The sequence below is a fragment of the Micromonospora sp. NPDC050980 genome, assembly GCF_040653835.1.
In the GTDB taxonomy this organism is placed as follows: domain Bacteria; phylum Actinomycetota; class Actinomycetes; order Mycobacteriales; family Micromonosporaceae; genus Micromonospora.
Genome location: NZ_JBFAGS010000005.1, coordinates 168444 through 283148 on the forward strand (window position 1 = coordinate 168444; position 114705 = coordinate 283148).

At 74.9% G+C, this 114705-nt stretch carries 95 protein-coding genes and 3 pseudogenes (2 of these 98 running past the window's edge); 30 read left to right on the top strand and 68 right to left on the bottom strand.

What is annotated here, in order from left to right:
• Window positions 1–84, bottom strand: partial view of a winged helix-turn-helix domain-containing protein gene (locus AB0H28_RS10955; RefSeq protein ID WP_358036999.1) — the beginning only. Its footprint begins 522 nt before the window's first position; the window shows 84 of its 606 coding nt (coding positions 1–84); the start codon lies at window positions 82–84; its stop codon lies beyond the left edge, outside the window.
• A gap of 368 nt (window positions 85–452) precedes the next feature.
• On the opposite strand from AB0H28_RS10955, the gene AB0H28_RS10960 reads away from it, so the two are divergent.
• Complete coding sequence (locus AB0H28_RS10960; RefSeq protein WP_358037002.1) at window positions 453–845, top strand: ankyrin repeat domain-containing protein; 393 nt, start codon at window positions 453–455, stop codon at window positions 843–845.
• 37 nt (window positions 846–882) lie between these two features.
• A complete protein-coding gene (locus AB0H28_RS10965; RefSeq protein WP_358037006.1) occupies window positions 883–1857 on the top strand; it encodes a DUF3500 domain-containing protein in 975 nt (324 codons plus the stop codon).
• On the opposite strand, the gene AB0H28_RS10970 is transcribed toward AB0H28_RS10965, so the two are convergent.
• The 7 genes from AB0H28_RS10970 to AB0H28_RS11000 form a co-directional block, all read right to left on the bottom strand.
• Entirely contained in the window at window positions 1835–2593 is a 759-nt protein-coding gene (locus tag AB0H28_RS10970; RefSeq protein WP_358037009.1) for a methyltransferase domain-containing protein, read from the bottom strand. The two genes, AB0H28_RS10965 and AB0H28_RS10970, sit on opposite strands and share 23 nt — an antisense overlap.
• Window positions 2594–2884: 291 nt before the next feature.
• Window positions 2885–3391: a DUF2231 domain-containing protein gene (locus AB0H28_RS10975; protein WP_358037012.1), complete on the bottom strand. Its 507-nt coding sequence runs from the start codon at window positions 3389–3391 to the stop codon at window positions 2885–2887.
• Between the two features lie 76 nt (window positions 3392–3467).
• Entirely contained in the window at window positions 3468–4208 is a 741-nt protein-coding gene (locus tag AB0H28_RS10980) for a GAF and ANTAR domain-containing protein (protein WP_358037408.1), read from the bottom strand.
• A gap of 183 nt (window positions 4209–4391) precedes the next feature.
• On the bottom strand, window positions 4392–6686 hold the full coding sequence (gene secA2 / locus AB0H28_RS10985) for an accessory Sec system translocase SecA2 (protein WP_358037015.1): 2295 nt from the start codon (window positions 6684–6686) through the stop codon (window positions 4392–4394).
• Between the two features lie 53 nt (window positions 6687–6739).
• Window positions 6740–8485, bottom strand: coding sequence for an ABC transporter ATP-binding protein (locus AB0H28_RS10990; RefSeq protein ID WP_358037017.1), 1746 nt, complete (start codon window positions 8483–8485; stop codon window positions 6740–6742).
• A gap of 52 nt (window positions 8486–8537) precedes the next feature.
• Window positions 8538–9626: a zinc-binding dehydrogenase gene (locus tag AB0H28_RS10995; protein ID WP_358037020.1), complete on the bottom strand. Its 1089-nt coding sequence runs from the start codon at window positions 9624–9626 to the stop codon at window positions 8538–8540.
• Window positions 9619–10632, bottom strand: a complete 1014-nt coding sequence (locus AB0H28_RS11000) for a Gfo/Idh/MocA family oxidoreductase (RefSeq protein ID WP_358037022.1) — start codon at window positions 10630–10632, stop codon at window positions 9619–9621. Before AB0H28_RS11000 ends, AB0H28_RS10995 begins: the two co-directional genes overlap by 8 nt.
• A 188-nt stretch (window positions 10633–10820) precedes the next feature.
• Here AB0H28_RS11000 and AB0H28_RS11005 point away from each other — a divergent pair, with 188 nt between their 5' ends.
• From AB0H28_RS11005 to ctaD, 5 genes are all read left to right on the top strand, one after another.
• Window positions 10821–11834 (top strand): glucosyl-3-phosphoglycerate synthase, encoded by a 1014-nt coding sequence (locus AB0H28_RS11005; RefSeq protein ID WP_358037025.1) that lies wholly within the window; start codon window positions 10821–10823, stop codon window positions 11832–11834.
• A gap of 28 nt (window positions 11835–11862) precedes the next feature.
• Window positions 11863–13017 (top strand): glycosyltransferase, encoded by a 1155-nt coding sequence (locus AB0H28_RS11010; protein WP_358037028.1) that lies wholly within the window; start codon window positions 11863–11865, stop codon window positions 13015–13017.
• A 160-nt stretch (window positions 13018–13177) separates the two neighbouring features.
• Window positions 13178–13630: a DUF4383 domain-containing protein gene (locus AB0H28_RS11015; protein WP_358037411.1), complete on the top strand. Its 453-nt coding sequence runs from the start codon at window positions 13178–13180 to the stop codon at window positions 13628–13630.
• Window positions 13631–13747: 117 nt separating this feature from the next.
• Window positions 13748–14479 carry an ATP-binding protein gene (locus AB0H28_RS11020; protein ID WP_358037031.1) on the top strand — a complete coding sequence of 244 codons (732 nt, stop codon included), beginning with the start codon at window positions 13748–13750 and terminating at the stop codon, window positions 14477–14479.
• Window positions 14480–14566: 87 nt separating this feature from the next.
• Entirely contained in the window at window positions 14567–16564 is a 1998-nt protein-coding gene (gene ctaD, locus AB0H28_RS11025) for a cytochrome c oxidase subunit I (RefSeq protein WP_358037034.1), read from the top strand.
• A gap of 156 nt (window positions 16565–16720) precedes the next feature.
• Here ctaD and AB0H28_RS11030 read toward each other — a convergent pair whose 3' ends face one another.
• Both AB0H28_RS11030 and AB0H28_RS11035 read right to left on the bottom strand, forming a co-directional pair.
• On the bottom strand, window positions 16721–17854 hold the full coding sequence (locus tag AB0H28_RS11030; protein ID WP_358037037.1) for a SigB/SigF/SigG family RNA polymerase sigma factor: 1134 nt from the start codon (window positions 17852–17854) through the stop codon (window positions 16721–16723).
• A 260-nt stretch (window positions 17855–18114) separates the two neighbouring features.
• On the bottom strand, window positions 18115–19533 hold the full coding sequence (locus AB0H28_RS11035) for a hypothetical protein (protein WP_358037040.1): 1419 nt from the start codon (window positions 19531–19533) through the stop codon (window positions 18115–18117).
• A 160-nt stretch (window positions 19534–19693) separates the two neighbouring features.
• Between AB0H28_RS11035 and AB0H28_RS11040 the strand changes: the two genes are divergently transcribed.
• Window positions 19694–19900 (top strand): CDGSH iron-sulfur domain-containing protein, encoded by a 207-nt coding sequence (locus AB0H28_RS11040; RefSeq protein ID WP_358037043.1) that lies wholly within the window; start codon window positions 19694–19696, stop codon window positions 19898–19900.
• A gap of 88 nt (window positions 19901–19988) precedes the next feature.
• Here the strand turns inward: AB0H28_RS11040 and AB0H28_RS11045 are convergent, their stop codons facing one another.
• Genes AB0H28_RS11045 through AB0H28_RS11055 form a run of 3 tightly spaced genes read right to left on the bottom strand, consistent with a single transcriptional unit; the run spans window position 19989 to window position 23961 of the window.
• On the bottom strand, window positions 19989–21032 hold the full coding sequence (locus AB0H28_RS11045; protein WP_358037047.1) for an iron-containing redox enzyme family protein: 1044 nt from the start codon (window positions 21030–21032) through the stop codon (window positions 19989–19991).
• A gap of 54 nt (window positions 21033–21086) precedes the next feature.
• The gene (locus tag AB0H28_RS11050) at window positions 21087–22844 is read right to left on the bottom strand and encodes a thiamine pyrophosphate-binding protein (protein ID WP_358037050.1); all 1758 of its coding nucleotides are present in this window, start codon (window positions 22842–22844) and stop codon (window positions 21087–21089) included.
• Window positions 22837–23961 carry a Vms1/Ankzf1 family peptidyl-tRNA hydrolase gene (locus tag AB0H28_RS11055; RefSeq protein WP_358037052.1) on the bottom strand — a complete coding sequence of 375 codons (1125 nt, stop codon included), beginning with the start codon at window positions 23959–23961 and terminating at the stop codon, window positions 22837–22839. The genes AB0H28_RS11050 and AB0H28_RS11055 overlap by 8 nt, the downstream gene beginning before the upstream one ends.
• Before the next feature lie 144 nt (window positions 23962–24105).
• Here AB0H28_RS11055 and AB0H28_RS11060 point away from each other — a divergent pair, with 144 nt between their 5' ends.
• On the top strand, window positions 24106–24654 hold the full coding sequence (locus tag AB0H28_RS11060) for a hypothetical protein (protein WP_358037055.1): 549 nt from the start codon (window positions 24106–24108) through the stop codon (window positions 24652–24654).
• A gap of 47 nt (window positions 24655–24701) precedes the next feature.
• Here AB0H28_RS11060 and AB0H28_RS11065 read toward each other — a convergent pair whose 3' ends face one another.
• Window positions 24702–25049, bottom strand: coding sequence for a DUF3817 domain-containing protein (locus tag AB0H28_RS11065; protein WP_358037058.1), 348 nt, complete (start codon window positions 25047–25049; stop codon window positions 24702–24704).
• Window positions 25050–25269: 220 nt separating this feature from the next.
• Between AB0H28_RS11065 and AB0H28_RS11070 the strand changes: the two genes are divergently transcribed.
• Window positions 25270–26748: a glutamate--cysteine ligase gene (locus AB0H28_RS11070; RefSeq protein ID WP_358037061.1), complete on the top strand. Its 1479-nt coding sequence runs from the start codon at window positions 25270–25272 to the stop codon at window positions 26746–26748.
• 28 nt (window positions 26749–26776) lie between these two features.
• On the opposite strand, the gene AB0H28_RS11075 is transcribed toward AB0H28_RS11070, so the two are convergent.
• The 4 genes from AB0H28_RS11075 to glgX form a co-directional block, all read right to left on the bottom strand.
• Window positions 26777–27385 (bottom strand): DUF6518 family protein, encoded by a 609-nt coding sequence (locus AB0H28_RS11075; protein WP_358037064.1) that lies wholly within the window; start codon window positions 27383–27385, stop codon window positions 26777–26779.
• Window positions 27386–27505: 120 nt separating this feature from the next.
• Entirely contained in the window at window positions 27506–29239 is a 1734-nt protein-coding gene (gene treZ / locus AB0H28_RS11080) for a malto-oligosyltrehalose trehalohydrolase (RefSeq protein WP_358037067.1), read from the bottom strand.
• On the bottom strand, window positions 29236–31536 hold the full coding sequence (treY, locus tag AB0H28_RS11085) for a malto-oligosyltrehalose synthase (RefSeq protein ID WP_358037070.1): 2301 nt from the start codon (window positions 31534–31536) through the stop codon (window positions 29236–29238). The genes treZ and treY overlap by 4 nt, the downstream gene beginning before the upstream one ends.
• A 3-nt stretch (window positions 31537–31539) precedes the next feature.
• A complete protein-coding gene (gene glgX, locus AB0H28_RS11090; RefSeq protein WP_358037073.1) occupies window positions 31540–33660 on the bottom strand; it encodes a glycogen debranching protein GlgX in 2121 nt (706 codons plus the stop codon).
• 290 nt (window positions 33661–33950) lie between these two features.
• Here glgX and AB0H28_RS11095 point away from each other — a divergent pair, with 290 nt between their 5' ends.
• Window positions 33951–35348 carry a glycosyltransferase family 4 protein gene (locus AB0H28_RS11095; RefSeq protein WP_358037076.1) on the top strand — a complete coding sequence of 466 codons (1398 nt, stop codon included), beginning with the start codon at window positions 33951–33953 and terminating at the stop codon, window positions 35346–35348.
• A 177-nt stretch (window positions 35349–35525) separates the two neighbouring features.
• On the opposite strand, the gene AB0H28_RS11100 is transcribed toward AB0H28_RS11095, so the two are convergent.
• From AB0H28_RS11100 to AB0H28_RS11115, 4 genes are all read right to left on the bottom strand, one after another.
• Complete coding sequence (locus AB0H28_RS11100; RefSeq protein WP_358037079.1) at window positions 35526–36809, bottom strand: citrate synthase; 1284 nt, start codon at window positions 36807–36809, stop codon at window positions 35526–35528.
• A 153-nt stretch (window positions 36810–36962) separates the two neighbouring features.
• Complete coding sequence (locus AB0H28_RS11105; RefSeq protein ID WP_358037414.1) at window positions 36963–38981, bottom strand: sulfatase-like hydrolase/transferase; 2019 nt, start codon at window positions 38979–38981, stop codon at window positions 36963–36965.
• 16 nt (window positions 38982–38997) lie between these two features.
• Window positions 38998–40413, bottom strand: coding sequence for a methyltransferase domain-containing protein (locus AB0H28_RS11110; protein WP_358037082.1), 1416 nt, complete (start codon window positions 40411–40413; stop codon window positions 38998–39000).
• A 4-nt stretch (window positions 40414–40417) separates the two neighbouring features.
• On the bottom strand, window positions 40418–40567 hold the full coding sequence (locus AB0H28_RS11115) for a hypothetical protein (protein ID WP_172967795.1): 150 nt from the start codon (window positions 40565–40567) through the stop codon (window positions 40418–40420).
• Window positions 40568–40748: 181 nt separating this feature from the next.
• Between AB0H28_RS11115 and AB0H28_RS11120 the strand changes: the two genes are divergently transcribed.
• Window positions 40749–41147: a VOC family protein gene (locus AB0H28_RS11120; RefSeq protein ID WP_358037085.1), complete on the top strand. Its 399-nt coding sequence runs from the start codon at window positions 40749–40751 to the stop codon at window positions 41145–41147.
• 26 nt (window positions 41148–41173) lie between these two features.
• On the opposite strand, the gene AB0H28_RS11125 is transcribed toward AB0H28_RS11120, so the two are convergent.
• From AB0H28_RS11125 to AB0H28_RS11150, 6 genes and pseudogenes are all read right to left on the bottom strand, one after another.
• Window positions 41174–41884, bottom strand: a complete 711-nt coding sequence (locus tag AB0H28_RS11125; RefSeq protein ID WP_358037417.1) for a helix-turn-helix transcriptional regulator — start codon at window positions 41882–41884, stop codon at window positions 41174–41176.
• Window positions 41885–41976: 92 nt separating this feature from the next.
• The gene (locus AB0H28_RS11130) at window positions 41977–43191 is read right to left on the bottom strand and encodes a dolichyl-phosphate beta-glucosyltransferase (protein ID WP_358037420.1); all 1215 of its coding nucleotides are present in this window, start codon (window positions 43189–43191) and stop codon (window positions 41977–41979) included.
• Window positions 43192–43203: 12 nt separating this feature from the next.
• A pseudogene (locus AB0H28_RS11135) lies at window positions 43204–45487 on the bottom strand (glycosyltransferase family 39 protein).
• A 45-nt stretch (window positions 45488–45532) separates the two neighbouring features.
• Window positions 45533–47062 carry an ATP-binding protein gene (locus AB0H28_RS11140; RefSeq protein WP_358037088.1) on the bottom strand — a complete coding sequence of 510 codons (1530 nt, stop codon included), beginning with the start codon at window positions 47060–47062 and terminating at the stop codon, window positions 45533–45535.
• On the bottom strand, window positions 47040–47795 hold the full coding sequence (locus AB0H28_RS11145) for a response regulator transcription factor (RefSeq protein ID WP_358037091.1): 756 nt from the start codon (window positions 47793–47795) through the stop codon (window positions 47040–47042). Before AB0H28_RS11145 ends, AB0H28_RS11140 begins: the two co-directional genes overlap by 23 nt.
• A 94-nt stretch (window positions 47796–47889) precedes the next feature.
• On the bottom strand, window positions 47890–48114 hold the full coding sequence (locus AB0H28_RS11150; RefSeq protein WP_358037094.1) for a hypothetical protein: 225 nt from the start codon (window positions 48112–48114) through the stop codon (window positions 47890–47892).
• A 134-nt stretch (window positions 48115–48248) separates the two neighbouring features.
• On the opposite strand from AB0H28_RS11150, the gene AB0H28_RS11155 reads away from it, so the two are divergent.
• Together AB0H28_RS11155 and AB0H28_RS11160 are read left to right on the top strand one after the other, a co-directional pair.
• Window positions 48249–49196 (top strand): serine/threonine-protein kinase, encoded by a 948-nt coding sequence (locus tag AB0H28_RS11155; protein ID WP_358037097.1) that lies wholly within the window; start codon window positions 48249–48251, stop codon window positions 49194–49196.
• 76 nt (window positions 49197–49272) lie between these two features.
• Window positions 49273–49701 carry an OsmC family protein gene (locus AB0H28_RS11160; RefSeq protein WP_358037100.1) on the top strand — a complete coding sequence of 143 codons (429 nt, stop codon included), beginning with the start codon at window positions 49273–49275 and terminating at the stop codon, window positions 49699–49701.
• 9 nt (window positions 49702–49710) lie between these two features.
• On the opposite strand, the gene AB0H28_RS11165 is transcribed toward AB0H28_RS11160, so the two are convergent.
• Entirely contained in the window at window positions 49711–49842 is a 132-nt protein-coding gene (locus tag AB0H28_RS11165; RefSeq protein ID WP_358037103.1) for a hypothetical protein, read from the bottom strand.
• A gap of 467 nt (window positions 49843–50309) precedes the next feature.
• On the opposite strand from AB0H28_RS11165, the gene AB0H28_RS11170 reads away from it, so the two are divergent.
• Complete coding sequence (locus tag AB0H28_RS11170; RefSeq protein WP_358037105.1) at window positions 50310–50999, top strand: hypothetical protein; 690 nt, start codon at window positions 50310–50312, stop codon at window positions 50997–50999.
• An 18-nt stretch (window positions 51000–51017) separates the two neighbouring features.
• Here the strand turns inward: AB0H28_RS11170 and AB0H28_RS11175 are convergent, their stop codons facing one another.
• From AB0H28_RS11175 to AB0H28_RS11195, 5 genes are all read right to left on the bottom strand, one after another.
• Window positions 51018–51428 (bottom strand): ATPase, encoded by a 411-nt coding sequence (locus tag AB0H28_RS11175; RefSeq protein WP_358037106.1) that lies wholly within the window; start codon window positions 51426–51428, stop codon window positions 51018–51020.
• Between the two features lie 131 nt (window positions 51429–51559).
• Window positions 51560–52006 carry a response regulator gene (locus tag AB0H28_RS11180; RefSeq protein ID WP_358037109.1) on the bottom strand — a complete coding sequence of 149 codons (447 nt, stop codon included), beginning with the start codon at window positions 52004–52006 and terminating at the stop codon, window positions 51560–51562.
• A gap of 71 nt (window positions 52007–52077) precedes the next feature.
• Window positions 52078–52425, bottom strand: a complete 348-nt coding sequence (locus AB0H28_RS11185) for an STAS domain-containing protein (protein WP_358037111.1) — start codon at window positions 52423–52425, stop codon at window positions 52078–52080.
• A 76-nt stretch (window positions 52426–52501) separates the two neighbouring features.
• Window positions 52502–53554: a cobalamin-dependent protein gene (locus AB0H28_RS11190; RefSeq protein ID WP_358037114.1), complete on the bottom strand. Its 1053-nt coding sequence runs from the start codon at window positions 53552–53554 to the stop codon at window positions 52502–52504.
• Entirely contained in the window at window positions 53551–55311 is a 1761-nt protein-coding gene (locus AB0H28_RS11195) for a PP2C family protein-serine/threonine phosphatase (protein WP_358037117.1), read from the bottom strand. The genes AB0H28_RS11190 and AB0H28_RS11195 overlap by 4 nt, the downstream gene beginning before the upstream one ends.
• A gap of 250 nt (window positions 55312–55561) precedes the next feature.
• Here AB0H28_RS11195 and AB0H28_RS11200 point away from each other — a divergent pair, with 250 nt between their 5' ends.
• Together AB0H28_RS11200 and AB0H28_RS11205 are read left to right on the top strand one after the other, a co-directional pair.
• On the top strand, window positions 55562–55897 hold the full coding sequence (locus AB0H28_RS11200; protein ID WP_358037119.1) for an STAS domain-containing protein: 336 nt from the start codon (window positions 55562–55564) through the stop codon (window positions 55895–55897).
• 44 nt (window positions 55898–55941) lie between these two features.
• Window positions 55942–56289, top strand: a complete 348-nt coding sequence (locus AB0H28_RS11205) for an STAS domain-containing protein (RefSeq protein ID WP_358037122.1) — start codon at window positions 55942–55944, stop codon at window positions 56287–56289.
• Window positions 56290–56363: 74 nt separating this feature from the next.
• On the opposite strand, the gene AB0H28_RS11210 is transcribed toward AB0H28_RS11205, so the two are convergent.
• A complete protein-coding gene (locus tag AB0H28_RS11210; protein WP_358037125.1) occupies window positions 56364–56675 on the bottom strand; it encodes a hypothetical protein in 312 nt (103 codons plus the stop codon).
• A 183-nt stretch (window positions 56676–56858) separates the two neighbouring features.
• Here AB0H28_RS11210 and AB0H28_RS11215 point away from each other — a divergent pair, with 183 nt between their 5' ends.
• Together AB0H28_RS11215 and AB0H28_RS11220 are read left to right on the top strand one after the other, a co-directional pair.
• Entirely contained in the window at window positions 56859–57830 is a 972-nt protein-coding gene (locus AB0H28_RS11215) for a DUF2267 domain-containing protein (protein ID WP_358037128.1), read from the top strand.
• Between the two features lie 86 nt (window positions 57831–57916).
• The gene (locus AB0H28_RS11220; RefSeq protein WP_358037131.1) at window positions 57917–58702 is read left to right on the top strand and encodes a fused MFS/spermidine synthase; all 786 of its coding nucleotides are present in this window, start codon (window positions 57917–57919) and stop codon (window positions 58700–58702) included.
• Window positions 58703–58862: 160 nt separating this feature from the next.
• Here AB0H28_RS11220 and AB0H28_RS11225 read toward each other — a convergent pair whose 3' ends face one another.
• Both AB0H28_RS11225 and AB0H28_RS11230 read right to left on the bottom strand, forming a co-directional pair.
• Window positions 58863–60161, bottom strand: coding sequence for an NAD(P)/FAD-dependent oxidoreductase (locus AB0H28_RS11225; RefSeq protein ID WP_358037134.1), 1299 nt, complete (start codon window positions 60159–60161; stop codon window positions 58863–58865).
• Between the two features lie 105 nt (window positions 60162–60266).
• Window positions 60267–60794: a GNAT family protein gene (locus tag AB0H28_RS11230; protein WP_358037137.1), complete on the bottom strand. Its 528-nt coding sequence runs from the start codon at window positions 60792–60794 to the stop codon at window positions 60267–60269.
• 279 nt (window positions 60795–61073) lie between these two features.
• On the opposite strand from AB0H28_RS11230, the gene AB0H28_RS11235 reads away from it, so the two are divergent.
• Window positions 61074–62735, top strand: a complete 1662-nt coding sequence (locus tag AB0H28_RS11235; protein WP_358037423.1) for a glycosyltransferase family 2 protein — start codon at window positions 61074–61076, stop codon at window positions 62733–62735.
• Window positions 62736–62752: 17 nt separating this feature from the next.
• On the opposite strand, the gene AB0H28_RS11240 is transcribed toward AB0H28_RS11235, so the two are convergent.
• From AB0H28_RS11240 to AB0H28_RS11255, 4 genes and pseudogenes are all read right to left on the bottom strand, one after another.
• On the bottom strand, window positions 62753–63046 hold the full coding sequence (locus tag AB0H28_RS11240) for a DUF6510 family protein (protein WP_358037140.1): 294 nt from the start codon (window positions 63044–63046) through the stop codon (window positions 62753–62755).
• A 17-nt stretch (window positions 63047–63063) separates the two neighbouring features.
• A pseudogene (locus tag AB0H28_RS11245) lies at window positions 63064–63821 on the bottom strand (ferredoxin reductase).
• A gap of 1 nt (window position 63822) precedes the next feature.
• Window positions 63823–64422, bottom strand: a complete 600-nt coding sequence (locus AB0H28_RS11250; RefSeq protein WP_358037142.1) for a sulfite oxidase-like oxidoreductase — start codon at window positions 64420–64422, stop codon at window positions 63823–63825.
• A gap of 96 nt (window positions 64423–64518) precedes the next feature.
• On the bottom strand, window positions 64519–65565 hold the full coding sequence (locus AB0H28_RS11255; protein ID WP_358037145.1) for a TerC/Alx family metal homeostasis membrane protein: 1047 nt from the start codon (window positions 65563–65565) through the stop codon (window positions 64519–64521).
• 244 nt (window positions 65566–65809) lie between these two features.
• Between AB0H28_RS11255 and AB0H28_RS11260 the strand changes: the two genes are divergently transcribed.
• On the top strand, window positions 65810–66967 hold the full coding sequence (locus tag AB0H28_RS11260; protein ID WP_358037148.1) for a CaiB/BaiF CoA-transferase family protein: 1158 nt from the start codon (window positions 65810–65812) through the stop codon (window positions 66965–66967).
• Window positions 66968–67003: 36 nt separating this feature from the next.
• Here AB0H28_RS11260 and AB0H28_RS11265 read toward each other — a convergent pair whose 3' ends face one another.
• The gene (locus AB0H28_RS11265) at window positions 67004–67411 is read right to left on the bottom strand and encodes a DUF2267 domain-containing protein (protein WP_358037151.1); all 408 of its coding nucleotides are present in this window, start codon (window positions 67409–67411) and stop codon (window positions 67004–67006) included.
• A gap of 143 nt (window positions 67412–67554) precedes the next feature.
• Here AB0H28_RS11265 and AB0H28_RS11270 point away from each other — a divergent pair, with 143 nt between their 5' ends.
• Window positions 67555–67824, top strand: coding sequence for a DUF2795 domain-containing protein (locus AB0H28_RS11270; protein ID WP_358037154.1), 270 nt, complete (start codon window positions 67555–67557; stop codon window positions 67822–67824).
• Between the two features lie 288 nt (window positions 67825–68112).
• Here AB0H28_RS11270 and AB0H28_RS11275 read toward each other — a convergent pair whose 3' ends face one another.
• From AB0H28_RS11275 to AB0H28_RS11285, 3 genes are read right to left on the bottom strand one after another with little or no spacing between them, the layout of a single operon-like run.
• The gene (locus tag AB0H28_RS11275; protein ID WP_358037157.1) at window positions 68113–69084 is read right to left on the bottom strand and encodes a pirin family protein; all 972 of its coding nucleotides are present in this window, start codon (window positions 69082–69084) and stop codon (window positions 68113–68115) included.
• Window positions 69085–69100: 16 nt separating this feature from the next.
• Complete coding sequence (locus AB0H28_RS11280) at window positions 69101–69937, bottom strand: hypothetical protein (protein ID WP_358037160.1); 837 nt, start codon at window positions 69935–69937, stop codon at window positions 69101–69103.
• 56 nt (window positions 69938–69993) lie between these two features.
• The gene (locus tag AB0H28_RS11285; RefSeq protein WP_358037426.1) at window positions 69994–70314 is read right to left on the bottom strand and encodes a MazG-like family protein; all 321 of its coding nucleotides are present in this window, start codon (window positions 70312–70314) and stop codon (window positions 69994–69996) included.
• A 171-nt stretch (window positions 70315–70485) separates the two neighbouring features.
• Between AB0H28_RS11285 and AB0H28_RS11290 the strand changes: the two genes are divergently transcribed.
• The gene (locus tag AB0H28_RS11290) at window positions 70486–71874 is read left to right on the top strand and encodes a hypothetical protein (protein ID WP_358037163.1); all 1389 of its coding nucleotides are present in this window, start codon (window positions 70486–70488) and stop codon (window positions 71872–71874) included.
• Here AB0H28_RS11290 and AB0H28_RS11295 read toward each other — a convergent pair.
• From AB0H28_RS11295 to AB0H28_RS11320, 6 genes and pseudogenes are all read right to left on the bottom strand, one after another.
• A complete protein-coding gene (locus AB0H28_RS11295) occupies window positions 71871–72011 on the bottom strand; it encodes a hypothetical protein (protein ID WP_358037166.1) in 141 nt (46 codons plus the stop codon). The two genes, AB0H28_RS11290 and AB0H28_RS11295, sit on opposite strands and share 4 nt — an antisense overlap.
• A pseudogene (locus AB0H28_RS11300) lies at window positions 71998–72078 on the bottom strand (DedA family protein); the annotation flags it as partial. The pseudogene AB0H28_RS11300 and the gene AB0H28_RS11295, both read right to left, overlap by 14 nt.
• A gap of 47 nt (window positions 72079–72125) precedes the next feature.
• Window positions 72126–73598, bottom strand: a complete 1473-nt coding sequence (locus tag AB0H28_RS11305; protein WP_358037168.1) for a protein kinase — start codon at window positions 73596–73598, stop codon at window positions 72126–72128.
• Window positions 73599–73672: 74 nt separating this feature from the next.
• Complete coding sequence (locus tag AB0H28_RS11310; protein WP_358037171.1) at window positions 73673–74521, bottom strand: SAM-dependent methyltransferase; 849 nt, start codon at window positions 74519–74521, stop codon at window positions 73673–73675.
• Window positions 74522–74615: 94 nt separating this feature from the next.
• Window positions 74616–75503, bottom strand: a complete 888-nt coding sequence (locus AB0H28_RS11315; RefSeq protein ID WP_358037175.1) for a helix-turn-helix transcriptional regulator — start codon at window positions 75501–75503, stop codon at window positions 74616–74618.
• 104 nt (window positions 75504–75607) lie between these two features.
• Window positions 75608–75865 (bottom strand): DUF397 domain-containing protein, encoded by a 258-nt coding sequence (locus tag AB0H28_RS11320; protein ID WP_358037178.1) that lies wholly within the window; start codon window positions 75863–75865, stop codon window positions 75608–75610.
• A gap of 218 nt (window positions 75866–76083) precedes the next feature.
• On the opposite strand from AB0H28_RS11320, the gene AB0H28_RS11325 reads away from it, so the two are divergent.
• Entirely contained in the window at window positions 76084–76719 is a 636-nt protein-coding gene (locus tag AB0H28_RS11325; protein ID WP_358037181.1) for a GGDEF domain-containing protein, read from the top strand.
• 48 nt (window positions 76720–76767) lie between these two features.
• Here AB0H28_RS11325 and AB0H28_RS11330 read toward each other — a convergent pair whose 3' ends face one another.
• Window positions 76768–77262 (bottom strand): type II toxin-antitoxin system PemK/MazF family toxin, encoded by a 495-nt coding sequence (locus AB0H28_RS11330; RefSeq protein ID WP_358037183.1) that lies wholly within the window; start codon window positions 77260–77262, stop codon window positions 76768–76770.
• A gap of 72 nt (window positions 77263–77334) precedes the next feature.
• Between AB0H28_RS11330 and AB0H28_RS11335 the strand changes: the two genes are divergently transcribed.
• A complete protein-coding gene (locus AB0H28_RS11335) occupies window positions 77335–77931 on the top strand; it encodes a DUF4291 domain-containing protein (protein ID WP_358037186.1) in 597 nt (198 codons plus the stop codon).
• A gap of 79 nt (window positions 77932–78010) precedes the next feature.
• Here the strand turns inward: AB0H28_RS11335 and AB0H28_RS11340 are convergent, their stop codons facing one another.
• Window positions 78011–78748 carry a methyltransferase domain-containing protein gene (locus tag AB0H28_RS11340; protein WP_358037189.1) on the bottom strand — a complete coding sequence of 246 codons (738 nt, stop codon included), beginning with the start codon at window positions 78746–78748 and terminating at the stop codon, window positions 78011–78013.
• A gap of 112 nt (window positions 78749–78860) precedes the next feature.
• On the opposite strand from AB0H28_RS11340, the gene AB0H28_RS11345 reads away from it, so the two are divergent.
• Window positions 78861–79481, top strand: a complete 621-nt coding sequence (locus AB0H28_RS11345) for a hypothetical protein (protein WP_358037192.1) — start codon at window positions 78861–78863, stop codon at window positions 79479–79481.
• 224 nt (window positions 79482–79705) lie between these two features.
• Entirely contained in the window at window positions 79706–80917 is a 1212-nt protein-coding gene (locus AB0H28_RS11350; protein WP_358037195.1) for a hypothetical protein, read from the top strand.
• Here AB0H28_RS11350 and AB0H28_RS11355 read toward each other — a convergent pair.
• From AB0H28_RS11355 to AB0H28_RS11365, 3 genes are all read right to left on the bottom strand, one after another.
• Window positions 80863–81420 (bottom strand): DinB family protein, encoded by a 558-nt coding sequence (locus AB0H28_RS11355; protein WP_358037197.1) that lies wholly within the window; start codon window positions 81418–81420, stop codon window positions 80863–80865. The genes AB0H28_RS11350 and AB0H28_RS11355 overlap by 55 nt on opposite strands.
• Window positions 81421–81473: 53 nt before the next feature.
• The gene (locus tag AB0H28_RS11360; RefSeq protein WP_358037429.1) at window positions 81474–81530 is read right to left on the bottom strand and encodes a hypothetical protein; all 57 of its coding nucleotides are present in this window, start codon (window positions 81528–81530) and stop codon (window positions 81474–81476) included.
• 186 nt (window positions 81531–81716) lie between these two features.
• Window positions 81717–82484 (bottom strand): SDR family oxidoreductase, encoded by a 768-nt coding sequence (locus AB0H28_RS11365; RefSeq protein WP_358037200.1) that lies wholly within the window; start codon window positions 82482–82484, stop codon window positions 81717–81719.
• Between the two features lie 53 nt (window positions 82485–82537).
• Here AB0H28_RS11365 and AB0H28_RS11370 point away from each other — a divergent pair, with 53 nt between their 5' ends.
• Window positions 82538–83140, top strand: coding sequence for a helix-turn-helix domain-containing protein (locus AB0H28_RS11370; protein WP_358037203.1), 603 nt, complete (start codon window positions 82538–82540; stop codon window positions 83138–83140).
• Window position 83141: 1 nt separating this feature from the next.
• On the opposite strand, the gene AB0H28_RS11375 is transcribed toward AB0H28_RS11370, so the two are convergent.
• Window positions 83142–83867, bottom strand: a complete 726-nt coding sequence (locus AB0H28_RS11375; protein ID WP_358037206.1) for a TetR/AcrR family transcriptional regulator C-terminal domain-containing protein — start codon at window positions 83865–83867, stop codon at window positions 83142–83144.
• A 29-nt stretch (window positions 83868–83896) separates the two neighbouring features.
• Here AB0H28_RS11375 and AB0H28_RS11380 point away from each other — a divergent pair, with 29 nt between their 5' ends.
• Complete coding sequence (locus AB0H28_RS11380; protein ID WP_358037209.1) at window positions 83897–85012, top strand: FAD-dependent monooxygenase; 1116 nt, start codon at window positions 83897–83899, stop codon at window positions 85010–85012.
• A gap of 29 nt (window positions 85013–85041) precedes the next feature.
• On the opposite strand, the gene AB0H28_RS11385 is transcribed toward AB0H28_RS11380, so the two are convergent.
• Window positions 85042–85326 carry a DUF2277 domain-containing protein gene (locus AB0H28_RS11385; protein ID WP_358037212.1) on the bottom strand — a complete coding sequence of 95 codons (285 nt, stop codon included), beginning with the start codon at window positions 85324–85326 and terminating at the stop codon, window positions 85042–85044.
• 255 nt (window positions 85327–85581) lie between these two features.
• Between AB0H28_RS11385 and AB0H28_RS11390 the strand changes: the two genes are divergently transcribed.
• Complete coding sequence (locus tag AB0H28_RS11390) at window positions 85582–86334, top strand: GNAT family N-acetyltransferase (RefSeq protein ID WP_358037215.1); 753 nt, start codon at window positions 85582–85584, stop codon at window positions 86332–86334.
• Between the two features lie 114 nt (window positions 86335–86448).
• Here AB0H28_RS11390 and AB0H28_RS11395 read toward each other — a convergent pair whose 3' ends face one another.
• The 10 genes from AB0H28_RS11395 to AB0H28_RS11440 form a co-directional block, all read right to left on the bottom strand.
• Window positions 86449–91935, bottom strand: a complete 5487-nt coding sequence (locus AB0H28_RS11395; protein WP_358037218.1) for an amino acid adenylation domain-containing protein — start codon at window positions 91933–91935, stop codon at window positions 86449–86451.
• A complete protein-coding gene (locus tag AB0H28_RS11400) occupies window positions 91935–95054 on the bottom strand; it encodes an amino acid adenylation domain-containing protein (RefSeq protein ID WP_358037221.1) in 3120 nt (1039 codons plus the stop codon). Before AB0H28_RS11400 ends, AB0H28_RS11395 begins: the two co-directional genes overlap by 1 nt.
• Complete coding sequence (locus AB0H28_RS11405) at window positions 95051–95239, bottom strand: MbtH family protein (protein WP_358037224.1); 189 nt, start codon at window positions 95237–95239, stop codon at window positions 95051–95053. The genes AB0H28_RS11400 and AB0H28_RS11405 overlap by 4 nt, the downstream gene beginning before the upstream one ends.
• Before the next feature lies 1 nt (window position 95240).
• The gene (locus AB0H28_RS11410) at window positions 95241–96194 is read right to left on the bottom strand and encodes a TauD/TfdA family dioxygenase (RefSeq protein WP_358037226.1); all 954 of its coding nucleotides are present in this window, start codon (window positions 96192–96194) and stop codon (window positions 95241–95243) included.
• Window positions 96195–96227: 33 nt separating this feature from the next.
• Complete coding sequence (locus AB0H28_RS11415; protein ID WP_358037229.1) at window positions 96228–101684, bottom strand: SDR family NAD(P)-dependent oxidoreductase; 5457 nt, start codon at window positions 101682–101684, stop codon at window positions 96228–96230.
• 35 nt (window positions 101685–101719) lie between these two features.
• On the bottom strand, window positions 101720–105220 hold the full coding sequence (locus tag AB0H28_RS11420) for an amino acid adenylation domain-containing protein (RefSeq protein WP_358037232.1): 3501 nt from the start codon (window positions 105218–105220) through the stop codon (window positions 101720–101722).
• The gene (locus AB0H28_RS11425) at window positions 105217–107523 is read right to left on the bottom strand and encodes a lantibiotic dehydratase (RefSeq protein WP_358037234.1); all 2307 of its coding nucleotides are present in this window, start codon (window positions 107521–107523) and stop codon (window positions 105217–105219) included. Before AB0H28_RS11425 ends, AB0H28_RS11420 begins: the two co-directional genes overlap by 4 nt.
• On the bottom strand, window positions 107520–110645 hold the full coding sequence (locus AB0H28_RS11430) for a thioesterase domain-containing protein (RefSeq protein ID WP_358037237.1): 3126 nt from the start codon (window positions 110643–110645) through the stop codon (window positions 107520–107522). The genes AB0H28_RS11425 and AB0H28_RS11430 overlap by 4 nt, the downstream gene beginning before the upstream one ends.
• The gene (locus tag AB0H28_RS11435) at window positions 110642–114106 is read right to left on the bottom strand and encodes an AMP-binding protein (protein WP_358037240.1); all 3465 of its coding nucleotides are present in this window, start codon (window positions 114104–114106) and stop codon (window positions 110642–110644) included. The genes AB0H28_RS11430 and AB0H28_RS11435 overlap by 4 nt, the downstream gene beginning before the upstream one ends.
• 327 nt (window positions 114107–114433) lie before the next feature.
• Window positions 114434–114705, bottom strand: the 3' portion of a protein-coding gene (locus AB0H28_RS11440; RefSeq protein ID WP_358037242.1) for a DUF2267 domain-containing protein. The gene runs 124 nt beyond the window's last position; only the last 272 of its 396 coding nucleotides appear in the window; the start codon falls outside the window, past its right edge — the gene reads right to left on this strand; the stop codon is at window positions 114434–114436.

Consider the following 114705-nt stretch of genomic DNA (forward strand, 5'->3'; position numbering starts at 1 on the left):
ACGCTGGCCGCCGGGCGGACGGCCGGGGACCGTGGGTTGGGACGTATGCCATCCGGCGCGCGACGAGGCGGGGCTGACCGACATGGTCCTCCTTGGCTGGTCCGGGTATCTCCCCACGGCCCGGGACGCCGCTTCATCGATGCTTCCCGGCGCTCGCGTGAGGGTCAAGGGGCCGCTGCGTTGCATGAATGTGACAATTGACGAACGCATCGGAGCCGGCTGCTCGCTCTGCGTACGAGGCTCGTTGATTACAGCAGAGCGGCCGGACGAGGCGTTACGGGGGGGTCCCCGGCCGGTTCACAATCGCGGGCGCCGCGCAGCACCGGCGGGTCCACCCGGTAACCCGGCACCGACGGCCAGCGGACCGTGAGCACGATTCGTCCATACCCGCCTCCCGTGCCGGCTGGGCCAGCTACCAGGCGCGGCGCGCCGGGACGCCATAACCTGGGCGGGTGCCCGACGAACTCGACGCCGCGACCATCGACTTCGCCCACCGGATGTTCGACCTGGCCCGGGCCGGCGCCACGGCGGAACTGGCGGCCAACGTGGACGCCGGACTGCCGGTCAACCTCACCAACGCCAAGGGCGACACGCTGCTGATCCTGGCCGCCTACCACGCCCACCCGGAGACCGTGTCCGCGTTGCTCGCCCGCGGCGCCGACCCGGCCCGGGTCAACGACCGCGGGCAGACCGCGCTGGCGGCGGCCGTGTTCCGGCAGAACGCGGCGGCGGTCCGGGCGCTGCTCGACGCCGGCGCCGACCCGGACCACGGCGGCCCCTCGGCGGTCGAGACCGCCCGCTTCTTCACGCTGCCCGAAATGTTGGCGCTGCTCGGTCGCGAGTGAGGGCCACCGGCCGGCGCGCATGGCGTATACAAGGTCGGTGGAGGATCCCGTACCCGAACGGATGCGCGCCGCGGCCACGGCGCTGCTGGCGGCGCTCGACGACCCGGCCCGCCGGCACGCGCGGCACGACTTCGACGACGAGCCGGCCCGCCGGTGGCTGGAGTACCGGCCCCGGCCCCGGCCGGGTGTCGCGCTCGCCGACCTCGACGTCACCGCCCGCAAGGCCGCCCACCGGCTGCTCGCCACCGCGCTGAGCCCGGCCGCGTACGCGCAGGCGATGGCCGTGGTGGCGCTGGAGGAGGTGCTGGACCGGGCGGAGGGCTGGCGGCGCGGCCGGCACAGCGGCGACTACTGGGTGGCGGTCTTCGGCGACCCGGCCCGCGACGACCGCTGGGCGTGGCGGTTCGAGGGGCACCACCTGTCGGTCAGCATGACCGTCGTCGACGACCGGGTCTCCCCCGCCCCGATCTTCCTCGGCGCGAATCCGGCCACGGTCCGGCACGCCGGCCGGCCGGTATCCCGGCCGTTGGGCCCCGAGGAGGACCTCGCCCGCGAACTGCTGGACGCGCTCGGCCCAGTCGGGCGCGCCGCCGCGATCATCGCCGGGGAGGCACCGGCCGACATCATCAGCGCCACCCGCGGCACCGCGCCCGGCCGGCTCGACCCGCCCGGCGTACCGCGAGGTCGGCTCGGGCCGAGCGGTCGCGCGCTGCTCGACCGGCTGGTCGGGCTCTATCTCGATCGGCTCCCGGCCGAGCTGGCCGCCCGGGAGGCCGACCGGCTGCACGGCGGCGAGCTGCACTTCGCCTGGGCCGGCCCGGTCGAGCCGGGCCGGCGGCACTACTACCGGGTGCAGGGCGACGACCTGCTGATCGAGTACGACAACACCACCGACGACGGCAACCACGCGCACACCGTGCTGCGTCGCCCGGCCGGTGACTTCGGCGCCGACGTGCTGGCCGCGCACCACGCCGCCGCGCACCGGCCGGTCACCGGCGACGCGCCTCGATGAGGAACCGCCGGGCGTGGGCCACGAACCGGCCGTCGGCCCGGATCCGCGCGTCCAGCCGGCGCAGCTCCGTGCGGTAGCGGTCGACGGTGAAATCGGGCACGGTCCAGACCACCTTGCGCAGGAACCAGACCACCGCGCCGATGTCGTGGAAGACGGTACGCAGGGTGGCGGTCCGCAGGTCCACCACGGTCAGGCCGGCGGCCTCGGCGGCGGCGACCGCGTGCTCCGGGTGGCGGTGCTGCGGCGGCGGCAGCGGCCCGAGGATCGCCTCGCTGAGTTCGCGCACCGTGCCCGGGCCGATCTGCTGGGAGAGATAGCTGCCGCCGGGCCGCAGCACCCGGGCCACCTCGCCCCACCAGGTGTCCACCGGGTGCCGGCTCACCACCAGGTCGAACGCGGCGGCGCGGAACGGCAGCGGCGGGCGTTCACCGACCCGGACGACGTGACCACCGACCCGGCGCAGGTTGCGCCGGGCCAGCGGCACGTTCGGCGGCCAGGCCTCGGTGGCGACCAGCAGCGGTGGCGGCGCCGGCGCCTCGGCCAGCACCTCGCCGCCGCCGGTGTCGATGTCCAGGGCGGCGGCGACGGCCGCCAGCCGGGCCCCGACCAGGCGCGCGTAGCCCCACGGCGGGCGCTCCTCCGTGGCCCGCCCGGCCAGCCAGGAGAAACCCCACCCCTCGACCGGCGCGGCCTCGGCCTCGGCGACCAGCTCGTCGAACCCGCGATCGGTGCCCATGGGCCGAGCCTGCCGCCGGACCGCGCCGTCCGGCAACGCGATTTCCGCGCACGTGCCGGCGCGGCCGGCCATGCCTGCCGGCGCAGCGGGATCGACGCCGACCAACGAGGAGGTGTTCGCCTTGGCGGTCACGCAGCGTGTCCGCGTCAGGAAGCACATGACTCCACAGTGGTATACCTCCTGGTCATGAATATGACCAGGAGGTATACCGGTTGCGCCTCACCTGCCCGCCCCGCCGCGACACGCCCGGCGTCCGCCGGCACACGGTGATCAGCGCGTGCTCGACGGTGGTCAGAACGGCCGGGGACGGGCGATCTCGACGGTCGCGCCGGGAATCCCGTCGGAGGTGTCCAGCCCGGTCGGCTCCGCGGCGCGGCCGCGGTCGTCCTGCTGGATCAGCCGCGCGCCCAGGGCCACGCCTACCGCGCCCACCGCCAGCGCGACCAGTTCGGTGGCGAGCTGGCCGCCCGTCGCGCCGCGCTGCGGCGCGTGCGCCCGGATCAGGCAGGTGAGCAGGAACATCGCCGCCATCACGGCGTTGACCAGGTGAAACGTGATGGCGGTCCGGTTGGCGTGACCGATCCGCACGTCCCACAGGTCGACCAGCCCGGCGACGGTGGCCAGCCCGGCCGCGACCAACGCGGCGATCGCCGTCCAGTAGCCCACCTCGCCGAGGAAGGCCGGGCCGCCGAGGACGTCGGCCAGGTCGAACACGGCGGCGCTGACGAAGAGCCCGAACGGAAACGTCACCAGCATCGGTTGGATCGGGTGCCCCTGCACCCGAAGTCGGCTCTCCATCGCGTTCTCCCCACGTCGGCGCAGCTCACCAGTCCAGGGTGCTACCCGACGCCCCGCGACGCGAAACGACTGTCGGTCAGTTGTCCCGGGGCCGGGAGACGGTGAGCACGAGCCGCTCGGCCACCTCGCGCAGCGGTATGTCCAACGAGGAGGCGGCGGTGCGGAGCACGTCGAGGGCCTCCGGGGCGGCGCAGCCGCGCTGCGCCATGATCACCCCGACCGCCTGGCCGACCACCCCCTCGGCGAGCAGCGCGCCGTCGAGTCGGTCGGCGCGGGCGCTCGCGCGCTCCCGGTCGCGGACCGCGGCGAGCAGCAGCCCGGCGTGCTCGGCCAGCAACATCGCGGTGAGCTGGTGGCTCGGCGTGAGCGCCTCCGGCACCTGCGTGTACAGGTTGATCGCACCGATCACCTGCTCGTCCACGTCGACCGGCGCGGAGATCACGCCGTGCACGCCCAGCGCGCGGGCCCGGGCACGCCAGGCCGGCCAGCGCATCTCGTCCGCCAACCCGCCCGCGATGACCATCTCGCGGCGGCGGATGGCGCTCAGGGCCGGCGTGTCCGGGCCGTGCCGCAGGTCGTCGAGCTCGGCCCGGTGCGGGTCGGACGCCGCCACGCCGGCCGGCTCGCCGGCCCGCAGTGCGGTGAAGCCACAGCAGCCCACGCCGGGCACCGCGTCACGGGCGATCCGGACCAGCCGGTCCAGCGCCTCGTCGAAGTCGGCGACGGCGATCAGGCCGGCGGTCAGCTCGCGCAGCAGGGCGGCGGTCTCCAGCACGCCCAGCTCGTCGGCCCTGGGCCGGCAGGCGTCCAGGTTCACCGCGGCGGAGCCCCCGCCGCACCCGGGCCCGTCCATCCGGTGTCCCCGTCCGGCGCCGTTGCCTGTCCCATGTCCGTCCTCTCTCTGGCCGGGCCTGCGCCTACTACCCTGCCGGACGGGCGTCGAAACCGCGCAAAAGGGCCCCTTCCGGCCGGTCGACCGGAAGGGGCCCCGCGTTCCGGGTCAGCGGGAACCGGAGATCAGCCGCCGGCCCACCGACGCGATCAACCGGTCCAGCTCGGAGCCGAACGGGTTGTCGTGCACCAGATAGGTCCAGGTGGCGCTCGGCCGCACCAGCTTCGACGCGTCCGGCTGCCAACCCTCGTCGAACTCGGTCTCCTCGAACGTGGCGATGGTCCGCGTCTCGATCTCGGGCATCAACGCGTTGAACGCCGGCACCGCGCTGCGGTGGAACTCGTCCAGCGGGTCGAGGCGGCCCAGCGCCCGCAGGTGCACCCCCTCGCGCACCTCGGACAGCTCGGCCAGGTGCTCGGCCCAGAGCCGGTCCAGGTGGTAGAGCGCGATCTTGCGGGCCACGTCGGCGAGCAGATCCTCGTCCATCTCGTTGGCCTTCTCCGGCACCCGCTCCAGCAGCATCAGCGCCGCGATGTCGGTGGTCAGCAGCCGCTCCCGCCGCTCCGCCAGGGCCTTGCGCTGCTGCTCGATCACGTGGCTGTAGCGCCAGGTGTTGCGGTGGATCTCGTGGTTGACACCCTCGGCGACCCGCTGGGCGTGCTCCACCGCGTAGTCGACCTGCGCGTCGGTGACCAGGCCGTCGGCGTTCATCCGGGGCGAGGCCGGCACCGTGTCGCCGGCGTGCCGGACGACCAGGTCGTCCTCCAGGCTGACGAAGAAGACCGACCCGCCCGGGTCGCCCTGCCGGCCGGCCCGCCCCCGCAACTGGTCGTCGACCCGGCGGCTGTCGTGCCGGCCGCTGCCGATCACGTAGAGGCCACCCAGCTCGGCCACCCGCTCCCGGTCGGCCTGGTCGCTGCCGCCGAGACGGATGTCCACGCCCCGGCCGGCCATCTGGGTGGAGACCGTCACCGCGCCGTACGCGCCGGCCTCGGCGATGATCCCCGCCTCCTCGTCGTCGTTCTTGGCGTTGAGCACCACGCACGACACGCCGGCGGCCTGCAACGCGGTGGCCAGCCCCTCGGACTCCTTCACGTCGAGCGTGCCCACCAGCACCGGGCGCCCCGCCTCGTGGCAGCGGGTGATCTCGTCGACCAGCGCCTCCTCCTTCTCGGCGCGGGTGGCGTAGATCCGGTCCGGCTCGTCCTCCCGCACGCACGGGGTGTTCGGCGGGATCACCGCCACCTCCAGGCCGAAGAACTCGCGGAGCTGGTCGCCGACGAGCACCGCGGTCGCGGTCATCCCGCACACCGTCGGGTAGAGCGCGATGAAGGCCTGGACGGTGACGGTGCCCAGCACCTCGCCCTCGGCGGTGGCGTCCAGCCCCTCCTTCGCCTCGACCGCGGCCTGCAGCCCGTCCGGCCAGCGCCGGCGCTGGGCCACCCGGCCGCGCATCTCGTCGATCAGCTCGACCGAGTCGTCCCGGACGATGTAGTCGACGTCGCGGTGCAGCAGCGCGTGCGCGTGCAGCGCCACGTTCACCGCGGAGAGCTGCCCGACGTGCTCGGCGTCGTAGAGGTCGATGCCGCCCAGCTTGGCCTCCACCGTGGCCAGGCCGAGAGAGGTGAAGGCGACGCTGCGCCCGTCCTCGGCGACGGTGTAGTGCTTGCCCTTGCGCAGCCCGCGCACCAACGCGGCGGCGGCGTGCACCGGGTCCTGCTCGCCCGGCACCGCGCCGGCGAGCACCATCGGCACCCGCGCCTCGTCGATGAGGATGGAATCGGCCTCGTCCACGATCGCGGTCTTCAGCGGCGGCTGCACCCGGTCGGCGAGGTCGGTGGCGAGCTGGTCGCGCAGGTAGTCGAAGCCGGCCTCGCTGACCGAGACGTAGGTGACGTCGCAGCCGTAGGCGGCGCGCCGCTCCTGCGGCGTGGAGGCCTCGTTGACCCACCCGACGGTGAGCCCGAGCAGGGTGTAGACCGGCTCCATCCACTCCGCGTCGCGGCGGGCCAGGTAGTCGTTGACGGTGAGCACGTGCACCGGCCCGTTGCCCAGCCGCACGTGCCCGTACGCGGCCACGGTCGCGGTGAGCGTCTTGCCCTCACCGGTGGCCATCTCGGCCACCTTGCCGGAGAGCAGCGCCATGGCACCGAGCAGCTGCACGTCGTAGGGGCGCTGGTCGAGCCCGCGACGGGCCGCCTCCCGCCCGACGGCGCAGATCTCCTCGTACTTCTCGGCCCGGCCGGCGGCCTCGGTCAGCTCGGCGTCGGAGAGCTGCTCCAGCTCGGCCTCCCGAGCCTCGATCGCCGGCAGCAGCTTCTCCAGCGGGGCCAGGTCGACCGTCGTCCCCGGGCGCTGGAGGAACCGGCGGAACCTGGTCTTCATCCGTTGCGACACACCCATGAGCCGCAACGGTACGCGAACCGCAGCCGATTGTGACCCCCGCCCCGAACGGATCAGGCCACCAGAAGTTGGTGCGTGGCCAGCTCGCGGTAGAGCGGACTGGTGGTGGTCAGCTCGTCGTGCGTGCCGACCGCCACCACCCGGCCGCCGTCGAGCACCACGATCTGGTCGGCGTCCACCACCGTCGAGAGGCGGTGCGCCACGATCACCAGGGTGCGGCGCACCGCCACCGCGTCGATCGCCCGGCGCAACGCCGCCTCGTTGCGCGCGTCGAGGTTGCTGGTCGGCTCGTCGAGCAGCAGCACCGGCGGCCCGGCGAGCAACGCCCGGGCGATGGCCAACCGCTGCCGCTCGCCGCCGGAGAGCAGCACGCCACCCTCCCCCACCTGCACGTCCAGCCCGTCGGCGGTCCGGTCGGCCAGGTGGCCCAGGTTGACCTCGTCGAGCACCGCGCGCAGCCGGTCGTCGGTGGCCTCGGGCGCGGTGATGAGGAGGTTGTCGCGCAGCGTGCCGGCGAGCACCGGCGCCTCCTGCTCGACGTAGCCGAGCCGGGCCCGCAGCGCGTCGCGGGGCAACTCCCGCACGTCCACGCCGTCCAGGCGCACCGCGCCCTCGTCCACCTCGTAGAAGCGCTCGACCAGCGCCAGCAGGGTGGACTTGCCGGCGCCGGAGGGGCCGACCAGGGCGGTCCGGGTGCCGGCCGGCACGGTGAAACTCACCTCGCGCAGCACCGGCGGGCCGCCGGGATAGCCGAAGCCGACCCGGTCGAACTCGACCCGCGCCGGCACCCCTCCCGGCGGCGGGACCGCCGCGCCGGGGCGGTCGCCGGCGGCCTCGTCCGGCACCGCGAGGATCTCCTCGATCCGGGCCAGCGCGCCCAGGCCGCTCTGCAACTGGGTGTACGCGTGCACCGCCTGGCCCAGCGGCAGCACCAGGAAGAACAGGAACATGACGAAGGCGACCAGGTCGCCCACGCTGATCGCCCCGGACGCCACCCGCGCCCCGCCCACGGCCAGCACCAGCAGGAACGCGCCCTGCACGGTGACCGTGCTGGCCGGGCCCACCACCGCCTCGGCCCGGGCCACCCCCAGCCCGGCCCGGTACGCCGCGCTCGCGCTCGCCACCACGGTGCCGGTCTCCCGGTCCGCGGCCCGGCTGGCCCGGATGGTCCGGGCGGCGGAGATCGCCCGTTCGACCGCCGAGGTCATCTCGCCGACCCGTTCCTGGGCGTGCCGGGCCAACCCCCGCACCCGGCGGGCGACGGTGACCGCGAAGACCACGCCGACCGCGACCGCGGCCAGGGTCACCCCGAACAGCAGCGGGTCCAGCAGCAGCATCGCGGTGCCGGCCCCGACCACCATCACCGCGCCGGTGACGGTCTCGAAGAGGCCGGACGTGACCACCGCCCGCAGCAACGTGGTGTCCGCGCCCACCCGGGACAGCAGGTCGCCGGTGCGACGCCTGTCGTACTCCACGATCGGCAGCCGCAGCAGGTGCCCCGCGAGCCGCCGGCGGACGCCCAGGACGAGCCCTTCGGCGGTGCGTTGCAGCAGATAGTCGCGGAGCCCGCCGAGCAGCGCGCCGGCCACCACCAGGGCGACCAGCGCGACCACCAGCGCGGCGGCCGGGCGGTCGGCGGTGATCCGATCCAGCACGCCGCGGGTGAGCAGTGGCTGGGCGAGCGCGGCGGCGGACCCGGTGAGCGACAGCGCGCCCACCGCGACCAGGGTGCCGCGGTGGACGCGCAGGTAGGGCAGCAGAGCGGCGAGCCCCGGCGTCGGGCCGGCTTCGGCGGTCATGGACCGAACGGTAGCCCGGCGGCGCACCGCCACGGCCGGTCGCCGTGCCGGCTCAGCCGGTCAGGACCACCTGGAGCTCGCCGCGGCGTCGCTCGGCCAGGTCGGTGAGCAGGGCCGGCGCCTCGTCCAGCGGGGCCACCGCCGTGACCAGATGCGTGCGGATCTGCTCGCCGTCCTGGCGCAGCAGCTCCACCGTCTCGGCGGAGAGCCGCTCCCGGTCCCAGGTCGGGGCGAGCCCGCGCGGCACCCGCCCGATCTGGGCGCAGCGCAGCGTCAAGCCGTTGTGGTGGAACTCCTCGCCGAGCCGGACCGCGTCCGCGCCGCCCTGGTAGAAGGCCAGGTCGATCACCGTGCCCTGCGGGCGGAGCAGGCGCAGCGCGAGCTGCAACGCCCAGTCCTGGCCCCGGCACTGGAAGACCACGTCCGCACCCCGGTCGCCGGCGGCGTGGTTCCACCGGGTCTTGAGCACCACGGCCGGGTCGTCCGCCTCCGGGTCGAGCGTCTCCAGGCCGAGCGCCTCGGCCACCCGCCGCCGCGCCGGGGTCGGGTCCACCACGACCACCGAGGCGGCGCCGTGGCGGCGGGCGAACAGCGCGGTGAGCAGCGCGACCACGCCGCCGCCGACGACCGCCACCCGCCGTCCCCGGACGCCGTCGCCGAGGGTACGCACGTCGGCGCCGCACAGGTCCGCCGCGGCGTGCAGCAGCCCGTTGGCGCAGATCGGGCCCATGTGCGCGACGTAGACGCCGAGCAGCGGGTCGAGGTCGTCGGGCAGTGGCACGAACCGTTCGGCCACCGGGTCGGCGACCCAGCCGCTGCGGTGGCCGTACGTCATCGCGCCGAGCGCGCCCACCGCGACCGCCGGGGTGCGGCTCTCCACCACCCGGCCGACCTGCATGTAGCCCAGGCGGGTCACCGGGTACGGGGTGCTCGCCCCGCCCGGCCGGAACAGCCCGAGGGCGGCGTCCCAGGTGACGTGCAGATAGGGGTTGGTGCCCTTGACGAAGCTCAACTCGGTGCCGGCGGAGACCCCGCTGTAGAGCGTCTGCACCCGGAACGTGCCGTCGCGCAGCTCGGCCGCATCCTGCTCGACCAGCTCGACCCGGCCGGGTCCGCGGACCACCACCACCCGCTCACGCATCCGTGGTCATCCCCACGTCCGCCACGGCGGCGGTGAGCCGGGCCGCCGGGCCGGTCGGCAGCGCCACCGGCCGACCGGTCCGCGCCGACTCGGCCACCGCGAGCGCGAGCCGCTGGGTGCGCAGCGCCTCGGCGTACGGGACCCGCACGTCGTCGCCGACGCCGCGCACCGCGTCGACGAAGGCCCCGTCCACGGCGACCCGGGCGGCGTCCGGGTCCGCGGGCAGGTGCCGCTCGCCGTCGGCGTCGCGGACGGTCAGGCCGTCCTCGGCCAGCGACAACGCCAGCCCGTCGGCGAGGATCTCCAGGCCGGCCCGATGCTTCCAGGTGAGCACGCAGGCGGCGGCGAGCGTGCCGACCGCCCCGGAGGCGAACCGCAGCGTCGCGGCGGTCACCGAGTCGATGTCGGCGCCGTCGACCGGCGGCGGCGCGCCGTCGCCGTACGCGGTCACCTCGGCGACCTCGCCGACCAGTAGCCGGATGAGGTCGAGCACGTGCGCGGCCTGCTCCACCACCGGGCCGCCGGAGCGGTCCCGCCGCGCCCACCAGGTGACCGGGGGCACCTTGTCCAGCCAGGCGCCGTTGACCATCCGCACCGGACGGTCGGCGAGCAACCGCCGCGCCTCCTGCACCACGTGCAGGTAGCGCCAGTGGTGCCCGACGCCGGTGCGCAGCCCGGCCCGCTGCACCAGGGCGGCGATCCGCTCGGCCGTATCCAGGTCGACCGCCACCGGCTTCTCCACGAACATCGGCACCCCGGCGGCGATCACCGCCTCCTCGGCCGGGCCGTGGGCGAACGGCGGCACGCACACGTACACCGCGTCCGGGCCGGCGGCGAGCAGCTCGGCCACGCCGGGGAAGACCCGGCCGCCGTACGTGTCGGCGAGCGCCCGCGCCGCACCCGGCGCGACGTCGGTCACGCCCAGCAGGTGCACGTCCTCGAAGCCCGTGAGCACACGGGCGTGGCGTTGCGCCACCCCGCCGGCCCCGACCAGTCCCACCCGCATCCGACCGCCCTCTCACCGTGACTGCGACGCTGCGCAGAGCACTCCCCCGGCCGGCGGCGCGGCAAACACGTCCTCCGGCGCAACGTGACGTTCATCCGCGTGATCACCCGGTTGGGCAGGATCCGGTTAGCGCGGGTCCGGAACCGGGAAAAGAGGAGCCCGCGATTCCGCCACTGATGGGGGTGCCCGTGCGGGAATCAGATTCGACCGTCTCACCGGTGGTGGAGGCGTGGGCCACGTACCGCACCAGCACGGCCGACGACTGGCCGGCCGCGCGGCTGGTGCGGGCCAAGGGGGCCGCCCGGGTCAGCGTGGTGCTGCCGGCGCGTAACGAGGAGGCCACGGTCGGCGCGATCGTGTCGACCGTCCGCGAGCACCTGATGGACCGGGTGCCGCTGGTGGACGAGCTGATCGTGGTGGACTCACGGTCCACCGACCGGACCGCGCAGGTGGCGCGCGCGGCCGGCGCCGAGGTGGTGGGGCAGGACGCGATGACGCGCGGGCTGCCGCGGCTGACCGGCAAGGGTGACGCGCTCTGGGCCGGGCTGGCCGCCGCCGGGGGCGACGTGGTCGCGTTCCTCGACGCCGACCTGCGCGAGTTCCGGCCGCACTTCGTCACCGGCCTGCTCGGGCCGCTGCTCACCGACCCGAGCGTGGCGTTCGTCAAGGGCTTCTACCACCGCCCGCTGGTCGGCGCGAGCAGCGTCGAGCCCGACGGCGGCGGGCGGGTGACGGAGCTGATGGCCCGGCCGCTGCTCAACCTGTTCTGGCCGGAACTGGCCGGCTTCGTGCAGCCGCTCGCCGGCGAGTACGCGGGTCGCCGCGAGGTGCTGGAGCGGGTGCCGTTCGTCACCGGCTACGGCGTCGAGACGGCGATGCTCATCGACCTGCTGGACTCGGTCGGGCTGGACGCGCTGGCCCAGGTCGACCTGGGTGAGCGCAAGCACCGGCACCAGGACACCGCCGCGCTCGGCCGGATGTCGGCGCAGATCATGCTGACCGCCTGGTCCCGGCTGCAACGGCGCGGGTGGGCCGCGCCCGGGACGGCGCCGACGCCGCTGCTCACCCAGTTCCGCCGGGGTGGCTCGGAGGCGCTGCCCAACTTGGACCGGGAGATCGTGGTCAACGACGTCTCGGTCGAGGAACGGCCACCGCTGGCCGAGCTGCGCCACCGCGTCCCCCGCCGGCGCGTCGCCGCGTGAGGCACCCCGCCGAGGAAGAGGGCAGCGCATGACGCTCACCGTGCTGATGAACGCCGGGCCATGGCTGTCCGTGCCGCCGCCGGGCTACGGCGGGATCGAGAACGTGGTCGCCACGCTGGTGCCCGAGCTGCGCCGGTTGGGCGTACGGGTGGTGCTCGCCTCGGTGGGCAGCAGCACGCTGCCGGTCGACGAGCGGATCGCGGTCTTCCCGGACGGTCAGTTCCACGCCTTGCAACGGCCGTACAACCAGGTCTGCGGCGTGTCCCAGGCGCACCTGGCCGAGGTGGTGCGGGAGCTGCACCGCCGCGACGACGTCGACCTGGTGCACGACCACGTGGAGGCGGTCGGCCTGGCCACCCTCGCCGCGATGGGCCCGGACGCGCCGCCGGTGCTGCACACGCTGCACTGGGACCTGGCCAAGCACCCGGAGCTGTACGGCGGTCTGGACGGCGGTGACCGGGTCCGGGTCAACGGGGTGTCGGCCGCGCAGCTGGCCCGGGCGCCGCGCGCGCTGCGCGAGCACTCGGTCGGCCACGTGCACCTGTCCACCCCGCTCGCGGTCGACGCGGACCGCCGCCCGGCGGTGGCGAAGGGTGACCATCTGGTGATCCTCGGTCGGATCAACCCGGGCAAGGGGCAGGATCTGGGCGCCCGGCTGGCCCGCACCGTCGGCTTCCCGCTGGTGCTGGCCGGCCCGGTCGGCCCGTACCACCGGCCGGAGGACCTGGCCGCGGCCGGCGACGACGCCCGCCAGAACCCGGACGTGCGGTTCTTCTACGAGCAGGTCGCCCCGTACGTCGACGGTGACCTGGTGCGCTGGGTGGGCACGGTGGCCGGGCCGGAACGCGACGACCTGGTCGCCTCGGCCCGCGCGTCGCTGTTCCCGCTGCGCTGGGAGGAGCCGGGCGGCACGGCGGTGGTGGAGTCGTTGTCGCTGGGCACGCCGGTGCTGGCCACCGCCCGCGGCTGCCTGCCGGAGCTGATCGCGCACGGCCGCACCGGCCTGCTCGCCACCGACGAGGAGGAGCTGGGCGAGCTGGTGCTGACCGCCGGCCTGCTGGAGCCGGGCGAGTGCCGGCGCGAGGCCGCCGAACGGTTCACCCCGGCCCGGATGGCACAGCGGTACGTCGAGCTGTACGACCGGGTCCGCCGGGGCGCCACGACGCCGATGCCGCTCGCCTGACCGCCGCTTCCCGGCCCGGTCGCCTCGCGCGGCCGGGCCGGGCCGGTGCCCGTTCCGGGCCGGCCGACGTGCGGGCTCGCCGGGCACCGGAGTTTGTCGGCGGCGGGCCGGGGAAACCGGCGGTCCCCGCGGTGGCGAGGAGGCCGGCGTGACGAACTCGATGGCGCACTCCCGGGCGCGACGCAACCCGGCCGCCGGCCGCGCGCCGGTTCGCCGGGCCGCCTCCGGGTTCGCCGTGCTCCTGCTGCTGCTCGGCCTGCTGGGCTTCGTGCCCGGCATCACCAGCTCGTACGCGGAGCTGCGGTTCGCCGGGCCCGGCTCCGGCGCCCGGCTGCTCGGGGTGTTCCAGGTCTCGGCGCTGCACAACGTCGTGCACGTGGTGCTCGGCACGGTCGGCCTGGCGCTGGCCCGCACGGTCGCCGGCGCCCGTGCGTTCCTGCTCGGCGCCGGCGCGGTCTATCTGGTGCTCTGGCTCCACGGCCTGGCCGTCGACCGGCGCAGCGAGGCGAACGTGCTGGCGGTCAACCGGGCCGACACCTGGCTGCACCTGCTGCTGGGCGTCGTCATGCTGGCCCTGGGACTGGTCGCCGGCCGCCGCGGGCGCCGCCGCTGAGGCACGCGGGCACGACGCCCGCTCACCTGCGGCGCGACGCGCCGGGCACCCGGTTTCGGTGCTCCGGCACCCGGGTACGTCGGTAGTCCTCCCCGACGAGTTGGAAACGAGGGCCCGATGTCGACCCGGATCAGGTGCGAGGTCCGCGACGAGTCAGCGGTCACGGTCGTGCGGTTGGCCGGGGCGCTCGACCTGGGCACCACGCGCGCGGTGCACGAGGTGCTCGACCGGTGCCTGGCCGCGCAGCCGGACGCGCTCGTGGTCGACCTGGAGGAGGTGCACGTCGTCGAGCCGCTGGCGCTGTCCGTGTTCGCCGCGGCAAGCCGGCGGGCCGACGACTGGCCGGCGGTGCCGCTGGTGCTCTCCGCCCCGCCGCAGGCGGCGGCGGCCTGGCTGAACGAGACCACCGCCTGCCGGGTGGTGCCGGTGCGCCGGGACTGCGCGGAGGCCGCCGCGCTGGCCGGCACGGCGGCGTCGCCGCGGCTGCGGGCGCGGCTGGAGCCGGTCGCCGGGGCCTGCCGGCGGGCCCGCGAGCTGGTCACCGACGCCTGCGGGCGGTGGAACGTGCCGGAGCTGGTCGGCCCGGCGTCGCTGGTGCTCAGCGAGCTGGTCGGCAACGTGGTCCGGCACGCCGGCACCCCCATGCACGTGACGCTGACGCTGCGCCGGCCGTACCTGCGGGTGGCGGTGATGGACGGCAGCCCGGCCGACGCGCGGGCCGCGGCCGGCCGCGACCTGGCGGCCGAGGGGGGCCGGGGGTTGATGTTGGTGCGGGAGTTGACCCAGCGTTGGGGCAGCATGCCGGTCGGCGCGGGCAAGGTGGTTTGGGCCATGCTCCCGGCGAACTGACCGAATTCTCCGCTCTCGCCTGGTTTCATGGCAGAGGGGACGGGTACGCGTGCCCGTCCTGTCTGTCGTCACACGGGGTGAGATGCCATGCCCAAGCGGGTAGTCACGGATCCGGCACACGACCGGGGGCCCGCGATCCTCGCGCCGGCCCGGTTCGGCGGATATCCCGGCCCGGTCCGGGAGGCGGTGCACGGCAACTCGCTGTGGCGGCTGCTGCGGACCACCGACGCCAAGGTGATCGGCCTGCTCTATCTGGGCACGTCGTTCCTCTTCTTCCTGGTCGGCGGTGTGCTGGCGCTGGTGATCCGGGCCGAGCTGGCCCGGCCCGGGATGCAGTTCCTCTCCCCCGAGCAGTACAACCAGATGTTCACCGTGCACGGCACGATCATGTTGCTGCTGTTCGCCACCCCGCTGGTCTTCGCGTTCGGCAACTACGTCGTGCCGCTGCAGATCGGCGCCCCCGACGTGGCCTTCCCCCGGCTCAACGCGTTCGCCTACTGGCTCTACCTGTTCGGCGGCACGATGGTGGTGGCCGCCTTCGTCACCCCGCAGGGCGCGGCGGACTTCGGCTGGACGGCCTACACGCCGTTGAGCACGGCCCCGCACTCACCCGGGGTCGGCGCCAACATGTGGGTGGTCGGCCTGGCGCTGTCCGGGCTGGGCACCATCCTCGGCGCGGTCAACCTGATCACCACGATCCTGACCCTGCGGGCACCCGGGATGACGCTGTTCCGGATGCCGATCTTCACCTGGAACCTGCTGCTCACCAGCGTCCTGGTGATCTTCGTGTTCCCGCTGCTGGCCGCCGCGTTGTTCGCGCTCGCCTCGGACCGGATCCTGCACTCGCACGTCTACGACCCGGCCACCGGCGGGCCGATGCTGTGGCAGCACCTGTTCTGGTTCTTCGGGCACCCCGAGGTCTACATCGTCGCGCTGCCGTTCTTCGGCATCATCACCGAGATCATCCCGGTGTTCTCCCGCAAGCCGATCTTCGGCTACACCGGGCTGGTGCTCGCCACCATCGCGATCACGGTGCTGTCGATGAGCGTCTGGGCGCACCACATGTTCGGCACCGGGCAGGTGCTGCTGCCGTTCTTCAGCGTACTCAGCTATCTGATCGCGGTGCCCACCGGAGTGAAGTTCTTCAACTGGATCGGCACCATGTGGAAGGGGCAGATCACCTTCGAGACGCCGATGCTGTTCGCCATCGGCTTCCTGGTCACGTTCCTGCTCGGCGGCCTGACCGGGGTGCTGCTGGCCAGCCCGCCTGTCGACTTCCACGTCACCGACTCGTACTTCGTGGTGGCGCACTTCCACTACGTGCTGTTCGGCACCATCGTGTTCGCCGCGTTCGGCGGCGTCTACTTCTGGTTCCCGAAGATGACCGGGCGGATGCTCGACGAGCGGCTGGGCAAGATGCACTTCTGGACCATGTTCGTCGGCTTCCACGCCACGTTCCTCGTGCAGCACTGGCTGGGCGCCGAGGGCATGCCCCGCCGCTACGCCGACTACCTGCCCAGCGACGGCTTCACCGGCCTGAACGAGATCTCCACCGTCGGGTCGTTCATCCTCGGCGCGTCCACCCTGTTCTTCATCTACAACGTCTGGAAGTCCTGGCGCTACGGTGCGATGGTCACCGTGGACGACCCGTGGGGCTTCGGCAACTCGCTGGAGTGGGCCACCACCTGCCCACCGCCGCTGCGCAACTTCGACCGGATGCCACGGATCCGCTCCGAGCGGCCCGCGTTCGACGCCAAGTACGGCCCGCTCGTCGCCGACCTCGGCCGCGACCTGCCGCAACGCACCACCAAGCCGCCGCAGCGCTTCAGCGAGGAACTCCACCACGTCCCCCGCACGCCGGAGTCACCCGCCGCCGAGGGCGCGCACGGCGCCCGCGAGGCGGTCGCGTACCACCCCGCGCCGCAGTCCGGCGCCCGTCCGGTGGACGTGCCGGAGCCGGAGGAGGTGCGCCGGCCGAGCTTCGAGGAGACCGACGAGCCGGAGGGGACCATCCTCGGCGCCGAGCGCGAGGAACAGCCGAACGACCGCTGGCGGCACCCGCGCGGCCACGGCGACGAGCAGTAAGGAAGGGCCCCCGGTTAACGCATTCGGTAGAGCAGGGGGCCCCGCTTAACACCCGCGCGCCGCGCGCCGACCCGCCAACGGTGGCGGGCCGGCGCGGTGGCGCGCGGGAGGCGATGGCGCGCGGGAGGCGATGGCGGTGTGGCGGTGGCGGGCGGCTCAGTCGGCCGCGGGCAGGCCGGCGGCGGTGAGCGAACGGCGCACCGCCGGCTGCACCCGGGTCAGCCGCAGCGGCACCCCGGTGCGGGCGGCGGCGTCGCGGCCGGCCATCAGCGCGGCGATGCCACCGGCGTCGAAACCGCCCGCGCCGACCAGATCGACCACCACCTCGCGGGGTTGCCCGGTGACCGCCTCCAGCACCGCCCGGCGCAACTGGTCCGCGCCGGCCCGGTCGACCTCGCCGCCCACCTCCACGACCACCCGGTCGCCGGTGCGCCGCACCGAGACCCGGGCCTTGGCCGGTTCGGCCTCGGCGGCGTTGTTCTGCCACGGCGGCGGCGCCTCGGCGAGCATCGCCTGACGCAGCCAGGTCAGCGCCCGCGACAGCAGTCGGGACACGTGCATCTGCGAGATGCCGAACCGGGCGGCGATCTCCGCCTGGGTCTGGTTGCCGTAGAAGCGCATGGCCAGGATCCGCCGCTCCCGCCAGGGCAGCCGGTGCAGCAGGCCGCTGACCGTGACCCGGTCGTCGACGGACTCCAGCGCGTTGTCGGACTCGCCGACCAGGTCGCCGAACTCGGCCGAGCTCTCCCCGCCGACCGGCGCGTTGAGCGACGCGGGGCTGTAGCCGGCGGCCGACTCCAGCGCGGCGAGGATCTCCTCCTCCGGCGTCTCCAGTCGCTCGGCCAACTCGGCCACCGAGGGAGCGCGGGACAGCTCGCTGGTCAATGTCGCCGTCGCCTGGCCCACCTCGAGGATCAGGTCGCGCAGCCGGCGCGGCACGTGCACGCCCCAGGTGCGGTCACGGAAGTGTCGTTTGATCTCGCCGACGATGGTGATCGCGGCGTACGCGGTGAACGAGCCGCGCTCCGGGTCGTACCGGTCGACGGCGTTGACCAGGCCGAGCCGGGCCACCTGCTCCAGATCCTCGAGCGGTTCCCCGCGGCCCCGGTACCGGCGGGCCAGCCGGCCGGCGAACGGCAGCGCGAAGCGGACCAGATCGTCGCGCGCCTCCTGCCGCCGCTCGGGTGGCAGCCCCTCGATCCGGGCCGCGTACGCGAGCGCCGCCGCGTCGAGGTCCTCCAGGCCCCGATCGGTGGTCGGTGGTGTGGGTGTGGCGGTCTGTCCGAACATCCGCGCCTCCCTCGCCGAAGGGTCCCCCGCCCGGTCGGAAAACCGGTCGTGCGCGTGGTCGGGCCACGCACCGGGTGAGGAAGTTGGGTTACGTGACGGATTACGTCGAAGGCGGTGGCCGCCCGCCGCGCGGCGTTGTGGGCCGTTGCGCGGCGAGCGTTCTTCCCGCTCCGTAGGTACTCAATCACGGACCGTCGGATCGCGAGGATGTTTCGCCAGGTTGCCCGGCGAACCCAGGTCCGCCGGGTGTCGACCGCCGGTCAGCAGACCAGTAGGCCCTGGTGGGCGCCGGCGTCCCGGAGCGCGGCCAGGGCCTCGCCCATCGCCAGCGGCGGCGGCGCGGGCAGGTCGCAGGGCTGGTTGCGCAACACCTCCGTGGCACGTCGGGTCGGGACCGAGGTGACCGGGTAGCCGCGCGCCGTGCCCCGGTCCAGGGCCCGCCGCCGGCGGCCGAACCCGGCCACCGCCAGCCACTGGGGCAGTCCGGCGAGCGCGGGCGAGCGCAGCCCGGGCGGCTCGGGCAGCACGTCCACCGAGCTGAACGGCTCGCTGCCGGCGAGCCACCACTCGACGCCCTCCACCCGGCGGCGGGTGGCGTTCTCGCACCAGTAGGGCACCAGGCCGGCCCGCAGCACCTGCCCCGGGTCGAGCAGCCGGCCGCACTCCACCACCAGCCGGTCCCCGGTCTTGCCGGCCCGGCGCAACCAGCGCCGGTACAGGTCGGCGGTGGCCGCGCTCAGGGCGTCCGGCTGCGGCACGACCACCCGGTGCAGCGGGTGTCCGTGCCCCTCGCCCCACTCCCGAGCGCCGTGCTCGAACCCGGCCTCGACGCCGTGCTCGGCGAACGCCGCCGACACCGTGACCTCCGGCGCGCGCCAGCGCGTCTCGTCGCCGCCGGCCGCGCGCAACACGTGCCGCAGCGTCCGGGCGTCCGGGTGGAAGTCGACCGGGTCGAGGCCGCTGCCCGGACACCCGGCCTGGAAGCTGTGCCCGTCACCGGCGTCGCGCACCGGCCATGTGCGCGCGTCGTGCAACAGCAGCACCGGCGCCGCCGGCTCCAGCCGGTCGGCCAGGAACCGCGCGTACGCACCGGGCAGCGTCCGCCAGCGGGCCGTGAGCGTCACCGCGGCGCCCGCCGTCACGCCTCGGCTGGCCGGGCAGTGCACCTGCCGCACGTGCACCCGCGGGTTGCCGGCGAGCAGCCGCCCGGCCAGCGCCGCCCCGTGGTCGAGCGCGGCGTCGGGCCGGTCCACCGCGCCGCGGCCCCACTGTGCGGCCAGTTCGAAGCCGGCGGGCAGCCAGGGCACGCCCAGTGCCACCGCGAGGTGGGCCGCCGCGCCGTGCGGCGAGCCGAGCACCACACCCGGCCAGCGCCGGTCCGGGTACTGCCCGACGAACCAGCCGGCCACCCGTTCGGCGTCCACGCGGGCCACCTGGGCGACGGTGAGCGCGGCCCGGCCGGCGGCGCGGCTCGCGGCGGCGCGGCGCACCGGATCGGGCGCCCCGGTGAGCCGGGCCAGCGCACCCGGACGGCCGAGGTCGCCGCAGTCGTCGCCGCGCAGCGCCCGGGCCGTCGCGGCCACCAGGGTACGGGCGGCGCTGCCCACCGCCACCACCCGGTCGCCGGGCAGGCCGGCGTCCCCCGCCGGCGCCCGCCGGCTGCCTCGTTCGCTCACCACGCGGCCCGGCTTCCCGTCCCGCTTGGGTCTAAACGGGGCATCTCCCCACGCCGCGGACCAACGCCCGCTCGGGTGCCGTCGCGCCGCTGAACCGCCGTCGCGGACGCAACGGCACGGCGGTGCGGGTTTGGCCCTCGGCGGGACGGGCACTGCACCGCGCATGCCCGACGACGAGAGCACCCCGGCGGCGACCATCACCCCGTACCGGGACGGACCGCTGCTGGTGCGCGGCGACTTCGCGCTGGTCACCCCGGACGGCGAGCCGATCGAGCGGCGCCGGGGCACGGTGGCGCTGTGCCGGTGCGGCAAGAGCGCGATCAAGCCCTTCTGCGACGGCACCCACAAGGTCGCGGGCTTCCGGAGTTAAGGAGGGGCCCCCTATTAACGCCTTCGGTAGAGGAACGCGCCCCGCTTCACGCCGCACCCCCGCGGGCGGCGCTGGTGCGGCGACACCCTCACGCGGCGGCGAGTGAGCGATCGGGCGAGCGCAGCGACGACCGGCCCGCCGCCCAGGCGGACAGGACGTGGCCGGCGAAGAGGCGGTCCAGGGCCAGCCCGGCCGCCGCCCCGAACAGCACATCCCCGGCCAGCGCCGGCTCCGCCCGGACCAGCCCGCCGCACAGGTCGTACGCGGCGATCTGCTCGTGCACCGCGTCGGCCTCGACGTGCTCGTCGTAGAAGCGTGTGGCGACCGCGTCGAAGCCGAGCCGACGCAGCCCGTTGCCGTAGCGGCGGTTCGGCAACGACGAGGTCATCTCGTACGCGGCCAGGTGCCCGAGCAGCGCCCCGCGCAGCCGCCGGTGCAGCCCGAACAACGACATCAGGTTGTTGACCGCCAGCGTCACCGCCGGCACCCGGTCCAGGTGGGCGGCGTAACCGGTGTCCAGGCCGAGCCGGTCCATCGTGGTGCGGAACAGCTCGGCGTGCATCCGGTCCAGCCGCCCGTTGCCGTACTCGTCCATCTGGATCTCCACCAGCGCCGCCTTCGCCGGCCCACCGAGGCGGGGCAGCGCCCAGCTGTGCGGGTCGGCCTCACGCAGGTGGTAGATCGAGCGGTGGGTGACGAACTCGCGAAACTGCGCCAGGTCGGCCCGGCGTTGCAGGGTGGCCGCGAGCGGGGGGCCGTCGTCCGCGGCCACCAACGCGGTAAGCGCCGCCGGCAGCGCCGTGGGCAGCACCGCCGGCACCGGGCCGGCGAGCCGCCGCAACGCCGCGGCGAACGGGCGCTCGGCCCGGGCGCGCAGCGCCAGCAGGGACGGCTCCCACTCCCACTCCGCCGGCACGTCCCGCCAACCGCGGTAGTGCAGCTCGTAGCAGAGGAAGAGGGTGAGCTGGAGGTCCTCGTCGGTCAGCGGCGCGGTTGCCGTGGCGAATGCGCCGTCCAGCCCCGCCGGCAACTCGCCGGGCGACCCGCCCAGCGCGGTGAGCAGCGCGGCCGAGACCGGCCCGCGCGCCGCCGGGAGCGGTGCGGGGCCGTGACGACGATCGGTGCTGGACAAGCGGGACCTCCCGGGACGGTGAATGCCTGGTCGCAGTGCCCCGGCGGGATCCGGCTAAACGAGGTCCTCCGCCGCGATGGCCTCGGTCTGGATCACCCGCTCCCGGACCAGCCGGGCCGCGTCACCCTCGGCCACCAGGCCACGCAGGTCGGCCAACGCCGGCTCGGGCACGTCCAGCGGGACGGTCGGGTCGACCACCGCCTCCAGCACCGTAGGCCGGTCCGCCGCGAGCGCCTCGTCCCACGCCGCGCCGACGAGGTCCGGCCGGTCCACCCGGACCCCGTGCAGGCCGAGCAGCCTCGCCCACCCGGCGTACGGCACGTCGGCTCGCCGGCCGACCGGAGCGCCGGGTGCGCGGCCGGCGCCCACGCCGGACTGGTCCCGGTTGTTCAGCACCAGCACGACCAGCCGGGGATCGGGCCAAAGGGACCAGTGGTGCGCCACGGTGATCAACTCGGCCAGGCCGTTGAGCTGCATAGCCCCGTCGCCGAGCAGCGCGAGCACCGGCTGGTCCGGGCGGGCCAGCTTGGCGGCCACCGCGTACGGCAGGGCGCAGCCCATCGAACCGAGCGTGCCGCAGAGCCGGGCCTGCACACCCGGCGGCAGTTCCAGGTGCCGCGCGTACCAGTAAACGACCGAGCCGACGTCGACGGCGACCGAGGCGCGGCGCGGCAGCCGGGCGGACAGTTCGCGCAGCACCGCCTGCGGGTTGAGCGGTTCGGCCGGGGTGGCGGCACGGTCGGTGGCGGCCGTCCGCCACCGTCGCACCGCGCTCTGCACCACCGCCCGCCACCGGGGGTTGGGCCGCTCCGGCAGCCGGGCCAGCAGCGCCCGCAGCGTCTCGACCGCGTCGCCGACCAGCGGCACGTCGACCGGGTACCGGGTGCCGATGCGCCGGCCGTCGATGTCGATCTGGATGGTGCGGACCTGCCCCGGCAGCGGGAACCAGTCCGTCCACGGGTCGTTCGTGCCGATCATCACCAGCGTGTCGCAGCCGCCCATGAGCTGCGCGGCGGCGGTGGTGCCGACCTCGCCGAGCACGCCGGCGTGGAACGGCAACCGCTCGTCGAGCACCGGCTTGCCGAGCAGCGACGTGGCCACACCCGCGTCGAGCCGGTCGGCGAGCGCGACGATCTCCCCGGCCGCGCCGTGCGCCCCCTGACCGACAAGCAGCGCCACCCGCCGCCCGCCGCCGAGCAGCGCGGCGGCCGCGTCCAGGTCGGCCTCGTGCGGCAGCACCCGCGCCAGCGGCTCGCCGGGCGTGGCGGTGAGCACGCCGGCGACCTGCGGCAGCAGGTCCGGCACGGCGGCCACCTGCAGCGCCCTCGGCAGCACCACGCAGGTCGGGCTGCGCGTCGCCGCCGCGGTACGCAACGCCTGGTCCAGCAGCGTCGGCACCTGGTCCGGGCCGCGGCCGTAGCGGACGAACTGGTTGCACACGTCGCCGAACAGCCGGCTCAGGCCGATCTCCTCGTGCGCCCCGCCGAGCGGGCCGCTGACGTCCTCGCCGATGATCGCCACCACCGGCTTGCTGTCCAGCTTGGCGTCGTAGAGGCCGTTGAGCAGGTGCACCGCGCTGGGGCCCTGGGTGGCCAGGCACACTCCGATGCCGCCGGTGAACTTGGCGTGGCCGGTGGCCATGTAGGCGGCGGTCTCCTCGTGCCGCGCCGGCACGAACGCCGGGTCCCCGCCCGCGTCGTCGAGCGCGGCCACCAGCGGGGCGAGCGCCGCGCCGGGATAGCCGAACACCCGCGGCACCCGCCAGGCCCGCAGGCGTTCGACCACCAGGTCGGCGACGGTACGGTCAGCCATCGCCCCGCCCCGGGGTGCCGGCGTCGACGTAGCGCAGCACCGCGCCTACCCCGTCGGTCAGCTCCGGCGCCTCCTCCGGCGCGAGCACGGTCAGGTCCGCGTCGGTGCCGATCAGCGCGCGCAGCAGCGCGGCGTCGGCGCGTACCCGCTGCGGGTCGGCCACCGACATGCCCGCCAGCTGCGCCGGGTCGGTGGCGATCTCGGTCGGCTCGGGGCCGACCCACAGCTCGCCGTCGGCGGACGGGTCGTCCACGATGAGCATGGTGTCGACCTGGTTGCGTTGCAGCGCGGCGACCACCGCCTCCAGCCCGGCGCCGACGTCCTCCTGCACGCCGAAGCGGTCGAGCGCGGCGGCGATCCGCCGGTCGGCGACCTCGGCGACGGTCTGCACCGTGATGTCGTCCATCAGGGTGTCCTCCGCGCCCACGTCGCGGGCGCCGGCGTCGGTGCGCACCAGCACGTCCTGCCACCGCTCGGGAAGCTGGGCGGCGATCATCCCGGTGGCCCGGACGTCCCCGGCCACCACGACCACGTCCGCGCCGACCCGTTCGGCCAGGTCGGCGGTGGCCGCGGCGGCGTCGCCGGCGTTCTGGTGCCACGCCTCCACGGCGGCGCGCTGGTAGCGCGACTGCGACCAGCCGCCCGGCTGCACGCGGCGCAGCTGCCGGCTCTGCCCGCCCGTCACCTGGGCCCGCCGGGGCACTCCGCCGGCGCTGACCGCCATCGCCTCCGCGCCGGTGCGGTCGGCCAGCACCCGCACCCAGGCCACCTGCTCGCCGCGCTGGGCGACCAGCGGCATGGTGTGCGGCAGCGCCGCCCAGGTGGCCAGGTCGCGCAGCGGCGGCGCGGAGAGGTACTCGGTGAGCACCACCCGGCCCCGGTTGGCGAACACGGCGATGCCGTAGTCGCCGGGCATCGGCTGGTGCCGGCGGACCACCTCCTCCACCGCCTCGACGGTGACCTGGTCGGCGCCCTGGGCCAGCAGGTCGCCCTTGAGCGTCCGCCAGCGCAGGTCGACCTGCGGGCGGGAGTCGTGGGTGTCCCGGGAGGCGTCCAGGTAGACCGAGCACCAGGGCCCGGGACGGTCGTAGAGCGGGCGCAGGAAGGACAGCTGCATGCTCGACCCCTTTCCAGCTCGGCCGCACGCATACCCGCACCCCGGCCGAGTTCACCTGCCCCCCGGACCACGGCGTGACCGCCGTTCATTCACGTCGTTCAACCGGAATGGCCGATACCATATGTGCACGCAACGGAACCCTCGGTGGTGAACATGGACACGGACCTGCACACCCGACGCGTCGCCCGTCCGACCGGACGCGTCGTCACCGGCCGCCTGGTCCGGCTGATGGAGGGCTACGCCCGGGAGGTGCGGGTGGGCCAGCCGGTGCTGGTCGCGGTGCTGACCGCCGCGGGGGTGGTGGGGCTGCTGCTGCGGGTGGTCCGCGCGTTGCTCAGCAGCGGCGGCGGGGGCGCGAAGCGCAGCTTCAAGGACCTGAAGAAGGGGCCCGAGTTCCTGGTCACGCCGGTCCGGGTCCGCGACGCCACCGACCGCCTGGTCGAGGTGGAGCTGCACGGCCACCTGCCGCAGAGCGCGCTGCACCCCGGCGACCACGTCCAGCTCACGCTGCGCCCGCAGCGCGACGCCGACCTGCCGCCGCGGATCGAGCGGATCGTCAACCTGACCACCGGGCAGCTGCTCACCCCGCGTACCGCGACGCTCTGGTCGCACCTGGGCCCGGCGCTGCTGCTGCAGGCGGTGTTCGGCGCGCTGCTCGTGCTCGCGGTCGCCGCCTGCTCCGCCCTGACGTGAAAGGAGGGGCCCCCGGTTAACGCCTCCGGTAGAGGCCGGGCCCCCTGTTAACCACCGACGCCGGTGAGCGTGCGCTCGGCGGGCGCGGCGGCGGGGGTGTCGAGGAGGCCGCGACGGCGGGCCCAGCGTTCGAACAGCACGGTGGCGAACGGCGGCACGGCGCTGGCCAGCGCCAGCCCGGTCCGCGCCGGCGACCAGCGGCGGCGCCGGGCCACCACGAGGACCAGCAGCCCGTACGCCACGAAGAGCGCGCCGTGGATCGGGCCGAACACCTGCACGCCGATCTCGTCGCGCGGCGGCCCGTACTTGACCGCCATGCCGGCGAGCAGCGCCGCCCACGAGCACGCCTCGGCGATCGCGGCCACCACGAACGCCCGGATCCACCCGTCGCGCATGAACACTCCCCCTTCGGCCGGCGGCCCATGCTAGCCGGCCGCGCGCTGACCAGGTGTTAAAAGGGGGCCCCTGCTATGCGGAATGCGTTAACAAGGGGCCCTTCCTTACATCCGCAGGGTGAGCGGACGCGGTTCTGGGTAGAGGAAAGGTCCTTCGGGCCTTTCCTGACCGGCCGCTCCGTGCGAGGTTGGGGGAACCAACGGTGACAGGGTGGTGACCATGGGCGAGGATGTCGGCGTGCGCACCTTCAGCCGGGAGGATCGCGCCCGCTACCGCGAGAAGGTGCGGCGGTGCCTGGACGTCTTCGCCGAGATGCTGCGCGAGTCCCGGTTCGACGTGGAACGGCCGATGACCGGGCTGGAGATCGAGCTCAACCTGGTCGACGAGGGCTTCGACCCGGCGATGCGCAACGCGGACGCGCTGGAGGCGATCGCCGACGAGTCGTTCCAGACCGAGCTGGGCCGGTTCAACGTGGAGATCAACGTGGCGCCGCGCCGGCTCGCCGGCACCGGCACCGCCCAGTTCGAGGAGCACGTGCGGGCCAGTCTGAACGCCGCCGAGCAGAATGCCCGCACGGTCGGCGCGCACATGGTGATGATCGGTATCCTGCCGACGCTGCGCCCGGAGCACCTGACCGCCGAGACCCTCTCCACCAACCCGCGCTACGCGCTGCTCAACGAGCAGATCCTCGCCGCCCGCGGTGAGGACCTGCCGATCTCGATCAGCGGGGTGGAACGGCTGGCCACCACCGCCGACAGCATCACGCCGGAGGCGGCCTGCACGAGCACCCAGTTCCACCTGCAGGTCAGCCCGCCGCAGTTCGCCGACTACTGGAACGCGGCCCAGGCGGTCGCCGGCATCCAGGTGGCGCTCGGCGCGAACTCGCCGTTGTTCTTCGGCCGGGAGCTGTGGCGCGAGACCCGCGTCCCACTGTTTCAGCAGGCCACCGACACCCGGGCGGAGGAGATCAAGGCCCAGGGGGTACGCCCGCGGGTGTGGTTCGGCGAGCGCTGGATCACCTCGGTGTTCGACCTGTTCGAGGAGAACGTGCGCTACTTCCCGGCGCTGCTGCCGGTCTGCGACCCGGAGGACCCGGCGGCGACGCTGGCCAGCGGCGGCGTGCCGAAGCTCGCCGAGCTGCGGCTGCACAACGGCACCATCTACCGCTGGAACCGGCCGGTCTACGACGTGTTGCGCGGGCGCCCGCACCTGCGGGTGGAGAACCGGGTGCTGCCGGCCGGCCCGACCGTGCTGGACACGGTCGCCAACGGCGCGTTCTACTTCGGCCTGGTCCGGGCGCTGGCGGAGTCCGACCGCCCGCTGTGGTCGCAGATGTCGTTCAGCGCCGCCGAGGAGAACTTCAACGCGTGCGCGCGGCACGGCATCGACGCCCAGGTGTTCTGGCCGGCGTTGGGCTACCTGCCGGTGACGGAGCTGGTGCTGCGCCGGCTGCTGCCGCTGGCCCATCACGGGCTGGACCGGTGGGGCCTGGACCCGGGCGAGCGGGATCGACTGCTCGGCATCATCGAGCAGCGCTGCCTGACCGGCCGCAACGGCGCGACCTGGCAGGTGGAGACGCTGCACCGGTTGGAGTCCGCCGACCACCTGGACCGGCCGGCCGCGCTGCGCGAGGTGCTCCGCCATTACGTCGACCTGATGCACAGCAACCGACCCGTGCACGAGTGGCCGATCCCCTGACGCCCACGGCGTCGATCGGCGCGGCCGGTCAGCCGCCGACCGCGGTGAACACGAACGCGCCGACGACGGCCAGCGGGAGCGCCACGGCTGCGGCGAGCAGACGTACCCGCAGGCTGCGGCCGACCAGTTCCAGCAGCAGCGCGGCGAGCCCGAGGTCGATGGCCACGTTCCACCACCCGCCCGGATAGCCGGTGCGGGCCTTCCCGGCGAAGCGCAGCGCCTCCTCGACGAACACGGCCACCGGCAGCGCGGTCGCCACCACCTGCCGCCACCCGGGGGTGTGCGCCCAGACGCCGGCGACGCCGAACACCACGCCCGCGAACACGCCGAACGCCATCCAGAGCAGCGAGGTGGGCGCGACGATCACAGCGGGGTCGTCGCCCTGGAGCAGCGCCGCCGCCAGGTAGTAGCTGGGCACGGCGACCACCAGCAGGACGACGGCGGCCACCGCGGCCCGCAGCGCCCCGCGCCGGACCCACCAGCCGAGTGCGAACGCGGCGACCGCCCAGGTGGCGGTGGAGTTGCCGAGTTCGGCGAACGGGTACGGCACCCGCGTGATCCAGACGAAGTCGAGGAACCCGAGCAGGAAGCCGGCGACGGGGGCGACGAGTGCCAGGGTGCGCGGAGCGGGCGGCATGCCCGGAAGCATACTCAGTATGCCGCCTGGCGGGCGATCAGCCTGAGGCGCAGCGCCTCTCGATCCGCTCCGAAGCCAGGCGCGACAGCGACGCCACGGATGCCGGCCGGCCCGTGCGGGTCAGAGCGACACGACCGCCGCGCTCTGACCCGGCAGCTCGATCCCGCCCCGCATCACCGTCACCCCCTCGGAGGTGGCCAGCAGCACCCGCCGCACCACCCCGGGCAGGTTGATCCGCTGCGGGCGGTCGGCCAGGTTGGCCGCCACCAGCGTGTCCCCGCGCCGCACCACCAGGAACTGGTCGCCGTGGCGCACCTCGACCCGGTGCAGCCGGGGGTCGGACAGGTCGAGCCGGGACTTGCGCAGCGCGATCAGCCGGCGGTGGAACTCGTACATCTCGCGGTGTTCGGGCTTGTCCAGTTCCGCCCAGTCGAGGCGGGACCGCAAAAACGTCTGCGGGTCCTGCGGGTCGGGCACGTCGTCGGTGGCCCAACCGTGCGCGGCGAACTCGCGCCGGCGGCCGGTGGCGACCGCGACGGCCAGCTCGGGCTCCGGGTGGCTGGTGAAGAACTGCCACGGCGTGGTCGCGGCCCACTCCTCCCCCATGAACAGCATCGGGGTGAACGGCGCGGTCATCAGCAGCGTCGCGCCGACCCGCAGCATCCCGGCCGAGAGCGTGGCGGAGATCCGGTCGCCGGTGGCCCGGTTGCCGATCTGGTCGTGGTTCTGCAGGTAGGCCACGAACCGGTGCCCGGGCGTGCGCTGGCGGTCCACCGGCCGGCCGTGGCCGCGGCCCCGGAAGCTGGACCAGCTGCCGGCGTGGAAGAACGCCCCGGTGAGCACGTCGGTGAGGCACTCCAGCGAGCCGAAGTCGGCGTAGTAGCCCTGCCGCTCGCCGGTGAGCAGCGTGTGCAGCGCGTGGTGGGCGTCGTCGTTCCACTGGGCGTGCAGGCCGTACCCGCCGGCCTCCCGGGCGGTGATCAGCGTCGGGTCGTTCAGGTCGGACTCGGCGATCAGTGACAGCGGCCGGCCCAGCGCCGTCGACAGCGCCTCCACCTCGACGGCCACCTCCTGCAGCCAGTGCGTGGCGCGGCCGTCCGGCATGGCGTGCACGGCGTCCAGCCGCAGCCCGTCGACGTGGTAGTCGCGCAGCCACATGAGCACGCTGTCGACGATGTAGCGGCGGACCCCGTCGGAGTGCGGGCCGTCCAGGTTGACCGTGCGGCCCCAGGTGTTGCTCTGCTCGCTCAGGTAGGGCGCGAAGCGCGGCGCGTAGGCCCCGGAGGGCCCGAAATGGTTGTAGACGACGTCGAGGATCACCCCCAGGCCCTTGCCGTGGGCCGCGTCGACGAACCGTTTCAGCCCGTCCGGCCCGCCGTAGGGTTCGTGCGGGGCGTACCAGCAGACCCCGTCGTAGCCCCAGTTGTGCTCGCCGTTGAACGCGTTGACCGGCAGCAGCTCGACCAGGTCGACGCCGAGGTCGACCAGGTGGTCGAGCTTGGCGATGGCCGCGTCGAACGTGCCCTGCGGGGTGAACGTGCCGACGTGCAGCTCGTAGAGCACGCTGCCGGGCAGTTGCCGGCCGGTCCAGCCGGCGTCGGTCCAACCGAACGCGGCGTGGTCGTACACCCGGCTGGGGCCGTGCACGCCGGCCGGCTGCCAGGCCGAGCGGGGGTCGGGCAGCGGCTGCTCGTCGTCGTCGAGCAGGAACGCGTAGTCGGTACCCGGCCCGGCGGCGGGCGCCTCGACCCGCCACCAGCCGTGCCGCCCGGGACGCATGTCGTGGTCGGCCACGTCGGGCAGGCGCAGCCGCACCCGGGCGGCCTCGGGCGCCCACACCGTGAACTCGGTCATGCGGCGGCCTCCACAGAGTCGGTGGGTGCGAGGAGGGCGACGGGATAGCTGCTCAGCAGATCATCCAGGAGCAGCTCAGCACCACTGTAGACCCGGCCGGTGAACACGTCGGTCATCCGATGAACGGAAAGTGACAGGGTCGTGTCGCGCCACCCGCCGTCGCGGGCCAGCCGCAGCGGCAACCGGGTCGCCACCGCGACCGCGCCGCCCCGGTCGAAGGCCACCGCGTGCGCGCCCGCCGGGCCGTGCGCCGGCACCGGCCGGTAGCCGCCGAACAGCTCCGGGTGGTCGCGGCGCAGCCGCAGCGTGCGGGAGACCACGAGCAGCTTGGCCGCGCCGTCGGCGGCCACCGCCGGCTGCCAGCCGGCATCGAGGCGGGCCAGCACGTCCCGGCGTACGGCGAAGTCGACCGGCCGCCGGTTGTCCGGGTCGACCAGGGAGTTCTCCCACAGCTCGGTGCCCTGGTAGGTGTCCGGCACCCCGGGCATGGCGAGCTGGACCAGCTTCTGCCCGAGCGCGTTGGACCAGCCGGCCGGGGTGATCTCGGCGGCGAACGCGGTGATCTGGGCGCGCAGCTCCGGGTCGTCGTACATCCGGTCGACCAGGGCGTGCAGCTCGTGCTCGAACGCGGGGTCGGGGTCGGCCCAGCTGGTGCTGACCGACGCCTCCCGGGCCGCCTTCTCGGCGTACCCGTGCAGCCGGTCCCGCTCGACCGGCCAGGCCCCGACGGCGGTCTGCCAGAGCAGGTGGGCCAGGGCGGGGTCGGCCAGCGGCGCCCGGGACATCCAGTCGGTGACCCGCTCGGCCCAGCGCCCGGGCAGCTCGCTGAGCACCGCGAGCCGGGCCCGGACGTCCTCGCCGCGCTTCGTGTCGTGGGTGGAGAGCGTGGTCATGCTCGCCGGCCAGCGCACCTGGCGGGCGGTCGCGAACCGGTGCAGCTCGGCCGGCGGCACGCCGAAGTGCGCCGGGCTGCCGCCCACCTCGTTGAGCGCGACGAAGCGGCTCCACCGGTAGTAGGCGGTGTCCTCGACGCCCTTGGCCATCACCGCGCCGGTCAGTTGCGGGAACCGGACGGCCAGCTCGTGACCGGGCTCGCGCAGCCGGGCGGTGACCCGGTCGAGCACGCCGGCCAGGTCGGGGCGGCGCCGGCCGGCCTCGCTGCGGGCGGTGGCCAGGTGCCGGGCGCCCTCGGGCGGGTAGCCGCGGTAGACCGGGAAGCACGCGGCCAGCTCGGCCAGCGCGGCGCGCACCTGCTCGGCGGGCAGCTCCGGCACGAGCGCGGCGAGGCGGGTCAGCTCGGCGGCGAGCAGCCGGGTGGCGGCCTCCAGCTTGGTGGCGTGGGTCAGGTCCGCCCAGGAGGTGTGCCGGCCGGTGACCCGGCCGTCGAGCGCGGTGAAGTCCGGTTCGGCGTCCGGGTCGACGAAGAGCCCGCACACCGCGGCCAGCGCGTCGTAGCCGGTGGTGCCGTCGACCGGCCAGTCCGGCAGCTCCTCGCCGTACTCCAGGATCTTCTCCACCACCAGCCAGCGCTGCGGCGCGGCGGCGCGCAACCGGGCCAGGTAGCCGGCCGGGTCGCGCAGCCCGTCCGGGTGGTCCACCCGGATGCCGTCGACGTCACCGGCGTCGACCCAGCGCAGGATCTCCGCGTGGGTGGCGTCGAAGACGCCCGGGTCCTCCACCCGCAGCCCGGCCAGGTCCGAGACGGCGAAGAACCGGCGGTACGTCAGCTCGACGTCGCCGCGCCGCCAGTTCACCAGCTCGTAGTGCTGCCGGTCGTGCACCTGCCGCGGCGTCCCGTCGCCGGTGCCGTCGGCGATCGGGAAGCGGTGCTCGTGGTAGCGCAGTTCCCCGTCGACCAGCTTGAGGTCGTCGAGCGCGTCGGGTGCGTCGGCGAGCACCGGCAGCAGCAGCCGACCCCGGTCCCAGTCGATGTCGAACCAGCCCGCGTACGCCGAGTCGCGGCCGGCGCGCAGCACGTCCCACCAGGGCGGGTTGGCCGCCGGGCGGGCCACCCCGGCGTGGTTGGGCACGATGTCCACGACCAGGCCCAGCCCGGCCGCGCGCAGCGCCCGGACCAGCCGCTGCCGGCCGGCCTCACCGCCCAGCTCCGGGTTGACCGCGCGGTGGTCGACCACGTCGTAGCCGTGCGGCGAGCCGGGGGTGGCGGTGAGCAGGGGCGCGGTGTAGAGGTGCGTGACGCCGAGCGCGGACAGGTAGCCGGCGAGTTCGGCGGTGGCGTCCAGGTCGAAGCCGGGACGCACCTGCACGCGGTAGGTCGAGCGGGGGGTGTCGGGCATGGGTCAGGCCGTCCTCTCCAGGACCAGCAGCGCGCGGTCCGGTACGCAGACCGTGCCGCCCGCCTCCACCACCGTCGTCTTCTCCGGGTCCGGTTCCGCGGTGCTGATCACCAGCTCCCACCGGGGGCCGAACTCCTCGCCGGGCAGCGTGAAGTCCAGCGGCGCGTCGTGCGCGTTGAACAACAGCAGGAAGGAGCTGTCCCGGTGGCGTTGGCCGTGCTGGCCGCGCTCCGGAATGCCGTCGCCGTTGACGAACAGGGCCACCGAACGGCCGAAGTCGTTGCCCCAGTCCTCGCCGGTCATCTCCCGGCCGTCCGGCGTGTACCAGGCCAGGTCGGGCAGGCCGGAGCCGGCGGCGCGGCCACCGACCGGCAGCCCGGTGAAGAACCGCCGGCGGCGGAACACCTGGTGCCGGTTGCGGAAGTCGGTCAGCCGCCGCACGAACCCGAGCAGCTCGGTGTCGGCGCGCTCCCAGTCCACCCAGGCCAGCTCGCTGTCCTGGCAGTAGGCGTTGTTGTTGCCACGCTGGGTGCGGCCCAGCTCGTCGCCGTGCCCGAGCATCGGCACGCCCTGGGAGAGGATCAGCGTGGCCAGGAAGTTGCGCCGCTGCCGGGCCCGCAGCGCCAGCACGGCCGCGTCGTCGGTGTCGCCCTCGACGCCGCAGTTCCACGAGCGGTTGTGGCTCTCCCCGTCCCGGTTGTCCTCGCCGTTGGCCTCGTTGTGCTTGTCGTTGTAGGAGACCAGGTCGGTGAGCGTGAAGCCGTCGTGGCAGGTGACGAAGTTGATGCTGTGGAACGGGCGGCGGCCGTCGTCCTGGTAGAGGTCGGCGGAGCCGGAGATGCGGGACGCGAACTCGGCGAGCGTGGCCGGCTCGCCGCGCCAGAAGTCGCGCACGGTGTCGCGGTATTTTCCGTTCCACTCGGTCCACTGCGGCGGGAAGTTGCCCACCTGGTAGCCGCCCGGGCCGACGTCCCACGGCTCGGCGATCAGCTTGACCCGGCCGACCACCGGGTCCTGCTGCACCACCTCGAAGAACGTGGAGAGGCGGTCCACCTCGTAGAACTCGCGGGCCAGCGTGGCGGCCAGGTCGAAGCGGAAGCCGTCGACGTGCATCTCGGTGACCCAGTAGCGCAGCGAATCCATGATCAGTTGCAGCGAGTGCGGGCTGCGCACGTTGAGGCTGTTGCCGGTGCCGGTGTAGTCGACGAAGTAGCGCCGATCCTCCTCCGACAACCGGTAGTAGCTGGGCGTGTCGATGCCCTTGAAGCTCAGCGACGGGCCGAGGTGGTTGCCCTCGGCGGTGTGGTTGTAGACCACGTCCAGGATGACCTCGATGCCGGCCGCGTGCAGCGCCTTGACCATGCCCCGGAACTCCTGCACCTGCTGGCCGAGCCGGCCCAACGCGGAGTAGCCGTGGTGCGGGGCGAAGAAGCCGATCGTGTTGTAGCCCCAGTAGTTGCGCAACCCCAGGTCGGCCAGGCGGTGGTCGTGCACGAACTCGTGCACCGGCATCAGCTCGACGGCGGTCACCCCGAGCCGCCGGAAGTGCTCGATCATCACCGGCGAGGCCATCCCCGCGTACGTGCCGCGCAGCTCCTCCGGGATGTCCGGGTGCCGCATGGTCAGCCCGCGCACGTGCGCCTCGTAAATCACCGAGTGGTGGTAGGGCGTGCGCGGCGGCTTGTCGTTGCCCCAGTCGAAGTACGGGTTCACCACCACCGACTTCGGCATGAACGGCGCCGAGTCGGCGGTGTTCATCCGGTCCGGGTCGCCGCCCACCTCGTAGTCGTAGACCGCCGGATCCCACGCGACCTCGCCGTCGACCGCCTTCGCGTACGGGTCGAGCAGCAGCTTGTGCGGGTTGCACCGCAGCCCGTTCGCCGGGTCCCACGGGCCGTGCACCCGGTAGCCGTAGCGCTGGCCGGGCTCGACACCGGGCAGGTAGGCGTGCCAGACGTACGCGTCGACCTCGCGCAGCTCGACCCGCCGCTCGGTGCCGATGTCCCACTCGTCGAACAGGCAGAGCTCGATCCGCTCCGCCACCTCCGAGAAGATCGCGAAGTTGGTGCCCATCCCGTCGTAGGTGGCGCCGAGGGGGTAGCTGTCGCCCGGCCAGACCTGCATGTCGCTCCTTCGGGCCCATGATCGTGTGCGCACCGGACGGGCGGCCGGCGCGCACGCCGTTGATGCCCCGCGCCACCGGCCGCCAATCCCTCCGTTCGGACGGTAACCGAAAACGTTCGGGTGTCATCCGTCACGATCGTCGGATTCGAGATGCGGGTTCGCGCCGGATGGCTTTTCCTTAAGCGCGGACACGCGCCCGCGTGCCCGCCCGGCCGTTCGGCCAACCCTCACCGCTGCTCCCCGCCGCCACCGATGCCGGCGTGTCCCCCCATGCATGGACGGAGATCGACGTGACCTCTCTGCGGGTCGGCGCGCAGACCGCCACCGCGACGGACCGGCTCCACCGGCCCACCCTCACCTCCCGCCCCACCGCGCCGCCGCAGCCCGGCGCCGCGCCCCGCAGCCGGCGCATCCTGATGCTGTCGTGGGAGTACCCGCCGGTGCTCGTCGGTGGCCTCGGCCGCCACGTGCACGCGCTCTCCGTCGCCCTGGTCGCCGCCGGGCACGAGGTCACCGTCGTCACCCGGCACGCCGAGGGCGCGCCGCTGGAGGAGTACGCCGACGGCGTGCGGATCGTCCGCGCCGCCGAGGACCCGGTCACCTTCCCGCTCGCCACCGGCTCGCTGCTGGCCTGGACCATGGCCTTCAACCACACGCTCACCCGGGCCGCGCTGCGCGCCGCCCAGACCGGCTCGTACGACGTCATCCACGCCCATGACTGGCTGGTCGCGCACACCGCGATGACGCTGCGCGAGCACCTGGACGTGCCGCTGGTGACCACCATCCACGCCACCGAGGCCGGCCGGCACCAGGGCTGGCTGCCGGCGGAGATGAACCGCACCATCCATGGCGTCGAGCACTGGCTGGCCGGCGAGTCCGGCCGGGTCATCGTCTGCTCCGGCTACATGCGCGACGAGGTGGGCGCGCTGTTCGGCGTGGACCGGTCCCGGGTCGACGTGGTCCCCAACGGCGTCGAGCCGCACCGCTGGCGGGTGCCCGCCTCGGCGGTCGCCGCCGCCCGGGCCCGCTTCGCCGGCGACGGCCCGCTCGTCACGTTCGCCGGCCGGCTGGTCTACGAGAAGGGCGTGCAGCACCTGCTCGCCGCCCTGCCCCGGCTGCGCGAGCGGCATCCCGGGCTGCGCGCGGTGATCGTCGGTGACGGACCGTACCGAGCCGACCTGGAGGCCGAGGTGCACCGGCTCGGACTGGGCGGCACGGTCAGCATGCCCGGGTTCCTCGGCGGCACCGACCTGCCCGCGGTGATGGCCGCCTCGGACTGCTTCGCGGTGCCCAGCATCTACGAGCCGTTCGGCATGGTCGCCCTGGAGGGGGCCGCCGCGGGCGCGCCGCTGGCGGTGTCGCGCACCGGCGGGTTGGCCGAGATCGTCGAGCCGGGCGTCACCGGGATGACCTTCGCGCCGCACGACCCGGACGGGCTCGCCGAGGCGGTGCACGCGCTGCTCGCCGACACCGACCGGGCCCGCGCCCTGGCTCGCCGGGCCCGCGCCCTGGTGCACGAGAGGTACGGCTGGTCGGCCATCGCGTCGCGCACCGCCGCCGCGTACGCCGCCGCCATCGCCGGCGACCCGGCGTTCACCGCGGCCCGCGCCGAGCAGCGAATGGCCACCGGCCACACCCTGCCGGCGCTCCCACCCGGCAACCTCCTCACCGCCGCCAGCCTGCGGTAAGGAGGGGCCCCCTGTTAACGCCTCAGGCATAGCAGGGGCCCCCTGTTAACCACCGGCGCTCCGGCGCACACACGAAAGGCCGCCGACCCGATCCGGGTCGGCGGCCTTTCCGTAGCCGGTGTCAACAAGGGGCCCCGCCTCTACCGGAGGCGTTAACAAGGGGCCCCTCCTTGCACCTCAGCGCTGGGTGGCGGGGAGGTAGTCCCGCTCGGGGGCGCCGGTGTAGATCTGCCGCGGACGGCCGATCTTGGTCTCCGGGTCGTTGATCATCTCGCGCCACTGGGCGATCCAGCCCGGAAGCCGGCCCAGCGCGAACAGCACCGTGAACATCTTGGTCGGGAAGCCCATCGCCTTGTAGATCAGGCCGGTGTAGAAGTCCACGTTCGGGTAGAGCCGCCGGGAGACGAAGAAGTCGTCGGCCAGCGCGATCTCCTCGAGCTGCATCGCGAGGTCGAGCAGCGGGTCCGGCTTGGCCATCCGGCCGAGCACGTCCTGGGCGGCCTTCTTCACGATCGCGGCCCGCGGGTCGTAGTTCTTGTAGACCCGGTGGCCGAAGCCCATCAGCTTGACGCCGTCCTGCTTGTCCTTCACCTTCTGCACGAAGGTGCGCACGTCGCCGCCGTCGGCGTGGATCTGCTGGAGCATCTCCAGCACGGCCTGGTTGGCGCCGCCGTGCAGCGGGCCGAACAGCGCGTTCACGCCGGCCGAGACCGAGGCGAACAGGTTGGCGTTGCTGGAGCCGACCAACCGCACGGTCGAGGTGGAGCAGTTCTGCTCGTGGTCGGCGTGCAGGATGAACAGCATGTCCAGCACCCGGGCGACCACCGGGTCGACCTCGTACTGCTCGGCGGGCACGCCGAAGGTCATCCGCAGGAAGTTCTCGACGTAGCCGAGGGAGTTGTCCGGGTAGAGCAGCGGCTGGCCGATCGACTTCTTGTAGGCGTAGGAGGCGATGGTGGGGACCTTCGCCATCAGCCGCACCATGGACATCTCGACGTGCTCGGAGTCGAACGGGTCGAGGCTGTCCTGGTAGAAGGTCGAGATGGCGCTGACGGCCGAGGAGAGCACGGCCATCGGGTGCGCCTCGCGGGGGAAGCCGTCGAAGAAGCGGCGCATCTCCTCGTGCAGCAGCGAGTGCCGCCGGATCCGCTCGCTGAACTCGTCGAGCTGCGCCTGGCTCGGCAGCTCGCCGTAGATCAGCAGGTAGGAGACCTCCAGGAAGGAGGACTTCTCGGCCAGCTGGTCGATCGGGTAGCCGCGGTACCGCAGGATGCCCGCGTCACCGTCGATGTAGGTGATCGCGGACGAGCAGGACGCGGTGTTGACGAAACCGGGGTCGTACGTGGTCATCCCGGTTTCCTTGAGCAGTTTGCTCACCCCGATCCCGGCGGGGCCCTCGACCGCGGACTGCACCGGCATCGACAGCTGCCCACCGGGGTGGTCGAGCTTGACTTCCGTCATCTGTTCCTCGCTTCGCCGGCAAGATCTTCGTTGAATTGCCTTCGCTTCTACCGTAATCACGGTGCGGTGGACAACGCTCGGCATGGTTTGGGGGTGAGGTATGCGTCACCTCATTCCCGACTTGCTGGGTCGGAAACCGGCCGGGTGCGTGGATCAGGACAGGTCGAGGTGTCGCAGCGCCCCGCCGGCGTCGACCCGGTAGAGGTCGAGGCGGTTGGCCCCGGCGGCGAAGAGCCGGTCGTCGCCGACGAACGCGGCGAACCGCCGCCCACCGGTGTCCGGCGGCACCACCGGCACCACTGCGGCGACCGTGCCGTTGACCGCGACCGCGAGCCGGGCGCCGTCCGGCACGCCGTCGGGCACGGTGCCCCAGACCAGCGCCGGCAGCCCGCGGCTCGGGTCGACCGCGTCGAACGCGGCCCGGTTCGCCACGGTGGCGGAACCGCCGGTCGGCGCCGCGCCGACCCGGGTGCCGACCAGCGGGTCGACGGCGGGCAGCGGCACCGGCGCGGGCGGCCCACCGGTGATCGTCACCGGCTGCCCGGGCCGGTCGTAGAAGCGCTTGTCGGTCCGCTCCCGTGGGGCGGCCTGCGCCGAGACACCGTCCATCCGCCACGGCACCCGCAGGTGGGTTTCGTCGGCGATCGTGGGCAGCAGGTCGACGTGTTCCCAGTTGCGGTCGTCCACCCGGCCGGCGCGCTGGCCCGGCTCCTTGACGAACATCGGCACCCAGGCCACCTGGTCGGCGGCGTGGTCGATGGCGCCCATCCCCCGCCCCTGCCAGTCCCGCCGGAAGCTCACCCCGTGGTCCGCGGTGAGGAGCACCAGCGCCTGGTCGTAGAGGCCGGTGGCGCGCAGCGTGCGCAACGTCTCGCCGATCAGCCGGTCGGTGTAGCCGAGCTGGGCCAGGTGCCGGGCGCGGGCCAGGTCCACCCAGCCGACGCCGTCGTTGGGCAGGTCCTCGGGCGCGTCGTAGTGCGCGCCGGAGGGCAGGTACGCCCACGGCGAGTGCGGCATCAGCAGGTGCAGGAAGTGCAGTGTGGGTCGGTCGGCGGGGTGCAGCCCGGCGAGGAACGCGGCGAACCGGGCGGGTTGGTTGTCGTCGAGCGTGTCCCAGCGGAACTTCGGGTCGTCGGGCACCGGCTCGGCGGCGTCCAGCCCGGCCTCGGCCGCGGTCTGCTCCCGGTAGGAGTCCTCCGGGTCGATCCGGCTGTCCACCGGTGCGGTGAGCTGGCGCAGCAGCTTGCCGCTCTCCCGGGCCAGCACCCCGATCCCCTGTTGCGGGCTGGCCGCCTGCTCGCAGCGGCTGGGCGGGCAGAGCCGGGTGATGCTCTCCTCGGCCTTGATCTGGTAGAGGCCGCCGAGCGCGGTGAACAGGTTGTCCGGATACTGCGAGTAGTGCGGCGCGACGGCCCGCTGCGGGTAGCGCCCGCTGAGCATGGCCGGCAGCGCGTAGGGCGTCCAGCCGCTGACCCCGGTGGCGTTGCGGTACCAGGTCGATCCGGCGGCCAGCGCGGCGAAGTTCGGGTAGCGGGTGGCGTCGATCCGCCCGTCCGGGCCGAGCAGGGACACCAGCGGCAGCTCGTCCAGCACGATCATGACCACGGGCGGGTGCGCGCCCGCCCCGGCCACGCCGGCCGCGCCGCCGTGCCCCTCCGGCAGCACCACCGCCGAGGCCGGCGACGCGAACAGGAACAGCCCGACGAAGAGCACCGGGCCGACCGCGGCCACCCGCAGCACCCGACGCAGCGCTCGCCACCGCCGGTGCACGGCCGCCGCGGCGGCGCCCGCCCCGCCGGCCACCAGCAGCAGGGGTACGCCCCGAAGCGGCGTCAGGTGCCGGCCGACCTGGACCGCGAGCGCGGCGAGCAGCAGTCCCACCAGCAGCGTGTGCACCACGGTCCGGGTGACCCGTCCGCCGAGCAGGGCGAGCGCGCCGAGCGCCGCGAACGGCAGCGTGGGCGCCAGCGCGATCAGGGCGACCAGGAGCAGCACGTCGCCCCGGGAGGCCCGGTGGAAGAGGAAGAAGTCGGGGCTGCGGCCGAGCACGTCCAGCAGCGGCTGGGTGACGACGAGGCCGACCAGCGCCACCACCTCGGCCAGCCGCGCCGCCTCGGCCCGCCAGCGGCGGCGGCGCCGGGGCCGGCCGGTGGCGGCGGTACGCTCCGGCACCGGTGCGAGGGTGCCCTCAGTCACCCACCACCACCTGGTAGAGCGTGCGGGTGCCGGACGGCAGCTCGGCGCGGGCCACCACCCGACCGTGCCGGGCCAGCAGCGCCTCGAAGACGTCCCGCCGGTAGTCGGGGAAGAGCCCGTCGGGCTTGTTGGCCAGCAACCGGCGGGCCATCGGGTCGTCCGGGTGGACGAACTCCACCACCAGGCTGCCGCCGGTCGCGGTGAGCGCGACGAGCTGGTCGAGCACCTCGGGCAGCGGCACGTTGCGCCCGATCGCCAGGTGGTGCGCCACCGCCAGGGCGAGCACCACGTCGGCGCGCGCCCGGTCGGCGAACGCGGCCCGCTCGACGCCCCGCCAGCCACCACCGGGCGACGGGTCGGCCAGGTCCATCACCAACGGCAGGATCCGTCGTTCCCCCTCGTCGCGTAGCGCGCGGTAGAGCGTGTCGACCACGGCCGGGTCCTGCTCGACGGCGACCACGTGCGCGGCGTGCCGGGCCGCGATGCGGGCGTACCGGCCGTCGTTGGCGCCCAGGTCCAGCGCCGAGCCGGGGCCGACGGCGGCCACCGCCCGTTCGACGAAGGCCTCCTTGGCCTGCCGGTCGGGCACCGAGTAGGCGCAGGTGCGCTGGTAGTCCGACCAGTGGCTGTCGCCCGGCGCGTGGTGGAGGCGACGGACCAGCCGGGTCAGCCCGCGGACGGTGGCCAGGGCCAGCTCGCGGGAGAAGCCGGCGGCGCGTAGCTGGGCGCGGACCTCGGTGGTGCTGGCGCCGGAGTTGCGGGTCTGCATGGCGCCGTGCAAGTGCACGTGGGTGGGCACGCCGGCGCGCCAGCGGCGGGTCCCGGCGAACAGCCGCCGCATCTGCTCCGGCTCGACGCCGTCGACGCGGGCCCGCAGGAACGGCTGGAAGTCCAGCCCGAGGTGGGCCTGGATCAGCAGCGGGTAGAGCAACGTCTGGCAGAACTGCCGGTAGCCGGCCCAGGGTTCGCCGTCCCGCAGCGCCTCGAACGAGCCGACGTCGATGAACACCGGGCGGGTGCCGCGCCACTGCACGTTGTAGGCGGAGCCGTCCTTGGTGGTGAAGCCGGCCTCCAGCGCGGTCCGCAGCACGTCCAGGTGCAGCAGCGCCGCGTCGCGGAGCATCGCGTACGACCACTCGTAGGGGTGCGAGACGAACGGGATGCGGTCGTGCCGCAGCACGGCGGCCCAGGGCGAGTCGACAGGCGTCGGGGTCAGCTCCTCGGTGCCGACGAGGTGGCCGGCGGCGGTGAGGTCGCGGAAGAGGTCGCTGGCGGACAGCGCCCGCCAGTCACGGGCGGCGCGTTCGTCGAGCCCGCGCAGCACCTCCGGCCCGTGGTGGAAGACCCGGTTGCCCGGATCGCGGAAGGAGCCGGGTTCGGCGCGGACGCCGGTGTCGGGGATCGTCACGCCGTCAGCCCTGGTCGGTGGGCTGGCGACGGAACCGGCTCACCAGTCGGCGCCAGTAGAGCTTGGCGGCCACGGCCACTCCGGCCACCCCGCCGACCACCGCCTGCACGATGAGACTGCCGGATCCCGCGTCCAGGTAGGCCAGGTGCGTCACGGCTGCTTTCCTTTCCTTCGCCGGTCAAGGTGCCTTGTCCGGTACGCGAGCTTTATTGCTCAAAGACGGACTCGTCCCCTACCGTACGCTGTCGACCGGACACCGCGCGGGTACACCCGGGACTCCTGCCCGTCCGATCCGTTCAAGACGGACCGGTCCAGGTGCGCCTAGCGTGATGGGCATGACACCGCAGTTCGATCTCGTCGGGACGGTCGTCACCGACATGGCCAGGACCCTCGACTTCTATCGCCGCCTGGGCCTGCCGATCCCGGCCGGCGCCGAGGCCGCACCGCACGTGGAGGTCGCTCTGCCCGGCGGCGTGCGGCTGGCCTTCGACACGGTCGAGACCATCCGCGGTTTCCGGCCCGGCTTCGACCCGGCCGGCGGCAACTCGCGGATGAGCATCGCCTTCCGCTGCGCCGACCCGGGCGAGGTGGATCGCTGGTACGCCGAGCTGACCGCGGCCGGTCACCACGGGGAACTGCCCCCGTGGGACGCGGTCTGGGGTCAGCGGTACGCGGTCGTGCGCGACCCGGACGGCAACGGCGTGGACCTGTTCGCACCGCTGCCGCCCGGCTGACCGGCCGGGCGGCTCACCGGCCGGGTTCAGCCGGCGGGCGGGGCGAGCAGCCGCGTCGGCGGCACCCCGGCCAGTTCCCGCACGTCACGGGTGAGGTGGGCCTGGTCGGCGTACCCGGTCCGCGCCGCCACCTCGGCGAGCGGCGCGCCGCCACGGGCCAGGTCGAGCGCGCGGCGCATGCGCAGGATGCGGGCGAGCGTCTTCGGGCCGTACCCGAAGAGGAGCCGGCTGCGCCGGTGCAGGGCCCGCACCCCGAGGCCGACCTCGGCGGCGGTCGCGGCCACCGTCGCGCCGGTGGCGAGCCGGGCGGCGACGTGGGCGCCGAGCGGGTCGGGCCCACCGGCGGCCCGCAGCCGCGCCCGCGCCACCTCCTGGAGGACCGTGGCGCCGCCCGCCGACCAGCCTGGCCGCGCCGTCGCCGCCTCGACCCGCTCGGCCAGGTCACCGGCGGCGCGACCCCACAGGTCGGCGAGCGGGACGCGTTGGTCCCGCAGCTCCTCGGCGGGCACCCCGAGCACGGCCGGGCCGACGCCCGGTGGCAGCCGCAGCCCGATCCACCGCTCCCCCGGCGCCGAGCGCGACAGGTGCGCGGTGCGGTCCGGCCCGGCGACCAGCAGCCCGGCCCGGCTGGACCAGAGCAGGTCCAGGCACCCGTCCGGCAGCACCCGGACCGGCCCCGCCCCGGACGACACACTCGCCCACCGCACCGCCCCCCGCACTGCCTGTTCCGAGTACACGCCGCCACCCTGCCACCCGCCGTCGATCATGAGGTTGGCCGCACCTGCCCCGGCGTGTCGCCACCGCCAACTTCATGATCGACGGGCCACTGTCAGGGGTGGTGGTGCAGGGCCAGGCGGAGCAGGAGGAAACGCAGGGCGGTGGCGATGAGGTTCGCCGCCACCAGCACCGCCAGCTCCGCCGCGCGCGGCGGGGCGGTGAGCGCGTGCAGGAGCGCCAGCGAGCCGCTGGTCAGGGCCAGGCCGAGGGCGAAGGCGAGCAGCCCCTGGAGGTGGTGCCGCCCGGCGTGCCGGCGGCCGGTGACGCCGAACGTGAGCCGCCGGTTGGCCGCCGTGTTGGCCACCGCGGTCAGCAGCAACGCCGACAGGTTCGCCGGTTGCGCACCGAGCGGGCCGCGGGCCGCCAGGAAGAGCAGCAGGTACGCGAGCGTGCTGGCCACCCCTACCGCGGCGAAGCGGGCGAGCTGGCGGGGCAGCCCGGCCGGGACCTGTGCCGGCGGCGCCGGCAGCGGCCCCCGGCCGAGCTGCGCGCGCAGCCGGGCCAGTGGTAGCGCGCCGGTGACCAGCGCGCGGCCCAGCCGCCCGATGCCCCGCAGGTCGGCCAGCGCGGTGGCGACGACGTCGACCCGGCTGTCCGGATCGTCGATCCAGTCCACCGGCACCTCGTGGATCCGCAGCCCGGCCCGTTGGGCCAGCACCAGCAGCTCGGTGTCGAAGAACCAACCGGTGTCCTGGACCAGGGGCAGCAGCTCGGCGGCCACGTCCGCGCGGATCGCCTTGAAGCCGCACTGCGCGTCGGAGAAGCGCACCGCGAGCGTGCCGCGCAGCAACAGGTTGTAGCCCCGGGAGATCACCTCCCGTTTGGCGCCCCGGACAACCCGGCTGGTGCGCGCCAACCGGGTGCCGATGGCCAGGTCGGAGTGGCCGGACAGCAGCGGCGCGACAAGCGGTGGCAGTGCCGCCAGGTCGGTGCTGAGGTCCACGTCCAGGTAGGCGAGCACCGGCGCCGGCGACGCCGACCAGGCGGCCCGCAGCGCCCGTCCGCGCCCCTTCTCCGCCAGGTGCAGCACCCCCACCTCGGGCAGTTCGGCGGCGAGCGCCTCGGCCACCGCCCGGGTGCCGTCGGAGCTGGCGTTGTCGGCCACCGTGATCCGGAAGGGATACGGGAACTGCGCGGTCAGGTAGGCGTGCAGCCGCCGCACGCCGGGGCCGAGGTCGACCTCCTCGTTGTGGACCGGGACCACCACGTCCAGCACGGCGCTCTCGGCGGTGGGCCGGGCGTGCACGGCGGCCCGGGGCTCCGGCATGGTGATCATGGGTCAGCCCTGCTTTCCGCTGCTCAGGTCATACACGGTCACCCCGTCGACGGTGGTCGCGGTGAAGGTCTCGGCCACCCAGGCGCCGATCTCGGCCGCGGCGCTGCTGCCGCCGTCGGCCCGGAAACCGCCCCCGCCGAGGAAGTAGTGGATCCGGCCGTCGGCCACGTACCGCTGGAACGCCGTCAGGGTCGGCGACGGGTCGCTGCCGTTGAAGCCGCCGATCGGCATCACCGGCGCCCCGGTGGCCAACTGGTAGCCGGAGGCGTTGTTCGAGCCGACCGTGGCCGCCACCCAGGTGTAGTCGGCGGCGTCGGCCCTGAGCAGCGCCGTCATCTCGGCGCTCGGCTCGCGGGCGTCGAGCAGCCCGCCCATGCCGCCGCCGCGCTGCCCGCGCCCGGCGTCCCGCCCGACGTCGCCCGGACCGGAACCGCCGTCCTGGCCGGTGCCGGAGCCGTCGGGCAAGCCCGGGAAGGCTCCGTTCCGACCGGCGCCGGTGCCGTCCGGGAAGCCCGGCGGCAGGACGCCGCCCGGGAAGGCTCCGTTCCGGCCGCCCGGAACCTGGCCGTTGCCGGCGCCCGGAAAGCCCGGGAACCCGCCGGGGAACTCCGCGCCGCCCGGCATCCGCCCGCCGGGGAAGCCGCCCGGACCGAAGCCGCCCGCCACGTACGGGCCGGCACTGGGGATCGAGCCGCGGTGCGCGGTGGTGGCGGTCTGCAGCGCGTACGCCGCCGGGCCGCCCAGCGCCGTCAGGACCCCGAGCGTCAGCACCCCCACCGGCGCCCACCGGGCCCACCGTCCGCCCGCCGTCCCGCCCCGAGCCGGCGTGACCACGGCGCCCGCGTCACCGCGAACCGCCCGGGCCGGCCCGAACCCCTTGGTCATCGGGGCGTCGAGGAGGGCCAGGAGCACGGCGGTGGTCAGCCCGACGGCCAGCACGGCGGTACGCAGCCACGGGTGCCAGTCCGGGCTGCGGCCGAGCAGGCGCCACGACCACCAGGCGGTCACCGCCAGCGCGCCGGCCAGGAGCAGCGTGGCGCCGTGCCCGCGCCACCGGCCGGGCGCGCGCCGGGCCCGCCACAGCAGGGTGGCCCCGATGCCGACCAGCGCGCCGACGGCCGGCGCCAGGGCGACCGTGTAGTAGGCGTGGAAGATGCCGGACATGAAGCTGAAGATCAACCCGGTGACCAGCAGCCAGCCGCCCCAGAGCAGCAGGCCGGCCCGCCGCCGGTCGGTCCGCGCCGACCGCCCGGCCAGCCACCCGCCGGCCACCAGCAGGATCAGCGCGGCCGGCAGCAGCCAGGAGATCTGCCCACCGACCTCGGTGTCGAACATCCGCAGCAGGCCGGCCTGCCCGGAGAACGGCCCGCCCGCGCCGCCCGGCCGCCCAGCCCCGCCGACGCTGCCCACCTCGTCGCCGGTGATCCGGCCCAGGCCGTTGTAGCCGAGGGTCAGCTCCAGGATGCTGTTGTGCTGCGAGCCGCCGATGTACGGCCGGGCGCTCGCCGGGACCAGCTCCACGATCGCCACCCACCAGCCGGCGGAGACCAGCACCGCCAGCCCGGCCAGCAGCAACTGGCGGATCCGCCGCCCCGAGGCCCGTCGGCGCGGCCAGCAGGTAGACGCCGGCGAACACCGGGATCACCAGGAACGCCTGGAGCATCTTGGTGAGGAAGCCGAAGCCGACCAGCACGCCGGCCAGCGCGAGCCACCGGGTGCTCGCGGTCTCGACCGCCCGCACCGTGGCGTACGCGGCGGTCAGCAGCAGGAGCACCAGCAGCGCGTCAGGGTTGTTGAAGCGGAACATCAGGGTGGCCACCGGCGTCGAGGCGAGGACCGCGCCGGCGAGCAGGCCGGCCGCCGGGCCGTACCAACGGCGGACCGCGGCGTGGAGCACGCCGACCGACGCGACGCCGAGCAGCGCCTGCGGCGCCAGGACCGACCAGCTGCTCAGCCCGAAGAGGCGCACCGAGAGCGCCATCAGCCAGAGCGAGGCGGGCGTCTTGTCCACGGTGATCGAGTTGGCCGCGTCCGAGGAGCCGTAGAAGAAGGCCGTCCAGCTCTCCGACCCGGCCTGTGCAGCCGCCGAGTAGAAGGCGTTGCCCCAGCCCGAGGCGCCCAGGCCGCACAGGTAGAGCACTCCGGTGGCCGCCAGCAGGCCCAGCAGGGCCGGGCGGGCCCAGCGCGGATCGCCCGCCGGCGTCGGCTCGGGTACGGGCGCGGCGGCCGGCGCGGGCGGACCGGCGGGCGCGGGCGGACCAGTCAGCAGGCTCTCAGTTCTGTCCATGCCGGCCAGCCTCGCCAGGCACGCTGGCGTGCCTCCGTGAACCGGCTAGGCCTGCGCTGTGGATCCGGGCAGCCAGACGGTGAACACGGTGCGGCCGGGCCGGCTGGCCACCTCGACCCGGCCGTGGTGCGCCTCCACCACGGCGGCGACGATGGCCAGGCCCAGGCCGGTGCTGCCGTGGGCCCGGGAGCGGGAGCTGTCGCCCCGGGCGAACCGCTCGAACACCTCCGGTTGCAGGTCCGCCGGGATGCCCGGCCCGTCGTCGGTGACGCCGAGTCGCACCCCACCCGGCGCCACCGCCAGCCGGGTGGTCACCGTGGTGCCGGGCGGGGTGTGCACCCGCGCGTTGGCGAGCAGGTTCGCCAACACCTGGTGCAGCCGGTGCGCGTCGCCGGCGACGGTGAGCGGCTCGTCCGGCAGGTCGAGCTGCCAGCGGTGCTCCGGGCCGGCCACGTGCGCGTCGCTCACCGCGTTCACCGCCATGGCGGTGAGGTCGACCGGCTCGGCGGTGAGCGGGCGACCGGAGTCCAGCCGGGCCAGCAGCAGCAGGTCGTCGACGAGACTCGTCATCCGGGTGCTCTCCGACTCGACCCGACGCAGCGCGTGCGCCACGTCCGGCGGTACCTCCTGCCGGCCGCGCCGGGCCACCTCGGCGTAGCCGCGGATGGCGGCCAGCGGCGTGCGCAGCTCGTGGCTGGCGTCGGCGACGAACTGGCGTACCCGCATCTCGCTGGCCTGTCGCGCGGCGAGCGCGGCGGCGACGTGGCCCAGCATCCGGTTGAGCGCGCCGCCGACCTGCCCGACCTCGGTGCGGGGGTCGGTGTCGGCGGCCGGGACCCGGACCGACAGCGCCACCTCGCCGCGGTCCAGCGGCAGCTCGGTGACCCGGGCGGCGGTGGCGGCGACCCGGTTCAGCGGACGCAGCGTGCCCCGCACGATCAGCGCGCCGAGACCGCCGGCGACGACCAGGCCGGCGCCGATCACCCCGGCCTGGGCGACGACCATCCACATGACCGTCTCCTCGACCTGGGCCAGCGGGATGGCCAGCACCAGCACGTCGCCGTCACCCCGTGGCGAGTTGACGGCGATCGCCCGGTAGTCCCCCCGGTCACCGACGTCGATCGTGCGGGGGCGGTCGGTGGGACGCAACGCGGCAAGCGTGGCCAGTTCGGCGGCGGACGCCGCCTCGGCGCTGCCGCTCTCGGTCCGGATCTGCCCGGCGGCGGCACCGGACGGCGGCACCCGGACCGCGATCGAGCCCGGCGGGAAACCGCCCGGTGGCGGCGGCGCCCCCTCCGGCACCGGCTGGACCGGCCGTGCCGGCTGGTCCAGCCGGTAGGAGTCCGGTCGGGCCCAGCGCGCGAAATCGCCGGGCCGGCGGTCGCCGAAGGTGAGCTGGTTGTCGACCTGCCTGATCAGGAAGTGGCGCAGGGCGACCGTGGTCAACCCGCCGATGACCACGCTGACCAGCGCCAGCAGCGCCACCACGGAGAGCACCAGCCGGCGGCGCAGCGACCAACCGGCCAGCCGGCGGCGCAGCCGCCCGCCGTGGTCACGGGGCGGGTTTGAGGACATAGCCGGCCCCGCGCAACGTGTGGATCATGGGCGGCCGGCCGGCGTCGATCTTCTTGCGCAGGTACGAGATGTACAACTCGACCACGTTGGCCTGGCCGCCGAAGTCGTAGTTCCACACCCGGTCCAGGATCTGCGCCTTGCTCAGCACCCGGCGTGGATTACGCATCAGGTAGCGCAGCAGCTCGAACTCGGTAGCGGTGAGCGTGATCAGGTCGTCGCCGCGGCGGACCTCGTGGCTGTCCTCGTCGAGGCTGAGGTCGCCGACGGCGAGGATCGCCTCCTCCCGGGCCGCCACCGCGAACCCGGAACGGCGCAACAGTGCGCGCAGCCGGGCGATCACCTCCTCCAGGCTGAACGGCTTGGTGACGTAGTCGTCACCGCCGACGGTGAGCCCGGCGATCCGCTCCTCCACCGCGTCGCGGGCGGTCAGGAAGAGCACCGGCACGCTGGGCGACTGCTCGCGCAGGCGGCGCAGCACCTGGAAGCCGTCCAGGTCGGGCAGCATCACGTCGAGCACCACCGCGTCCGGCCGGAACTGCCGGGCCGCGCTGATCGCCGTCGTGCCGTTGCCGGCGGTGCTGACCTGCCAGCCCTCGTAGCGCAGAGCCATCGAGAGCAGGTCGGTGAGGGTCGGTTCGTCGTCGACCACCAGCACCCGCACCGGTTCGCCGTCCGGTCGGCGCAGCTCGATCCGGCCCTGCGCGGCCTGCCCGTTCATGACCATGCTCCCCATCGTGGGCGCACCCGCTGTACCGGTGCTGTCCCGATCCTGTGTACCAGCTGTGCCGGCGACGCGCGGGGAAGCGGGCGGGGCTACCCGAGCCGGTTCACTCGGTCGCGCCGAACGGCTCGGTGCGCACGAAGCGCATGGTCCAGCCGTCCGTACCGGCCTGCCCGCCGAGTTCGTAGAGGTGGTCGGCCACGCTGTCGGCCGGCTGGTCGGGACGGCGCATGATCCAACGGGCCGGTGGCGCCCCGTCCGGCCCGGCCGGCAGTTCCCGGACCAGGCCGTCGGCCGGCCCGCCGACGAACCGCACCCGCGCCAGCGCCACCGCTCGCCTCCCTCCGGTGTCGACACCCCCGCTCGCGAAGCTACCCCGGACGCCCGCCCGGTCCGGGCGGTTTGCACAGCTCGGGCGCCGGGTAGCGGAACCCGGGGGAACCGGACGAGGACGAGGAGTGGTCGATGAGGACGCTGGGCGGGCGGTACGAGCTCGAACAGCGAGCCGGCCTCGGCGGGATGTCGGAGGTATGGCGGGCCCACGACCGCGTGCTGGACCGGACCGTCGCGATCAAACTGATCACGCCCGGGCTCGACGACGACGCCGGCTCGGTGCAACGCATCCAGGCCGAGGCCCGCTCGGCGGCCCGGCTGGTGCACCCGAACGTCGCCAGCGTGCACGACTTCGGCACCGCCACGCTGCCGGACGGGCGGTCGGTCCCGTACATCGTGATGGAGCTGGCCGAGGGCGAGACGCTCGCCGCGCACCTGCGCGCCGGACCGCTGGACTGGCGCATCGCGGTGCGGGTCTGCGCCGAGGTGTGCGCCGCCCTGGCCGCCGCGCACGGGCACGGCATCGTGCACCGGGACGTGAAGCCGGCGAACGTGATCCTCACACCGTCCGGCGTGAAGGTGCTCGACTTCGGCATCGCCACCCCGACCGGCGCACCGGACCACACGCCGGCGGGGATCGTGGTGGGCACCCCGGCCTATCTGGCCCCGGAGCAGCTCGACCGGCAGCCGGCCACGCCGGCCGCCGACATGTACGCGCTCGGCGTGCTGCTCTACTACTGCCTGACCGGGCGGCTGCCGTACGAGGCCGACAGCACCACCCAACTGCTCGGCGCGCGCCGCCGCCGGCCGCCGCACCCGTTGCCGGAGATCCCCGGGTTGCCGGCCGAGGTGGCGCAGCTCTGCGAGCGCTGCCTCGACTCCGATCCGGCCGTGCGGCCGACCAGCCCGATGGCCGCGCTGCTGCTGGCCGAGGCGGTGGACGCGCGCATCTACGTGCCGATGACCGTGCTGCTGCCCCGGCAGCGCGTGCCGGAGGTGTCGCCGTGGACCGACCGGGCCGCCGCCGAGGTGACCGAGGCGATGGCGGTGGACGCCGCCACGAGCGGGGGGATCCGCTGAGCGTACTGCCCACCCGGCCGCGGTTTCGCCGCTCGGGTGCCGGGAACGCCTGCCGGTGAGTGACGGGAGGAACGCGATGCCGGATCCGAGTTCCTGGCTGGCCGAGTCGGCCACGGCGACCGCGGCGGGTGGTCACGTACGCACCGACGACGGCGGTCTCTCCTCCGCCCTGGCGTCGCCGCTGGCGCCGCACTGCACCGGCCTGACGCCGGAGCAGCTCCTGGCCGCCGCGTTCGCGTCGTGCCTGCACCACGCCGCGGTGGAGGCGGCCGGCGAGATCACCGACGAGGCACACACCGTGCAGGTGACCGCGGAGGCGAAGCTGGGCCGCGACGACGACGGCTGCTACCGCGCCGACGTGCACGCCGAGATCTCCTCGGCCGGGCTCACCCGGGAGCAGCTGTCGGAGCTGGTCGCGTACGCCGACCGGCTCTGGCCGTTCTCCAGCGGCGACCCGAGCCGGCATCGGCTCACGGTGACCCCGGCGGAGAACGGCCGGCACTGACCGGTCGTCTCACCAGCGGAAACCGGCGGTCACGAGGAGCGCGCTGAGCAGCACAGCGCCGACGATGACGCCCATCCCCCGCCGCCCCCGGCGGCCGGCTGCTTCACCGGCCGGCCGCTCGTCGATCATCTGCCCCGTCACCGTCCGCATCCTATCGAGCGGCCGGGTGGGGCGAGGGGCCGATTCGGCGGTGCGCGGCATCCGGTCGCATCGGTGGGCCGGCGGATGGCGGCGGGCCAGGTGACGGGGTGTGGCTAGGCCGAACGGGTGAGGCCCCCGGCGGTGGCTGCGCCGATCGTCCGACGCCCGTTTCCTGCCGGCCAAGCCGGCATGCGAGATGTTTACGACACGCGAGGTACATGCCGTTTCTGGGCTACCGACGGTTATGTGACGGCTGATTCCGGCAAACTGTGGCGCATCCCACCAAGTGGCCCGATGGCAAGGGCCGGGAAGATCTCTAACCTCGGCGCGTGCCCCCCGACCACCCCCATCCCCCGACACCGCCCGCGACGCGCCCGGTTCGCCGAACGATCGACCCGGCATCGGCCGAACGGCGGGTAGGGCGACACCGCGCCCCGGAACCGCCCCGCCGCGGCCCCGGGCGTTCCGTGCCCGGCCGACTCGCGGTCACCGCCGGCGTCACCTGCTGCCTCGGTCTCATCGGCGTGGTCGGCGTCGGTGAGGCCGGACACCAGCACCTGGAGGTCGGTGCGGCGCTCGCCGACCGGGCCGCCACCGAGCAACGCGCCTCCCGGGACTTCACCCGCGTCGCGCCGCCGGTCGCCACCCCGGCCCCGGCCGCCACGCCGAGCCCCGCACCGGCAACCAGGAAGGCGCCGACGAGGGCCACGCGCCCGGTGCGCCCACGGCCGGTCGCCGGCCTCGACCAACGGCAGATGGACAACGCGAAGGCCATCGTCGACGTCGGGCGGCAGATGAAGCTGCCGCGCCGGGCGCTCGTGGTGGCGGTGGCCACCGCCATGCAGGAGAGCGACCTGCACAACCTGGCCAACGACGGGCTGCCCGAGTCGTTCGACCACCCGCACCAGGGCAGCGGCTCCGACCACGACTCGGTCGGGCTGTTCCAGCAGCGCCCGAGCAGCGGCTGGGGCACCGTCGCCCAGCTCATGCGGCCGGCGTACGCGGCCCGGGCGTTCTTCGCCGCGTTGGTCGAGGTGCCCGGCTGGGCAGACCTGAGCATCACCGGCGCGGCCCAGGCGGTGCAGGTATCCGCCTTCCCGGACGCCTACGCCAAGCACGAGGAGCGGGCCGACACCGTGGTGGCGGCGCTCACCTGATCGGGCCGGGGACCCGCCTCACCGCGCGCCGGAGAGGAGGTCATCGACGCGGGCCTCGTGGCGGCGGCGGGCCAGCAGCGCGGCCTCGAACTCCCGACGCGCCCGCAGCGCCTCGGCGTACGCCTCCTCCCGCACCCGACGCGCCTCGTCCCGGGCGGCGGCCAACTCGGCGCGGGCCCGGGCCAGCAGGTCGGCGATCTCCCGCTCGGCGGCGTTCGGGTCGGCGGTGGCGTCCGGCGCCGGCGCGGCCCGGCGCCCGAGGAATTCGCCGAGGTGCCGGGCGTCCAGCCGGATCTGGTCCCACTCGCGGCCCGTGCCCGCGACGCCCTCCACGCGTGCCGCCAGCCGGCCCAGTTGCAGCTCCACCTCGTCTAGGCAGGAATCCACCTGACGCCGGTCGTAACCGGACTCCACCACCGAGAACCTCATCCGTCGCCCCCAGGAAGCCGCACCCGTCCCCCACCGACGATCCTGCGGGGCGGACGCGACCGGGGGCGGCCGTTCCGGCAAAACGTCTCGGGCAGAATGTTCAGTATCCGGATGCCCGGACGTTCCGGCCGTCAGCCGTGCTTCGGCAGCACGACCACCCGGCCGAAGAACTCGTCGATCCGGCGCACCACGTCGTTGAAGTCGTCCAGGTCGATCGGCTTGGTCACGTACGCGTTGGCCTGGAGCGTGTAGCTGCTGACCACGTCGGTGTCGGCGTTGGAGGTGGTGAGCACCACGATCGGGATGGTCCGCAGATTCTCGTCCTGCTTGACCTCGCCGAGCACCTGCCGCCCGTCCATCCGGGGCATGTTCAAATCGAGCAGGATGACGTCCGGCCGCTGCGCCTCGACGTGCCGGCCCTCGCGACGCAGGAACTCCATCGCCTCCTCGCCGTCGGCGACCACGTCGATGACCTTCTCGACGTCCGAGTCCTCGAGCGCTTCCTCGATCATCAGGACGTCGCCCGGGTCGTCGTCCACCACCAGGATGCGAACGGGGTTGGGGCTGGGCTGACCCATGGGGCTACCTGCTTCGGTCTCGAGGAGGGCGCCGGCCGCACGGCCGGCCGCTGGCGGGGAAATCTATCCGATCAGGAGCTGGCCGACGCCGTCGGGTCGGCCGTGTCGCGGCGGTGCGCGAGCACCTCGGCCAGGCCGGTCACCTGGAGCACCCGGGCCACCGGGCCGCTCGCTCCGGTCAGCCGCAACCAGCCGCCGTCGGCGGCGACGAGGTTGTCCCCACGGACGAAGGCGGCGATGCCGGTCGAGTCGCAGAACGTCAGCTCGGTGAGATCCAGCAGAAGCTCCCGCCGGCCCCCGGCGACGAGCCGGTCGATCACCGCGTTCAACTCGCCGGCCGTGCTCAGGTCGAGCTCACCGGCGAGGCGAAGGTCGACGCCGATCTCGCCCCGCTCGGCGGGTGTGACGGTGAGCGTCACCGTGGCCCCTCTCGCTCCCACCGCAGGCGAGCCCTTGCAGTGCAGCAAGTATAGGGGGCGCCGGGGAGTTCGCGAGTCAGCGGCCCGCGGTCGCCGCCGGAAGCCCACCGACCACGGCACGCCCCCGGTCGAGGAAGCCGGCCGCGCGGGGGAAGTCACGCAGCTCCCGTCCGTAGTGGTCGAGCGTCAGGACGACCGCGTCAGCCGGCACCCCCCGGCTGACCAGGATCTCCACCAGCCACTCGACGAACTCGGCGAAGAGCGTGCCGTCGTCGACGTAGAGCGCGGCGGCCAGGAAGTCGACGATGTGGCCGAGATCCCCGACCGTGGCGTCGAGCTGCGCCGGGGTGTAGTCGGCCACCGCCGGCACCCGCCCGCGGAGATCGTTCAACGCGCTGTCGATCAGCTCACCACGGCGCTTGACCAGGCTGGCGTACTCGTCGTCGGCCGGGTGGTCCGGTCGCGCCGCCGGCACCGCGCGCAGCGCCCGGTCGTCGGCGACCAGTTCGGCCGCGGCCGGCGCGTCCGGGGCCCACGCCACGCCGAGCGCCCGGGCCCAGCGGCCGTCCGCGCCGAAGCCACGCCCGCCCACCACCACCGGCACGTCGGCCCGGCGACACGCCTCGATCATCCGGTGGGCGTGCGGCAACCGCATCGGCAGGGCGCAGGCCAACGCCACCGCGTCGGCGTCGTAGCGGTGCAGGTAGGACACCAGGTGCGCGGCCGGGACGCTGGCGCCGAGGAAGACCACCTGCCAGCCCCGCAGCCGCAGCACCTCGGCGACCAGCCGGGCCGGCAACGCATGCCACTCACCGTCCATGCAGGCCACCACCACCCGGCCGCGGGTCGGCCGCGCATCGGCGTACGCGGCCACCGCGGCCACCACCCGCTCGCTGATGTGGGTGGCGGCGTGCTCCTGGGCCACGCTCCACTCGTTGCGCGCCCACCGCTCGCCCACCTCTGCCTGGGCCGGGGCGACCAGGTCGAGCAGGACCCGCTCGGCCGGCACGCCCGCCTCCAGCAGCCCCCGGGCCACCGCCACCGCCGCCTGCTCGTCGGCCTCGGCCAGGCAGTCCAGGTAGCCGGGGAAGGCGTGGACCGGGTCGGCCCCGGTGGTCGTCGCACTCACGCGGGCAGCCCTCTCGGTCGGTCGGTCCTCGGCTCCGGCACCGCGTGCAGGTGACGGGACGCCCGTCCCGCCGGGCCGCTCGCCCGTAGCGCGAGCACCGCGATGTCGTCGTGGTCGCCGTGGGCGAGCCAGTCGCAGGTCACCTGCTCGACCCGCTCGGCCAACGCGGGCGCGGGCATCCGGTGACAACCGGTCACCGCGTTGACCAGCCGGTCGGCGCCGAACTGCTCGTCACCGCGCCAACCGCCGCGCGCCTCGGTCACCCCGTCGCTGTAGAGCAGGCAGGTCTCCCCGGGTGCCAGGTGCACCGTGGTCTCGCCGATGCGCGGGTCCGGCACCACACCGATCAGCATGCCGCTCAACGGCACCACCTCGACGTCGCCGGACTCGCGGAGCACCAGCGGCGGCAGGTGACCACCGCCGGCCAGGGTCAGGGTCAGGCCGCCGTCGCGGTGCGGCCGGGTCACGCCGAGCACCATGGTGGCGAAGCGGCCCTGACCGTGGGCCTGGGTGGTCTCCAGCAGCGCGCCGTTGAGCAGCTTCAGCAGCCGCCCCGGCTGCGCCTCGACCCGGTGCAGGGCGTGCAGGCACTGGCGGAGCTGACCGGTGGAGACCGCCGCCTCCACCCCCTTGCCGGACACGTCACCCAGGAAAAAGACCGAACCGCCGCCGGCGAGCCGGTGCGAACCGTAGAAGTCGCCGCCGATGCGCAGCCCGGCCTGCGCCGGTCGGTAGGCCGTGCCCCACTGCACCCCGGGGGCCGGCGCCGGCTCGACCGGCAACAGGCTGGCCTGGAGGGTGTCGGCGACCTCGGCCTGATCGCGGTAGAGCATGGCGGTGGTCAGCGCGGCACCGGCCCGGGCCGCGAACGCGCGGACCAGGTCGACGTCGGCCTCGTCGTACCAGCGGCCGGCGCGGCGGGCCACCAGCAGCACGCCGGCCGGGGCCTCGCGGCCGGGCAGCGGCACCACCCGGGCGGTCGCGCCGGGCACGTCGAGGCCGGGCAGCCAGCCCGCCTCGGCCGCCTGCTCGACCAACCAGTCCAGCGCGTGCGGCTCGGTGCCGGCGAGGCCGGTCTCGATCGCCGCGGGCAGCGCCGCGGCCGGCAGCACGCCGCTGTCCACGGCCGGGGCCTCGTCGTCCGCGCGCACCGCCCGCCACCAGCGGGCCCGCCCGGAGCGGGGGGCCAGCACCAGCACCGCGACGTCGGCGACCGTGGGCACGGCGAGCCGGGCCACCGCGGCCGCCGCCCGGTCCGGGTGCAGCGGATTGCCGAGCTTCTCGCCGACCGCGGCGAGAAAGAGCGAGCGGGCCCGCTCGGCCAACAGCGCGTCGGCCCGGCTGACGCTCTCGGTGACGTCCTCGACGTACCAGCAGCGCCGGGCGGAGGACAGCGGCACCGACCGCAGCCGCAACCGCCGGCCGTGGTGGGTGAACTCCGCCGGTCCGTCGCCGCGCAGCGGCGCCACGTCGGCGGCGGCGAGCACCTCGCCGCACCTCACCTCGGGTACGAGCCGCTCCGCGACCGGACTCACGTGACGCACCACACCGTCGGCGTCGCAGACGACGAGTCCTTCGCGGAAGTGCTCCACCACCTCGGAGAAGTCCGGGACGGCGGTGAGGTCGTGGTCGGGTGCCAGCCGAGGCAGGGCGGACGTCAGCGGGGCGGCGGCGGACCAGGCCGAAGCCCGCGGGGCACTCGGCGTGGAGATCCGTCCGTCGCCCGGGTCGGAACCCCTGACGTCGGCAGCAGTCACCAGCTAAGCCCACTCTCCTCGTCGACATCGGTGCGGCGCCGACAGCGGCGCCATGGTCGGATCCCGTCACCCCACCCTACGCCGGTGTGCCCGGACCGCCACCCGACGAGGCCGGGGCGAAGACACGCCGAGCGGTCCGGGTCCGGCATTGTTACGATCCCGTCGTCCCTGCCCGGCCGGCAGCCTGTGGAAAGGCGTCATGGTGGTTCCTCGACGGAGAAAACCCGAAGCCGCACCGCTGAGCATCTCCGTGGACCGCGCCGACCCGGCCGCCCCGGTCGTCAGCGTCGCCGGCGACCTGGCCTACGCCACCGCCGCGCCGCTGCGCGCCGAGGTCGACCGCCTGCTCGCCGGGCGTCCCGCGACGCTGGTGCTCGACTTCGGCGGGCTGCAGTTCTGCGACAGCACCGGGCTCTCGGTGATCGTGCACGCCTGGCGCGAGGGGCAGCAGGACGGCACCACCGTCGAACTCCGGTCGGTCCCGCGCTTCCTGACGACCATCCTCGACATGACCGGGGTCACCGGCCTGCTGGGCCGGCCGCCGGTCGACCGGCGGCGGGCGCCCGGCTCGGCCGCGTCCGCGTGACCCCCGGGGTTTTCCGGGCCGTCCCCGACTGGGAACATGGGCGCATGCCCTCTCCGTTGCTGACCATCGAGGTGGATCGGCGCGACGCCGGTTCCGCCCGGCTGCGGCTGGTCGGTGAGCTCGACTTCGACACCGCCCCGGAGCTCGTCGCGACCGCCACCGAACTGCGCCGCGACGGTCATCAGGAGCTGTGGCTCGACTTCGCCGGGGTGACCCTGTGCGACTCCTCCGGCCTGAGCGCACTGGTGGTGATCCACCGCTCCGGCACCGGCGGGGTCCACCTGACGGACCTGACCCCGAACGTCCGGCAACTGCTGGACCGCACCGGCCTGGCCGAGGTGCTCCCCGTCCCGCCCCGAACGGCCGGAGGCGTCGACCGCGAGGTGGGCTGAGGCGGCCCGCGACGGCCCGCGGGCGGGGGTGGCCCCCGACCCTGGGACCAGGGGCCGGGGGCCGGGAGGAGGGCTCAGGCGGCCGGCACGGCCAACCGGTTCGGCCCGCGGTCGCGCGCGCGTGCCGCCAGCGGCGGTTCGGCGTCCGCCGGCACGCCGGAGTCGGGCGTCTGGAACAGGTAGCGGACGAAGTCCGCGTCCGCGTCGTCGTCCGCGCCGGGCCACTGACCGACGCAGTCGACGCCGACCACTTCACGCCCGCCGCCGTCGTGCTCCTCCAGCAGCGCCCACAGGGTCACCGGGTAGCACCGGGTGGCGTCCGGGCCGAGGCGCCAGCGGGCGTACCAGCCGGGACGAGCGGGGACGATCTCCACGATCCGTTTCATGACGACCTGCCCTTCCGCGTGCGTCGGACGTTGTCCGGTCCCGCCGATCCTGCGGCACCGGCGGGTGAGCGCCCCTCACCCGCAGCGAGTGAAGCGCGTCGTCGCGCGGTCGCCGTTAGCTTCCCGGCAGCGCCGGGAACCCGACCGCCGCAAGCGCCACCGACCAGGAACGAGGTGCGGAAGATGCGCAAGCAGATGGAGGGCGACAACCAGCGTCGCCGGGCCCTCGCCCGACAAGCCCGGGAGCAGGGCCGGCAGCCGAGCCAGACCGGCGCCAGCCTGAGCGCGTCCAAGCAGGTCACCTCGCTGGACCGGCACGACAGGTCCGGCCCGCCGCCGGCCGGCCGGCACAAGCCGGACAGCACGCGCGGCGGCCCCGCGCCCCCGGCGGTCGGGGTGGCGCAGCGCCCGCGCCCGCTGCCCGACCCGGGCCCGGACGCGGCGGTCCCGATCGGATACCGGGATCTCGTGGACGCCGTGAGCCGGCGGGCCGGCGTCGACTTCGCCGAGGCGAAGGTCGCGGCGGAAGCCACCGTGCTCGCCCTGGCCCGGGCGCTCGACGAGGCCGAGCGGGAGCGGCTGCTCGACGCGGTGCCGGTGAAGCTGCACGACGTGGTGCCGGTGGACGGCATCCAACGGCGGCAGGACCTGCCGGGCTTCCTGGCCGAGGTGGGGCGGCGCAGCCGGCTCACCCCGGAACAGGCGCGCTACCAGGCCGAGGCGACCCTGGCCGCGTTGGCCGACGCCGACGCCGAACTGGTCGGCTCGCTGCGCGTACCCGACGGGTTGCGGGACCTGCTCGCACCGGCCGACTACGGCGGCGGCCTGGTGGGCGCGTCCTCGGCCACCGCGCCGCTGACCGAGTCGGAGCTGCGGGACGCGCTGGCCGGCTTGCCCTACTGGTCCAGCGACCGGCGGTCGTTGGTGCGCACCATCGAGTTGCCCGGCGGCAACCTGGACCGGGTGCTGGACCGGCTGGACCGGCTGCGGGGCGAGGGCGGGCGCGGCCCGCAGATCGGCCGGCCGGACCCGGACAACGCGGTGCTGACCGTCCGGACCCAGCAGGTCGACGGCGTGACCGCCGCGGACGTGGACATGGCGCACCGGGTCGACGCCGCCGTCGACGAGGCCGGCGCCGGCATGGCCGCCGGCTGACGGTGCAAGGAGGGGCCCCCGCTCAACGCCTCCGGTATGGGCGGGGCCCCCGCTTAACACCCGACCGGCCCGGTAGCGTGCCGAAGGTGGAGCGCGACACCGAGGTCCTGGAGATCGTCGTGGACCCGGCCCGGCCCACCGGCCGCACGCTGCTGGCCGACGGCGTGGAACAGTCCTACGTGGACGTGACCGACGCGCGCCACCTGCACTTCGAGTACGTGCGGCGGATCGCCGCCGTGATCGACGTGGCCGCCCCGCCCGGCCGGCCGCTGACCGCCCTGCACCTGGGCGGCGGCGCGCTCACCCTGCCGCGCTGGCTGGCCGCCACCCGTCCCGGTTCGGCGCAGCGGGTCGTCGAGCGTGATCCCGGCGTGGTCGAACTGGTCCGCCGGTGGCTGCCGCCGGTGCCGCCGGAGGTGGCGATCGCGATCGGTGACGCCCGCGACGCGGTCACCGAGGCGGCGGCCGGGACGTACGACGTGGTGGTGGGCGACGTCTTCCGGGCGGCCCGGATGCCCGCGCACGTGGCCGCCGTGGAGTTCGCCGCGCAGGTGGCCCGGGTGCTCCGCCCGGACGGCGTATACCTGGTCAACCTCACCGACCTGCCGCCGCTGGCCCACACCCGGGCGCAGGTGGCCACGCTGCGCGCGGTCTTCGCCGACGTCTGCCTGGTCACCGACCGGCGGATGCTGCGCGCCCGGCGGTACGGCAACGTGGTGCTCGCCGGCGCGCTCCGCCCGGGGCGGTTGCCGATGCGCCGCCTCGCCGCCCGGGCCGCCGCCGACCCGGTGCCCGGGATCGTGCTGCACGGGGCGACGCTCGACGGCTTCGCCGCCGACGCCTGCCCGGTCACCGACGCCGACCTGGCCTAGCCGGCGCGTCCGACCGGGTGGGCCGCCCGAGCCGGCCCGTCCGGGGGTCGAACGAGCCGGCCCGAGCCCGGGTTCTTCGCCCGGCAGGGCGGGTAGCCGCACCGGATGAGCGTCGGTCCACCGCCCGCCGGCGGCGGACCGGCCGACCGGGACCGAGCGGTCAGGGCCGGCGGACCAGCTCCGGCGACTCGCTCTCCAGCGGCACCGCGTTGGCCGGGACGAGGCCGAGTTGTACCGCGGGGCGGGGCAGCGTCGCGTCGAGCGCCCAGTCCGCGGCGACGCGCGGCCGGTTGCCCGGCATGGCCAGCAGGTGGTAACCCCTGGTGACCGCCTTGGCCGGCAACCCGGACAGCGGCACGTGCAGCGGGTTGGCCGCCGCGTCCTTTCCGCCCAGGTCCACCACCCAGCCCAGGTCGTGGTGCTGGTACGACTTGCGGGCCCCCTGGCCGTACGAGGCGGCGATGTTGTGCGCGGCCAGCTTGCCCTGCCGTTGGGCGTGCTGCGCGGTCATCGCGCACGCCTGCCCGGGGCGGGTCGGGTCGGGGACGGCGGCGGCGTCGCCGCAGGCGAACACCTCGGGATAGCCGGGCACGTTGAGGTACTCGTCGACCACCAGCCGGCCCTTCTCGGTGCGCAGCCCCAACTCGGCCACGAACGGGTCGGGACGCACCCCGACGCACCAGATCAGGCTGCACGTGGGAACGTACTCGCCGTCGGTGAGCATCACCCCGTCCGGGGTGGCCTCGCCGACCGAGGTGCCCATCCGCACGTCGACGCCGCGGCGGCGCAGCACCCGGTCGGCGGTGACGGACATCCGCCGGTCCAGTTCGGGCAGGACGCGAGGGGCGACGTCCAGCAGCATCCAGCGGGGCCGGACCGTCAGGTGCGGGCGTTGGGCCAGCAGCCGGTCGGTGAAGAGCTGCCCGTGCGCGGCGACCTCGGTGCCGGTGTAGCCGGCGCCGACCACCACGAACGTGGTGCGGGCCCGCTGCTCGGCCGGGTCGTCGGTCAGCTCGGCCAGCTCGACCTGCCGGACCACGTGGTCGTGCAGGTAGAGCGCCTCGGGCAGGCCCCGGAAGCCGTGCGCGTACTCGGTCACGCCGGGGATGGGCAGCAGCTTGTTGACGCTGCCGACGGAGAGGATCAGCCGGTCGTACGCGAGCTGGCCGTGGTCGCCCTCGGCGGAGCGGTAGCCGACCCATCGGTTCTGCAGGTCCACCCGGTCCGCCTCGCCGACCACCACCCGCACGCCGTCGAGGGTGCCGGCGAGCGGCACCGAGATCCGGGTCGGCTCGACCACGCCGGCCGCCACCTCGGGCAGCAGCGGCAGGTAGAGGAAGTAGTCGGTCGTGTTCAGCAGGACGATCTCGGCCCGGCCGCGGGCCAGCCGGCGCAACGTCTTGGCCGCGTGGTACCCGGCGAACCCGGCGCCCACGATCACCACACGTGGTTTCGTCATGTCTGCTGCCGTTCCCGACCAGACCTGCGACAAACGTCCCGGCAACACCCTTTCCCGCCAGGACGATCCGGTACGCGGCAGCAGGCACCGCCGACTACGGCACCGTCAGGGCGTCGGCGGAGCGATGATCGCCCAGCGCTCGTGGTCCCGCCACGCGCCGTCCACGAACAGGTAGTCCGGGGAGAAACCCTCCAGCCGGAAACCGAGGCCACGAGCGAGCCTTCTCGACGGCTCGTTGCCCGGCTGGATGTTCGCCTCCAACCGGTGCAGCCCGAGCGCGCCGAACGCGTACGCGATCACCAGCCGCACGCCCGCCGAGGCGTGACCGGTCCCCGCGTACGGGCGGAACGCGGCGTACCCGAGGTAGCCGCCGCGCAGCGCGCCGAGCACGATGCCGCCGATGTTCGCGTACCCGGCGATCTCGCCGCTGGCCCGGTCGCAGAACAGGAACCCGGAGGTGTCCTGTCGCCGGATCCGGCGCAGGTACGCCGCGTACCCCTCGGTGTCGTCCGGCGCGGGCAGCCACGGGTGGTGCAGGCCCCGGCTGCGCCGGGCGGCGGCCACGAACTCCACCTCGTCGACGGCCCGGGGACGGCGTATCGCGACGCGCCCGTCACTGCCCAGATACCTCACGGTGCACCACTCTCACCCATCCCCCGCCGCCCACCCCACCCGGCCCCCTACCTCCCACCTCTGTCGCCGATCATGAAGTTGACCGACGGGAAAAGCGTCTCCACCACCGCACACACCGGGCCCGGTCGGGTGTCCAACGGCCGCCTTCCGGTCACCTCGGTGTCATGTCGGCGTCGTCACCCGGACCCTTCGCCCCACCACGCTGGGTCGCGCCGGACCAGCCGGACGACCGACGGAGGACCAGCAGTGACAGCCGAGGAGGCGACGGACCGCCCACCGGTGACCGTCCCCGATGTGAGCGTGATCGTGCCGGTCTACAACACCCTGCGCTACCTGCGGTCCTGCCTCGACTCGCTGCTGCGGCAGACCATCGGCGCGGACCGGATGGAGATCGTGGCGGTGGACGACGGGTCGACCGACGGCAGCGGTCGCCTGCTGGACCGGCTGGCCGCCCGGCACCCTCAGACGCTGCGGGTGGTGCACCAACCCAACTCGGGCGGCCCGGCCGCGCCCTGCAACCGCGGCCTGGACCTGGCGACCGGCCGGTACGTCTTCTTCCTCGGCTCGGACGACCGGCTCGGCCCCGAGGCGCTGGAACGGCTGGTCGCCGCCGCCGACCGGTACGGTTCCGACGTGGTGCTCGGCAAGGTCGTCGGTGTCAACGGCCGGCACGTCTTCTCCGACGTGTTCGCCGCCGGCAACGCCGTCGACGTGAGCCTGTTCGACTCGGCGCTGCCCTGGTCGCTGGCGAACACCAAGCTGTTCCGCCGGGAGCTGGTCGACCGGCTCGGGTTGCGGTTCCCGGAGGACATGCCGGTGCTCAGCGACCAGCCGTTCACGTTGGCCGCCTGCTACCACGCCCGCCGGGTCACCGCGCTCGCCGACTACGACTACTACCACGCGGTACGACGGCTGGACGCCCGCAACATCACCTACCACAGCCGGGTCGAGCAACGCCTGGTCAGTGTGGAACGGCTGTTCGCGTTCGTGGACGGGCTGATCCCGGCCGGCCCCCGCCGGGACGCGGTGCTGTGCCGCCACGTCGGGCTGGAACTGGCCAACCTCGTCGGCGACGACTTCCGCCGCCTCGACCGCGCCGCGCAGCAGCGGGTGCACGCGACCGTCCGCCGGCTGGTCGAGCGGTACGTCACCGACGGGCTGCGGGAGCGGCTCGACATCGAGGCCCGGCTGCGCCTGGGCGCGGTGACCGCCGGCGGTGTCGACGAGTTGCTGGCCGTCATCGACCAGGACACCCGCCGGGGCGTACCGGCCACGGTGGTCGAGGCCGGCCGCTGGCATGCCGGCTACCCCGGCGCCCCGGCACCGTGGACCGACGTCACCGACGTACGCGCCGACTGGCTGGCGCGACTGGACACCATCGACGTGAGCTGGGTCGACGGGCAGACCGTCACGGTGACCGCGCGCAGCCCGTACCCCCGGTTCGCCGCGGAGGCGGGACCGGTGCGGCTGGTGGCCGGCCCGGTCGCCGGCGCCACCCGGCTCGACGCCACCGACCCGACCGGACGGACCGTGCGCACCGACTTCCCGGTCGACCGGCTCCTCGCCGCCAGCGCGGCCAGCGGCCAACGCCATCCGGTCCGGGCCGAGGTGGACGGCGACCAGGGCCGGGGCCGGGCACCGGTCCGCGCGCCGGGGCTCGCCGCCGGCCGGCCCCGGCTGCTGCGGCACGGTGCCCGGCTGTACGGGGTGGCCGCGACCGTCGACCCGCGCAACGGCCAACTCGTGCTGTCCGTGGTGCCGGTGACCGTCGATCAGCTCGTCGGCCGGCTCCGCCGCCGCCTCTCCCGCGGGGCCCGCCCGACGCCGCTGCGGACACCGCCGCACGGCGCCGCGACGCCGGTGGGCACCGCGCCGCGACGCGCGGGCCACCACGCCGAGCCGGCCCCGGCGCCGGTCGGGCAGTTGACCGCCACGCCCTGAGCGGGGCGCGGGCCCGGTCAGCGCGACGGGCGAAGGCCCGGGTCCATCGGCACGGGGACCTGGAGGTACGTGGTGCCGCGCAGGTCCAGCCAGGCCCGCTCGGGCGCACGGACCAGGCGCACCATCACCCCGGTGCACACCGGGCACCGCCCGACCAGGCCCGGGGCGTGCGAGTAGACGCGCAGACCGGCCATCGGACCGGTCATGCCACAGTTGTCGCAGCGCCCGGTGGTGGCGCTGAGGTCGACCGCGAGGAGCTCGCGCAGCGGCCCGTCGAGCATGTTGCCGTCCAGGTAGGTCATGTCGGTCATGCGCCCTCCTCGGGTGGTCAGCCGGACGGCCCGAACCGCTCGGTCCGCACCCGCCGGGTCGGGTGGCCCAACCCCACGAGCAGGTCGGCCACGGTTTCCACGAACCCGGTGGGGCCGCAGACGTAGCACAGCGGTTGCAGGTCCGGCGGCCAGCCGTGGCTGTTCACGTCCGCCAGCCCGATCCGGTGCGGTTCACCCCGCCAGCCGTCCGGTGCCTGCCGGTGTAGACGTAGGCGACGTCCAGGCCCCGGTCGTCGCGGGCCCGGCGGCGCAGCTCGTCGGCGTAGATCACGTCGTCCGGGGTCCGCACCGAGTAGATCAGCCGGAACGGGGTCCGGCTGCCGGCGGCCCGGCGGGCCCGGACCATGGCCATCAGCGGCACCACCCCGGAGCCGCCGGCCACCAGCAGCACCGGCGCGGTCTCGTCGGCGCGCCAGACGAACCAGCCGCCGACCGGGCCGCGGACCTCCACCGGGTCGCCCTCGGCCCAGGTGTCGACGAGGTACGGCGACACCTCGCCGTCCGGCACCCGCTGCACGGTCACCTCGATCCGCTCGCCGTCGGCCGGACCGGCCAGCGAGTAGGACCGGGCCGCCTGGTAGCCGTCCGGGGCGGTCAACCGCAGATCGACGTGCTGCCCGGGCAGGTGGCCCGGCCAGCTCGGCACGTCCAGCAGCAGCGTCTGCGCGGTCGGCGTCTCGATCCGTCGCTCGACCAGCCGGGCCACCCGCCAGGTCAACGGCGCCACCCGGCCACCGCTGGTCGGTGCGGTCACCTCAGTCGCCCTGGTAGCGCTGCTCGCGCCACGGGTCACCGTAGTCGTGGTAGCCGGCCGTCTCCCAGAACCCCGGCCGGTCGTCGACGAGCAACCGGATGCCGCGTACCCACTTGGCGGACTTCCACAGGTAGAGGTGCGGCACGAGCAGCCGGGCCGGGCCGCCGTGCTCGGCCGGCAGCGGGCTCCCGTCGTACGTGTGCACCACCCAGGCCCGCCCGCCGCGCAGGTCGTCCAGGGGCAGGTTGGTGGTGTAGCCGCCGTAGGAGTGGGCCAGCGCGTACCGGGCGTCGGTGTCCACGGCGTCGAGCAGCGTGTCCACCGAGACGCCCTGCCAGGTGGTGCCGAGTTTGGACCAGCGGGTGACGCAGTGCAGGTCGACCGTGGGGGTGTCCTGCGGCAGGCTCATCAGCTCGTCGAAGGACCAGCGGTGTTCCGTGCCCGACTCGCTGGTCAGCACGAACTCCCAGGTGTCCGGCGGAACCCGGGGCGTCGGACCGGCGGAGAGCACCGGGAAGTCCTCGGTGAGGTACTGCCCCGGCGGCAGGTCGGGCGCGGACGCACGGGGCCGGCCCTGGAAGCCCGGCGACACGATTCCCACCCGTCAGTCCTACCACCCTCGAGTGCGCCCGCACACCGCTTCCGGGTGCACGGCGGGGCCCCGCTTGACAGCCGGGTGTCGAGCGGGGCCCCGCCTCTACCGAAAGCCTTGACCGGGGCCCCCGCCTTGCACCTCGTGCACGACGGTGCGGTCGCCGTCGCCGCTGTCCCGGGTCGCCTTCAGGCTGGTGAGGGTGACGACTACCAGGACGCCGACGATCACGCCGAGCGAGGCGAGCGTCGGGATCTCCGGCACGCCGGACCAGATGCCGTGCGCCCAGTGCAGGCCGAGCTTGACCCCGATGAACGCCAGGATGACGGCCAGGCCGTAGCTGAGGTGCACCAGCCGGCTCAGCGCCGCGTGCAGTACGAAGTAGAGCGCCCGCAGGCCGAGCAGCGCGAACGCGTTGGTGGCGAACACCAGGTACGGGTCCTCGGTGATGCCGTAGACGGCGGGCACCGAGTCGACCGCGAAGACGATGTCGGTGGCCAGCACCGCGACCACGACCAGCGCGAACGGGGTGAGGGCGCGGCGGCCGTGCTGCCGGATGGTCATCCGGGTGCCGTGGTATTCCTCGACCACCGGCATGACCCTGCGCAGCAGCTTCACCGACCGCATCTTGTTGATGTCGACCTCCTGCTCGTGCCCGGAGAGGGCGTCGCGCAGCAGCTTGACCGCGGTGGCGATCAGAATGATCGCGAAGAGCAGGAAGGCGAAGTCGAGCGTCTGGAGGGCGGCGGCGCCGAGCGCGATGAAGATCGCGCGCAGCACCAGCGCGCCGGCGATGCCGTAGAGCAGCACCCGTTGGGCCAGCGCGGCGGGCACCGCGAACGCCGCCAGCAGGAGCATGAAGACGAAGAGGTTGTCCACCGAGAGCGACTTCTCGACCAGGTAACCGGTGAGGTACTCGATGCCCTGCTGGCCACCCCAGCGGGACCAGATCCAGGCGCCGAAGGCGAGCGGCAGGGCGATGTAGAACGCCGACCAGCCGAGCGCCTCCCGGATGGAGACCTCGTGCGGCTTGCGGGTGACCAGGAAGTCCAGCACCAGCAGGGCGAGCACGCCGCCGATCGTCACCGCCCACAGCGTGGGCGTGCCGATCGACGACAGCTCACCCGCGGACAGGTAGGACGCTTCGGTCATGGGGCCTCCTCGAACACCGTGTCATGTTCGAGGTCTCCTTCACCCACGGATCGTGGGCAACCACCCGAGGCTCGCCACCGGGGGCTCGCCGTACTGACCGGAATGGTTCGTGGGAAGTACTCCCCTCGCGAGGTCAAGGCTAGGCCAACCTGGGCCGGACGCCAAGTCGCACCACCGATGCTTGCCCTGGTCAACCGCTGTGCGCGGGGGCGGGGCGTGGCGCCGGCGGGCCCCGGACCCTAGGGTGACGCGGGTGACCAACTCCGGACCGCTGACCGGCGTACGGGTGATCGAGCTGGCCGGTATCGGCCCCGGGCCGTTCGCCGCGATGATGCTGGCCGACCTGGGCGCGGACGTGGTGCGGGTCGACCGGGTGGGCGGCGGCGGCTTCGGCGCCTTCCCCGGCGACCTGGTGAACCGCAACCGTCGCTCGGTGGCGCTGGACCTCAAGCACCCGGACGGGCGGGAACTGGTGCGGTCGCTGGTGGCCGATGCCGACGCCCTCGTCGAGGGCTTCCGCCCGGGCGTGGCCGAGCGGCTCGGCCTGGGCCCGCGGGAGTGCCTCGCCGCCAACCCCCGCCTGGTGTACGGCCGGATGACCGGCTGGGGTCAGGTCGGGCCGCTCGCCCGAACGGCCGGCCACGACATCGACTACCTGGCGCTGACCGGCGCGCTGCACGGGGTGGGTCGCGCCGGTGAGCGTCCGGTGCCCCCGATGAACCTGCTCGGCGACTTCGGCGGCGGCGGCATGATGCTGGCCCTGGGCCTGGTCGCGGCGCTGCACGCGGTGCGCGGCGGTGCGCCCGGCCAGGTCGTCGACGCGGCCATCGTGGACGGGGTGTCGGTGCTGGCCACCCAGATCCACGCGCTGCGCGGCCTCGGCCTCTGGCAGGACGCCCGCGGGGTGAACCTGCTCGACGGCGGTGCGCCGTTCTACGACACCTACGAGTGCGCCGACGGGCGGTACGTGGCGGTCGGCGCGTTGGAGCCGCAGTTCTACGCCGAACTGGTCCGGCACACCGGCTTCCCGCTGGACGGCGACGAGGCCCCCGACCGGGACGACCCGGCGAACTGGCCGGCGTTGCGGGCCGCCTGGGCCCGGCTGTTCCGCACCCGGACCCGAGACGAGTGGGCGGAGCTGCTGGCCGGCACGGACGCCTGCGTGGCGCCGGTGCTCGACTGGGCCGAGGCGCCCCGGCATCCGCACCTGGCCGCGCGGGACGTCTTCGTCGCGCCGGAGGGGGTGACCCAGCCGGCCCCGGCGCCGCGCTTCTCGGCCACGCCGACCGCGGTGCGCCGCCCGCCGCCGCGGCCGGGTGAGCACACCGACGAGGTGCTGGCGGAGGTGGGCGTGGACGCGACGCGGATCGCCGCGCTGCGCGCCGCCGGCACGATCGGCTGAGCCGACCCGGCGCCACCGCCACGGACGCCGCCGGCGTCAGCGCCGTCGGGTGGCGGCCGGCGCGAGGGCCGGCTCCACCATGTCCCGGTAGTCGCGGGGCAACTGCACGACCACGTCGGAGAACTCACCCCCGCTGATCGCCTCGCGCAGCGTGGCGAACACCGCCCGGATCGCGGCCCGGGCGGTGTTCTCGTCGCTGTCGGCCCGACAGGCCACCCGGGCGACGAACTCGGCCGCCCCGAACCGTTCGGCCGCCTCGGTGTGCGGGCGCGGGCTGAGCATCGCCCACAACGGCCTGGGCAGTTGCGCGGCGAGATCCAGCACCTCGCCGCCGGTCAGCCGTTCGGCGAGCGTCTCCAGCGTGGCGGCGACGAGCGTCGCGGTCCGGTCGCCGGCGGTGCCGGTGAGCCGGGCGACCCGCGCGGTGAACGTGTGGTGGTCCATCGGTGCTACCCCCTTCGGTGCGCGCAGGGCGGCTACCCGTCCCGGTGCGTCGGAAACAGTGGGAGATCACGGGCGTGAGCCGCCGCGCGACGGGTAACCGCCGCGCGGTCACGAACCGACGACTGGCGCGAGGAGCCCGACCCATGGCGAGTTATTCGGACGTCCTTGACTACCTGTCCGCGCTGGACTATCCGGCGGGGAAGGACGACGTCATCCGGGAGGCCGAACGGGAGGGCGCGCCGCCGGACGTGTTGCGGGCGTTGCGCGCGTTGCCGCCGGTGGACTACGCCAACGGCGTCGAGGTGGCCCGGTCCGCCGGGATCGACGCGGCGCCCGAGGTGGACCGGTCGCGGCGGGCGGCGCAGGCCCGCGACGACCACTCGCGCGTCTCGCAGCACCTGCGCGGCATCTGAGCCCTCCGACGATGCCCGGTCGCCCGTGCGGCCGGGCTCGACGCTGCCGGCCGGGCTCGACGTCGTGCGCTGGCGGGCCTTCGACAGGCGGGCGCCCCGGGTCGCGAACCGCGACCTGGGGCGCCACGCAGCACCTGTTCCTGACGGTGCGCGCCCGAACCGGGTCGCGATCACCAGGTGGTGGATGTTCGCCCGAACCGGGCGGGCATCACTGCCACGATCATCATAGGGCGTGACATCAGCCGAACGGATGATATTCGGAAAAGTGTGTCGGGCGGCACGCCGCCCTCAGCCGCGTACGCCGCCGCTGCGGTCGCGAGCCTTGAGCCGGGTGGTGGGCAGCGCGGGCGCGGGCAGCGGGGGCGCCGCGTCGTCGGCGACCGTGCCGAACCGGCGACCGGCCACCCAGTCCTCGCGGGCGGCGGCGACCTCCTCGTGCGAGCGGCCGACGAAGTTCCACCACATCACCAGCGGCTCCTCGAACGGCGCGCCGCCGAGCAGCAGCAGCCGGCTGCCGGGCGCCGCGCGCAGGGTCGACGCCGTACGGCCGGCGCCCAGGTAGAGCAGCGCGCCGGGGGCGAGCGCCACCCCGCCGACGTCGGCCGAGCCGGACATCGCCAGCAGCCCGTACTCGAAGTCGGGGCAGAGCGGCAGCGTGGCCGGCGCCGACCCACGGGCCTCGAACTGCGCCCCCAGCAGCGGAGTGTGCGCGACGGCGGGTGAGCGTCGCCCGCCGAACTCCCCGACCAGCAGCGTCAGGTCCCAGTCGCCGTCGCGCCAGCGGGGCAGCTCGGCGTGGTGGGCGAAGTCGGGGTCGCCGGCCCGGGCCGGGTCGGGCAGCGCCACCCAGAGCTGCACGCCGTGCATCAGCGGCGGGTGGACCAGCGGCGAGCGCTCGGAGTGGGCGATGCCCCGCCCGGAGGTCATCACGTTGAGCTGACCGGGGCGGATCGGCTGCACGTTGCCGAGGCTGTCGCGGTGCAGGATCTCGCCGTCGAGCAACCAGGTGACCGTCTGCAACCCGGTGTGCGGGTGCGGCGGCACCTCCATGCCGGGCCGCTGCGCCACGTCGTCCGGGCCGAAATGGTCGACGAAGCACCACGCGCCGACCATCCGCCGCTGCCGTTGCGGCAACAGCCGGCGCACCGTGGTGTAACGGCCGAGCGGGACGTCGTGGCCGGGCAGCAGCACGCTGGGCGGGTCGGTGGGGCCGACGCCGGGTGGGAGCGTCTGCGCGGGCAACGATTCGGTGCGGTCCACCGGCCGAACTGTACGCTCAGTCCGCGGTGACGCTGACCGCGTTCGCGCCGGCCACCAGGTCGAGGTAGAGCCGGTCGGCGGCCCGGTCCCAACCCGGCGAGCCGAGCACGGCACCGGCGGCGATCCCGACGCGGCGCTCGTCGTACACCGTCACCGAGCCGGCCCCGGAGGCCACCCGCACCCGGACCGGCGGGCCACCGGGCACCGAGACGGTCAACTCGCTGACCCCGCCGGTCATCCGCACGGTGAGCGCGCCGTCGAGCGGGGGCAACCACAGCTCGGTACGCGACGCACCGCCGACCAGCTCGACGCCGGCGAGCCGGGCCGCGCCCAGGTCCAGGCGCTGTTCCCGGACGCCGCCGGCCAGGCGCAGCCACCAGGTCAGCCGCGAGTTGAGCATCACCTCGACGGTCGCCGGCCCGGGGCGCCCGCTCGCCTCGACCCGCAGCCGGACCCGGTCGCCGGCCACCGTCGGGCGCGGCGTCACACCCGCGTCGTCCGGGACGCCGATCCGGTACAGGTCGTCGCCGAGGTCGGCGACCCGCAGGGTGAAGCTGGTCAGGCCGCCGAGCAGCTCGAAGTCCGCCCGCCGCCGGTCGCCGCGGGGGGCGGTCAGCGCCTTGGTGGCGGCGACCTCGGCGCCGCCCACGCCACCCGAGCCGCTGGCGTCGCCGGCCGGCGCGGACGGCGGCCCACCGGCGAAGACCACGCCGAGACGGGCCGGGTCGGAGAGGGTGACCGCGACCGCCACCGCGCCGAGCGCCACCACCAGCACGGCCGCCCCGGACAGCAGCCGGGCGGTGGCGGACCAGCGGGTGTCGGGCAGGTCGACGTCGTCCCCGGATGCCGTCATGGTCGTCCCCTCTCGCCGGTCCCCACCGGGTCATACGTCTGCGTTTCCGCGACGGTTCATTCCCCCGGCGGGGCGGCGTCGGCGAGGCGGGCCCGCACCTCGGCGACGCAGTCGGCGAGCACGGCGTGCGCGTCGAGGCCGAGACTCTCGATCGCGACCAGGGCGGTGAACGCCACGTCGGCCAGCTCGGCGGCCACCTCGGCCCGGGTGTGCGTCACGCCCTTGCGCGGGTTCTGCCCGAGCGCGCCGATCCACGCCGCGGCCACCTCACCGGTCTCCTCGCCGAGCTTGAGGATCCGGCAGGTCAGCTCCGTGTCGTCGGTGCCGTTGGCGGCGTCCAACCAGGCGCGGGCGTCCCGGGCCGCGGTCCAGATCATGTCGTCCACCGGGCAAGTGAACCGGACGGCGACGACGGTCCGGATCCGGGGGCGCGGCGGATCCGCGGGCCGGCCGGGGTGACCGGTCGGTCAGTGATTGACAGGCCTCGACCTCCGGCCTAGGTTCAGGTGCCTACCGGCCGGTAGGCACCCGTCCCCCGGGGAGCAGCGATGCAGACCTCACCCACCCGCCGGCTGCTCGCCGCCGGCGCCGCCCTCGTGCTCGCGCTCGGCCTGGCCGACGCCACACCCGCCGCCGCCACCGGCCGGGACGACGGCGGCCGGCCGCTGCCCGGCTACACCATCGTCAACCCGCCGCTGCCGCCGCTGGTCGTCGACGGCGCCGCCACCACCGTCCGGCAGGGCGTGCACGCGCACGCCGGCTACGTCGTCGAGATCCCCGCGAAGTGGAACGGCGACCTGGTGATGTGGGCGCACGGCTACCGCGGTCAGGGCACCGAACTCTCCCCCGAACCGCCCGCGTTCGACCTGCGGCAACGCCTGCTGGCCCAGGGGTACGCCTGGGCGTCCTCCTCGTACGACCGCAACGGCTACGACATCCGCTCCGGGGTGCTGGGCACCCGGGCCCTCGCCGACCTGTTCGCCCGCACCGTGCGGCGACCGCACCGGGTGCTCATCGCCGGCGTCTCCATGGGCGGGCACGTCATCGGCCGCTCGCTGGAGCAGTACCCCGGCTACTACGCCGGCGCGCTGCCGATGTGCGGGGTGCTCGGCGACCAAGAACTGTTCGACTACTTCCTCGACTACAACCTCGTCGCGCAGGCGCTCACCGGGATACGCGCCTACCCGCCGCCGACCGACTACCTGACCGACGCGGTACCCCGCATCCAGGTCGCGACCGGGCTCGCCGGTCTCACCCCCACCGGCCCGGACACCACGAACGCGCTCGGCAAGCAACTGCGCGCGGTCACCGTGGAGCGCTCCGGCGGCCCCCGCCCGGGCGCGGACGCCGCGTTCGCGGTGTGGAAGGACTTCCTGTTCGGCATCGCGACCACCGACGGCGGTGACTCGCCCGCCCAGCGTCCCGGTCAGCTCGCCACCAACATGTTCACCCGCTACGCCCCGAACCAGCCGGTGAACCTGAACGCCACCGTGCAGCGCGTCGCCCCGGAGAACCTGCGGCAGCGGCTCTCCCCCGGCCTGACCGAGGTGCCCCGGATCGCCGGGCGACCCACCGTGCCGGTGCTCAGCCTGCACGACCTCGGGGACCTGTTCGTCCCGTTCAGCATGGAACAGGCGTACGCCCGGGACGTGGCGTGGCACGGCCGCTCCCGGCTGCTGGTGCAGCGAGCGGTGCGGGCCGCGCAGCACTGCGAGTTCAGCCCGGCCGAGGCCGGCGCCGCCTGGGACGACCTGACCCGCTGGGTCCGCACCGGCAGGCGCCCGGCCGGCGACCCGGTCACCGACCGGCGAGCGGTGGGGGCGGCGGACTTCGGTTGCCGGTTCAGCGACCCGGCCGCGTGGACCGCCGGCACCGGCACCCGCCGCCTCTACCCCCCGTGTCAGTCCTCGTCGGCGGCGGACCAGCCGTCCCGCTAGCCGGTGCCCGGCCGGGGCGGGGTGTCCGGCGTCGCGGCGGCCCGGCGGGGCCGGCGCACCCGGCGGATCACGAACCAGCCCACCCCGGCCACCACCGCCACGACGACCACGTTCTGCAACGTGCGTGCGGTCCACATCCGCCAGCTTGACCAGCGGCAGCCGTGCGGCCAGGGCGCGCATCCGGTCCCGCCCGAGCGCCGGCCCCGGTAGCGGGGACGGTACCGGGTGCGGCGTGCAGGAGTGGGTAGCGCTCAGTCCTCGTCGCGGGCGGCGCCGCGCAGCCGGTCGTAGCCGTCGAGCAGCGTGCGCAGCGTGGCGGCAGTGGCGGCGTCGAGCTTGTCGTCGTCCGCCGCGTCCTCGATCCGCTCGTGCAGGTCCTCGATCCGCTTGGCGCGGTCCTTGAGCTTCCCGCGGTCCAGCTCGGCCGCCTTCTTCCGCAGGTCGTCGGCGGTCTTGCGGTCGACCAGCCGGGCCGACTCGGCCCGGTCGAGCACGTCGGTGAAGCGGACGGCGAGCTGACGCGCGGTCACCGGCTCCGGTGCTGGCGTCGCCGGCGCGACGCGGGTCGACGGACGGGCGGCGCCGCTCCGGCCGCCGGCCGGCCCGGCGGCCGGGGCGGCGGCGGTCGGGGCGGCGGCGGTCGGGGCGGCAGCCGGGGGCCGGCCGGATCGGCCGTCGAACACCAACGCCCCGACCAGCGCGAACAGCAGCACGACGGCGCCCGCGACCAGCACGACGGCCAGCCGGTTCGGTGGGACCTCCGGGCGGGCCGGCGGGACGGCCCGGGTCGACGGCACGGTGCGACCCGGCGGCGGGGGCCGCTCGACCAGCGTCGGCGGGTGGGACGCCGGGGCCACCGTGGGCAGGATCGCGGTCGGCGGGTCCACCGGTCGCCCCGCGCCGAGCCGGTCGGCCAGCTCGGCGGCGGTGGGGCGGCGGGACGGATCCACCGCCAGGCAGGCCCTTACCAGCTCGGCGACGTCGGCGGGCAGCCCGGGCACCCGAAGCGGCGGCACCGGTGGCCGCCGGTCGCGCAGCTCGATAACGTCGTCCCAGGTCCGCACCGGCAACGGGGGACGGCCGGTGAGGCTGCGGTAGAGCAGCACACCCAGCGCGTACACGTCGCCGGCCGGGTGGGTGGGGCCGGGATCGAGCCGTTCCGGGGCGAAGTAGGCCGGGGTGCCGGCCAGCGGTTCACCGGCCGGCCCGGCCGCCGGGTGCCGCGGGCCGACCGGTGCGGCGATGCCGAAGTCGAGCACCTTCGCGCCGGTCTCGGTGAGCATGACGTTTGCCGGCTTGACGTCGCGGTGCACCACCCCGATCCGGTGCGCGGCGGCCAGCGCGGCGGCGACCTCGCCGGCCGTGCGGACCGCCTCCGGCCAGGGCAGCGGACCGCCGGCCAGCCGGTCGGCCAGCGTCTGGCCCGGCACCAGCTCCATCACCAGATACGGCGTCACCACGCCGCCGGGCAGCGTCGCCTCGCCGTAGTCGTACACCTGGGTCACGTGCGGGTGGGTGAGCCGCGCCGCCGCGCGGGCCTCGCGCTGGATGGTGACGCGCAGGTGCGGGTCGGCGGCGAGCCGGCCGGCGAGCGCCTTGACCGCGACCGGGCGGTGCAGCACCTCGTCGTCGGCGCGCCACACCTCGGACATGCCGCCGAGCCCGATGCGTTCGCGCAGGACGTACCGGTCGTGCAGCCGAAGGGCGGGCGTGAACGGCGACATGATGCCCCCAGTCTGCCCGGCCGGCGCCCGTCGGCACCAACCGGCACCTGCTTCGTCCCGGCCCGACCTGCCGGTCAGGGCTTGCGGGCGACCCCGCCGTACATGCTGACCTCGACCACCGAGGGGCGTGGCTCGGGTTCGCCGTCGGCACGCCACTCGGCCACCGAGCAGACGCCCGGCTCGACCAGCTCGAGGCCGTCGAAGAAGCGCACGATCTCGTCCCGGGCGCGCAGGTTGATCACGCCGTGCGGGCCGCCGCCGCGCGCCGCCGCCTTCGCCTCGGCGGCGATGTGCGCCGGCAGGTGGTCGTGGGTGGCGTGCGAGGCGGCCAGGTAGCTGCCGGCGGGCAGCGCGTCCAGCAGCCGGGCGACGGTGGCGTGGGGGTCGTCCGGGTCCGGCACGAAGTGCAGCACCGCCACCAGCATCAACGCCACCGGCTGGGTCAGGTCGAGGGTGCGGCGCAGGTCCGGGTGGGCGAGGATGCGCTCCGGGTCACGCAGGTCGGCGTCGAGGTAGGCGGTGGCGCCCTCGGATGTGCTGGTGAGCAGCGCCCGGGCGTGGGCCAGCACGATCGGGTCGTTGTCGACGTAGACCACCCTTGCGCTCGGGTCGACGGCCTGCGCCACCTCGTGGGTGTTGTCCGCGGTCGGGATGCCGGTGCCGATGTCGAGGAACTGGCGGATCCCCGCCTCGGCGGCCAGGTGCCGGACCGCGCGCCGCAGGAACCGGCGGTTCTCCAGCGCGCTGGTCCGGATGGTCGGGAACGCCGCCGCCATCGCATCGCCGGACTCGCGGTCGGCCTGGAAGTTGTCCTTGCCGCCGAGCCAGTAGTTGTAGCGCCGCGCGGGGTGGGCCACCGACGTGTCGATCCGGTCGGCCGGATGGCCCGGCTCCGTCGCCGTGCCGTTCGCTTCGCTGGTCAACGCCGCCTCCACCACTCGCGCGCCACCGCCGTGGGATGACGTCCGTCCACTGTCGCCGGAACACCGGCCATGCTAACGCCCGCCGCCGCGCCCGTCAGGCCGGGTAGAGCTCGTCGCGGACGCGGGCCAGCAGCTCGGGCGTGCGCTCCGGCGGCGCGGCCTCGACGCACAGCCGCTCCATCGCCTCCGCGTAGTAGTCGAGGTCGTCGCGCTTGTCGAGGTAGATCGCGCTGGTCAGCTGCTCGATGTAGACGATGTCGGGCAGGTCCTTGTCGCCGAAACGCAGGATGCTGAAGGCGCCGCTGGCGGCGGCGTGGCCACCGGCGGTGAACGGCACGATCTGGAGCCGCACGTGCGGCGCGGCGGTCGCCTCGATCAGCGCGTCGAGCTGCTCGCGCATCACCGCGGCGCCGCCGATCGGCCGGCGCAGCACGGCCTCGTCCAGCACCGCCCAGAGCTGCGGCGGATCGGCGCGGCGCAGCAGCTCCTGGCGCTCCATCCGCAGGCCGACGCGGCGGTCCAGCTCCGCCGGCGCGGCGCCGCGATGCCCGAGCAGGATCACCTCGCGCGCGTACGCGGCGGTCTGCAGCAGGCCGGGCACGAACTGCACCTCGTACGTGCGGATCAGCGCGGTGGCCGCCTCCAGCCCCAGGTAGGACTGGAACCAGGCGGGAAGCACGTCGCCGTAGCGGTGCCACCAGCCCGGGCTGTTCGCGTCACGGGCCAGCTTGAGCAGCGCGGCGCGGTCCGCCGGCGCGACGACCCCGTAGAGCGTCAGCAGGTCGGCGACGTCGCGCTCCTTGAACCCGACCCGGCCCAGCTCCATCCGGCTGATCTTGGACTCGGAGGAGCGGATCTCCCAGCCGGCGCTCTCCCGGCTGACCCCGGCGCTCTCGCGCAGGCGGCGCAGTTGCGCGCCGAGCAGCATCCGCAGCACCGTCGGACCGCTGGTGGGTCCACCCTCGACGGGCACCGTCGCCACCTGACCGCCCTCGCATCCCGGCTGCTCGCGACCGGGCGCCCTCCCGGCCGACGTGTAAGCATGCCATGAACCGACAGTGAGGTGAACTCCTCCGGACGGACGAATTAGTCCCGTGTACGGGACGGCGGGATCAGGTGGTCGAAGTCCCCGTCCCGGGCGCCGAGCACGAACGCCGCGATCTCGTCCACGGTGTAGATCAGCGCCGGCCCCTCGGGGTGACGGGAGTTGCGGACCGCGATGCCACCCCCGCCGGGCAGCTCGGCCAGCTCGACGCAGTTGCCGCTGGGGTTGCTGCGGCGACTCTTCGACCACCGCATCGGTGGCAGATGGGGCACGGGTACGCCGTTGGGAGGCGGTTGCATGGGCGTCCTTCGGGAAGGCCAGCCGAGGCCGCGGGAGGAGCGGTGGACGGCGACGTGTGTCGACTGAGGAGTGAGATGCACGTGCATCTGCTATTGCATCTGCAATGGACTGCGAGCATGATAGCCGAACGTACGGTGTGCCGGGTCGCTCACGTTCGGTGACCCGAACCCGGCCCCGATGCCGCCCCGTGCGGTCGGGACTGTGGTGAGGAGGACGCGTGCCGGACCCGATGACCGTCGCCTCCGGCATCTCCGCGGCCGGCGCCCTGCTCTCCGCCTGGCAACTGCGCCGGCGGGCACTGCGCGCCGAGACCGAACTCGAGCTGCTCCAGGCCGAGCTGGCCGCCGAACGACACGCCGCCAGCCACGACCCGCTGACCGGGCTGCCCAACCGCCGGGCCTTCTTCCGGCTGGCCGCCGCCCTGCTCACCGACCCCGCCGGCCAGCCGCTGGTGGCGGTCGTGCTCGACCTCGACGACTTCAAACAGATCAACGACCGCTTCGGGCACGCCGCCGGCGACCAGGTGCTGGTCTGCGTCGCTCAGCGGCTGGCGGCGTTCGCCGGCAACAACCTGGTGGCCCGCCTCGGCGGTGACGAGTTCGCCGGCCTGCTGGCCAGCCCCACCGCCGACCGGCGCTGGATCGAGCACGCCACCCGCCGGCTCTACGAGGCGCTGGCCGCGCCGATCCCGCTGGGCGGTCGCAGCATCCGGGTCACCGCCTCGGTCGGGCTCGCCCCGGTCCACGGCCCCACCCAGCTCACCGACGCGCTGTGCCGCGCCGATGCCGCCATGTACGAGGCGAAGACGCTGGGCGCCGCCCGCGTCCCCCGCCAGCTCGTCGCCGAGCACTGAGCCGGCCGGCCGGTGCCGCCGGGCCGACCCGACTCCGGGCCGGCCCGGTCAGCGCCAGCCGTAGCCGGCGCGCAACGCCTGGCCGACCCGGTCGAACCGGGGCCGGTCGAGCACCGCACCCTCGCGACGGATGCTGTCCTCGCGCATGGTGAGCACCCGGTCCAGGCGGACCCAGCTGGCCCGCTTCTCCCGATCCCACTCCCCCGGACCGAGCGACAGCCAGTGCCGCTGGCCGTCCCGCTCGCTCTGGCTGGACAGCATCAACCCGAACAGGGTGCGGCTGTGCCGGCCCACCACCAGCACCGGCCGGTCCTTGCCCTGCCGGGGGTCGTCCTCGTAGGGCACCCAGGTCCAGACGATCTCGCCCGGGTCCGCCTGCCCGTCCGGCTCCGGCGCGTACGACAGCTCGCGGCGTTGCAGCGCACTGACCTGGCGCCGGCGCGCGACCTGGGCCGGGATCGGCCCGCCGGTGCGGGCGGGCGCGGCGGCGCCCCCGGTGATCCGGCCGAGCCGCGACGCCACGTTCCTCAACAGACCTGCCACGGCGGGCAGCCTACCCGTCGGCGCGCCGGGATTCCGGTGGCGGGCCTGCCGCCGGTTCGCCACCATGCCCGGGTGACCGTTCCCCACCACCAGATCCGGGCCGCCTTCACCGACGACACCGTCACCGTCTACCAGGCGTACCCGCCGCAGATCGCCGACGCGGCGCTGGCCGCCGGCCGGTTCGTGCCGCCGTTCAAGCGGGAGCGGATGACCTGGATCAAGCCGTCGTTCCGGTGGATGATGTATCGCTGCGGGTGGGCGCTCAAGCCCGGGCAGGAGCGGGTGCTCGCGGTCGAGATCAGTCGGGCCGGCTTCGAGTGGGCGCTCGCGCACGCCTGCCTCAGCGGCTACGACCCCGGCCACCACCCGGACCGGGAGGCGTGGCGACGTCTCCTGCGGACCAGCCCGGTGCGGGTGCAGTGGGACCCGGAACGGTCGCTGCGGCTGGCCCCGCTGCCCCACCGGTCGGTGCAGGTAGGGCTCTCCGGCGGGGCGGTCCGGCGGTACGTCGACGAGTGGCTGGTCGGGCTCACCGACGTCACGCCGCTGGCCCGTGCGGTGCACGACCGGCTCACCGCCGGCGACGAGGCCGACGCCGCGGCGCTGCTGCCGGTCGAACGGCCGTATCCGCTCCCACCCGAGGTGGCCCGGGTCGTCGACGCCGACTGACCGGACCGCGCACGGCGGCCAGCACCGCGCGGCGGACGGTCAGGCCGGGCGGCGGACGGTCAGGCCGGGCGGCGGACGGTCAGGCCGGGCGGCGGGCCAGGACCATGGTGGTGCGCAGGTCCAGGACCACGGTGCCGCCGAAGCCGTCGACCGCCGCGCCGACCGCGGCGCGCACCCGCTCGCGCAGCTCGGGCGGCCGGCGCAGCTGCGGCGAGAACGTGTCGACCAGCCGCAGGTAGGCCGCGGTATCCAGGGGCACCGCGCGGCGGAACCGGGACAGCCGCAGGTCGGTGAAGCAGCCGCTGGCGGCGATGTCGTCGTGGAACCAGCCGTCGGGACGGTCACCCCGGTCGCCGGGGTCGGCGGAGGAGAACGCGGCCCGGATCGCCGCACCCTGCGCCGCCTCCAGGTAGGCGTAGCGGTGGCTGAGGACGGCGAGCGTGCCGCCGGGGCGCAGCGCGTCCCGGGCGCGCTGGTTGCGGGTGGCCGGGTCGAGCCAGTGCCAGGCCATCGCGCAGGCGAGCGCGGCCACGCCGCCGGCGGGCGGACGCCACCGCTCGAAGCTTGTCGTCACCACGTTCACGCCCGGGAACCGCTCGGCGAGCGCCCGGGCCATCCGGGCGTCCGGCTCGACGCAGGTGGTCACCGCGCCGAGGGCGAGCAGCGCCGCGGTGGCCAGGCCGGTGCCGGCGCCGACCTCGACCAGGGTGTCGGGCGGGCCGCCGTGATAGTCGCGGACGGTGTCGGCGACCTCGACCGAGTAACCCGGTCGGGCCTCGTGGTAGGTGTCGGCCATCTCCCCGAACAGTTGCGACATGCCGCCATCCTCGCAGGTTCCGGCGATGTCGGATGCCCGTCACGCGCCGTACGCGCGTCGACCGCCCTCGGGCGGCGACGATGGACCGGCGTCGGTGGGGAGGAGGGCGGCGGTGGGCGGATTCCTGCAGTCGCTGGTCACGAAGCTGGCCGAGGAGTTGCTGAAGCTGCTCGTCGGGAAGCTCGCTCCGAAGGTGCTGCGGTCGGTGCCGCACCTCGCCCCGCCGGACTGCCCGCGCTGCGGCGGCTACGGCGTGGCCCGCTGGGCGCCGCGTCCGGCGACGGCGGTGTTCGTGCTCGCCCTGCTGGCCTTCGCCTGGGGATTCACCGCGACGCTGCTCGGCGTGCCGGTGGTCGTGCTCCTCGTCGCGCTCGGCGTGCGTGCCGCCTGGGCGGGTGACCTGGCGGGGGCGCTGCCCGCGCTGGCCGCGCCGCTGGGTCTGGTGGCGTCCGGCACGGTGATGCTCGCGGGAGCCGCCGGGATGGCGTGGTACCACAGCTTCCCGCCACGGCTCTGCCGGCGCTGCCACGGCCGCTGGCCCCGGCGGGACCGGGCGGAGTACCTGCGCGTGGTGCGGTCCGTGGTCTTCGCCTGCCGGTGCGGCCAGCGGCTGCGCGTGCCGGGCACGCCCGCCGGCGTACGGGCGCGCTGCCCCCGCTGCGGCACCGAGCAGGTCGCGCCGATCGTGCGGCCCCGCGCCAGGAAGGTCCCGTTCCTCTACCGGAGGCGTTGAGCGGGGGCCCCTCCTCACGCTGCGGCCATGGCGTGTGGTGGGAGCTACCCGGCGGCGGGCTGGACCCGTTCCGCTGGTGGCCGCTGGCCGCGGTGCTCGCCGACCGGCCGCGCTGCTATCCCGGCCGGCTGCCGGAGCTGCTGCCGGCGAGGAGATCGACGAGCCGTTCGAACTGTGGTCCCGACCGACGTGCCGGGAGCCCCGCCAACGGGCAGAGTGGAGCGGTGACTCCTCTCCACGCACCCCTGGCCCACTACGCCGAGCGGCTGCACCGCGCCGCCGGTGACACCCACCACGTCGCCTCGCCGCTGGGCGCCTGGTTGCTGCTGGCGCTGACCGGCCCGGCCGCCACCGGCGAGGCCCGGGCGGCGCTGGCCGAGGCGCTCGGCGTCGATCCGGACGACGCCGCCGCGGCGGCCCGGGCGTTGCTCGGCGCGCCGCACCCGATGGTCGCCGCGGCCACCGCGCTGTGGGAGCGGACCCCGTTCGAGGAGCTGACCGAGTGGCGAGCCGGCCTGCCGGGGCAGACCGAGCGAGGTCCGCTGCCCGACCAGGCGGCGCTCGACGCGTGGGCCCGGGAGCGCACCGGCGGCCTGATCGAACGGTTCCCGGTCGACGTCGCCCCGGAGACGCTGCTGATCCTGGCCAACGCGTTGGCCACCCGGGTCTCCTGGGCCGACCCGTTCGAGGTGGCGCCGGCCGCGGAGCTGGGCGGCTCCTGGGCGGGACGGCTGGGGCAGGTGCTCCGGACGCCTCCGGTCGGGCACCGGAGCTGGGTGTCCACCACCGAACGGGCCGGCGATGTCGCGGTACACGTGGCGCCGGCGCGCGCGGGTGACGACGGCGCCGGGATGCTCGTGGTGTCGGTGATCGCCGCGCCGGACGTGCCGGCCGTCGAGGTGCTGGCCGCCGCCCGGGAGCTGGCGGTGGCCGCCGCCACCGTTCCGGACGGGCCGGCGCCGGGACGGCTGTCGCTGTTCGACCTGCCGCTGGGCGAGAGCCCGTTGTGGACGCTGCGGGAGGAGCCGACCCGGACGTTCGCCCGTGACGGCCGCGAGGAGCGCGCCACCGCCGTGCTGCCGTGCTGGGCGGCGCGCAGCCGGCACGACCTCACGACGGTCGGGTTCGGCTTCGACGCGGCGGCCCGGGCGTTGGGCGAGTTGCTCGGACTGACCGAGCCGCCGTTCGCCGCAGCGCAGTCGGCGGTGGCGAGGTTCGGCCGCTACGGCTTCGAGGCCGCCGCCGTGACCGCGTTCGGGATGGTGGCCGGGTTGCCGCCGGAGGGCGTCGCCCGCGTCGCCGACCTGCGCTTCGCCCACCCGTACGCGGTGGTCGCGGTGGCCACGGACCCGGCGGGTGGCCCCTGGCACGCCCTCCCGGTCTATTCCGCCTGGGTGCGGGACCCGGAGGACGTCCCGGCCGACGAGGCCGGCTGACCCGGGCCGGTGCCGAGGATCTGTTCGCGAAGGATGTCGGCGTGCCCGCAGTGCTGGGCGAGTTCGCGCAGCACGTGCAGGTAGACCCAGCGCAGCGGCAGCGGCCCGAGCCGGTGCCCGCGCAGGACGTCGTCCGGGCCGAGCGACGACGTGGCCCGCCGCGACGCCGCGCAGGCGTCGCGGTGTGCCTGCCGGACGGTGGCGATCGTGTCGCCGTCGTCGAGCACGAAGGACTCCTCGGACCGCTCGGGGATGCCGATCCGGGCCCGGGACCGGCCCGTGACGGCCTCGTCGAACCAGACCTTCTCCACGAACGTCGCGTGCTTGACCAGACCCAGCAGCGTGGTCCGGGAGGCCACCAGCGACCGGCGCGCCTCCTCCTCGGTCAGCCCGTCGAGGCAGCCGTCGAGCGCCGCGCGATGCTCGTCGAGGAACGCCTCGAACTGGCCGTCGACCGGCAGCGCGACGACCCGGTCGGCGAAGGTCGGTGGAAACGACGGCATGGGCGAAGCATCCCAGATCGTCGCCGCCGAGGGGGTCCGGTCGGCGACCGGGGTCAGCCGGCGCTGAGGTCGGTGCGGCGGACGATCCACCAGACGGCGAGCAGGGCCAGTGCGGCCCAGGCCCAGGTAGCCGGACGCGACGATCAGGTGGAACTCGGGGATCCGGCTAGCCGGTTGGTATTGCAGGTGCTGCTGGAGATGATGGTCGGCGAAGCAGGTGAACGTCTCGCCGCTGCCGGACGCCGCAGATTGTTATGGTCAAGTAGAACGCCAGTCAAGCGGCATGACAAGTTCCGTCAGGCGCGGGGACCCAGGAACAGGCCCCCGCTCGCGTCGACGACCTGACCGGTGACCCAGCGCCCGGCGTCCGAGGCGAGGAACGCGACCACGTCGGCGACGTCGTCGGGCCCGCCCAGCCGGCCGAGTGCGGTCATCCCGGCGATCGCGTCGGCGAGGCCGGGCGCCTCGAAGACCGGCGAGTTGGTCGCGGTCCGGGTGGCGCCGGGCGCGACCGCGTTCACGGTCACTCCCCGGGCGCCGAGCTGGTTGGCCAGCGTGCGGGTCATCGCCTCGACCGCGCCCTTGGTCATGGCGAACGAGGTCTGGGTGGCGTTGGCCATCCGGGTCGCCACGGAGGAGATCGTGACGATCCGGCCGCCGCCCGCGGGGAACAGCGGCAACGCCCGCTCGACGATGAAGTAGGGCGCTCGCACGTTGACCGCGAACAGCCGATCGAAGGCGGCCCGGTCGGTGTCGCCGAGCGGGCCGGCGGGAGGCGCCGCCGCATTGTTGACGAGGATGTCGAGCGGCCGGCCGGCCAGGTGGGCCTCGACGCCCGCGAACAGCGTCTCGACATCACCGTCCACGCCCAGCACCGCACCGACGGGGTACGCCGCGCCCCCGGCGCGCACGATCTCGTCGACCGTCGCCGCGACACCGGCCTCGTCAGTGCCGAAGTGCGCGATGACGGCAGCTCCCCGTGCGGCCAGCCGGATCGCGATCGCCTGCCCGATGCCGCGCGACGCGCCGGTCACCAACGCCGTCCTGCCGATCAGGTCACTCATGGTGTCAGTCCCCCATTATTGATAGTCACTATCAGCCTGGTAGTGTCTAACACGTGGATGGGCGACACTCAACCCTTCGGGAGCAGCGGCGGGCCGAGACGCAGCGGGTGATCCAGGCGCACGCGGTCCGGTTGTTCATGGAGCGCGGCTACGACGGCACGACCGTGAACGACGTGGCGGAGGCCGCCGGCGTGTCCCCGATGACGGTGTACCGGCACTTCCCGACCAAGGAGGACCTCGTCCTGGTCGACCAGAACGGCCCACTGGTCGCCGCCCGGGTCTCCGCGACGCCGGCCGGGCAGCCGCTCGTGCGCCGCATCGGCGGCGCGCTCGTCGAGTCGGCGCGGGCGCTGACCGCCGGCGACGACCGGTTCCTGCTGGCGCGGCTGCGACTGATGATCTCGACGCCCGCGCTCCGAGCCCGGCACCTGGACAACCACCACGTGCTTCAACAGGCCATCGTGGACGGGCTCGGCGACGAGGCCGCCGACCCGGACACGGCGTTCCGCGCCGCGGCGGCGGCCAGCGCCTGCCTGGCCGCCATGCACATCGCGCTGGTGCGGTGGGCGACGGAGGACGGGCACGGCGACCTGCCGGATCTCATCAGCGAGGCGTTCGCCGCGGCCTTCGGCGACGCCGCACCCCGACGCCGGTAGGTCAGGGTCGGCGACGGCCGGCGATGCCGTCCAGGACGATTGTCAGGTTGTGGTGGAAGGTCTCCGCGGCGTCGAGGTGGGTGCCGTCGACGACGAGCCGGGCGACCGTGGGGTAACGACCCGTGTCGAGCATGCGGGTCAGGTAGGGCCCGAGGGCGGACTGCCAGGCGGCCACGTCGACCCCGGTCGTCCGCGCGGTGCGCCGCTCGGTGACCTCCCGGCGGAGCGCCCCGACGAGGTACGCGTTGAAGGCGCCCAACGCCCGCTGGAGATCGTCGATGTCGCGCACGCCCGGAGCCTGGGCGAGCGCCGCGGCGGTCGCCTCACCCACGGCGAGCGCGTGCGGCCCGAGGTGCGGCCGCGCGCCGAGCAGGTCGGCGAACCACTCGTGGTCGAGGGCGGCGTCCCGGGTCGCCCGGGCGAGGGCGCGGGCCGTGGCGCGCCACCCGCCCTGTGGGGCGGTCCCGGCGATCCGGGCGTACACCTCGTCGACCATCAGATCGAGCAGCTCGGATCGGTTGAGCACGTAGTCGTAGAGCCGCATCGGCCCGACGCCGAGTTCCTTGGCAATCTTGCGGAGCGAGAGTCCGTCGAGGCCCTCCGCATCGGCGATCCGGGTCGCGGTGGCGGCGATCGTCGCCCGGGTCAGCGGCACCGGCGTCGCCCGCGGCCGGGGCTCGGGGCGTTCCCAGATCGGCAGGGGTAAGTTACCGTACGCTGTATTCACAATTTACAGCGTACGGTAAGGAGACCACGATGCGCATCGCGATCACCGGCGGTGGCCCGGGCGGCCTGACGCTGGCTCGGGTCCTCCACCGGCACGGCCTCCACGCGACGGTCTACGAACGCGAGGCCCACCGGGCCGCACGCTCCCCCGGTGGCTCGCTCGACCTGCACCCGGAGTCCGGGCAGCGGGCCCTGGCCGAGGCCGGGCTCGAGGCACGCTTCCGGTCCGCGGCGCGACCGCAGGGCGAGGAACACCGCATCCTCGATCCGGGCGGACGCGTCCTCGTGCACCACCGACCGCGGCCCGGCTCGTTCTCCGGGCGGCCCGAGATCGACCGTCGGGCACTGCGTGACCTGCTGCTCGACTCGCTCCCGGACGAGGCGGTGGCGTGGGGTCACCGGCTCGTCGGTGCGACGCCGCGACCAGACGGCGGCTTCCGGCTGGCGTTCCACGGCGGCCGGCACGCCGACTGCGACGTCCTCGTCGGCGCGGACGGCGCCCGCTCGGTCGTCCGACCGCTGCTGACCGACGTGGCGCCGGTTCCCGTGTCCACGATGGTGGAGCTCACCATCGACGACGCCGACCGGCGCCACCCGGAACTGGCCGACCTGGTCGGCCCCGGCAACCTCTGGTGCGTCGGCGGACGTCGGATCCTGTCCGGGCAACGCCTCGGCGATGGCAGCATCCGGGTCGGGGTCTCGCTGCCGGCCGACGACCGCCCCCTCGACGCCTACCGCGGCAGGCGCGCCCTGCTCGACGTGTTCAACGGCTGGAATCCCCGGCTCACCGCGCTGATCGAGGCCGGCGACGGCCCGCCCACCCCGCACCGGGTCGAGGTGATGCCCATCGGCACCCGCTGGACGCACCGGCCCGGCGTCACCCTCGTCGGTGACGCGGCGCACCTCATGCCGCCGGTCGGCGAGGGGGCCAACCAGGCCATGCTCGACGGCGCCGAACTCGCCGCCGCGCTCGCCGCCGACCCCGGATCGGCGATCCGGGCGTACGAGGAGGCGATGTTCGCCAGGACCCGCCCGATCGCCGAGATGTCCGCCCGGGTGCACGCGATGATGCTCTCCCCCACCGCCGCCGACGACCTCGTCCGCTTCTTCACCCCACGGCCCACCGCGCCGGCACCCGCCGACTGACGACCGGCAGGGCGGGTGCCCGGATGCGCTCAGGCCCTGGTCGCCCGGGGCCCGTACCGTTCGACCGCGCGTGCCTTCGCCTTCGCGGCCTCGACCTCGCGGTCGCGGGAGGGCGCCTTCGTCACGAGGCTCTCCAGCAGGGTCCGGGTGGCCGCGGTGACCGCGCGGACCGCCTCGTCGAACGCCTCCTCGTTGGCGGCGGACGGGCGGGTCGCGCCGCTCACCTTCCGCACGTATTGAAGGGCGGCGGCTTCGATCTCGTCGTCGGTCGCGGGCGGCTCGAAGTTGTGGAGCACGCGAATGTTGCGGCACATGCCTCCACCATGCCAGCTCGCACCGACCTTTTGCTTGACAGGCCGGCGTGGCCTGCGGCAGTCTTGCCGCCGACCACGCGTCCGGCGTGGCACTTCGCATGAGGGAATGACGCCTGTGATCCAGGTAGGCCCAGCGGCCGCCTGAGTGTCGACCGCGCGACGGGTGACCGTCGCGCTGTCCGGCCACGGTTCGGCGGTCCGACGCATCGTTCGTCCACCGTCCGCTCCGCCCTGCATCGAGGTTCGATGTTGATCATGGATGCTCGCGTCCAACAGTGCGTCGTCGCCACCCTCTCGGCGCGTCCCGCGCCCGTCGAGGTGGGGCCGTTCGTGGTGGGGGTCGACCCGACCACCACCAGCCCACACATCAACTACGCCACGCCGCGTCCGGGCTCGGCCGTCACCGCGGCCGACGTCACCGCGCTGGTCGCCGCGTTCCGCGCCGCCGGTCGCCAACCCCGCCTGGAGTACGTCGCCAGCTCCGCGCCCGGCCTGGAGGCGCTGCTCACCGCCGCCGGGTTCGTCGTGGAGGCCCGGCACACCTACCTGGTGTGCCGGCCCGACACGCTGCTGACCCCACCCCCGCCCGCCGAATTCGACCTGGTCGAGCCGCGCACCGACGACCGGCGTGCCGCGCTGATCGGCGCGCAGAACGAGGCCTTCGGCGGGGAACCGGAGGCCGCCCCGGCCGACGTGGCCCGGCTCCGGCGCCAGCAGGAGGCCGGCGCCGTGGCCATCATGGCGGTCACCGGATCCGGCGCCTGCGCGGGCGGCGGCGGGGCGGCCCCGCCCGCCGACGGGGTGAGCGAGGTCGCCGGCATCGCCGTCCGGGAGCCGTACCGCCGCCGCGGCCTGGCCGGCGCGATCACCGCCGGGGTGACCCGGCGACTCTTCGCCGCCGGCGCGGAGGTGGCCTGGCTGGAGGCCGGCGGCGCGGACTCCTGGCGGGTGTACCGGCGGGTCGGCTACCGCCCCGCCGGGGAACGGCTCTACCTCGCCGCCGACTGACCCCGGCCCCGCACCGGTCGGCCGCACCACGCGGTGATCAAGGAGTTCGCGTCGGCCCCCGAGCGGGAACCGACGCGAACTCCGTTGATCGACCCGGTGCGGGTCGGGGGCGGGTCAGACCGGGACGGCCTCGCGGGCCTCCGCCTTGGCGGCGAGGCGCTTCTCCCGCTCCTGGGCGCCGATCAGGTCGTCCGGCAGGGAGTCCTCGACCTCCAGGTCGAAGCGACGCAGCAGCCGGATCGCGAAACCGCCCAGGGTGATCAGGATCAGGATCACCCCGAAGCAGACGTACGCGAAGCCGATGCCCCGGCCCGGACCGGTGCCGATCACCGCACCCACCGAGCCGGCCAGCGACCCGCCCGGGGCGAGCATCGGCTCGAACACGGCGGTGGCGGCCGGCGCGAGCAACGCGAACCCGATCGGCAGGGTGGACCAGGCGATGGTCTGGTTCAGGCTGAACACCCGGCCGTGGAAACGCTGCGGCACCTTCACCTGGACGATCGTCGCGTAGATCGACTGCGCGGTGGTCATCGCCATGGCCAGCCAGCAGAAACCGACGCAGATCATCACGATCGACGCGTCCAGCCCGATCAGCACGCAGCCGATCGCGGTGCCCAGGTTGCCGATCAGCACGCCGATCATCCGCCGCTTGCGCGGCCCGCCCCACAACGACATCAGCACCCCGCCGAGCACCGCGCCCACCGCCTCGGCCAGCGCCACCTGAGCCACCTGGGTCGGGCTGCCGAACGACAGCACCAGCGGGGTGGTCAGCACCAGCGCCGGCGCCAGGAAGATGTTGCCCAGCGCGAAGTAGCCGAGCATCAGGCGGAACCCGCGGTGCCGCCACGAGTAGCGCATACCGTTCGCGATGGCCACCAGCATCCGCTCGCGGGGCCGCCAGCCGAGCAGGTCCGGGAAGCGCACCACGGCCAGGGTGAGGATCGCCACCAGATAGCTGGCCACGTCGACGACCAGGATGCCCTTCAGCTCGATCGCGGCGAGCAGCCCGGCGGCGAACGCCGGCATCAGCAGCGTGGCCACGCCGGTGGAGAGCTGGGTGATGCCCATGGCGTGCCCGAGGTAGCGCTTCGGCACCAACTGCGGCACCGCCGACTGGAACGCGATCCGCTGGAACGACCCGGCCACCGAGCTGAACGCCACCAGCAGGTAGATGTGCCAGAGCACCAGGTTGTCGGTCCACAGCAGGGCGGCCAGCACCAGCTGGACCGAACCGGCGACCGAACTGGCCAGCATCATGATCCGCCGCCGGCTGACCCGGTCCACCAGGGCGCCCGCCACCGGCAGCATGAGCACGCCGCAGATCAACGCGAGCGCCCAGAGCAGACCGAGGTCGGCCACCGAGCCGGTCCGGTTGAACAACCAGATCGGCAGCGCGAACGCGGTCAGCGCCGACCCGGTGCTGGACACGAGCTGCCCGACCGTGACGGCCAGGAACCGGCCCATGCTCGGCTTGACCGTGGTGGCGGGCTTGCGGTCCTCGCCGACGCGCAGCGTGTCGTGCACCGCCCAGCCGGCGTCCTCGCCCCGGGCCTCCGGGTCGAGCCCGGTCAGGTCGCCGGCCACCACCGCCGGGTGCGTCCGGGTGACGATCTCCGCCAACTCCTCGGCGCGGTACTTCAGGAAGAAGTGCCCGGCCTGGTCGAGCACGACCAACCCGAGCGTGTCGCTGAGGAACTGCCACTCGGCGTACCGCTCGCGGTAGTAGTCGGTGACCGGGTCCTCGGAGCCGACCACCGAGACGATCGGGGCGCGCAGCTTCGTCGCCTGCCGGTCGAGCAGGCCGGTGAAGTACTCCTCCGAGGCGCGGGAGTCGGCCCGCATGTTGCTGATGATCCGGTCGGCCTGCTCCGGGTCCAACTCGTCGGTGTCCACGCCCATCGACTTGAGCCAACTCGCGTAGTGCTTGTTGCTACGCAGTTGCTCCAGCCGGTTGCGGGCCGCCGCGAACGGCCCCTTCGGGCGGGCGAACGGGAACATCGCGCCGATGTATACGGCCGCCAGGTCCCGGCCGGCCGCCTCGACCTTGCGGGCCACCTCGGCGACGATCGCGCTGCCCACACCGCAGTGGCCGTAGAGCGCGATCGGCCCCTCCACCCGTTCCACGATCTCGTCCGCGACCCGGGTGGTCAGCTCGTCGAACGGCACCGCGTCCTCGCTGAGCCCCACGTCGTGCCCGGGGATGGCGAGCGACCACAGCCCGTGTCCGGCCGGCAGCGCGTCGGCGAGCGGCTGGTAGACGATCGCGCTGCCGCCGCCGTACGGGACGCAGACGTAGGTCAGCACCCGCTTGCCGGCCGGGATCGGCTTGGTCAGCTCGTAGAGCAGCCGGCGCGGCCCCTCCTGCGCGGCGTCGCCGGAGATGAACGCGGCCAGCTCGCGGATGGTGCGCTGCTGGAACAGGTCCATCACGCCGACCGCCCGGCCGCCCAGCTCCGCCTTGCGGATCTTCGCGACCACCTGGGTGGCGAGCATGGAGTGCCCGCCCAGGTCGAAGAAGTCGTCGTCGATGCCGAGCGTCGCCACGCCGAGCACCTCGGACCAGATCGCCGCGAGGGCCCGCTCGGTGTCGTCGCGCGGCTCGACAAGCGCCACCGACGCCTCGCGGGTGACCACCGGGGCGGGCAGCGCCTTGCGGTCGAGCTTGCCGTTGGGCGTCAGCGGCAGCACGTCGAGCGTGACGAACGCGGCCGGCACCATGTACTCCGGCAACGTGTCCTTCAGCGCCGCCTTCAGCGCGGCGTGCTCGGCCGGCCCGACCAGGTAGGCGGTGAGCCGCTTGTCGCCGGGGCTGTCCTCGCGGACGATCACCGTGGCCTCGGTGACGCCCGACTGCTCGCGCAGCGCGCTCTCGATCTCGCCCAGCTCGATGCGCAGGCCGCGCAGCTTCACCTGGTGGTCGATCCGGCCGAGGAACTCGATCACCCCGACGCCGTCCGGCCCGGCCACCCAGCGGGCCAGGTCGCCGGTGCGGTAGAGGCGGGCGCCCGGCTCGGCCGAGAACGGGTCCGGGACGAACTTCTCGGCGGTCAGCGCCGGCCGGCGGTGGTAGCCGCGGGCCAGCCCGACCCCACCGATGTGCAGCTCGCCGGCGACCCCGACCGGGCACACCGCCCCGGCGGCGTCGAGCACGTGCAGCCGCAGGTTGGCGATCGGCGCGCCGATCGGCACCGCGGTCACCTCGGCCAGCCGCGCCGGCTCGCACGCCCACGCGGTGACGTCGATGGCCGCCTCGGTCGGGCCGTAGAGGTTGTGCAGGCCGCACCAGGGCAGCCGGGCGGTGAAGTCGACCGCCGAGGTCAGCGGCAGCTCCTCGCCGGAGCAGATCACCCGGCGCAGCGCGGTGGCGGCCTCGACGCCGTCCTCGGCGAGGTAGACGGTGAGCATCGACGGCACGAAGTGCGCGGTGGTGATCCGCTCGGCCACCAGCAGGTCACGCAGGTAACCGGCGTCCTTGTGCCCGCCCGGCTTCGCCAGCACCAGCCGGGCGCCGGTGCGCAGCGGCCAGAAGAACTCCCAGACCGAGACGTCGAAGCTGGCCGGCGTCTTCTGCAGCACCGCGTCGTCGGCGCCGAGACCGTACGCCTTCTGCATCCAGTCGAGCCGGTTGACGATGCCCCGGTGGGTGTTCGGCACGCCCTTGGGCCGGCCGGTGGAGCCGGAGGTGTAGATGACGTACGCCAGGTGCTCCGGCCCGGCCAGCGACGCCGGGTCGGTCGTCGGCTGGTCGGCCCAGACCGTCGCGTCGTCGAGATCGAGCGCGGTGGCCGCGGTGGCCGGCAGCACGTCGCGCAGGTGCGACTGCACCAGCACCACCGGCGCGTCCGCGTCGGTGACCATGAAGGCGAGGCGGTCCGCCGGATATTCCGGGTCCAGCGGCAGGTAGGCGCCGCCGGCCTTGAGCACGCCGAGCAGGCCGGCGACCAGTTCCACCGAGCGCTCGGCGCACACCCCGACCAGCGTCTCCGGGCCGACACCGGCCGCGCGCAGCCGGTGCGCGATCCGGTTGGCGTCCGCGTTGAGCTGCGCGTAGGTGCGGCTGCGCCCGTCGATGGTGACCGCCACCGCGTCCGGGGTGGCGGCGGCCCGCTCCTCGACCGGGCCGTGCAGCGTCTCGTGACGCGGGAAGTCCGCCGCCGTGTCGTTCCAGCCGGCCAGCAGCTCCCGCTCGCCCTCGGGCAGCAGCGGCAGCCGGGACACCGGGGTGTCCGGCGCGGCGACGATCGCGTCCAGCAGGGCGGTCCAGCGTCGCGCCATCCGCTCGACCGTGGCCCGGTCGAACAGGTCGGTGTTGAAGACCAGCTTGCCCCAGAGCCCGTCGACGGTCTCCACCGCGTGCAGCTCGAAGTCGAACCGGGTCGCCCTCAGCTCCATCGGGGTCCACTCGAAGGTGACCTCGTCGGTGCGGGACACGCCGCGGAAGCGGCCCATCTCGTAGTTCTGCAACACGAACATGGTCTGGAACACCGGCGAACGGCTCACGTCGCGCGGCAGGCCCAGCTCGTGCACCACCTTGGCGAACGGCACGTCCGCGTGCTCGAAACCGTCGAGCACGCTGCGGCGGGTGCGGGCCAGCAGTTCGGCGAAGGTGGGTTCGCCGGCCAGCTCGGCCCGCAGCGGCAGCATGTTGATGAACATGCCGACCACGTTCTCCAACTCCGGCGCGGACCGTCCGGCCACCGACGCGCCGACGGCGAAGTCGTCCTGCCCGGCGTGCCGTGCCAGCAGCACCTGGTACGCCGACAGCAGCGTCATGAACAACGTGCCGCCGCTGTCGCGGGCGAGCGCGTTGAGCGCCTCGGTGGCCGCCGGGTCGAGCTGGAACTCGACGAAGTCGCCCCGGTAGGTCTGGGTGGCCGGGCGGGGCCGGTCCAGCGGCAGTTCCAGCGGGGTGATCCCCGCGAGGCGCTGCTTCCAGTAGTCCACGTGCGCCCGGGCCTGCGGCCCGTCCAACTCCCGGGCCTCCCAGGCGGCGAAGTCGCCGTACTGGATCGGCAGGGCCGGCGGTTCGCCGCCGCGGTAGAGCGTGATCAGGTCGCGCAGCAGCACGTCCACCGACCAGCCGTCGCCGACGATGTGGTGCTGGCCGAGAAAAAGCACGTGGTCGGTGTCGGACAGGCGGATCAGCAGCGCCCGCAGCAGCGGACCGTGCGCCAGGTCGAACGGCTCGGCCGCCGCGGCGTCGACCAGGGCCTGCGCGGCGGCCTCGTCGGCCGCCTCCACCACGGTCAGCGGGATGTCGGCGGTGTCGGCGACGACCACGGTGGGGCGGCCGTCGGCGTCGGCCGGGAAGCGGGTGCGCTGCGACTCGTGCCGGGCGCCGAGCGCGGCCAGGGCCGCGCGCAGCGTCTCGACGTCGAGCGGTCCGCGCACCCGCAGCGGCACCGCGATGTGGTAGGCGGCCTCGCCCGGGGCGAGCTGGTCCATGAACCAGACCCGCTCCTGGGCGTAGGACAGCGGCACCGGCGCGCCGTCGGGCCGGGGCGTGATCCGGGCCGCCGGGGCGGCCTGGCGGGCGCGCAGCCGCTTGGCGATCAGCGCCTGCCGGGCCGCGTCGCGGGCCGGATCCTTCAGGTCGGTCATCAGTTGGTTTCCTCTTCCGCCGCGAGCAGCGCGGCGACCTCGGTGTCGGAGAGACCGTCGAGTTCGGCGGCGATCCGCTGTTCGATCTGGGCGGCCAGGTCCGCCACCACGGGGCTGCCGAACAGCGCCCGCATGGGCAGGTCGACGTCCACCTCGGCACGGATCCGGGCCATCGCCCGCATGCCGCGCAGCGAGTTGCCGCCGAGGGTGAAGAAGTCGTCGAGCGCGCCCACCTTCTCCACCTGGAGGATGTCGGCGTACACCTCGGCGACCAGGGCCTCGGCCTCGGTGCGCGGCGCGACGTAGCTGTCCTGCGCCGGTTCGTCGGCCACCGGGGCGGGCAGCGCGGCCCGGTCCAGCTTGCCGTTTCCGGTCAGCGGCAGCGCGTCCAGCCGCACCAGGGCGGCCGGCACCAGGTGCGCCGGCAGCTCCCGGGCCAGCTCGGCGCGGACCGAGTCGGCGTGCGCCGGGCCGACCAGGTAGCCGACAAGCATCGGCTCGCCGCCGCCGTCGGCGCGCACCGCCGCGGCGGCGGCCCGCACGTCCGGGTGGGCCAGCAGCGCGGCCTCGACCTCGCCCAGCTCGATCCGCATGCCGCGCACCTTCACCTGGTCGTCGCGGCGGCCCAGGTAGTCGAGCGACCCGTCGGGACGCCAACGGGCCAGGTCGCCGGTGGCGTACATCCGCGCGCCGGGCGGGCCGAACGGGCAGGGCAGGAACCGCTCGGCGGTCAGGCCGGGCCGGTCGTGGTAGCCGCGGGCGAGCTGGACGCCGGTGACGTACAGCTCACCGACCACGCCCGGCGGCACCGGCTGCCACGCGGCGTCGAGCAGCAGCGCCCCGGTGTTCCAGGTGGGCGTGCCGATCGGCACCGGACCGGGGGCCACCGGCTCACCGGGGCCGATCCGGGCCGCGACGCAGCCGACCGTCGCCTCGGTCGGGCCGTACTCGTTGACCACCGCCACCTCGGGGTGCGCGGCCCGCCAGCCGGCGAGCTGCTCGCCGGTCAGCGCCTCGCCGCCGATCACCAGGTCGGTCGTCGGTGACAGCTCGCCGTCGAGCAACGGCAGGTGGCTCGGGGTGACCTTGAGGAAGGACGGCCGGCCACCGGCGCGGGCGGCCGGGGAGTCGATCGCGGCCAGCCGCACCGTGCCGCCGGCGGTGAGCGTGCCGAGCAGGCCGGTGACGGTGAGGTCGAACGAGACCGGCGAGTGCAGCAACGCGACGCCGGCCAGGCCCGGATAGGTCGCCCGGGCCCAGGCCAGGTAGCCGGTGACCGCCCGGTGCTCGACCACCACGCCCTTCGGGCGGCCGGTCGAGCCGGAGGTGTGCAGCACGTACGCCGGGTGGCCGGGGCGCAGCGGGGCGACCCGGTCGGCGTCGGTGAGGTCGCCGCCGGGCTGGTCCGCGCCGACCTCCCCGTCGAGCACCAGCGCGTCGCCGCCGGCCGAGGCGACGGTGTCCGGCGTGGCCACGACCAGCGCCGGGGTGGCGTCCGACAGCAGGTAGGCGATCCGGCCGGCCGGGTAGGCCGGGTCCACCGGCACGTACGCGGCGCCGGCCTTCAGCACCCCGAGCATCGCCACCACCAGCTCGCAGGAGCGGGGCAGCAGCAGCGCGACCCGGGTCTCCGGGCCGACGCCGCGAGCCACCAGCAGCCGGGCCAGCCGGTTCGCCGCGGTGTTCAGCTCGGCATAGCTGAGCGTCACCCCGTCGCCGACCAGCGCCGCGGCGTCCGGGGTGGCGGCGGCCTGCCGCTGCACCTCGTCGACCACAGTGGTCACCGGCACGTCGTGCGCGGTGTCGCCGCCGAGGACGAGGTCCCGCTCGTCGTCGGTGAGCAGCGGCAGCTCGCCCACCGCGCGCTGCGGCTCGGCCACGGCGGCGGCGAGCAGCCGCACGTAGCGGCCCACCACCGCGACCGCGGTCTGCCGGTCGAACAGCGCGGTGCGGTAGACCAGCCGCGACTCACCGGTGGTGATGTCGAACGCCAGGTCGTCCTTGGTGGTGCCCAGTTCCGCCGGGTCGAGGCCGGAATCCGGGATCCAGTTCAGCGCGGTCTGGAAGATCGGCTGCACGGACGGGTCGCGCTGCGGGTCCACCGCCTCGACGATCTTCTGGAACGGCGTCTGCCCGTGCTCCATGGCGTCGATCAGGCCGTTGCGGACCCGGCCGAGCAGCTCGGCGAAGGTCGGGTCGCCGGAGACGTCGCAGCGCAGCGCGACCGGGTTGACGAACATGCCGATCAGCGGGGCCAGCTCCGGGTTGTCCCGACCGGCGGTGGAGACGCCGACCACCACGTCGGTGTCGCCGGAGATCCGCGACAGCAGCGCCGCGAAGCCGGCCAGCAGCACCATGTACGGGGTGGCCTGCGCACCGGCGGCCAGCGCGCCGACCCGGTCGAGCAGCCCGTCGGGCAGCGCGAAGCGCACCTCGTCGCCGGCGAAGCCGAGCTGGGCCGGGCGCGGACGGTCCAGCGGCAGTCCGGTGACGGCCGGCGCCCCGGCCAGGTGACCGGTCCAGAACGCGAGCTGCCGCGCCAGCTCGTCGCCGGTGAGCTGCTGGCGCTGCCAGACCGCGAAATCGGCGTACTGGATGGGCAGCTCGGGCACGGCGGGCTCGGCGCCGGTGCGCGCGGCCTCGCAGAACGCGCCGAGTTCGGCGTGGAACAGCACCGCCGAGTGGCTGTCGAAGACGGCGTGGTGCGCCACGAACACCAGCGCCCAGGCGTCCTCGACGCGGATCAGCCGGGCCCGCCACAGCGGCGGAGCGTCCAGCGGGATCGGGGTGCGGGCCAGTTCGCCGCGCAGCCGCCCGAACTCGGCCAGCCGCTCAGCGGCCGGCAGGTGGCTCAGGTCCACCGTCGGCAGCGGCGTCGGCTGGTGGGCGCGCACCACCTGCACCAGCGCGCCGTCGTCGACCCGCAGGTGGGTACGCAGCGCCTCGTGCCGGGCCACGATCCGGTTGACCACGTCACTCGCCGTCTGCGCGTCCACCCCGGGCGGGAAGGCCCACGGGATGGAGACGTTGAACACCGGCGAGCCGGCGTCGAGCTGGTTGGCCATCCACACCCGCTCCTGGGCGAAGGAGGCCGGGAAGGTCCACTCCTGAGCCCTCATGAGAGTTCCTCGCGCACCGAGCGGGGGCGCATGTCGGTCCAGACCTCGTCCACGTGGGCCAGGCACTCCTCGCGGCTGCCGGCGAAGCCGGCGTCCTGCCAGCCGGCGGGCAGCTCCCGGTCGGCCGACCAGATCGAGTACTGCTCCTCGTCGTTGCGGACGACCAGGAATCGGGGTTCGGCCATGTCAGTTCGCTCCAGCGGTGTCGGGGGTGTACGCCTCGGCCATCGCCACGGCGATCTTGCGGGGGCCGGTGAACGGTTCCCGGCCGTGCGCGGCGGTCATGTTGTCGACCACCAGCACGTCGTCGCGCCGGTAGTCGAAGCGGACCGTGGCCGCCCGGTAGGCGGCGCGCAGGTGGTCCATGACGTCGGCGGGGATCTCGCCGCCGTCGCCGTAGAAGGTGTTCGACGGCAGCCCGTCGGCGCCGAACATGGCCAGCAGCCCCTCCTGGTAGTCCGTCGGCAGCGTGCTGAGGTGGAAGAACGTGGCGTGGTTGAACCAGCGGGGGGTGTCCGAGCCGGGCCGCAGGTGCACCGCGTCGCGTACCGCGCGGGTCCGCAGGCCGTCCGCGCCGACCCACTCCACGGTGATGCCGTTGGCCGCCGCGTACGACTCGACCTCGGCGCGGCTCTCGGTGTTGAACACCTCCTGCCAGCGGGTGCCGAAGTCACCGTGGAAGTTGCGCACCAGCATCCAGCGCCGCCGGACGAACTCCTCCCGCACCGCCGGGTCGATCAGCTCGTACACCCGGCGCACGTCGGCCAGCGGCGTGGCGCCGAGCGTCTCCGGCGGCGTGACGCAGTAGAAGAACAGCGTCAGCGGCCAACGCGCCTGGTACGAGTTCTCGTTGTGCAGGAAGATCTCCTCGTCCGCCGGGTAGTCGGTCGAGGTGTAGACCCGCCCGGAGATGGAGTGCCGGGGTGAGGACCGCTCGGTGTAGGTCAGCGGCTCGCCGGCCAGGGCGCGCACGGCGGCGTCGAAGCCGTCCACGCCGCCGACATCGAACCCGCGGAACAGCAGCCCGCCACTGGCGACGAGGGTGTCCCGCAGCTCGGCGCGCCGGGCCGCGATGAGGTCGGTCAGCGCCCGGCCGTCGTTCTCGACGACCACCGGGAGCGTGGCGGTTGTCTCGCTCATGGTGCGGTGTCTCCTTGGTCTGCGTCGGGGATGTCAGCCGCGGGGCAGCCGCGGGATGGCCGGGATCGCCGCCGGGGCGGCCGGTGCGTCGGCGGGCGACTCGGCGCGCAGTTCCTCGATCCGGGCCGCCAGCCCGGCCACGGTGGGGGTCTCGAAGAGGCTGCGCATCGGCAACCGCACGCCGGTCGCCTTGCGCATCGCGGCGATCAACTGCACGGCGACAAGCGAGTTGCCGCCGAGGGCGAAGAAGTCGTCGTCGACGCCGACGTCGGTGACGCCCAGGCCGTCGCGCCACACCTGGGCGATGGTCTTCTCCAGCTCCGTGCCCGGGGCCGCCGAACCGCCACCGGCGGCCGGCGTGCCGGTCGGGGCGTCGGTCTCCTCGGCCAGGCTGTCCGTGGTGACCCGGGCGGCCCGGCGCCGGATGTCGGCCACGCTGCGGGTGGCGATGACCACCTGCGCGCCGAGACCGGCGCCGAGGCTGCGGCGGAACGCCTCCGCGCCGTCGACCGGGCGGATGTCCTCGGTGACCGGGGCCGGCGCGTCGGCCTCGGTGCCGGCCTCGACCAGGTTGCCGGTGACCGCGCCCTGGTCCACCCGGCGCAGCACGAAGTCACTGATCGCGACCAGTTCCCGGCCGTCCGGGTCACGCAGCGAGAGGTCGGCGGCGACCACCTCGTCGGTGGCGGCGGGCCGGTGCCGCAGGTGACTGTCGAACCGCTCCGGCAGCGTCCCGCGCACCACGATCCGCCCGTACGACAGCGGCAGGTAGGTGCCGGCGCCCTGGCCACGGCCGAACGCGGTGGCCACGTCGAGCAGCGCCGGGTGCAGCCCCCAGGCCGGCAGGTCGGCCAGCGCCGCGGCGGGCGCCTGCACCCGGGCCAGTTCCTCCCCCTCCGCGAGGTGGTGCTCGGCCAGCGCGCCCCAGCGCGGCCCGAACGTGAGCATGCTGGTGCGGCCACGCCCGAACGAGGCATCGTCGTCGACCCGCCGACCGGCCACGGCGGCCGGGGCGGCCGGCGGCGCGGCCTCGGTGGTCCACCCCGCCGCGCCGCGCACGTGCGTGCGCAGCCGGCCGGCGGCGAGGCTGGCCACGGTGAAGTCCACGCCCTCCTCGGTCGGGGTCACCTCGACGCGGTACTGGGCGACGGCGCCGTCGGGCACCGAGAACGGCTCCAGGAAGACCACGTCGCGCAGCTCCACCGCGGCCCCCGGCGCCGGTGACGGCAGCGCGGCGACCACCGCGGCGCGCACCGACTCCAGGTGGGCGGTGCCGGGCACCACCGGCACCCCGCCGATCCGGTGCTCGTCGAGCAGCCAGTGGGTGTCCGCCGCGACCAGACCGTGCAGCACGGTGCCGTCCGGCCCGGCGACCATGGTGGTCAGCACCGGGTGGGTGACCGCGCTGGTCACGGTGTCCCGCCCGGCGGCCCGGAACGCGGCCGGAGCGGCGGTCTCCACCGCCATGCCGACCTCGGCCCAGCCGCCCCAGTTCTGCGACACCACGGGCGCCCGGAAACCGGCGCCGGAGCGGGCGAGGGCGTCCAGCACGTTGTTCGCCGCGCAGTAGTCGACCTGGCCGAAGCCGCCGATCACCGCGGTGATCGAGGAGCAGAGCGCCACGAAGTCCAGCGGCAGGTCGCCGAAGACCTGGGCCAGGGCGAGCGTGCCGGCGAGCTTCGGCGCGAGCACCCGCTCCGCCTCGGCCCGCTCCTTCACCTCGGCCATGCCACCGCCGGGCAGGCCGGCGGCGTGCACGATGCCGTCCAGCCCGCCGAAACGGCGCTCCGCCTCGGCGCGCACCCGACGCAGGTCGTCCGGGTCGGTGACGTCGGCGGCGAGCACCAGCACCTCCGCCCCGGCGGCCTCCATCCGGCGGATCGCCGCGATCGCCCGGCCGGCCCGGGCGGCGCCGCCGTGCACCGCCAGGTGCGCGTCCCAGTCGTCCCGCTCGGGCAGGCCGGAGCGGGCCAGCAGCACCAGCTTGGCGCGGGCCCGGCGGGCGAAGTCCTCGGCCAGGGTGACGCCGATGCCGCCCAGCCCGCCGGTGATCAGGTAGCGGCCCTCCTCGCGCAACACGCCCGGCTCGTCCTCGGCGGCCACCGTCACCTGCTCGTAGCCACCCACCCAGCGCCGGTCACGGCGCAGCGCCACCTCCGGGTGCTCCGGGTCGACCGGCGTGCGCAACTCCACCGCGAGCGCGGCCACCCCGCGCGCGGCGGGATCGGCGTCGAGCAGCCGGACGGTGAGGCCGGGCAGCTCGACCGGAAGCACCCGGGCCAGGCCGGCCAGCGTGGCGTGCTCCGGCCGGAGAAGGTCGTCGCCGCGCACGTCGCCGATGCCGGCGGTGACCAGGTCGAGGCGGACGCCCGCCTCGTCGGCGGTCAGCCCGGCCGCGGCGAGCGCCTGCACCAGGTGCAACGCGCCGAAGAAGCCGCGCTCCTGGGCGGCCCAGGCGGCGGTCACGTCGGTGCCGGCCGGCTCGCCGTCGAGCGCGAACGCGTGCACGATCCGCCGGGGCAGGTCCGCACCGAGCGCGGCCACCAGCGCCTCGGCGTCCTCCCGCGCGCCGGGGCGCAGCCGGAACCCGCCCCCGGTGGCGGTGAACACGCCGCCGGCGCGTACCTCGACCGGGTCGTCGCCGGCGGCCCGCAGCGCGGCGACGAGCGCCTCGCCGCGCGGGCCGTCGGCCAGCACCAGGCAGCGGCCGAGCGGCTCGACCGCGCGGGCCGGCGCGGCCTGCTGCCACACCGGCACCGCGAACCACTCCGGCAGCGGGCGGGGCCCGGTCTCGGCCGGGGCCACGTCCTGCACCCGGACCGGGTCCGGGTCGACCCAGTAGCGGCGCCGCTCGAACGGATAGGTGGGCAGCGGCACCCGCCGCGCCTCCGGGTCGGCGGCCAGGTCCACCGGGACCCCGGCGCACCACAGCGCGCCGGCGGTGCCGAGCAGCGTGGCCAGGTCGCCGGTGGGCTCCCCCGGACCGGGCAGGCTGCCCAGCGGGGTGAGCGCACGCTGCGCCTCGCCGGCCTTCGCGACCTGCATCCGGGCCAGGTTGGCCAGTTGCCGGCCGGGGCCGCACTCGACAAGCGCCCAGGTGCCCTCGGCGAGCAGGGTCGCCACGCACGCGCCGAAGCGGACCGGTTGGCGCAAATGCGCCGCCCAGTACGCCGGGTCGGTGGCCTGCGCGTCGGTGATCCAGGTGCCGGTCACGTTGGACACGAACGGCGCGGCCGGCGGGCGCAGCTCCACGCCGGCCATCAGCGCGGTGAACTCGTCGAGGATCGGGTCCATCATCGGCGAGTGGAAGGCGTGCGAGGTGCGCAGCAGCTTGGACTTGTTCTTGCTGCCCAGGCTCTCGGCGAACGCCTCGACCACCGCGGTCTCGCCGGCCACCACGCAGGTGCCGGGGCCGTTCACGGTCGCCACCGACAGCCCCTCGGGCAGCCGGTCGGCCACCGCCGACTCGTCGAGCGTGACGGCCAGCATGGACCCGGCGGGCAGGGCGTGCATGAGCCGGCCCCGGGCGGCCACCACCCGCAGCGCGTCGGGGAGGCGGAGCACCCCGGCGAGGGTGGCGGCCACGTACTCGCCGATGGAGTGGCCGATCATCGCGGCCGGGGTGACCCCGGCGGCGCGCCACGCGGCGGCGAGCGCGTACTCCACGGTGAACAGGGCGGGCTGGGTCCAGCGGGTCTCGGTGAGCCGCGCCGCCGCCTCCGGGTCCCGGCCGAGGATCAGGTCCCGGATGTCCAGGCCGAGGTCGCCGCGGAGCAACTCGGCGCACTCGTCGACGGCGGCGGCGAACGCCGGGTCCTCGGCGTACAGCTCCGCGCCCATGCCGGCGTACTGCGAGCCCTGCCCGCTGAACAGGAAACACACCCGGGGGGCCGGGCCGTCGGACACGCCCCGCAGGCGCCTGCGCTTGTCGCGCAGCGCCACGACGGCTATCTGCGGGTCGCCGGCGACCACGGCGGCCCGGTGGGCGTAGCGCTGCCGGCCGATCCGCAGCGTGTGCGCGACGTCGGCGAGCAGGTCCGGGCCGCCGGCGGTGGCGCGCTCCAGGTGATCGGCGAGGTCGCGGACCGCGGCGTCCAGCGCGGTGGGGGTCTTCGCCGACACCTGGAGCAGGTGCGCGGGGCGGACCCGCCGCTCGGACCGGTACGCCGCCGGCGCCTCCTCGAGCACCACGTGCGCGTTGGTGCCGCCGATGCCGAACGAGCTGACCCCGGCGCGTCGCGGACCGCCGCCGGCGTCCCACTTGGTCAGCGTGTTCGCCACGTAGAACGGGGTGTCGGCGAAGTCGATGGCCGGGTTCGGCGACTCGTAGTTGATGGTCGGCGGGATCAACCCGTGCTCCATGGCCAGCACCGTCTTGATCACGCTGACGATGCCGGAGGGCTGGCTGAGGTGGCCGATGTTGGACTTCACCGAGCCGATGCCGCACCAGCCCCGGTCGTCGGTGTCCCGGGTGTAGACGGCGGAGAGCGCGGCGATCTCGATCGGGTCGCCGAGCGCGGTGCCGGTGCCGTGCGCCTCGACGTAGCTGATGCTGCGCGGATCGATCCCGGCCAGCCCGACGGCCTGCGCCACGGCCTCCATCTGCCCGTCGATGCTGGGCGCGGTGAACCCGACCTTGCCGGCGCCGTCGTTGTTGATCGCGTTGCCGAGCACCACCGCGCGGATCGTGTCGCCGTCGGCGATCGCGTCGGAGAGGCGCTTGAGCAGGGTGACGCCGACGCCGCTGCCCCAGACCGTGCCGTTCGCCCCGGCGTCGAACGGCCGGCAGCGCCCGTCGGGTGAGGTGAAGCCATCCATGCCCAGGTAGCCGGCGTGCGGCAGCTCGATGTTGACACCGCCCGCGAGGGCCATGTCGCATTCGCCGTTGCGCAGCGCCTCGCAGGCGAGGTGGAACGCGACGAGGGAGGTGGAGCAGGCGGTGTGCACGGTGAGGCTCGGGCCGCGCAGGTCCAACCGGTAGGAGACGTTCGTGGCCACGTAGTTCGGCGAGTTGCCGGTGGCGATGGAGACGGCGCCGTGCGGGCTGCCGCCGACCCGCTTGTTGCGCAGCACGTAGCGGTTCAGGTAGGTGGTGCCGCCGGTGCCGGCGTACACCCCGACCGCGCCGTCGTAGCGGCCCGGGTCGTAGCCGGCGTCCTGGAGCGCGGTGTAACAGCTCTCCAGAAACAGCCGGTGCTGCGGGTCGGTGATCTCGGCCTCGCGGGCGGTCATGCCGAACAGGCCGGCGTCGAACTCGTCGTACCCGTCGACCAGCGGGGCCCGGTTCACCCAGCTCGGGTCGTCGACCTCGTCGGCGCTGACGCCCCGGGCGAGCTGCTCCTCGCGGGTCAGCTCGGTCGTCGACTCCACGCCGTCGACCAGGTTGCGCCAGAACTCGTCGACGTCGGCCGCACCGGGCAGACGGGCGGCCAGGCCGACGATGGCGATGGGTTCGATGCCGTCGTCGGCGGCGGGGATGTCGTCAGTCATGGCAGGTCGTCCTTCAGTTAGCGCGGGTTGCGGCATCACGGCTGGTGCGGTCGGCGGGGTGGCGGGGTACGGCGGGCGCGGCCCCGCCGGGCGGCGGCGCGCATCGCGGCGCGGGCCAGCTCCGGCCGGTCGGCGGCGCCGTCGAGGCTGGCGGCGAGCGCGCGCACGGTCGGGTGGCGGAACAGGTCGAGCATGGTGATCGAGCGGCCGGTGGCCTCGGCGAGCCGGGCGTGCACCGCGGCCAGCGCCATCGAGTGGCCGCCGATGTCGAAGAAGTTGTCGGTGACGCCGACGGTGTCCCGGCCGAGCACGTCGCGCCAGATGCCGGCGATCAGCTCCTCGGTGGCGGTGCGCGCGTCCGGGCCGGCGGGCAGCGGCACCCGGGCCGGCTCGGCGGCGGCCACCGTCATCGCGCCCAGCGCGGCCACCCGCACCGCCGGGCGGGGCAGCTCGACGGCCACCTCCCCGGTCGGCGCGTCCGGGTCGGCGGCGAGCGCGCCGACCAGGGCGGCCAGGTCGGCCAGGAGCGCGGCGATCCGGTCGCCGTCGAACAGGTCCGGGTTGTGCACCACCTCGACGCCGGCCCGGCCGTCGCGCTCCACCACGTAGACGGTGAGGTCGAACGGCGACCCGGGTTTCGGCACCGGCACCGGCTCGGCGGCCAGGCCGGTCAGGGCCAACCGGGGCGGGACGAAGTTGAGCACGTTGAACAGCACCTGCACCAGCGGGGCGCGGGAGGTGTCCCGGCCGACGCCGAGCGCCTCGACGATGCGTTCCAGCGGTGCCCCCGGGTGCGCGGTCACCTCGTGCAGCTCGACCGCGCACCGGTCGACCTGCTCGGCGAAGCTGCCGCCGGCGCGCACCCGCACCGGCACCGTGTCGATGAAGAAGCCGATCACCTCGTCGAACGCGGCCAGCCGACGGTCGGCGACGATCGCGCCGAGCACGTGGTCGTCGCCGCCGGTCAACCGGCGCAGCAGCTCGCCGAAGCCGGCCAGCAGCACGGCCGCCACAGTGGTGCCGCGCCGCGCCGCCAGGTCGCGGACCGCCCGGTCGGCCGGCTCGGCCAGCGTGACCGCGGCCTCCGCGCCGGCGTACGTCTGCACGGCCGGGCGGGGCCGGTCGCGGGGCAGGTCCAGCACGGTCGGCGCGCCGGCCAGGTGCCCGGTCCACCAGGCCAGGTCGGTCTCGCCGCGGCGGCGGTCCCGCTCCTGTCGCCACACCGCGTAGTCGGCGTACGTGGCGGGCAGCGGCGGGCGGCCCGGCGCCGGCCGGCCGAGCACGCGCGCGTACGCGGCGGCCAGCTCGTCGTAGAGCAGCGCCTCGGACCAGCCGTCGAAGACCGCGTGGTGCACGGTCACCGCGAGCACGTGCTCCTCGGCCGCGAGCCGGTAGACGGCGACCTGCCAGGGCGGGCCGGTGGCCAGGTCGAACGCGTGCCCGGCACCGGCGGCGAGCATGCCGGCCAGCTCGCCGTCCGGGTCGGCGGCGGTGGAGAGGTCGACCACCGGCACGGCCACGTCGGTCGGCTCCTCGCGGACCGCGTACGGCACCCCGCCCTGCTGCGCGATGCGCCAGCGCAGCACGTCGTGCCGTTCGGCCACCAGGCGCAGCGCGGCGCCGAGCGCGGCGACGTCGAGCGGCCCGCGCAGCCGGTGCGCGACCGCGATGTTGTAGGGCGCGCTGGACGGGGCGAGCTGGTCCATGAACCACAGCCGCCGCTGCGGCGGGGAGAGCGTGGGCGGGTTGCCGGTACGCAGCCCGTCGCCGCCGGCCGGGTCGGCGGCGCGGACCCGCCGCACCAACGCGGCGAACGTGCGGTCGGTGAACAGCACCCGGGTGTCCACCTGCCGGCCCGTCTCGGCGCGGAGCGCGGCGACCAGCCGCATCGCGGTGATGCTGTTGCCACCGGCGGCGAGGAAGTCGCTGTCCGGGGCGGGCGCGGCGCCCAGCAGCCGGGTCCACAGTCGGCGGACCGCGACCTCGACCGGGTCACCGTCGCCGGGCGTGTCGGGCGCCGGCGCGGCGGCCGTGGCCAGCGCACGCAGCGCCGGCCGGTCCAGCTTGCCGGTGGTGGGGCTGACCGGCAGCGCGGCCAGCCGCACCGTCCGCGCCGGCAGCATCGCGGCGGTCAGCCGCCGCCGCGCGTACGCCCGCAGCACGTCGTCGGCCGGCGCGCCGGCCGGACTGAGGAACGCGACCAGTTCGGTTCCGCCCGGGCCGGGCACGGCCTCCACGGCGGCCCGCTCGACGTCCGGGTGGGCGGCCAGCACGGCCTCGACCTCGCCCAGCTCGATCCGCTGGCCGCGCACCTTGACCTGCCGATCGGCCCGGCCCAGGTAGACGATCCGGCCGTCGGGCGCCTGACGGACCAGGTCACCGGTGCGGTAGAGCCGTTGGCCGGCGACGGCGCCGAACGCGTCGGGCACGAACCGCTCGGCGGTCAGCGCGGGTCGGTTGAGGTAGCCGTCGGCCAGGCCCGGCCCGCCGATCAGCAGCTCACCGGTCTCCCCCGGCGGCACCGGCCGCAGGTCCGCGTCGACCACGTACGCGCGGTGGTTGGGCAGCGGCCGGCCGATCGGCACCGGGTCGGCGTCGGCCGGGGTGAGGTCGCCGCTGACCGCCAGCACGGTCGTCTCGGTCGGCCCGTAGCCGTTGAGGAACCGCCGCCCGGGCGCCCAGCGGGCGACCAGTTCGGCCGGGACCGCCTCGCCGCCGCAGAGCAGCACCCGCCACGTCGGCAGCTCGGCCGGATCGAGCAGGGAGAGCACGGTCGGGGTGACGAAGCCCCAGCTCACCTCGTGCGCGGCCACGAACCGGGCCAGCCGCGCCGGGTCGGCCCGGTCGTCGGCGCCGAGCAGTTGCACCGCACCACCGAGGGTCAGCGGCACGAACAGGTCCATGGTGGCCGCGTCGAAGCCGAGCGAGGCGATGCCGAGACTGCGTACCGACGCGTCGGCGCCGGTCAGCGCGCTCACCCCGGTGACGAACTCGACCGCGTTGCGGTGGGTGGTGAGCACGCCCTTGGGGCGGCCGGTGGAGCCGGAGGTGAACAACACGTACGCCGGGTCGCCGGGGCGGGCCGGGCAGGGCGCGAGCGGGGCCGGCCCGGGCAGGCCGAGCACCGCCACGGCCGGCTCGTCGCCGAACTCGGCCGCCGCCGCGTCGCCGACCACCACCCGCACGTCCGCGTCCCGGGCGATCTCGCGCAGTCGCTCGCGCGGGCCGCCCGGCTCCAGCGGCACGTACGCGGCGCCGGCCAGCAGCACACCGACCACGGTCACCACCAGGTCCGGGGTGCGCGCCCCGCACACGCCGACCCGGTCGCCCGGGCCGATGCCGTGCCCGCGCAGCGCGGCGGCCACCCCGGCGGCCCGCTCGACGAGCTGCCGGTAGGTGAGCCGGGTGTCCCACTGGCGCACCGCCACCGCGTCCGGGGTGCGGGCGGCCTGCGCGGTGATCAGGTCGGCGAGGGTCGCGTCCGGCCAGGGCAGGTCCGGTCCGTGCACGGCGCTGACGGTCAGGGTGTCGGTCACTCCGATGCTCCAGGATGCTCGGCCGGGTCGGTGATCTGGAGGCGCAGCTCGCTGACGTAGCCGCGGCCCCGGGCGTCGGGCACCCAGGTCTCGGTGGGTGCGGGCAGCAGTTCGGAAACCACCACCGGCACGTCCGGCCCGGTGCGCAGGGCGGCGTCGACCATGGCGCACAGCGACTGCGCGTACAGCGGACCGGTCAGGTCCACGTAGCAGGGTTTGATCTCGGTGCCCACCTTGACGAAGACCCGCTCGGGCAGGCCGGTGGCCGCCCGCCAGCGGCGGACCGCCAGGTAGCGGGCGTGCTCGTCGGCGTGGCCGCCCAACCCGCACGCGCCGGCCGTGGTGCGCCAGGTGCGCCGGGCCACGACCAGCCGGTCGATGGTGATCCGGGGCGTGTGCGGCGCGGCGTCGAGCAGCTTGAACGCGTCCAGCAGCAGCGAGCCGAGCAGGGTGGCGAAGACCTCCATCAGCGGCCAGCGGGCGCCGTCGGGGAAGACCGCGGTGAGCCGGTCGCCGGCCCGTTCCACGAGCACCGCGACGGCCGGGACCAGCCGGCCGGCGTCGGCGCCGTGCGCGGTGTCGATGCCGAGCTGACGGTCCGCCGGACCGGTCAGCGCGTACGTGGTGCGGGTGGTCCGCCGCGGGAAGCTGTCCGGCCAGAGCACCCGCAGCCGGGTCGGGCCGAGGTCGGCGTCGAGGTCGGCGCGCAGCGCGTCCGGGTCGGGGTGGAACGGGCTGAGCACCGCGCTGTCGAACGCCACCGAGGCGGGGTGCAGCTCGCCGAGCACGAGCAGGAACTCGCCCCGCTCGACCGCCTCCGGGGACGCGGCGCTGAGCTGGACGTCCGGGTTGTGCAGTCGGGCCGACGGCCAGCCGGGCGTCTCGGCCGGGAACAGTTCCCGCACCCGCCCGGCGAGGTCCGCCGCGCGCAGCCGCACCTCCGCCTGCTCGGCGGGCAGGTCGCGCAGGCCGAACAGCTCGGCCCAGCGCTCGGTGAGCGCCGCGCCGGCCCGGCCGATCGGGCCGTCCGGGGCGATCAGCGTGCCCTGGGCCAGCAGCCACAGGTCGGCCAGCCGCACCGGCTCGCCGCCGGCGGCCAGTTCGTCGTGCAGCTCGGTGAAGAGTTCGCCGCAGCGCTCGGCGACCTGCACGCTGAACCAGCGGGCCGTGCGCAGCACCACCGCGAGGGGTTCGGCGAGCGCGTCGGTGACCGCCGTGCCGATCCGGAACTCCAGGTCGCGGGCGGTTTCCTCATAGCAGACGGTGCGTGCGGCGTACATCTGCCCGCTGTTGCGGGTGGCCGGGCGGCCGGTGACCGCGGTGAACCCGGCGTTGAGCGCGGCGAGCGCGGCGGCGAGCCGGTCCGGGTCGCCGGCCGCGGCCGCCACCTCGTCGCGGGCGGCCCGGAGCCGGTCGAACTCCGCGGCCGTCGCGGCGCGGACCGGCTCGTCGCCGATGGCGGCGATCCGCGCGTCGAGGACCCGCTCGGCGTCCGGGGCGATCGGCAGGTTCGCGCCCCAGCTCAGCCGGCCACGTTCGACCCACCGGTCGAGCAGCAGGTAGACGTCGTCGGGGCCGTGCACCGCGCCCTCGGCGCACAGCCGGTCGGCCAGCTCCAGCGCCGGGGTGCGCCCGTCGCAGGCGGCCAGCAGCCGGGCCTCGACCGGGGTCAGCGCGACCGGCGGGTGCAGCGGCCAGCGCAGCTCCCGGCCGACCACGGTCAGGTGTGGTTGCAGCGCCGGCGCCCACCAGCGGCGCACCGCCAGGTCGTCGGCGAGCCGGTCGGCGTACGCGATAAGCGCCCACGCCTCGAAGAACACCCGGCGGCGGTGCACCAGCGTCGCGCCGGGCACGGTGCGGACGCCGCGCACCGCCGGGTCGAACGTGCCCCAGCAGACCGGGCCGAAGAAGCCGATCGTCTCGGCCTTGCCGCAGTAGCGCTGCCAGTAGCGCAGCAGGCTCAGCTCCCGCTTGCGCCGGCGCACGTTGCGCACCTGCGGGTCGGTGCGCAGCAGGCCGTCCAGCGCGATGAGCATGTCCGGGTTCTGCCAGGTGACCGCCTCGCGCAGCAGCGGGTCGGCGGCCAGTTCGCCGGCCACCGCGGAGGAGTCGGCGAACGCCTCGCGCAGCGTCTTGTCGAACACCTCCGTGGTGCCGGCGTCGGCGAGCAGGGCGTCGGCGGCGGCCGCGCAGCCGGGCGCGGCGAACCGGTCCAGTCCGGCGGCCGGGAAGCCGGCGGTGCGCAGGACCACGTCCCGCCACACCGACCAGCCGGTGTCGCCGAGCGGCAGCAGGTGGCTCACCGCGTCGCCTCCCGCCGGGTGTCGGTGATGTGCAGGCGCAGCTCGCTGAAGTAGCGGCGGCCCGCACGGTCGGGCACCCACGCCTGCTCCGGGGCGGGCAGCATCTCGCCGACGGTGAGCGAGACGTCGTCGCCGCCGTCGACGCGCGCGGCCCGCACCATCGCGCAGAACATGGCGGCGAATCCGGGCGCGGCCAGGTCCACGAAGCAGGGCTTGGTCTCGGTGCCCAGCTTGACGTAGACCTGCTCCGGCAGCCCGAGCCGGCGACGCCAGGCCCGGACGGCGAGGAACCGGTCCCGCTCGGCGGTGGGGGTGGCCAGGCCGCTCTCCCCCACCGTGGTCCGCCACGTCCGCCGGGCCACCACCAGCCGGTCCACCGTGATCCGGGGCGTGTACGGCGCGGCGGCGACCAGTTTGAACCCGTCCACGGCGTGCGCGCTGAGCGCCTCGGCGAAGATCTCGACCAGTGGCCAGCGCTGCCCGTCGGAGGCGGTGGCGACCAGTTCGCCGTCGACGTCGTCGACGGCGAGGTCCACCGTGGGCAGCACCCGGGTCGGGTCGGCGCCCGGCGCGTCGAGGAACGCCAACTGCCGGTCGGTCGGCCCGGTCAGCGACTCGGCGGTGCGGCTGGTCCGGCGCGGCCAGTCGGTCGGGAAGAGCAGTCGGACCCGCCGCTCGCCCAGGTCGGCGGCGAGGGCGTCGCGCAACCGCGCCACCTGCGGGTGCGACGGGGTGAAGACCGCGCAGTCGAACGACGACCAGGCGGCGTGCAGCTCGCCGAGCACCACTGTGTAGTCGCCGCGCCGCAACGCCGCCTCGTCGGTGGCGCAGAGCTGGAGGTCCGGGCTGTGCATGGCGGCGTTGGACCAGCCGGGTCGGCGGTCGGGGAAGACCGTGTCGATCTTCTCGGCCAGGTCGGCCGCGCGCAGCTCGACCCCGGTGGCGCCGGCGGGCAGCGTGGCCAGGCCGAACAGCCCGGCCCAGCGGGCCGCGAAGTCGGCCGCGACCGCGTCGACCGGCCGCTCGCCGTCGCCCCAGAACAGGCCCTGGGCCAGGAACCACAGGTCGGCCAGCGCCACCGGGGCGCCGGACTCGGCGCGCAGCTCGTCGTACAGGCCGCGCAGCACCTCCAGGTAGGCGTCGGCGAGCGCGTTGGCCAGCCAGCGGGCGGCGCGCAGCAGCACGTCGAGCGGGGCGGCCAGCTCGGCCAGCAGCGGGGCGCCGAAGACCACGTCGAGGTCGCGGGCGGTGTCCTCATAGCAGATGGTGCGGCCGGCGTACATCTGGCCCGCGCGGCGCGCCGCGGGCACGCCGGTCAGCTCGGTGAACGTGGCATCGAGGGCGTCCAGCGCGGCCCGCAGCGCCGTCGGATCGCCGGCCGCGCCGGCCACCGCGTCGCGGGCGGCGCACAGCCGGTCGAAGCCGGCGCGGGCGGCGGCGCGGGCCGGCTCGTCGCCGACCGCGGCGATCCGCTCGGCGAGCACCCGCTCGGCGTCCGGGCTGACCGGCAGCGCCGCGTCCCAGGTGACCAGCTCCCGTTCCACCAGCCGGTCCAGCATCGCGTAGCCGTCCTCCGGCCGGCGCAGCCCGACCGCCGGGTCGGCGACCAGGTCGGCGGCGGTGCGGCGTCCGTCGGCGGCGCGCACCAGCGCGGCCTCGACCGGGGTCAGCGTCAGCGGTGTCCGGCCGGGCCGCAGCACCATCCGGTCCCGGATCGCCAGGTGCGGTCGCAGCGCCGGCGGCCACCAGCGGCGGACCGCCAGGTCCGCGCCGATCCGCTCGGCGTACGCGGTCAGCGCCCAGGACTCGAACCACACCCAGCGCCGCCGGGTCAGCCGGTCACCGGGGTCGACCCGGGCGACCGCCGGCTCGTCGGGGTCGACGGTGACCCAGCAGCTCGGCCCGAAGAAGCCGACCGTCTCGTTCTTGCCGCAGTAGCGCTGCCAGTATTTGAGCAGCGCCCGCTCCCGGTCCCGCCGGCGCACGTTGCGGGGCGCGTCGGCGCCGCCGCGCGCCAGGCCGTCCAGCGCGACCAGGGCGCCCCGGTTCTGCCAGGTGACGGCCTCGCGCAGCAGCGGGTCGGCGGCCAGCGCGCTGAGCCGCCCGGCGCCGGCGCGCACCGCCTCCTCGAACTCCTTGTCGAAGCGGTCCTCGCCGGTGCCGGTGGCGAGCAACTCGTCGGCCGCCGCCGCGGCGCGCGGCGCGCTCAGCAGCTCCAGACCGTCGGCGGGGAAACCGGTGGTCCGCAGCATCGCGTCGCGCCACACCGACCAGCCGGTGTCCCCGAGTGGCACCCGGTGCGCGCCGCCGGCGGTCCCGCGACCGACGGCGCGCACCGGGGCCGGACCCGCGCCCGGTGTCGCGGCGCGGGTGGTCGTGGCCCCGGGCCCGGTGGTCGCGGCGGTCAGGTCGGCCCGGATCAGCGCGGCCAGCTCGGCGAGCCGGTCGTGCAGGAAGAAGTGCCCGCCGGGCAGCTCGTGCAGGGTGAACCCGGCGGCGGTGTGCTCGGCCCAGGCCGCGTTCTGCTCGCGGGTGACCGCTCGGTCGTCGTGGCCGGCGAACGCGACGATCGGCACCGGCAGCGGCTCGCCGGGGACGTAGCGGTAGTCGTCCACCCGGCCGAAGTCGGCCCGCAGCAACGGCAGCAGCAGCTCCACCAGCTCCGGATGGTCGAGCAGCTCGGCCGGGAGACCACCACCGTCACCGAGACGGCGCAGCAGCTCCGCGTCGTCGGCCCGGGACAACCCGTCGAACAGCCCCGGCGCTGCCACGTGCGGGGCGCGGGCGCCACCGACGTAGAGCCGCAGCGGCAGCGGCCGGCCGGTGCGGCGCAGTTCCCGCACCACCTCGAAGCCGAGGCGGCCGCCCATCGAGTGGCCGTAGATCGCGTACGGGCGGTCGGCCCGGGAGGCGATGGCGTCGGCCACCTCGGCGACGGAGAAGCGCGGGTCCTCGGTGATCCGGTTCTCCCGGCCGGGCAGCTGCACCGGCAGCACCTCGACGCCGGTGTCGAACGCGGCCGGCCAGCGCCGGAACGCGCTGGCGCCCGCGCCGGCGTAGGGCAGGCAGAACAACCGCACCGGCGCCTCGGGTCGGCTTCCGGTGGAGACGAACCAGTTCACCGCGGGCCTCTCTGCACAGGGTCTATCCAGTGCCGGCGGCGCTGGAACGGGTAGGTGGGCAGTCCGGTGCGCCGCACGGTGCCCTCGGGGTGCAGGGCGTCCCAGTCCACGTCCCGCCCGGCGACCCACTCCGCGGCCAGCTCGCGCAACGGTCCGGCGTCCCCGGCGGTCCGGGCGTCGGTGTCGAGCAGCACGTCCAGCGCGGACAGCGCGGCGGGCAGGTCGGCGGCGACCACGGCCGCCCGGTGGGCGAACGGCCGCCGCCCGAGCGCCAGCGTGGCGGCCACCTCGGGCAGCGTCGGCGCGACCGCGGCCAGGTGGGCCCGCAGCCGGGCCACCGCGGCCCGCAACGCCACCGGGGTACGCGCGGAGACCGGCAGCAGCCACGGCCCGTTCCCGGGTTCGACCGGCTCGACCGGCGGCGGCTGCTCCACCACCACGTGGGCGTTGGTGCCGCCGAGGCCGAACGCGCTCACCCCGGCCACCCGGCGCCCGCCGTCCGGCCAGTCGCGGGCCTTGGTCGGCACGTAGAACGGGCCGGCGGCCAGGTCGATCTCCGGGTGTGGGCGGGTGAAGTGCAGGTTCGGCGGGATCACGCCGTGGCGGACGGCGAGCACCGCCTTGATCAGCCCGGCGATCCCGGCGGCGGCGTCGAGGTGACCGATGTTCGTCTTCACCGAACCGAGCGCGCAGGTGCCGGCGGGCGCGGCGTCGGCGTACACCTCGTGCAGCGCGGCCACCTCGATGGCGTCGCCGAGCGGGGTGCCGCTGCCGTGCCCCTCGACCAGGCGGATCTCGCCGGGGGCCACCTCGGCGGTGGCGAGCGCCGTGGCCACGGCGGCGGCCTGCCCGGCCGGGCCGGGCACGGCGAATCCGGCCCGGTCCGGCCCGTCGTTGGTGACCGCCCAACCGGGCAGGATCGCGTGGATCCGATCGCCGTCGGCCTGCGCGTCGGCCAGCCGGCGCAGCGCCACCACGCCCGCGCCGGAGCCGAAGCCGGAGCCGGCGGCGGCCTCGTCGAAGGCGCGGCACCGCCCGTCCGCGGAGGCGAGCCCGCCGGGGGTGGCCCGGTGCCGGGGCCAGGTGACGGTGGCGCCGCCGGCCAGGGCGAGGTCGCACTGGTAGTCGGCGAGGCTCTGCGCGGCCAGGCAGACCGCGACCAGCGAGCTGGAACAGGCGCTCTGCACGGCCAGCGCGGGCCCGGTCAGGCCGAGCCGGTAGGCCACCTGGCCGGGCAGGTGGTCGGTGAACTGCCGGCCGACGAGCCGCGCCTCCCAGTCGTCCGGGTCGACGTCGCCGACCACTGCCGGGTTGTCCATCAGGTGGAACAGGAAGTAGCGGTTGGCGGAGGTGGCGGAGTAGACGCCGACCGGTCCCGGGAAGCGGCGCGGGTCGTGCCCGGCGTCCTCCAGCGCCTCCCACGCGGTCTCCAGGAAGAGCCGGTGCTGGGGGTCGGTGCGGGCGGCCTCGTCGGGGCCGAAGGAGAAGAACTCGGCGTCGAAGTCGGTCACCCCGTCGAGCCGGCCGGCGGCGCGCACGTGCCGGGGGTCGGCGCGCAGCCGCGGCCCGACGCCGAGCGCGGCCAACTCCTCGTCGGTGTGGTCGTGCACAGAGTCCACCCCGGTGCACAGGTTCCACCAGAACGTCGCCACGTCGGGCGCGCCGGGGAAGCGGCCGGCGATGCCGACCACCGCGATCTCGTCACCGGTGTATTCGCGGGCGGCGCTGACCGGGGCGGCGGGCGCCGGCAGCAGCGGGGCCCGGACCGCCTCGGGCGGGGCGTCGAGCAGCGCCGCCTGGGCGGCGACGCTGGGGTTGTCGAACAGGCGCAGCATCGACAACCGGACGCCGAACCGCTCGGCGAGGAGCTGCTGCAGCCGGCCCAGCAGCAGCGACTGCCCGCCGACGTCGAAGAAGTTGTCGGTGCGGCCGACCGCCGGCCGGCCGAGCACCTCGCACCAGATGTCGTGCACGGCGCGTTCGGTCGCGGTGGCCGGCGCCGCCTCGGCGGGCACCTCGGTGTCCGGGTCGGGCAGCGCCCGCTCGTCGACCTTGCCGCTGACGGTGAGCGGGAACTCGTCGACGACGACCACGGCGCGGGGCACGGCGTAGTCGGGCAGGGCGGCGGCCAGGGCCGCCCGCAACGTGGCCGGGTCGGGACGGGCGGCGGCCGGCCGGACGTACGCCAGCAGTTCGCCGTCGCGGGCGATGGCGCGGACACCGGCCACCTCGGGCCGGTCGGCGAGCACGGCCTCGATCTCGGTCAGCTCCACCCGGTGCCCGCGCACCTTGACCTGCCGGTCGAGCCGGCCCAGGCAGACCAGGTCACCGCCGGGCAGGCGCCGGCCGAGGTCGCCGGTGCGGTAGGACCGCACGCCGGTGTCGTCGGTGGCGAAGCGGTCGCTGTCCTGGTTGAGGTAGCCGGGCGCGAGGTGCCGGCTGCGGACCACGATCTCGCCGGTGCCCGGGTCGAGGTCGAGCCGGTAGCCGGGGAACGCGGTGCCCACCGGCATCGGCCCGACGGCGGCCGGGTCCACCTCGGACAGCGGCTGCACGTACCGGGCCGCGAACGTCATCTCGGTCGACCCGTAGCCGTTGACCAGCACGCAGTCGGGCGCGAACCGGTTCCGGCCGCGCGCGGCGTCGGCCCAGGTGGCCTGCTCCCCGCCGAGCAGCACCGCGCGCACCGAGGCGAGCCGGCGCTCGCCGAGGGTGTCGAGCAGATACCGGTAGACGGTGGGCGTGGCGTGCAGCACGGTCACCCGGTGCCGGTCGAGCTGCTCGACCGCATACGCCAGGCCCTGCCGGCGCAGGTCGACCGGGACGACCGCGGCGCCGGTGAGCAGCGCCGGGTAGAGGTCACTGATGGCGGCGTCGAAGCTGAACGAGGCGAGCAGGCTGAGCCGGTCGGCCGGGCCGACGGCGAGCGCGTCGATCTGGTTGTCGACGACGTGGGCCAGGTTGCGGTGGGTCTGCCCGACCGCCTTGGGCACGCCGGTGGAGCCGGAGGTGAACAGCACGTACGCCGGCGCGTCCGGGTCCACCGGGACCGGTCGCAGCGGGGCCGGGGCCACCTCGTGCAGCGGCACCAGCGCCCGTCCGTCGGCAAGCGCCCGGGCCAGCTCATGGTGCTCGGCGGCGTATGCCACGGCGGTGATCCCGGCGGCGGCGACCATGTGCCGGAGCCGGGCGACCGGGAAGTTCGGGTCCAGCGGGACGTACGCGCACCCGGCGGCCAGCGTGCCGAGCAGCGCGGCGACGGTCGGCGCGCCGTGCGTGGTGAGCAGCGCGATGCGGTCGCCGGGCCGGAAGCCGGCGGCGACGAGCACTGCCGCGTGTCCGCCGGCCGCGCCGGCCAACTCGGCGTAACCGACCTCGTGGGTCTCACCGAGAAGTGCCGGACGGCCACCGTGGACCGCTGCGACCGCGCCGAAACGATTGATGATCATCGTCTCTGCCATGTCAGGAAGCGGGTCGCGCTCCACTGACGACAGGCACGCAGCGATCGACGAATGTGACCATTGATCCCCCCCAGGACTTCACATTGGAAGCAGAATATGGCTCGATCCGTCGATCGGAAGGGCATCGATGCGGGTTGAGCCGAAGGTGGGAGGACCCCTGGTACCTCGGGCGGAGGATTTCGTCCGATCATCCCCCTAGCGCGTAGACGATTGTCGGCGTAGATGGCTACCAGCGAGTTATTTTACGGTGAAAGCACTTCCGGGCCGTCAAATCTTCGTCTCGACGGCCACTGCGCGGCAGCTCGACCCGGGTCGCGGGGAGCCTGCTCAGACATCGTACGGCGGGCGCGGGATGGGGTCCACCATCGCGTCGAAGCCCCGCGGGAGCTGTGCCACGAGGTCCTCGAACTCGCCCACCGTGACCGTTTCGCGCAAGGTGGCGAGCACCGCCCGCGCGCCCACCTCGGCGACCGCCGGGTCCACCGCCGCCCGCTCGGCCACCCGGTAGAGGAAGTCGACAGCGGCGCCGGTCGCGGCGGGCCGCCCGGAGGCCGACAGGTAGCCGCCCACGTCGTCCGGCAACTGGGCGGCCAGATCCG

What these genes read in the sequence shown, in the direction of transcription:
- AB0H28_RS10970 (WP_358037009.1), bottom strand. Translation starts at nt 2,593, where the DNA reads ATGGGCACCGATCGCGGGTTCGACGAGCTGGTCGCCGAGGCCGAGGCC.
- AB0H28_RS10975 (WP_358037012.1), bottom strand. Translation starts at nt 3,391, where the DNA reads ATGGAGAGCCGACTTCGGGTGCAGGGGCACCCGATCCAACCGATGCTG.
- secA2 (WP_358037015.1), bottom strand. Translation starts at nt 6,686, where the DNA reads ATGGGTGTGTCGCAACGGATGAAGACCAGGTTCCGCCGGTTCCTCCAG.
- AB0H28_RS10990 (WP_358037017.1), bottom strand. Translation starts at nt 8,485, where the DNA reads ATGACCGCCGAAGCCGGCCCGACGCCGGGGCTCGCCGCTCTGCTGCCC.
- AB0H28_RS10995 (WP_358037020.1), bottom strand. Translation starts at nt 9,626, where the DNA reads ATGCGTGAGCGGGTGGTGGTGGTCCGCGGACCCGGCCGGGTCGAGCTG.
- AB0H28_RS11000 (WP_358037022.1), bottom strand. Translation starts at nt 10,632, where the DNA reads ATGCGGGTGGGACTGGTCGGGGCCGGCGGGGTGGCGCAACGCCACGCC.
- AB0H28_RS11010 (WP_358037028.1), top strand. Translation starts at nt 11,863, where the DNA reads ATGACGCTCACCGTGCTGATGAACGCCGGGCCATGGCTGTCCGTGCCG.
- AB0H28_RS11015 (WP_358037411.1), top strand. Translation starts at nt 13,178, where the DNA reads ATGGCGCACTCCCGGGCGCGACGCAACCCGGCCGCCGGCCGCGCGCCG.
- AB0H28_RS11020 (WP_358037031.1), top strand. Translation starts at nt 13,748, where the DNA reads ATGTCGACCCGGATCAGGTGCGAGGTCCGCGACGAGTCAGCGGTCACG.
- ctaD (WP_358037034.1), top strand. Translation starts at nt 14,567, where the DNA reads ATGCCCAAGCGGGTAGTCACGGATCCGGCACACGACCGGGGGCCCGCG.
- AB0H28_RS11030 (WP_358037037.1), bottom strand. Translation starts at nt 17,854, where the DNA reads ATGTTCGGACAGACCGCCACACCCACACCACCGACCACCGATCGGGGC.
- AB0H28_RS11040 (WP_358037043.1), top strand. Translation starts at nt 19,694, where the DNA reads ATGCCCGACGACGAGAGCACCCCGGCGGCGACCATCACCCCGTACCGG.
- AB0H28_RS11050 (WP_358037050.1), bottom strand. Translation starts at nt 22,844, where the DNA reads ATGGCTGACCGTACCGTCGCCGACCTGGTGGTCGAACGCCTGCGGGCC.
- AB0H28_RS11055 (WP_358037052.1), bottom strand. Translation starts at nt 23,961, where the DNA reads ATGCAGCTGTCCTTCCTGCGCCCGCTCTACGACCGTCCCGGGCCCTGG.
- AB0H28_RS11065 (WP_358037058.1), bottom strand. Translation starts at nt 25,049, where the DNA reads ATGCGCGACGGGTGGATCCGGGCGTTCGTGGTGGCCGCGATCGCCGAG.
- AB0H28_RS11070 (WP_358037061.1), top strand. Translation starts at nt 25,270, where the DNA reads ATGGGCGAGGATGTCGGCGTGCGCACCTTCAGCCGGGAGGATCGCGCC.
- AB0H28_RS11075 (WP_358037064.1), bottom strand. Translation starts at nt 27,385, where the DNA reads ATGCCGCCCGCTCCGCGCACCCTGGCACTCGTCGCCCCCGTCGCCGGC.
- treZ (WP_358037067.1), bottom strand. Translation starts at nt 29,239, where the DNA reads ATGACCGAGTTCACGGTGTGGGCGCCCGAGGCCGCCCGGGTGCGGCTG.
- treY (WP_358037070.1), bottom strand. Translation starts at nt 31,536, where the DNA reads ATGCCCGACACCCCCCGCTCGACCTACCGCGTGCAGGTGCGTCCCGGC.
- glgX (WP_358037073.1), bottom strand. Translation starts at nt 33,660, where the DNA reads ATGCAGGTCTGGCCGGGCGACAGCTACCCCCTCGGCGCCACCTACGAC.
- AB0H28_RS11100 (WP_358037079.1), bottom strand. Translation starts at nt 36,809, where the DNA reads ATGACGGAAGTCAAGCTCGACCACCCCGGTGGGCAGCTGTCGATGCCG.
- AB0H28_RS11120 (WP_358037085.1), top strand. Translation starts at nt 40,749, where the DNA reads ATGACACCGCAGTTCGATCTCGTCGGGACGGTCGTCACCGACATGGCC.
- AB0H28_RS11130 (WP_358037420.1), bottom strand. Translation starts at nt 43,191, where the DNA reads ATGCCGGAGCCCCGGGCCGCCGTGCACGCCCGGCCCACCGCCGAGAGC.
- AB0H28_RS11140 (WP_358037088.1), bottom strand. Translation starts at nt 47,062, where the DNA reads ATGTCCTCAAACCCGCCCCGTGACCACGGCGGGCGGCTGCGCCGCCGG.
- AB0H28_RS11145 (WP_358037091.1), bottom strand. Translation starts at nt 47,795, where the DNA reads ATGGGGAGCATGGTCATGAACGGGCAGGCCGCGCAGGGCCGGATCGAG.
- AB0H28_RS11155 (WP_358037097.1), top strand. Translation starts at nt 48,249, where the DNA reads ATGAGGACGCTGGGCGGGCGGTACGAGCTCGAACAGCGAGCCGGCCTC.
- AB0H28_RS11160 (WP_358037100.1), top strand. Translation starts at nt 49,273, where the DNA reads ATGCCGGATCCGAGTTCCTGGCTGGCCGAGTCGGCCACGGCGACCGCG.
- AB0H28_RS11175 (WP_358037106.1), bottom strand. Translation starts at nt 51,428, where the DNA reads ATGAGGTTCTCGGTGGTGGAGTCCGGTTACGACCGGCGTCAGGTGGAT.
- AB0H28_RS11180 (WP_358037109.1), bottom strand. Translation starts at nt 52,006, where the DNA reads ATGGGTCAGCCCAGCCCCAACCCCGTTCGCATCCTGGTGGTGGACGAC.
- AB0H28_RS11205 (WP_358037122.1), top strand. Translation starts at nt 55,942, where the DNA reads ATGCCCTCTCCGTTGCTGACCATCGAGGTGGATCGGCGCGACGCCGGT.
- AB0H28_RS11210 (WP_358037125.1), bottom strand. Translation starts at nt 56,675, where the DNA reads ATGAAACGGATCGTGGAGATCGTCCCCGCTCGTCCCGGCTGGTACGCC.
- AB0H28_RS11215 (WP_358037128.1), top strand. Translation starts at nt 56,859, where the DNA reads ATGCGCAAGCAGATGGAGGGCGACAACCAGCGTCGCCGGGCCCTCGCC.
- AB0H28_RS11225 (WP_358037134.1), bottom strand. Translation starts at nt 60,161, where the DNA reads ATGACGAAACCACGTGTGGTGATCGTGGGCGCCGGGTTCGCCGGGTAC.
- AB0H28_RS11240 (WP_358037140.1), bottom strand. Translation starts at nt 63,046, where the DNA reads ATGACCGACATGACCTACCTGGACGGCAACATGCTCGACGGGCCGCTG.
- AB0H28_RS11255 (WP_358037145.1), bottom strand. Translation starts at nt 65,565, where the DNA reads ATGACCGAAGCGTCCTACCTGTCCGCGGGTGAGCTGTCGTCGATCGGC.
- AB0H28_RS11265 (WP_358037151.1), bottom strand. Translation starts at nt 67,411, where the DNA reads ATGGACCACCACACGTTCACCGCGCGGGTCGCCCGGCTCACCGGCACC.
- AB0H28_RS11270 (WP_358037154.1), top strand. Translation starts at nt 67,555, where the DNA reads ATGGCGAGTTATTCGGACGTCCTTGACTACCTGTCCGCGCTGGACTAT.
- AB0H28_RS11280 (WP_358037160.1), bottom strand. Translation starts at nt 69,937, where the DNA reads ATGACGGCATCCGGGGACGACGTCGACCTGCCCGACACCCGCTGGTCC.
- AB0H28_RS11285 (WP_358037426.1), bottom strand. Translation starts at nt 70,314, where the DNA reads ATGATCTGGACCGCGGCCCGGGACGCCCGCGCCTGGTTGGACGCCGCC.
- AB0H28_RS11290 (WP_358037163.1), top strand. Translation starts at nt 70,486, where the DNA reads ATGCAGACCTCACCCACCCGCCGGCTGCTCGCCGCCGGCGCCGCCCTC.
- AB0H28_RS11295 (WP_358037166.1), bottom strand. Translation starts at nt 72,011, where the DNA reads ATGTGGACCGCACGCACGTTGCAGAACGTGGTCGTCGTGGCGGTGGTG.
- AB0H28_RS11305 (WP_358037168.1), bottom strand. Translation starts at nt 73,598, where the DNA reads ATGTCGCCGTTCACGCCCGCCCTTCGGCTGCACGACCGGTACGTCCTG.
- AB0H28_RS11320 (WP_358037178.1), bottom strand. Translation starts at nt 75,865, where the DNA reads ATGCAACCGCCTCCCAACGGCGTACCCGTGCCCCATCTGCCACCGATG.
- AB0H28_RS11340 (WP_358037189.1), bottom strand. Translation starts at nt 78,748, where the DNA reads ATGTCGCAACTGTTCGGGGAGATGGCCGACACCTACCACGAGGCCCGA.
- AB0H28_RS11355 (WP_358037197.1), bottom strand. Translation starts at nt 81,420, where the DNA reads ATGCCGTCGTTTCCACCGACCTTCGCCGACCGGGTCGTCGCGCTGCCG.
- AB0H28_RS11365 (WP_358037200.1), bottom strand. Translation starts at nt 82,484, where the DNA reads ATGAGTGACCTGATCGGCAGGACGGCGTTGGTGACCGGCGCGTCGCGC.
- AB0H28_RS11380 (WP_358037209.1), top strand. Translation starts at nt 83,897, where the DNA reads ATGCGCATCGCGATCACCGGCGGTGGCCCGGGCGGCCTGACGCTGGCT.
- AB0H28_RS11385 (WP_358037212.1), bottom strand. Translation starts at nt 85,326, where the DNA reads ATGTGCCGCAACATTCGCGTGCTCCACAACTTCGAGCCGCCCGCGACC.
- AB0H28_RS11390 (WP_358037215.1), top strand. Translation starts at nt 85,582, where the DNA reads ATGGATGCTCGCGTCCAACAGTGCGTCGTCGCCACCCTCTCGGCGCGT.
- AB0H28_RS11395 (WP_358037218.1), bottom strand. Translation starts at nt 91,935, where the DNA reads ATGACCGACCTGAAGGATCCGGCCCGCGACGCGGCCCGGCAGGCGCTG.
- AB0H28_RS11400 (WP_358037221.1), bottom strand. Translation starts at nt 95,054, where the DNA reads ATGAGGGCTCAGGAGTGGACCTTCCCGGCCTCCTTCGCCCAGGAGCGG.
- AB0H28_RS11405 (WP_358037224.1), bottom strand. Translation starts at nt 95,239, where the DNA reads ATGGCCGAACCCCGATTCCTGGTCGTCCGCAACGACGAGGAGCAGTAC.
- AB0H28_RS11410 (WP_358037226.1), bottom strand. Translation starts at nt 96,194, where the DNA reads ATGAGCGAGACAACCGCCACGCTCCCGGTGGTCGTCGAGAACGACGGC.
- AB0H28_RS11415 (WP_358037229.1), bottom strand. Translation starts at nt 101,684, where the DNA reads ATGACTGACGACATCCCCGCCGCCGACGACGGCATCGAACCCATCGCC.
- AB0H28_RS11435 (WP_358037240.1), bottom strand. Translation starts at nt 114,106, where the DNA reads ATGGCAGAGACGATGATCATCAATCGTTTCGGCGCGGTCGCAGCGGTC.